The sequence below is a fragment of the Streptomyces sp. SirexAA-E genome (assembly GCF_000177195.2).
Taxonomy (GTDB): domain Bacteria; phylum Actinomycetota; class Actinomycetes; order Streptomycetales; family Streptomycetaceae; genus Streptomyces; species Streptomyces flavovirens.
This window is the reverse complement of sequence record NC_015953.1, coordinates 5652303-5767096: the sequence shown is the minus strand read 5'-3', so window position 1 is coordinate 5767096 and position 114794 is coordinate 5652303. Positions and strand designations below refer to the sequence as shown.

The following is a 114794-nucleotide window of genomic DNA, read 5'->3' as shown; positions in this document are numbered from 1 at the left end:
CGATCTGGTCGTCGAAGTGGGTGCCGTTCTTGTCCTTGCAGGGGCTGCCCTTGCCGCCGCTGAGGAGCCCTGCGGAGGCGCACGCCGTGAGGGCGTTGATGAAGGTGCCGTTGTCGTTGCCGCCGATGGTCAGCGTCACCAGGTCGGTGTCGGCGTTCACGGCGTCCACCTGAGGGGCGGTTCCCGGGTACTGGGACTGGGTGAAGTGCTTGGTCTCGGCCGCCCCGCAGGTCACGTCCTTGAGGTGGGCGCCCGTGCGGGAGGCGATGACGTGGGGGTAGTTGGCCGTGGAGCGCAGACAGAGCAGATTGGTCGGATCCACGGGCAGCACGCCCGATCCCGCGCTGTAGCTGTCGCCGAGGGCGACGTAGTCGAGCGGTGCGGCGGTCTGCGCGGCGGCCTGGCTGACGCCGAGCGCCAGCGCGCCGGCCGCAGCGAGTGTCGCGGTCATGACATGACGGAGGGCTCTCTTCGGCATGTGCACTCGATTCATCGGTGGGGGAGTGCGGGTGGGCATGCCGCACGGCCGTCCGGCTCCGGACGCGAGGGTTACCGCGCGGTTCTACCGCTAGGTAATGTGCAGCCGCCCGGACGGCGCGTCAACGCCGCGGACAGAACTTCTCCGAACCTCCCCGGACCACCGTCCGCCGCCGGGTGGAGAACGAGACCGGACGGGAGCCGGACCGGAGCGCCTCACCGCTCGCACGAGGCCACCGGATCCCCACCGATGACCCGTTGACAGCGATTCGCCGCGATGCCACGGTCGAAGCGCTTCGACGCCCTCGCCTCCACCCTCGTACGCACGCTCGTACCCGGGCACCGCGCCGGAGCCCCCGCCCCCTCCCCCGACCGGTCTGGACGGACATGACGCCGACGTTTTTCGACAACCCCGTGATACCCGGATTCAGCCCGGACCCGAGCATCTGCCGGGCCGGTGACGACTTCTACCTGGCGACGTCGAGCTTCGAGTACGTGCCCGGGGTGCCGGTGTGGCACAGCCGCGACCTGGTGCACTGGCGGCTGATCGGCCATGCCCTGGACCGGGCCTCGCAGTTGGACCTGCCGGAGTCCACCGGCGCCTCGGGCGGGGTGTACGCGCCGACGCTCCGGTACCACGACGGCCGGTTCTGGATGATCACGACCGTCGTCGGTGGGGCGGGCACGGTCCTGGTGACCGCGCGGGATCCCACGGGCCCGTGGTCGGACCCGGTGCCGGTCGACATACCGGGGATCGACCCCGACCTGGCCTGGGACGAGGACGGGACCTGCTGGTGCGTGTACTCGGACGGCGGCATCCACGGTGCGCGTATCGATCCGGGGACGGGCGCACGGCTGGGCGAGCCGGTGGCGATGTGGTCGGGCAGCGGGTTGCAGTACCCGGAGGGGCCGCACCTGTACCGGATCGACGGCTGGTGGTACCTCCTGCTGTCGGAGGGCGGTACGGAACGCGGGCACGCGATGTCGCTGGCCCGGTCCCGCACGCTGCCGGGGCCGTTCACGCCCCATCCCGCCAACCCGGTGCTGTCCCACCGCAGTACCGGCCATCCGGTGCAGAACACCGGCCACGGGGACCTGGTCCAGGCGCGGGACGGCACCTGGTGGATGGTGCTGCTGGGCACCCGCCCCCGGGGCGACACCCCGAAGTTCCACGGCCTCGGCCGGGAGACCTTCCTCGTGCCGGTGCGGTGGGAGGACGGCTGGCCGCTGCCCGGACCGGTGGAACTCCGCGCCCACGCACCGGCGTTGCCGCCGCACCCCTGGCCCCCGGAGCCGGACCGGGACGACTTCGACTCCCCCGTACCGGCGCCGTGCTGGGTGACGGCCCGCAGGCTCGACCCGGCCGCCGTGCGCCTGGGTGAACGGCCTGGCCATCTGGTGCTGCACGCCCGCGCCGCCGGTCTCGACACGCCGGGCGCGGTCTTCGTGGGGCGGCGCCAGCGCGACCCCGACTGCACCGCCCGCACGCGGGTCACCGTGGACGCGGACGGCCGGGGCGGACTCGCGGTACGGCTGGACGAGGCGCACCACTACGAGGTGGAGACGGGCGGGGGCACGGTCCGCGCCGTCGCCCGGATCGGCCCGCTGAGCCACAGCGTCGCCGAACACCGGGTGCCGCCGGGCCCCATGACGCTGCGGATCGACATCACCACCACCGTGGACCTGCCACCGACGGTCACCGGGCGGGACGCGCCCGTCCCGCCCGGCCTGCGCGTCGGCGGTCCGGACACCCTGCGCCTGGGATACGAGACGGCCGACGGCGGCTTCACGGTCCTCGCCGAGCTCGACGGCCGCTACCTCACCACCGAGGTCGCGGGGGGCTTCACCGGCCGGGTCATCGGCATGTACGCCACCCGGGGCAGTGCGGCCTTCGACTGGTTCGAGCTGCGCCGCTCCTGACGGCCCCTCAGAGCTGGGGCCGATGGGGGCCGGCCTGCGTGCCGGCCCCCACGGGGTCACCGCTCCTGGTGACCGCCGGGCGGCGGGAACCTGAAGCGCGCCTGGTCCGCCCCGGTGGAGCACCGCTGGAAGCCGGCCTTCTCCAGTACGCGGACGGAGGCCGGGTTGGAGAGCTCTACGGCAGCGACGACGGTGCGGACCCCGGGCGCGGTCAGCGCGAAGTCCGCCAGCGCCCGGGCGGCTTCCGAGGCGTAGCCCCGGCCGCGGCGGGACGCGACGATGCCGTACCCGAGCTCGACGGTTCCCTCACCGGGCGGCCAGAACAGGCCGACCGAGCCGACCACGAGGCCGCTCTCACGCTCGACGACCAGCCGGTGGCCGTACGCGCCGAGCCAGGCGGGGTTCTGCCCGAAGAGGCCGGCGACGACCCGGTCGCCTTCGGCGGGGAAGTCGTGCGCCCAGTGCGCCTGCCCGGCGTCACCGAGGACCGCGTCCGCGTCGGCCGTACTCCAGCAGCGGAGGTCGAGGCGGTCGGTGGTCAGCGGGGGATGTGTGGATGACGAAGTCGGTGTCACGTGTTCATTCCTGGTCGTGGGACGACCGGGCCGCGCTCAGTGGTGCGCGGACCGGAGGAGGGCATGGAGACGACGGCCTGCGGCAGCCATATGCATCAACCTCCCCGTCCGGTGAACACGCGCGTCGCGCGCCGACGCGACGGTAGCGGGACCCCCGCGCGGGGGCAAGACGTTTTCCGGCGGCACGACGCCGCGCCACCGGCCGACGACCGGGGATGGCCCCTCCCCGTTCGGCCCCGGGCCGTCGGAGTGAACCCCGCTCCGACCGTGGCGTGCGCCGGGCAGGCATAGGCGCATCCGTGGTCCCGTCGGCCGGAAGCACCGGTGGCCGCGGAAGCGGAACGGAGTGAAAGGGGTTCTCCATGCTCGGTCCACGGGCGACGCGGTCAGAGACCGTCGGCCCGCCCGGCGCCGTCGGGGCCCCGTCCACGGTCGGCGACGCCACCGCGGCCGTGGACGCGTTCCTGGCGTCGTACCTGGACGACCGGCTCCAGGAGGCTCGGCAGATGGACGCCGTGTTCGCCGAAGAGGTGGCGGGCCGGGTCGCCGCGTTCGTCCTGCGCGGCGGCAAGCGGCTGCGGACCGCGTTCGTGTGGTGCGGGTGGCTGGCGGCCGGCCGCGGGGGCGACCCGGGGACGCCGGTGCGGATCGGAGCGGCCCTCGAACTGCTCCAGGCCTGCGCGCTGGTGCACGACGACGTCATGGACGGGTCCCCGGTGCGCCGGGGCGCTCCCGCCGTGCACGCGGACTTCGCCCGGGCGCACCGTGAGGCCGGGCTGCGGGGCTCCGCCGCGTCCTACTCGGCCACCGCCGCGGTGCTCGCCGGGGACCTGGCGCTGGCCTGGGCCGACGACCTGCTCACCGAGACCGCGCTGGCCGCGCCGCACGGGGACCGGCTGCACCGGGAGTGGCGGGCGATGCGGAGCGAGATGGTGGCCGGCCAGTACCTGGATCTGCGCGCGCAGGCGACCGGTTCCTCGGACGGGGACGAGGCCCGGACCATCGCGACGCTCAAGAGCGCGCTGTACACGGTGGAGCGGCCGCTCGCCCTGGGCGCCGTGTCGGCCGCGGCGGACGCCCGCGCGACGGCCGCGCTGAGATCGGCCGGGCGGTGCGCCGGTCTCGCCTTCCAGCTCCGCGACGACCTGCTGGGCGCGTTCGGGGACCCGGCGCTGACGGGGAAACCGGCGGGCGAGGACCTGAGCGGGCGCAAGCTCACCTACCTCCTCGCGGTGGCGGTCCGGCGTGCGACCGAGACGGGCGACATGGAGGGCCTGGCCGTGCTCGGCCCCGACCAGGCCGATCACACCGAGGAGGGCGTCGACCGGATGCGCGCCGCCCTGGAGGCCACGGGCGCACGCGCGGTGGTGGAGGACGAGATCGCCGCCCTCGCGGCGTCGAGCGTGCGGCACTTCGCGGCCGGCGCGGCGGACGCCTCGGCCCGGCGGGAGTTCGCCTCGTTGGTGGAGCGGGCGGTGGGCACCGCGCCCGCCCCGGACCGGGAGGGCGCATGAGGAGGGTGCCGGGTCCGACGGACCACGTGGTGGTGGTCGGCGCGGGGCTGTCCGGTCTCGCCGCCGCCCTGCACCTGCTCGGCGCGGGACGCCGGGTGACCGTCGTCGAACGGGACGCGGGCCCCGGGGGCCGGGCGGGCCGGCTGGAGCTGGGCGGCTACCGGGTGGACACCGGGCCCACCGTGCTGACCATGCCGCACCTGGCCGACGAGGCGTTCGCGGCCGTGGGTGACAGCCTGCACCGGCGCGTCGAGCTGGTACCGCTGCACCCGGCCTACCGGGCCAGGTTCGCGGACGGGAGCGGGCTGGACGTCCACACGGACGGCGAGGCCATGGAGGCCGAGGTACGACGGTTCGCCGGGGGCCGGGAGGCCGAGGGGTACCGCAGGCTGCGCCACTGGCTGGAGCGGCTGTACCGGGCGCAGATGCACCGCTTCATCGACACCAACTTCGACTCCCCCTTCCAGCTGCTGCACCCGGACCTGGCACGGCTGGCCGCCCTGGGCGGTTTCGGCCGGCTCGACCCGCAGATCGGCAGGTTCCTCTCGGATCCGCGGCTGCGCCGGGTCTTCTCCTTCCAGGCGCTGTACGCGGGGGTGGCCCCCGCCCGGGCCCTCGCCGCGTACGCCGTCATCGCCTACATGGACACGGTCGCGGGCGTCTGGTTCCCCAAGGGCGGTATGCACGCGCTGCCCCGGGCCATGGCGGACGCGGCGGCCGACGCGGGGGCGCGGCTGTGCTGGTCGGCGGAGGTGAACCGGCTGGAACACGCGGCGGGGCGGGTGCGGGCCGTCCGGCTGGTCTCGGGCGAGCGGATCGCCTGTGACGCGGTGGTGCTGACGCCCGACCTGCCCGTCGTCCACCGTCTGCTGGGGCGTGCGCCGCGGCGTCCGGTCGGGCTGCGCCACTCTCCGTCGGCCGTGGTCCTGCACGCGGGCACCGACCGCACCTGGCCCCAGCTGGCGCACCACACGATCTCCTTCGGCGGCGCCTGGGAGCGCACCTTCGACGAACTCACCCGCACCGGGCGGCTGATGAGCGACCCGTCCCTGCTGATCACCCGGCCGACGACGCACGATCCCTCGCTCGCTCCCGAGGGCAGGCACCTGCACTACGTCCTGGCCCCGTGCCCCAACACGACGGCCGGCCCGTCCGCCGAAGCCTGGCACGGCCTGGGGCCGCGCTACCGGGACAGCCTGCTGGCCGAGCTGGAGCGGCGGGGGCTCGACGGATTCGGCGCGTCGCTCGACCGGGAGCTGCTGGTGACCCCGGTGGACTGGACGGCCCAGGGTCATGCGGCGGGCACCCCCTTCTCGCTGTCGCACACATTCACGCAGACCGGCCCCTTCCGTCCCCGCAACCTCGTGCGTGACTACGACAACGTCGTACTCGCCGGGTGCGGGACGACCCCCGGGGTCGGGGTGCCGACGGTGCTCGTCAGCGGCAAGCTCGCCGCCGCGCGCATCACGGGCCGTCCTCGGGCGAGGCCGGCCCGCATCCCGCTCACGTCGTCGAAGGGCAGCCGATGAACCGTCGTGAACTGGACGCGGCCCGGATCACCGAGCCCGCCCTGCGGGCCGCCTACGACCGGTGCCGCCGGCTCAACGCCCGGCACGGCCGCACCTACTTCCTGGCGACCCGGCTGCTGCCGGTGGAGCGCCGCTGCGCGGTGCACGCCCTGTACGGCTTCGCCCGGTGGGCGGACGACATCGTGGACGACCTCGACCGCACCCGGCCCCCCGCGGAACGCGACCGGCTGCTGCGCCTGCTGGAGGACGACCTGGCGCTCGGGCTGCGTACGGGAGGCGGCGACGAGCCGGTGGTGCGGGCGGTGGCGGACACCGCCGGGCGCTACGCCATCGACCACGGGTTGTTCGCGGACTTCATGGCGTCGATGCGGAGTGATCTCAGCGTCACGGACTATCCGACGTACGCGCATCTGCGGGCCTACATGCACGGGTCGGCGGCGGTGATCGGACTGCAGATGCTGCCGGTGCTCGGAACGGTCGTGGACCGCCGGGAGGCGGCCCCGCACGCGGCCGCCCTCGGGGTGGCCTTCCAGCTGACCAACTTCCTGCGGGACGTGGGTGAGGACCTGGACCGGGGGCGGGTGTACCTGCCGGCCGACCTGCTGGCCGCCCACGGGGTGGCGCGCCCGCTGCTGGAGTGGAGCCGTCGCACCGGGCGCCGTGACCGGCGGGTCCGGGCGGCTCTCGTCGAGGCGGAGGCGCTGACCCGGGCGGTGTACCGGGAGGCGGAGCCGGGCATCGCCATGCTGGAACCGCGGGTGCGGCCGTGCATCCGTACGGCGTTCACGCTGTACGGGGGCATCCTCGACGCGATCGCCGCCGACGACTACGCGGTGCTGCACCGGCGGGCCGTCGTGCCGCGCGGGCGCCGGGCGGTGACCGCGGCGGGCGGGCTCGCGCGGGTGCTGGGGGCGCGGATGCGCAACCGGCGGGCCGCCGCCCCGCCCCCGGGCACGGCAGCCCGGCCGGAGGGGACGAGGCGTTGACCGGACGGCACGGGAGGATCTGGACCTCGCCGCTGCGGGTGCGGCGCGCACCGGCATGGGAGCGGCAGGCCCCGACCTGGCGTGAGGCGCGGCCGGCCCTGATCGCAGGGGCGCTGCGGCGGGCGGCGGCCAGGCCGTCGGGCAACTGGTACGTGGTCGGGGCGTCGCGGGAGATCGCCGCCCGGGACCGTCCGTACGGCCGGAGCGTGGCGGGTGTCGAGGTCGTCCTGTGGCGGGCCGGGGACGGCTCGCTGCGCGCCGGACCCGGGGTGTGTCCGCATCTGGGGGCTCCGTTGCGGGACAGCCGGGTGGTGTGCGGGACGCTGCTGTGCCACTGGCACGGGCTGGCCCTGGACGGCGGGCCGCGCGCCGGGTGGGAACCGTATCCGGTGCACGACGACGGGGTGCTGGTGTGGGTGCGGCTGGACGCGGCCGGAGGCGAGCGGGCGCTGGAGCACCCGGTGGTGCCGGTGCGGCCGGAGGCCGGGAGCGCGGTGGAGGCGGTGTTCACGGCGGTCGGCCGGTGCGAGCCCGAGGACGTGGTCGCCAACCGGCTCGATCCCTGGCACGGGTCCTGGTTCCACCCGTACGCGTTCGTCGGGCTGAAGGTGGTCGGCACCCCCGGGGGCGAGGCGGACGACGGGTTCGCCGTCGAGGTGTCGTTCAAGGTCGCGGGCCGGCTGGTGGTGCCGGTGCGGGCCGTGTTCACCGCCCCGGAGCCCCGTACGGTCGTCATGCACATCACGGACGGGGAGGGCGCCGGTTCGGTGGTGGAGACCCATGCCACGCCGCTCACCGCTCCAGGTGCCGACGCGCCTCGGACGGCGGTGGTCGAGGCGGTCGTCGCGGCCTCGGACCGGCGGGGGTTCGCGCTGGCGCGCGCCGCCGCTCCGGTCCTGCGGCCCCTGATGCGCAGGACGGCGGGGCGGCTCTGGCGGGACGACCTCGCGTACGCCGAGCGGCGCTGGTCGCTGCGGAGCACCGGGCGCTTCCCAGGCTGACGCCTCGTCGGTGACCGTGCCGCGTCAGTACCGTCCGGCCCGGCGGGCGAGGGCTCCGAGGAGCCGGGAGCGGCCGGAGAGCGGAACGGTCCAGAGCGTCTGGCCGCGGATGCCCCAGTCGGCGAGCAGGGCGTTGGCGGCGAGGAAGCCGGAGGTCGCCGCGCGTTCCATGAGGGCGACGGGGAGGCCGGTGCGGACCAGGTCGCCCGCCAGTGCGACGCGCGGGTGCGGGGTGCGGACGGCGGGGCGCCGGTGGTAGCCGCCGACGGAGAAGACCGGGCAGTCGGCGCGCCATTCGTGGCGGGCGTCGACGATCCGGGCGTCGGCGGTCTCCGGGTAGACCTCGTGCAGCCGGTCGACGATGTGCCGCTGGACCTCCTTGGGTTCGGCGTCCGCGTCGACGGCGTAGGCGTGGAGTTCGACCACGCCGCCGCCCGTCCGCGCGGCCCAGCGGGCGGCCTCGCCCTCCCAGCGGTCCAGGACGCTGATGTTGTCCAGCCCGTCGTAACCGCTGGTGCCGAGGAAACCGGGGCGGTCCGCGCGTACGGGGCGGTCGAGCCAGAGCCGGGAGACCAGGAACGGCGGCGCGGTGCGCAGCGCGGCGACGTCCGCTCGCCAGGCAGCGTCCCCCAACTCCTCGGAGGCGCCCACGACGTGGCGGAGCCCGGTGGTGTCCAGGGCGAGGACGACGGCCTCGTGGCGGTCGGCCGCCCCGTCCCGCTCCACGGTCAGGGTGCCGTCCGTGGCGGGGCGGACGCGGTGGACCGGGGTGCCGGTGCGCACCTTGGCGCCGAGCCGTCGCAGGTAGCCGCCGAGCGGGTCCCACAGCGCCTCGGGGAAGGGCTCGCGCGGTACGTCGAAGAGGAGGCCCTCGGACGACCCGAGGAAGTAGATGTGGAACATCAGCAGCAGCTCGGCGGCGGACAGCTCCCGGGGGTCGGCGAAGAAGCTGCGGGAGAACACCTCGAAGGCCAGGTGGTGGGCGGCCTCGGGGAAGTTGATCCGGTGCAGGAAGTCCTCGGCGCTGACGTGGTCGAACCGCTCGTACACCTCGGGTACCCGGACGTCGAGCAGCGGCAGCGCGGCGCGGGGGTTCATCGCGGCGAGGTCGCGCAGGCCGAACGTCGGGCTCAGCGCGACGAATCCGAGGGCGCTGAACGGCGGGGTCCTCGGCACCCGGGCGAAGCTGTCGGTGAGGCCGCCGCGGTGCCGGAGCGGGTAGTCGGGCAGCGGGGTGAGGCAGCCGAGCGCGGGGTCGGTACGCCGCAACAGGCCGCGCAGGTTGTAGTACTGGCGGAAGAAGGCGTGGAAGCCGCGGCTCATGGTCGCCCCGGATCCGTCGGCGAGGCGGACGGGCCACCCGGCGAGGCGGCCGCCGAGGGCGTCCTCCCGTTCGTACAGGGTCACGCGGACGCCGCGCTCGGCGAGGGCGGTCGCGGCGGCGAGACCGGCGATGCCGCCGCCGATCACCGCGGTGGACGGCGCGTCGCCGGTGAAGCGTTCACGGCCCGGGGCCGGCGGCAGGACCTCCGCCCGGCGGTCGCGTCCGTGGCGGTCGGCGGCGGGCCGGGCGCGGGTCATGACGCCTCCGTCCGGGCCAGGAAGGTGTGGACGATGCCGGTCTGCCATCCGGCGACGGGCACGGTCCGGACGAACGGGAATCCGGCCCGTGCGATCCGCCGGGCGAAGACCGGTGCGGTGTCGAAGTCGAGGACACTGCGCCACAGATGGCGGTACAGCTCGCGGTCCCCGGTCAGCGTGCCCGCCGGGACGATCACCCCCCGGCACACCGCGTGCCACAGGGCCCGGTGCACCGGGGAGCCGCTGAGGCTGTACTCGTGGGCCAGCAGCCGGCCGCCCGGACGCAGCAGCGTGCGCACGGTCGTGAGGACCCGGCCCGGCTCGGTGACGTTGCGGAAGAGGTAGGCGGCGAAGACCGCGTCGTACACGCCGTCGTGACCGGCGCTCGCCAGCGCCTCCGCGGAACGGTGCAGGAACCGTACGTTCGACGGCCAGCGTTTCGCGCGGGCCCGCTCCAGCATGCCGGCCGAGGCGTCGGCGGCCGTGATCCGGGCGTGCGGGGCCGCGCGCAGCAGTGCCCGCGTCGACGCCCCCGTACCGCAGCCGAGGTCGAGCACCCGCAGGCCCCTGCCGCCGTCCGGGAGGCCGAGGCGGCGCGCCGAGCGGTGCAGGTCGGTGCGGTAGCCGGGGTTCAGCGCGGTGAGACGGTCGTAACTGTGCGACGCGTGGTCGAACGCGTGCGCGAGGTCGTGGTCGCGCAACAGGGTCATCGCGGGCTCTCCTCGGATCGGCCGGTGTCCCGGCGGGCGGTCTCACGGCGGTCGGTCTCACGGCGGGCGAGGAAGGGCAGTTCGGCCGCGGTGCGGAGCATCGGCCCCACGGGGGTGCGCAGGCCGATGCCGAACTCCTCCCAGGGCGTGCTCCCGCCGTCGAGGAAGCGCAGCAGCCGCTCCATGGGCACGCGGCGGAAGAGGTCGGTGAAGAAGCGGGGGCCGTCCACGCGCCCGGTGTCCAGTGCCCGCAGCAGGACGGCGTCCATCGCTAGCTGCCGCCGGCCGTGCGGCGGCGGCACGTCCGCGCGGCCGTGGCGCAGGGCCTCCGCGATGGCCCGGCTCTGGCGCTGTACGGCGGCGAAGGTGTAGCCGGTCGCCGGGCGGGTGGCACCGCCGGCGGCCCCGATACGGAAGACGGCGGGCCCGGTGCGCCCGGGGAAGCGCGCGTCGGTCATGGGGATGACCCCTTGTTCGGCGGACTCGACGGTGAGCGGGCCGAGGCGGAGCACGTCCGCCGTGTAGTGCCGCAGGGCCGCCTCGTAGGCGGGGGTGGTCAGCGGGGTCCGGGAGAACTCGGTGTACTCGACGAGCGCCCGGTCGGGGGCGAGGGGCAGGACGTAACCGAAGGCGAGTCCGTGGCGCGGCTGCGGTACCCGGAAGTCCATGAGGTCCGCGACGCCGGGGTCGAACCGGGGTGCGCCGGTACGCACGAACCAGCCGCGGAAGTGCTGGAGCAGCAGCGTGCGGTGGGGCGGAATGCCGTGCGCGGGGCGGGAGTCGAAGACGTGGCGGCCCCGCAGGGTGAGCGGCCGCCCGTCGGCGCCCGTGCAGCGCACCTCGGCGCCGTACGGCGTGTCCCGCACCTCGTGGGCGGTGGCGCGCAGGAGCCGGGCCGTGGGGCGGGCGGCCAGCCGGGAGTGCACCAGCTGTTCGAAGCGGCCCGACCGGACCATGCGGTAGCGCAGCGGGGCGGGCTCCGACTCGACGGCGGAGCCGTCCGGTCCCCGCACCCGCAGCCGCGTCCAGGAGCTGACGACGGCCTCCTCGAACTCCCCCGGGCCCGCCTCCCAGTAGCACCAGGTCCGCTCCGCGGGGCGCAGCGGGCCGTCCGGGGCCTCGACCACGGTCACGGGGATGTCCGGGTCCTTGCCGAGCCAGTGGGCCAGGCAGAGGCCGGCCGCGCCGCCGCCCACGACGACGACGCCGTCGGCCGCGTCCTGGGCGGCACCGGTGCGGCTCACCGGGGCGGCCGTGCCGGGCGCGGGTTCACGTCCGGGCGGCGCGGGCCGCCGCGCGGTCGGCCAGCACCTCACGCGCCGCCCGGCTGCCGGATGCCAGGGCGCCCTGGACGGACCCGGTGGCCCGGTGGTCCCCGCAGACGTACCGGCCCGGCGCGAAGCGGGTGGTCCGGCTCAGCGGCCAGGGCGGGCGCATCGCGGGCAGCGCGCCCTCCACCGTGTACGCGGCGACCGCGTCCCAGGTACTGGTGTCCGCGTCGTACAGCTCGGCCAGCCGGGCGCGCACCGTCTTCTCGCCGCCCGGCGGACCGGCGCCGAGGACGGAGGCCGACACCAGGGCGGTACCGGGCGGGGCGTAGGTGGGGGCGGCCTCGGTCAGGACGCAGCTGTTCAGGACGGCCAGGGCGCTGTCGACGACCAGGGTGGGTTCGGTCAGCGGCGACTTCCCGGCCGCGTAGTAGTACGTCGTCACCGTGCGGCCGTCCGGGACCTCCAGGCCCGGCAGCAGACGGGCGGCCGTGACGGCGTCCGTGGCCACGACGACGGCGGCCGCCGGGCGCTCCCGTCCGTCCGCCAGGAGCACCCCGGCATCGGTGAGCCCGGCGACGGGCGTACCGAGCCGCAGGGCGTCCTCGGGCAGCCGGGTGGCGAGCTGGGCGGGTACCGCGCCGATGCCGTCGGCGGGCAGACAGAGCGTGCCGCGCGCCATGCTCCGCCAGACCAGGTGCAGGAAGCGGGCGGAGGTCTCCAGCCCCTCCTCCAGGAACACCCCGGACAGGAACGGCCGCAGGAGGTCCTCGATCGCGTCCGGCGACAGCCCGGCGCGCACGAGCGCGTCCGAGGCGGTGCGGTCGGTCGTACGGGCCAGCCGCTTCGGTGGCAGCAGGACGTCGCGGGCGGTGAGGGCGGCGAGCGCGGTGAGGTCCCGGGCGGACAGGACGCGGCCGGGCAGCAACTGCGCGGCGTCGCCCGGACGCCGGGTCGGGTCGGTGAGGCGGACCCGGCCCGAGGGCGTCCGGGCGACGAGGCCGGGGGTGAAGGGGCGCAGGCGCAGGGCACGCAGGTCGAGACGGGACTTCACCTGCGGATAGGAGGTGTTGAAGACCTGGAAGCCCCGGTCCAGCAGGAAGCCGTCCTTGCGGTCCGTCCGCATCCGGCCGCCCACCGCGTCGGACGCCTCCAGCAGTTCGACGCGCAGGCCCGCGCGGCTGAGGTCGAGTGCGCAGGCCAATCCCGCGAGACCGGCGCCGACGACGACGGTGTCCGGTGCTGCTGGGTGCTGTCGGTTCGTCATCCGTGCCCCTCGGCTGCTTCGTCCCCGCACGGCCGACGGGACCTCAAGCCGATCACGTTCCGGGCGCCGAAGCCAGCAGCCTCCCTGGGCATCCCCTCTTCGTGTGACCCGTGTGCACCACGGCGGGGGGCGTGCGGGTCACTTCAGCGGGTCGTGGCCCCAGTTCATGAGGGAGTACCGCCACGGCGTGTCGGTGACGTCGCCGTCCGGGCGCTGCGCGAGGTGGCGGTGCACGTAGCCCACGACCTCGCGCATGTGGGCGAGATCGTCCTCGTCGAGGTCGGCCTTCTTCGTGCGGAGCAGCCCGACGATGCGCCGGCCCGACGCGTGCCCGACGCTCTCGCCGCCGCCCTTCTGTCCGCCGCCCTTCCGCCCGCGCCCCTTCTGTCCGACCTCGTGGGAGGCGTCGGTGCCGAGCCAGTCCTCCAGCCGGGCGGGCGTCATGTTGACCGCTTCGCCGAACGCCTTGGCGGTCGCGTCCCGGTCCCCGCCGTCCCCCGCCATCAGGAGCGGTCGCCCTTCTTGTGCAGAGCGCCGGGCTTGTGCACGGCGGAACGGCCGGACCGGTCGCTCTCCACCTCGTACTGCGGGTCGTCCTTCGAGGCGTCGACGGTCCGGCCCGCCGCCTCGGTGCGGTCCGTGATCTTCTTGGTGACCTTGCCGGGCACCTCCTGGCCGTGGCTCCTCCAGGAGACCTCGTCGCCCTTCGCGATGTCGTCGTCCTTCTTCGTCACAGCGCCCTCCTGATTCCCTGCCGAACGGGTGATCGATACATCTCGGCCCTTTCCAGGGTCGGACAGATCGCCGTGCCACGCACCCGTGGCGGGGTCGGCGGGCGGCGCGTCCGCACCGGTGAAACACACCGCGGGCCGCGCGCGGCCGGACTGCGGAGCCCACAACGAGCTGTTTGTCTGGGGGTCTCAGCATCCACACCCGCAAGGAGTCCCGCCGTGGCGTCACAGCGCTCGAACATTTCGTACACCGTGCCCGGGGTGAGCGCCCAGGACAGCGGGCAGATCATCGCGCTGCTGCAGATGCGTCTGCACTCCCTCAACGATCTGTCCCTGACCCTCAAGCACGTGCACTGGAACGTCGTCGGCCCGCACTTCATCGCCGTGCACGAGATGATCGACCCCCAGGTCGACCAGGTCCGTTCCATGGCCGACGACCTGGCCGAACGGATCTCCACCCTCGGCGGCGAACCGAACGGCACGCCCGGGGCGCTGGTGAAGGACCGCACCTGGAACAACTACTCGATCGGGCGGGCGGAGGCCATCGAGCACCTCGGGGCCCTCGACATGGTCTACACGTCGGTCATCAAGGACCATCGCGAGGCCATGCAGGCCACCGAGACGTCCGACCCGGTCACCCAGGACATGCTGATCGAGCAGCTCCGGGGCCTGGAGCTCTTCCAGTGGTTCGTCCGCGCCCACCTGGAGTCCAGTGGCGGGGTGCTCTCCACCCGCGGCGCCTCCACCGAGACCGGCGCCGCCGGTCAGGCGGCCGAACAGGCCCGCACCCAGCCCTGAGCACCCGGCCCTGACCGCCGCACCGGGCCCGCGTACGGTGCCGTACACGGGTTCGGCCCGCCGGCGGCGGGTACCGGTCCCGGACGGCCCGGCGCCGGAGCCCGGCCCGGCACCTCCGCCCCGTACACCGCTGTCCGCCGACACCGAGGAGTTCACATGTCCAAGCCGCCGCTGCCGCCCGAGGCCGTGGAACTGCTGCGCCGCCCCAACCCGTGCGTCCTCGCCACGGTGCGCTCGGACGGCGCGCCGGTCTCCACGGCCACCTGGTACCTGTGGGACGACGGCCGGGTGCTGATCAACATGGACGAGGGCCGGGTACGGCTCAAGCACCTGCGCAACGACCCGCGGGTGACACTCACCGTGCTCGCCGACGGCGACTGGTACACGCACGTGACCCTCATCGGGCACGTCGCCGAGATGTACGACGACGAGGGTCTCACCGACATCGACCGCCTCTCGACCCAATACACGGGCAACCCGTACCCGGAACGGAAGCGGGCCCGGGTGAGCGCCTGGGTCGAGGTCGACCGGTGGCACGGCTGGGGCTCGCTGAAGGACAGCGACCAGGCGTCCACCTGAGAGATCCGGGCGTACGCGCCCGGTGACGTGCGGGAGCGGCAGGCGGCCCGACCCGGGCGGCCTGCCGCTCCGTCCTGTCCGGCCACCTCTTCGGGTCCTGAGGGCTGGACTGCGCGGCGATAGGGTGGCGCCGGAGGCGAGGGGGCACGGCGTGGAGAACGGGCAGGTCCGGGACGCGCTGCGGCACGTCCGCTGGATCGGGGGCGGGAGCGGCGGGGGCAAGTCGACCGTCGCCCGCGGGCTGGCGGACCGGTACGGCTGGCGCCTCTACGCGACCGACGACGTGATGGGCGACCACACCCGGCGGGTGCCGGTCGGGCAGGCTCCGTATCTGCACGCCTTCATGGGCATGAGCATGGACGAGCGGTGGGTGGACAGGTCCCCGGAAGTCATGCTGGAGACGTTCCACTGGTTCCGCGGTGAGGGCTTCGGCCTGATCGTGGAGGACCTGCTCCGGCTGCCCCGGGACCGGTGCGTCGTCGTGGAGGGCTTCCGGCTGCTGCCCCGCCTCGTGAAGCCCCTGCTCACCGTGGAGCGTCAGGCCGTCTGGCTGCTCCCCACCCCCGCGTTCCGCGAGACGGCGGTGACCGGGCGGGAGGCGCCGGGAGAGGGATTCACCTGGCGGACCACGGACCCGGAGCGCGCCGCGGCCAACCTGGCCGCGCGCGACCGTATGTTCACCGACCGCCTCCGCGAGGAGACGGCCCGGCTCGGCCTGCGCACGATCGAGCCGGGGACCGGAACGGCCGAGGACGATCTGACCGGCCGGGTGGCGGAGGCGTTCGGCCTCGGGCCGCGGTCGAGCGGGTGAGCGGACGAGCGGGTGAGCGGGCGCGCCGCCGCCGGGGGCGGCGCACGTCGGCTCAGAGGGGGATCGGTCCTGCGGCCTTCGGCCTGAACCCGCACGCGTCGAGGTGGAACGGCCTCGGTCCGTCCACGAAGTCGCCGTGGCCAGGCGCACCCGGCCGCCCGGCCCCGCGTGCCGCCTCCGCGACCGGCTCGGAGCCGACGGCGGCCCGGCGGTGGGCCGGGGCGACCACGGTGTCCGGAAGGAACGCGTGGGCACCGCCGTCCCAGGCGACGTCGACGAAGCCGACGAACTCTCCGTCATGGCGGGAGCAGACCCAGCCGAGGCTGTGGCCGTACAGCCGGGCCGTCCGGTCGGCGCCCTGGACCGGGTGGCCGAAACCCTCCGCGTGCAGGGCGTCGAGCGCCGCGTTCTCGCTCTCGCCCCGCCACTCGTACGTGATCGTCATGGCGGGAGCGTAGATCGCCCGGCGCGGGCCCGACGAACGGAAAAGGCCGGCCCGGCGCCCGGAGGGGGCGTCGGGCCGGCCTGGTGCTCCGGGGAGAGTCAGTCCGTGCCGAACTCCATCGCGGCGCGGTCCAGCATCTCCTCGTCGCCGGAGACCTCGCCGCGGGAGGCGATGGCCTCGGCGCCGCCCTCGGGCATGGCGCCGATGAGGCCGGTCGCGGCGGCCTGGGCGGCCCCGATGGCCGGGTTGGCGGTGCCGATCAGGCCGATACCGGCGTACTGCTCCAGCTTGGCGCGCGAGTCCGCGATGTCGAGGTTGCGCATGGTGAGCTGGCCGATCCGGTCCACCGGGCCGAACGCCGAGTCCTCGGTGCGCTCCATGGACAGCTTGTCCGGGTGGTAGCTGAACGCCGGACCGGTGGTGTCGAGGATCGAGTAGTCCTCACCGCGCCGCAGCCGCAGCGTGACCTCGCCGGTGACGGCGGCGCCGACCCAGCGCTGGAGCGACTCGCGCACCATCAGTGCCTGCGGGTCCAGCCAGCGGCCCTCGTACATCAGGCGGCCCAGGCGCCGGCCCTCGTTGTGGTACTGGGCGAGGGTGTCCTCGTTGTGGATCGCGTTGACCAGGCGCTCGTAGGCGGCGTGCAGGAGGGCCATGCCGGGCGCCTCGTAGATGCCGCGACTCTTGGCCTCGATGATGCGGTTCTCGATCTGGTCCGACATACCCATGCCGTGGCGGCCGCCGATGGCGTTGGCCTCCATGACGAGGTCGACCGGGGAGGCGAACTCCTTGCCGTTGATCGTGACCGGGCGGCCCTGCTCGAAGCCGATCGTCACGTCCTCGGCGGCGATCTCGATCGACGGGTCCCAGAACCGCACGCCCATGATCGGCTCGACGGTCTCCACACCGGTGTTCAGGTGCTCCAGCGTCTTGGCCTCGTGGGTGGCGCCCCAGATGTTGGCGTCGGTGGAGTACGCCTTCTCCGTGCTGTCCCGGTACGGCAGCTCATGGGCGAGCAGCCACTCCGACATCTCCTTGCGGCCGCCGAGCTCGGTCACGAAGTCCGCGTCCAGCCAGGGCTTGTAGATCCGCAGGTTCGGGTTGGCGAGCAGGCCGTAGCGGTAGAACCGCTCGATGTCGTTGCCCTTGAACGTGGAGCCGTCGCCCCAGATCTGCACGTCGTCCTCCAGCATCGCCCGGACCAGGAGCGTGCCGGTGACCGCGCGGCCCAGCGGGGTGGTGTTGAAGTACGCACGTCCGCCGGAACGGATGTGGAACGCCCCGCAGGTCAGCGCGGCCAGGCCCTCCTCGACCAGCGCCGCACGGCAGTCGACCAGCCGCGCCAGCTCGGCACCGTAGGCCTGTGCGCGGCCGGGCACCGAGGCGATGTCGGGCTCGTCGTACTGGCCGATGTCGGCGGTGTAGGTGCACGGGACGGCACCCTTGTCGCGCATCCACGCGACCGCGACCGAGGTGTCGAGGCCGCCCGAGAAGGCGATGCCGACGCGCTCGCCGGCCGGAAGGGAGGTGAGGACCTTAGACATGGGAAGAGTATGCATGATTACGCATGACCATGCAAAATCCGATGTCCGGGGCCCTCAGGACGACACGGGCGTCCCCGGCGCGATGTCGTACGCCTTCTGCACGAGAGCGGGGCGACGGCCGTCGTTCACCTGCCGGCTCCACTGGGCGTCGACCTGTTCGCGGGCCTGCTGCTCCATCTCGGCGGGGAGCAGGTGCCGGTAGCGGCTCTCCTCGCCGAGGAGGACGCGGACCGTGCGCTCGAAGACCGGCTCGGGGTCGTACTGCTCGTGCGGGAAGGCCAGTTCGGCGTAGTCGTGGAGACGGTCGGCGGGGTCGTCGCGCCATTCCTTCCACGTCTCGAACATGGTGTCGTTGAAGCCGGTCAGGAACGGGCCGGGATTGATCGTGGCCACCGTGACGCCGAACTCGGCCAGCTCCTGGTCCAGCGCGTCGGCGAACGCCTCCACCGCGTGCTTCGATCCGGCGTACGCGCCGGTGAACGGGTCGACGGTGAGTCCGGCGACCGAGGACATGAAGACGATGCGCCCACTGCGGCGGGCGGCCATCTGCCGGGCGATGCCCTGGGTGAGCAGGACGGGCCCGAAGACGTTGACCTCGAACTGCCGCCGGAGCCGTTCCTCGGGGATGTCGGCGGTGGCACCGCCCTCGGAGACCCCGGCGTTGTTGAGGAGGACCTCGACCTCCCAGGTCCAGGCCCTCTCCCGGTCGCCCGGGTCGGTGACGTCCAGCTTCTCGACGCGCAGTTCGACCCCGCGCTCCCGCGCCTCGGCACGCACCGCGCTGACCTGGGCGATGATCTCCACGCCCGCGATCACCCGGTGCCCGGCGGCCGCGAGCCGCAGGGCGACCTCCTTGCCGAAACCGCTGCCCGCGCCGGTGATCAGAATCGGTCCTGCCATGTCGCCACACCCTTCCTGGTCGGAATACCGCCTGCGGCTCCGATCATGGCGTGTGAGCACGGCGGTGGGCGGCAAGGCGCCACAGCGCGTGTTGGGATCCGGGACGGCACCCTGGAGCGCCCCGGCCGTCCTCAGCCGTCCGCGGGGAGGACCAGCATGATGTGCTCCTGCTCGCCGTGCCGGACCGTCCCGGTGCGCCGGAATCCCGCCTTCTCCAGCAGCCGCACCGAACCGGTGTTCTCCGCGTGGGGGTCGGCGTGGAGGGGCCTGGCCGTCTCCCGGGCCAGGAAGAGCGTGAGCGCCCGCGTGCCGACGCCCCGGCCCCAGTACTCCCGGCCGAGCCAGTACCCGATGAAGCGCCGGTCCTCCTCCCACCACGCCACCACGTTGCCCGCCGTCACACCGTCGACGGTGACGGCCTGGACGAAGACGGCGGGGTCACCGAGGACCCGGGTCTGCCAGTGGGTCAGGAACGCCTCCCGTTCCCTGGGCCGGAAGTTCGACCGCCGCGCCGCCTCCGGATCGTGTTCCTGGGCGAGGAAGACCTCCAGATCGTCACTCCGCACATCTCTCAGACTCACCTGTTCACTCATGCCGCGGAAGTGTGCCACCCGCCTCTGACAACGGGCGGCGGGCGAGCCGGTCCCAGGCATGCCGTCGAGGTCCCAGGAGTGCGCGGGACACACGAGGTCTCCGTCACGGACACCGCCCGGCCGGGTTCACCAGTCGTGGACGGTGCCGTCCTGGAGGCGGTTGACCGGCAGGTAGGCGGCCTCGTACGGATGGGCCGCCGCGGCCTGCTCGTCGAGCTCCACGCCGATGCCGGGCGCGTCGCCCGGGTGGAGGTGCCCGTCGGTGAACGTGTAGGCGTGCCGGAACACCTCCTCGGTGCGCGGGGTGTGGGGCGCGTACTCCTGGATGCCGAAGTTGTGCACGGCGAGGTCGAGGTGGACGGCCGCCGCCATGCCGACCGGCGAGATGTCCTGCGGGCCGTGGACGGCGGTCCTGATCTGGTACAGCGCGGCGAGGTCGAAGAGCTTGCGCAGCGGTGTGACGCCTCCGAAGTGCGTGACGGCGGACCGCACGTAGTCGATCAACTGCTCGGTGACCAGCGTCTGGTAGTCGTGGACGGTGTTGAACACCTCGCCGACGGCGAGCGGCGTGGTGGTGTGCCGGCGGATGAGGCGCAGGGCCTCCTGGTTCTCGGCGGGTGTGCAGTCCTCCAGCCAGAACGGCCGGTAGCGCTCCAGGTCCTTGCCGAGCCGTGCCGCCTGGATCGGGGTGAGCCGGTGGTGCACGTCGTGGAGCAGGGGCAGTTCGGCGCCGAACTCCGCGCGGACCGCCTCGAAGACCGCGGGGACGTGCCGGAGGTAGGCCTCGGTGTCCCAGTCCTCCACCAGCGGCCTGGCCTGCTGGTGGAGGACGGGAGCCCCGTCGCCGTCCGTGGTGTGCACCCCGTACACGGCCTTCAGCCCGGGGATGCCGCTCTGGATGCGGACCGCGGGGTACCCCTCGGCGAGGCGGGCCCGGACCGAGTCGAGCAGTTCGGGGATGTCTCGGCCGTCGGCGTGCCCGTACGTGCGGATCCGCTCGCGGCTCGCGCCTCCCAGGAGCTGGTACAGCGGCATCCCCGCCGCCTTGGCCTTGATGTCCCACAGCGCGACGTCGACGGCGGCCAGGGCGGCCATCGTCACCGGGCCGCGCCGCCAGTAGGCGCCGCGGTACAGGTACTGCCACGTGTCCTCGATCCGGTGCGGGTCGAGGCCGGTGAGCAGGGGCACGACGTGGTCGGAGAGATAGCCGACGACCGCCAGCTCCCTGCCGTTGAGCGTGGCGTCGCCCAGGCCGACGATCCCTTCGTCGGTGGTCAGTTTCAGCGTCACGAAGTTCCGGCCGGGGCTCGTGACGACCACGGTCGCGTCGACGATCTTCATGCGGTGCTCTCTCCGATGCGGTGGGTGCGGCGAACCGGCTCAGCCGCCCACCCTGCACCACCCGGCGGCGCGCTCGCGCGGCGGGGCGGCGGAGCCGGAGGGCCGCCGCCGGCGGGTCGCGGGGTGGCGTGCCCGGTCTGCGAAGCTGTCGTGCCACCCCGCCCCGGCATCTCGCCCCGGCCCACCAGGAGTTACCGATGAGCAGCCCCCACCGGTCCGTCGGCGTCGTGCTGCCGTGCGATCTGCCCGCGGACGCCGTCCTGCCCTTCGCGCGCCGGGCGGACGGGCTCGGCTTCGACAGTGTGTGGGTCGTGGAGGACCTGGGTCACCGCGGGGGCGTCGCCCAGGCCGCCGTCGTCCTGGCCTCGACGAGCCGTATCCGCGTAGGCATCGGCCTGCTGCCCGCGGGGAGCCGCAACGTGGCCTTCGCGGCCATGGAGATCGCCACCCTCGCCCAGCTCTTCCCGGGGCGCCTGGACGTCGCGGTGGGGCACGGCATGCCGGCCTGGATGCGCGGTGCCGGCGCCTGGCCCGCGAGCCCGCTGACGCTGCTGGAGGAGTACGTCACCGCGGTCCGGCAACTCGTGCGCGGCGGGCGGGTGCGGGACGACGGCCGGTACGTCCGCCTGGACGGGGTGCGGCTGGAGCCTTCGGCGCTCCCCTCCCCCGCGCCCGACGTGCTCGCCGGGGTGCGGGGCCCGAAGTCGCTGGCCGTGTCCGGGAGGGTGGCCGACGGCACGGTCCTGGCCGAACCTGCGGCTCCCGCGTACGTCCGGGAGGCCGTCGGCCACATCGCTCCCCGTCGGCCGCACCGGGTCGTGGCGTACAACGTGGCCTGCGTCGACGAGGACCCCCGGGCCGCGCTGGCCGCGGCACGGCCCGCGCTGGAGTGGGTCGGAGAGCCGGACTGGCGGGCGCAGGTCGCCGCGCTCCCCTTCGGCGACGAGCTCGCCGGGCTGCGCGCCCGGTGCGCCTCCCGGGCCGAGTTCGCCCGGCGCATGCCCGACGCGTGGGTGGCCGAGCTGGCGGTGGCGGGGACCCGGGAGCAGGCCCGGGCCAGGATCGCCGCGCTCCGGGAGGCGGGTGTGACCGACGCGGTCCTCATCCCGGCCGGTAAGGACCCGTCGGCCGCGCTGGACTCGCTGGCGACGGTGCTCTGAGCCCGCCGCCCGCGCAGGAGGGTTCCCGCGCTCCGGCGAGCCCGTCCGAACTTCATGGGAACTCCAGCGAAATGGCACGTGTGTGGATATCGTGCACCGAGCGAAGGCGCATCCGTCAGTCCACGAGATCGGCGGATGCGTCCCGTTCGGGGGTGCGACTGTGGCTGGGGGGCTCATGGGGCATGTCGAATTACCCGAATCGGACTTATCAGGGCCGGTAGGGCTGGCAGGGGCACCACGGCCGCGCACCATGGGGTCCCGCAACCGCACGGCGGCACTCGAACAGTTGTGGAGAGCGCCGAGCGCACCGCACGACCACCCGCGGGTGAAGCGGGCGGCCGGAAGGCCGGACCGACGCCCGCACCTCCTCGCCCTGACCGATCTGCTGGGCCTGGGCGCGCCCGCCTGGTGGGTGCTGCACGCGGCCCACGCGCCGCGCCCTTCGGCCGCCGCCGCCGTCGCCGCCCTCGTCTGGGTGGGTGTGCGTGCCACGCGCGGCCGGTACACGGAACCGCCCCCCGGACGGCCCCGCCCCTTCTCCCCACCGCTCGCCGACTGGCTGGTGCTCGTCGGGACGCTCGTCGTGCTGCTGGCCGTGACGGGCCACCGGCCGGATCCGGCGACCGCCGTGCCGGCCCTGGTGCCCGGCCTGGCGGCCGCCCTGACGGCCGTCGCGGCGGGGCGATGGCGGGCCGCCCGGCGCCACGGGCCCGCCCACCGGGTCCTGGTGGTGGGCGAGTCGGCCGGCCTGGACCGCGCGGTCGGCCGGCTCACCTCCCGGGCGGGCCACCCGTACGCGGTGGTGGCCGCCGTGCCGGTGGGCGGGGGCGCCCCGGGCGGGGAGACCCCCGTGCCGGGGCGGCTCGCTCCCGAACCTGCCGAGGACGACGTGTCCACGGTGCTCGGCAGCGCCTTCGCCCACGACGCGGACCTGGTGCTCGTGGCGCCCGGCCCCAAGCTGACCGGCGACCGGCTGCGCCGGCTCACCTGGGGTCTGCACGACGGGGGCGTCGCGCTCTGCGTGCTCTCGGACCTCTCGGGGACGGCGGCCGCCCGGGTCCGCCCCGCGTCCGTCGCGGGGCTGACGCTGCTGCACGTGGCGCCTCCCCTGCGGCACGGGCCGCAGGCCGCGCTCAAGGCCCTGGTGGACCGGATCGGGGCCGCGCTGGGCCTGCTGGTGCTGGCACCGCTGTTCCTCGCCGTCGCACTGGCCGTCCGGCTCACCTCCCGTGGCCCGGTCTTCCACCGCCAGGTCCGGCACGGGCGGCACAACACCCCCTTCACCATGTGGAAGTTCCGCACGATGGTGGCGGACGCGGAGTCCCGCAAGGAGCAGCTCGCCCGGGTCAACGAGAGCGAGGGCCCGATGTTCAAGATGCGCCGAGATCCCCGGGTCACCCGGATCGGCCACGCGCTGCGCCGTACGTCGGTCGACGAACTCCCGCAGCTCTTCAACGTCTTACGAGGTGACATGTCCCTGGTAGGCCCGCGCCCGCCGCTGCCGGAGGAGGTGGCGCGCTACGACGAGAAGGAGCTGCGGCGGCTCGCGGTCCGGCCGGGGCTGACCGGCCTGTGGCAGGTCAGCGGGCGCTCGGACCTGTCGTGGCAGGAGACGGTCCGCCTCGACCTCTGGTATGTCGACAACTGGTCGGTGACGACGGACCTGGGACTCCTCGCCCGTACCGTACGGGCCGTCGCCGACGGCCGGGGGGCGTACTGAGGTGGCGCGGGCACACGTGCGAGGGGGCCGCGCCCGTCGCGGCCGGACGGTCCGGGGGTCAGCCGCGCGCCGCGGGCTGACCCAGCCACCAGGCGTAGGTGCGGGCGATGCCGTCCCTCAGCGGGATCCGCGGCGTGAAGCCGAGGGAGGTCAGCCGGGAGACGTCCAGGAGCTTGCGCGGGGTACCGTCGGGTTTCGAGGCGTCCCAGGCGATGCGCCCCTGATATCCCGTCACCTCCCTTACGGTCTCCGCCAGTTCCCTGATGGTGAGGTCGACGCCGCAGCCGATGTTGACCGGCTCGTCGCCGTCGTAGGCCTCCAGCAACCGCACGCAGGCGGCGGCCAGGTCGTCGACGTGCAGGAATTCACGGCGAGGGCTGCCCGAACCCCAGAGGGTGACCTCGGGCGCACGCTCCCGCCTCGCCTCGTGGAACCGGCGGATCAGCGCGGGCAGCACGTGGGAGGTCTCCAGGTCGAAGTTGTCGCCGGGACCGTAGAGGTTGGTGGGCATGGCACTGATGTAGGACGCGCCGTACTGCCTCCGGTAGGACTGCGTCTGCACGATCCCGGCGATCTTGGCCAGCGCGTAGGCCTCGTTCGTCGGCTCCAGGGGCCCGGTGAGCAGGGAGTCCTCCCGGATCGGCTGCGGGGCGCGCCTGGGGTAGATGCAGGACGAGCCGAGGAAGAGCAGTCGGGGCGTACCCGCCGCGTGCGCGCCCGCGATCACGCTGAGCTGGATACGCAGGTTGTCCTCCAGGAACTGCACGGGCCAGGTGCTGTTGGCCATGATCCCGCCCACCTTGGCGGCGGCCAGGACGACGGCGTCGGGACGGACGTCCCGCAGGAACCTCCCGGTGGCCGCCACGTCGCGCAGATCGAGCTCGTCCCGGCCCCGGGTGACCACCTCGTGACCGTCGGCGGTGAGACGGCGGGCCAGCGCCGAGCCGACGAGACCGCGGTGGCCCGCGACGAATACACGGGCACCGGGAGACAGCAGCGGTCGGCCCAATTTCCGGGATTCCTGGGGGAGTTCAGTCGTCATGGCTCGGATTGTGCCAGCACCTCCGGACTCAGGGGACCTTTTACGGCAAACCGCCCAGACCACGCCATTCAGGTGCATCATCCCGCCCGTCGGGCGACCACAGAAGGGGGAGCCATGGCAAAGACCGCACTCATCACCGGGGTGACCGGTCAGGACGGTTCGTACCTGTCCGAGCTGCTGCTCGACAAGGGGTACACCGTCCACGGCCTGATACGCCGTTCGTCGAGCTTCAACACCGAGCGGATCGACCACATCTATCAGGGGCCCGAGGAAGCGAATCGTTCCTTCGTCCTCCATCACGCCGATCTCTCCGACGGCGTCGCGCTGGTCAACCTGCTCCGTGACATCCGCCCCGACGAGGTCTACAACCTGGGCGCCCAGTCACACGTCCGGGTCTCCTTCGACGCGCCCCTGTACACCGGTGACGTGACCGGGCTCGGCACGATCCGGCTTCTGGAGGCGGTGCGGGCCAGCGGTGTCGAGACCCGGATCTACCAGGCCTCGTCCTCCGAGATGTTCGGCGCCAGTCCGCCCCCGCAGGACGAGCGGACGCCGTTCCACCCGCGCAGCCCGTACAGCGTGGCCAAGGTCTACGCGTACTGGGCGACCGTCAACTACCGCGAGGCATACGGTATGTACGCCGTCAACGGCATCCTGTTCAACCACGAGTCGCCGCGCCGGGGCGAGACCTTCGTGACCCGCAAGGTCACCCGCGGGATCGCCCGGATCAAGGCCGGGCTCCAGGACCGCCTGCACCTGGGCAACCTCGACGCCGTGCGCGACTGGGGCTACGCCCCGGAGTACGTGGACGCGATGTGGCGGATGCTCCAGTGCGACGCCCCGGACGACTACGTGGTGGCCACCGGCGAGGGCGTCAGTGTCCGGCAGTTCGTCGAGTACGCCTTCGCTCACGCGGGCCTGGACTGGGCGGAGCACGTCCGCTACGACCCGAAGTACGAGCGCCCCAGCGAGGTCGACGCGCTCGTCGGGGACGCCTCCAAGGCCGGGGAGCTGCTCGGGTGGAAGCCCGAGGTGAAGACCCGGGAGCTGGCCCGGATCATGGTCGACGCGGACATCCGGCTGCTGGCCGACCAGCTCACCGGGGCGACGGTGCGGGTGGACCGATGAGCGGGTCCGCGAAGCACCGCCACGGCCTCGTGCCGGCCACCGGCACAGGGACCGGGGACCCGGTCCCTTCAGGACGTGTTTCGCAAGTCCCGCCCGCCCGCCGGGCGGACGGCGCTACGTTCGCCGTACGCCCTCGGACCGCGGCCGGCCGGCCGCGGCTCGTCCTCACCTCCGGAGCTGGATCATGAACGTAACCACGGGCCGCGGGCCGAGCGGGGGACGCGGCCGGGTGCGCGCCGCGGCCACCGCGCTCTGCCTGTTCGCCGGGGCCCTGACCGCGACGGCCACGGGCGGGACCCCGTCGGCGGCGGCGTTGACCCCGCCCGTCGCGATCACCGCCGACGACCTCACCACCTGGCAGACCAACGGCATCGTCTGGTCGATGGCCGCCGGTGACGGCGTCGTCTACGCGGGCGGCACCTTCTCCACCCTCCGCCCGCCGGGCGCGGCGGCGGGCACCTCCGAGCAACCGGCGCTCAACTTCGCCGCGTTCGACGCGGCGACCGGCTCGCCGACCGGGTGCAGCCTGTCCTTCACGCTCTCCTCCGGCACCGCCACCGTGCGGGCGCTGGCCCTGTCCCCGGACGGGAAGACCCTGTACGCGGGCGGGCAGTTCGGGTCGGTGAACGGCGAGGGGGTCAGCAACATCGCGGCCGTCGACACCGCGACGTGCACCCCGCGCAAGGACTTCAAGATCTCGGTCTCGGCGACCGTCCGGGCCATCGACGTCACGGCCAACACCGTCTACTTCGGCGGCGACTTCAACAGCGTGGGGGGCCAGACCAGGAAAAAGTTCGCCGCCGTCACCACGGGCGCCGCCCTGCTGCCCTTCACCGCCGACGCCGACGAGGTGGCCCGCGCAGTCCAGGTCACCCCCGACGGACGGCACGTCGCGCTCGGCGGTGACTTCTTCAAGGTCAACGGCACCAGCAGCCACGCCCTTGCCGTGGTGGACGCGACGACGGGCGCGCTGGTCAAGAGCTACCCCGGCTTCATTCCCGACACCTCCACGGTGCAGGACCTCACGACGGACGCGACCGGCCTGTACACCGCGAACGAGGGGACCGGCGGCGGCGTCTTCGACGGCCGGATCGCCATCGACCTCGCCGGCTACCAGCAGCGGTGGCGCGACACCTGCCTGGGAGCCACCCAGGCGGTCCTGGTCCACTCGGGCGTGCTCTACAGCGGCAGCCACGCCCATGACTGCGCCGACATGGGCGAGTTCCCGGACCAGCCGCGCAAGCACCTGCTCGCCCAGTCCGTGGACGACCCTGAGCTGCTGCCGTGGTTCCCGGACACCAACGACGGCATCGGCGAGCCCGTGGGGCCCCGGGTGATGTCCCAGACCGACAGGGGCGGGCACCACTACCTCTGGGTCGGCGGGGAGTTCACCACCGTCAACGGCGTCCGGCAGCAGGGCCTCACCCGGTTCGCGGACGGCCCCGACACCGGGGCGCCCTGGGTGCCCAACGTGAGTCTGTCCACGCTCACACCGGGGCGGATCGACGTGAACTGGCAGACCAGTTTCGACACGGACGACGGCGAGCTGACCTACCGGATCTACAAGGACGGGGCGAGCACCCCGGTGCACACCACCACCGGTTACTCGGTCTTCTGGGACCGGCCGCAGCTGCGGTGGACCGACACCGCCGTGGCGGCGGGCGAGACCCACTCGTACCGGATCACCGCGAGCGACGGCACCAACACCAGCGCCAAGTCCCCCGCCCAGTCCGCGACGGTGTCGGCGACGGCGGAGCGCTACCCGGCGCGCGTGCTGTCCGACGGGGCCTCGGTGTACTGGCGCTACGACGAGGGCACCTCGACCTTCGCGGCCGACGCCACGGGCAACCGGAACAACGGCTTCCTGCGCAACGCGCCGGCGTACCGGCAGACCCCGGCCGCCGTCGCCGGAAGCTCGACCGCCATCGGCTTCGACGGGACGAGCCAGTACGCCTACGGCAACACGCTGCACCCGGCGCCCACCCGGTTCTCGGTCGAGACCTGGATCAGGACGACCACCACCCGGGGCGGGAAGGTCATCGGTTTCGGCAACCTGACGATGCAGAACAGCACCCGCTACGACAAGCACGTCTACATGGCGGACAACGGTCGGCTGGTCTTCGGCGTGTACAGCGGCGGCTACCGCACCGTCACCACGACCGCCGCCTACAACGACGGCAACTGGCACCACGTCGTCGCGACCCAGGGCACCGGTGGTATGGCGCTGTACGTCGACGGGCAGCTGCGCGCGTCCAGCTCCGCCTACACCGCGAGCCAGAACACCCCCGGCTACTGGAGGGTCGGCGGGGACAACCTGGCCAACTGGCCGAACCGCCCGACCAGCAACTTCTTCGCCGGGCAGATCGACGAGACCGCCGTCTACCCGACCGCGCTGAGCGCCTCCCAGGTCAGCGCGCACTACGCACTGAGGACCGGCTGATGAGGCATCCGTTCCTGGCCGGCGCCGCCGTCGCCCTCGCGACGGCGGTGCTGGCGGCCTGCGGTTCGTCCGGCGGCGGACAGGACGCGAAGGCGGACCCCGCGCCGTCCCGGGACGTGGTCTCCGCGCCGGCCGCCGCAGGCCCCTCGGCGTCACCGGGCTCGTCGGGCGGGGACGCCCAGGCCGCTTCCCCCGAGGAGGCGGGTGAGCCGCCGAAGGTGCCCGCCGGGGAGATCACCCCGGCCACCGGCACCTTCAGCAAGCCGCAGAAGGAGTACCTGACCGACCGGGTCCCCGAGGGGATGGACCCGGCGGCGGTGCTCCAGACCGGTCAGGAGACCTGCGACCGGCTCCGCTACCTGGCCAAGGCCGACCGGGAGATCGCCGTGGGCTCGATCGTCGCCGGCGAGGTCGCGGACGCGGCCCCCGCCGTGGCGCACCTGTGCCCGCGGCACCAGGACCTGGTCGACGAGGCGGCGCTCGGCTACGCGGACGGCACCCACACCGGCGCGACGCTCCGGCCCGGCCGCTACCGCGCCCCCTCCCCCACGAAGGACTGCGCGTGGCAGCTGGCCGGGGCGAAGGGCGAGCAGCTCGCCGCGGGCTCCACGGACCGGCCGGTGTCGCTCACCGTCCCGGCCTCCGCCCGCACCTTCACCTCCACAGGCTGCTACGCCTGGCTGCCCGAAGGGAAGACGCGTTGAGCAAGCTGCCCATCGCCGTGGCGATCCCCACGAAGAACGAGGGCCTGAACATCGCCGAGGCGGTGAAGTCGGTCCTCGGCCACTTCGAGGCGGTCGTCGTGGTGGACTCCCACAGCACCGACGACACGGCGAAGATCGCCGAGGAGTGCGGGGCCGAGGTGGTCACCTACACCTGGGACGGCGGCCACCCGCGCAAGAAGCAGTGGTGTCTGGAGAACGTCCGCACCGACCTGGACTGGATCCTGCTGCTCGACGGCGACGAGCGGATCAGCCCGGGTCTGCTGGCGGAGCTGCGGCGGATCTTCGCCGGCCCGGACCGGCCGAAGCCGGCGGCGTACGACATCCCGCTGGGCTACTGGTTCTCGGGGAAGCGGCTGCGGCACGGCTACACGATCCGCAAGCGCTCGCTGACCGACCGGACCCGCTGCCACTACCCGGAGGTCGGGGATCTGGACGCGCCGGGGATCGGCGAGGTGGAAGGGCACTACCAGCCGGTCGCGGCGACCTCCCAGGCGCTGCACAACCCCATCGAGCACCAGGACCTGGACCCGGTGACCGCCTGGTTCGAGCGGCACAACCGCTACTCGGACTGGGAGGCGTGGCTGGAGCACCATCCGGACGTCAAGGAGCAGGTGCGCAGGGTGAAGTCCCGTCAGGGGCAGCTCTTCCACAAGGCGCCGCTCAAGCCGCTGGTCTCCTTCGCGTACATGTACGTCTACCGGCGGGGCTTCCTGGACGGCCGCGCGGGACTGGACTTCGCGCTGGCGATGAGCTTCTACCGGTGGCAGATCGCCCTCAAGTCCCGCGAGCGAAGGCCGGGTTGGGTCACCGTGCCCTCCGGCGGACCACGTCCTCGTAGGTCTGCCCAAGGGTGCGGGCGACGGACTCGACGCTGAAGCGCTCGTTGACCAGGTCCCAGGCGGCCTTGCCGGCCCGGTCGCCCGCCCCGGGTTCCAGGAGCTCCAGGACCGCGCCGGCGATCCCGGCCGCGTTGGCGGCGTCCTCGCCGACGCGGCTGTCGACGACCCGGCCCGCTCCGGCGGCCGCCACGTCGGGCCCGAGGCCGCAGGTGCGGGTGATGACGGCGGGGGTGCCGACCGACATGGCCTCCAGGACCGAGACGCCCAGGGGTTCCTCGATCGACGGCAGGACGTACACGTCGGCCCGGCGCCCCGCGTCGAGCACCTCCTCGTGACCGAGCGGCCCCACATGGTCCAGCGCGTCCATGACGCCCAGCTTCCGGGCGAGTGCCAGGGTGCCGGGCAGCGCCCCGGTGTCGGGTCCGGCCAGCACGAAGCGGGCGTCGGGGTGGCGGGCCAGGACGGCCGGCATGGCGGCGACGAAGTCCTCGGGGCGCTTGCGCTCCTGGATGCGGGCCAGGAACAGGACGACCGGCGGCCTGCCCGGTTCGCGTGCGGGCTTGCGCTCCTGCGTGCGTACGCCGTTGACGAGCCGCACGGTGTTCGTGAGGGCGACCGGCGCGGCGACGGCGCCGACGTCGAGGCGCTCCTGCTCGGTGAGGTGCAGGACGGCGTCGGCGCGGCGCAGCACCGTGCGCACACCCAGCAGGTCGGTGAGCTGGGCGACCCGCTTCTCGGTGGGGTCGACCATGCCGTGGGTCTGCACGACGAGCGGGGTGCGGGTGGCCAGGGCGAGCAGGGCGGCGGGCAGGGTCACCAGGTCGCGCATCAGGTGGACGTGGACCAGGTCGGCCCCGCGCATCATGCGGCGCGCGGTGCGCAGAAGGGCGGCGGAGGTGATGCCGCTGACCTCGAAGGCGGGGAGCAGGTGGCGGGCCTGGAAGAGGTGCGCGGGCACTCCCTCGACCTCGCCGGGCAAGGCCCCTTCGAAGCCGTCGCCCAGGGCCATGAGGCGGGCGTCGTCGCCGTGGGCGCGCTGGACCTTGGAGAGGTTCAGCGCGACCCTGGTCGGCCCGCCGAACGCGTGGTCCGGAGTGTGCAGCGTGACAATGTGCAGGACCTTCACCGGGGTTCCCCTCAACTTCGGCCGACCGGCCCAGACTAAGGGCTGTCCCGTAGTACCTGGTGGGTCAGTGTGCGGCGTCAGACGCGGTGCGTCGCAAGGCGGAGGGACGTCCGCATACGCCTGGGGGCACCTTGCGGGCGTATTCGGGCGTTCCGACGACGCGGCGAGGTGCGGTAGCCGTCGTCGCGCGCCCGCCAGGGATCACGGGACAGCCCTGAGCCATCGGGCCGCCCCGAGTGGGCTGATTCGTTAAGGTGTTGATCGGTCCGGTGATCGGCCGAACGGGGGGCCATGACGTCCGTGCACGAGGCTTCGCCACCGCCCGCGCCGGGCCGGGCCGGCGCTCCGCGCCCGCCGGCCGGGCCGCCGGGCAGATCCCTGTCGTGGGCGATGCTCTCGCGGGCGCTCGCGGTGCCGCTCATCCTCGGGCTGGTCTGCTTCCTGCCCGCCGTGATCGCGGCGCAGCCCGGTTCCGGCACCCGGGACACCACGTACTGGCTGCAACTGGTCCTGACCTGCTACGCCGGGGCCCGGCTCGCCACGATGATCCTGTCCACCCGGCGGCGGCTGCTCCAGGGCGTCTTCTGGATGTTCGTGTACATCGCGATGGGCGTCGCGCCGTTCGCCCAGGTGGTCATCGGGCAGACACCGACGCCGATGGTCGGGCCGCGCTCGGACCTGGTGACGGCGGTGTCGATGGTCCTGATGGGCTGTGCGGCGTTCGACCTGGGGGCGCTGCTGGCGTCGCGGCGGCCGCTGCGCCGCAGACCGGCCCGGGGCGGACACGGCCCGGCGACCGCGCACCGGGTGCGGCTGCGGCTGCTGGTGGTGCTGGCGTTCGCGGCGAGCGGCTACTACGTGCTGAAGCTGGGCGGGCCCGCGGTCTTCTTCACCAGCCGGCAGGAGATCAGCGCGTCGTTGGCGCAGAGCGGGGTGGCCTCGGACGGGTCCAACGTGGGGTCGGCGTTCCTCAAGGGCTTCGGCACCGTACCGGCGCTGCTGGCGCTGCTCTTCCACACCCGCCGCCTGGCGACCTCGCGGACCACCCGGCGCACCCCCTCGACGGTGCTGGTGTGGGCTGCCCTGGCGGTCCTCAACCTCGTCGTCAACAACCCGATTTCCAATGCCCGTTACTGGTTCCTGACGGTCCTTGTTTCGCTGTTGTTCACCGCGTTCCCGAGCAGTGCGGCGGTCTACCGGTCGGTGCTGACCCTGGGGGTGGTGGGCGCGCTGGTGCTGTTCCCGTACGCGGACCGCTTCCGGTACGACGACGAGGGCTACCGGCCCGTGCGGTCCGCCTCGGTCTTCGAGCCGCTGGCGACGAAGGACTACGACCAGACGGTGATGTTCGCCAACACGGTCTCCTGGGTGGACACCCGGGGTCACACCTACGGCCGCCAACTGGCGGGCTCCGCGCTGTTCTTCGTCCCGCGTGCGGTGTGGAGCGGGAAGCCGGAGGACACCGGGGTGCGGGTGGGTGAGTGGATGGGGATGAACATGACCAACCTCTCCGCCCCCCTGTGGACCGAGCTCTGGGTGGACTTCGGCGCGGTGGGCATGGTGGGCGGGCTGGCCCTGACCGGTTATGCGGCGGCCCGCACGGACCGGCGGTACGCGCTCGCGGTGACCCGGGCGGGCCCCGGGCCGGGCAGTGTGCTGGCCGTGGCCGCGCCGGTGATCGCCGGGTACACCTTCATCCTGCTGCGCGGACCGCTGCTCCAGGCGGCCGGGAAGCTGGCCGTCGTGGCGCTGTGTCTGGCGCTGGTCACCAGCTTCAGGACCGGCTCCCGGCGGGGGTCACGCTGACGGTGTCCCCTCCGCCGGCCCGGTCGCGGCGCAGCCGGGCCACCCGGGTCCAGGTGGCGGCGGCCTTGCAGACGGAGCCCAGGCAGAGTCCCCAGGCGGCTCCGGGGACCCCGGCGAGCGCGTAACCGCCCGCGAGGAGGACGACGGAGAGCAGCGAGAAGACCACCTGGACGGCGAGGGTGGTGCGCGGATCCAGCATGCGCAGGGCGAGCAGCCCGCAGGTCCCGGCGGCCATGGCGGCGTACTGGCTGCCGGTCGCGGGCAGCAGGGCGGCGGCCGTGGGCCAGGTGTCGCCGAGCAGGTGGCGGCCCGCCGTGCCGGGCAGCAGGGCCAGCACGGTGGTCCAGGCCGCGGCGGTGGCGGCCAGCACGGCGGCGAGGGCGGCGGTGGCCCGGACCCGCCGGCGGTCCCCGTCGAGCCGGCCCAGCAGCGGGGGGCCGAAGCTGGTGGCGGAGGTGAAGAGCACGTTGAGCGGGCCGAACAGGGTGGTCGCGCCGCGCAGCGCCCCGACCACCAGCGGGGAGCCCACGGCACCGAGCCCGAGGACGGAGAGCTGGCTGGTGGCGTTGCCGACGCCGAACTCGACGACGAACCTCCGCCCGAGGTGCCCGGGGCGCAGCAGGGGCCGTATCCGCAGGGGCGTACCGGCCGTACGGCGGTGGAGGAGGGCGGCGGACAGCAGCAGGGCGGGCAGCGCGGACAGCCCCCACACCAGGACGAGCCGTGCCGCGCCCGCCCCGTGGGTCCGGGTGGTGAGGGCGGCCAGGACACAGCCGAGCCGCAGCACGTCGGCGAGCAGCGCGAAGTGGGGCAGCTGGAGGGTGGAGAAGGCGTAGCGCAGGGTGTCCTGGCCGAGGACCACGGGCAGCACCAGCCCGAGCATCGCCAGCGCCCGGGCGGTGTCGCCCGGCAGGAGGAGGCAGACGGCGGCGAGCGGGGCACCGACGGCGGCGGCGGCGAGCAGCGTGAACACGGCCGCCGACCTGCACGCTCCGGCGACCTCGGCCCCCTCGCCGCGTCGCAGCACCAGCGGTTGCCCGGTGTAGGCGCCGAAGACGCCCAGCAGCACGGTGAAGACGAGGTAGACGGCGGAGAAGCGGGCGAAGCCGTCCACGGTGGAGAGCCGGGCCGCCGCCACCAGCACCAGGATGTTGGTCAGCGCGGCCACCGCCTGGTCCGCGACGGAGCAGACGATCGCGGCGCGTGCCCTCACGGACGTCCGGCGGGGGTGCCGAAGGGGCTGCGCAGGCCGAGGGTCTCGGTCGGGTCGCCGCTGGTGCCGTCCTGGCGGGGGTGCCCGGACCTGGGGTCCGGTGCACCGGTGCCGCGCCGCCTGCCGGACTTCTTGCGTCCGTCGTCGCGCTCGTCCCTCCGGGCCTCCTTGCGGGCGCCCTTGCGGGCGGGGTGGAGCAGGGCGCCGAGCACCGTGCCGCCCGAGGCGCCGATGATCTCGCGGATGCGCTCCAGGTCGCTGCGGTGCACCTCGCGCGGGTCGCAGACGACCACGACGCCTTCGACGCGGTCGACGAGGGCCACGGCGTCCGCGTACGAGAGGACGGGCGGGGCCAGCACGATGACGACGGCCCCGGGACGGTCGCCCTCGGAGAGGATCCGTCCGACGGGCGCCGAGGTCAGCGCCCGGGGCACGTTGTCCACCGGCTGCCCGGCGACCAGCGTGAAGGCCCCGGACCCCGGTACGTCGACGTTCGAGCGGCTGCCGGCGGGCCAGCCGCCGTCCTCCTCGCCCGGGGCGGCCCGGCGGGGCCCGGCCTCGCGGGCCACCGAGCCCAGCCGCGGGGCGAGCGAGGGGGTGCGCAGGTCGGCCTCGACGAGCAGCACGTCGCGGCCCATCTCGGCGAACGCGGCGGCCAGGTTCGCGGCGGCGGCCGCGGCCGCCGCGTTGTCCCCGCGCGGGGTCGTCACCAACAGCCGGCGGGCCCGGGCGAACGCCGGGTCGTAGGCGAGCCGGAAGGCGACGGCCCGGTACTCCTCGGCGAGTCGGCTGCCGCCGCGTCCGATGGCGAGCAGGGTTCCGGCCGATCCGCGCTCCCGGGGCAGGGTGCCGAGGAGAGGGGCGCCCAGCGACCGGACCAGCTCGCGGGTGGAGCGTACGGCCGGATCGAAGACCAGGCGCACCCAGGACAGCAGCATGCCCAGCGCGAGGCCCACCACGCCGCCGAGGCCCAGCAGGAGCGGGAGGCCCGCACCGGTGGGGGTGGTGGGGACGACGGGCTCCTTGTTCAGATAGCCGGGGGTGGTGTCGAGCGCCTTCAGCTCGACGATCTTCCGGTTGAGCTCGGAGATGGCGACGACGAGGTTGGCGCGGGCGCTCTCGGTGTCGTCGGCCGCGCTCCCGCCGGCCTGCTCCGCCAGCTGGTCGCGCTGCTCGACGAGGGGCCTCAGCTGGGCGCGGTAGCCGTTCACCATGTTGTCGATGCTGCCCTCGGTGCGCTGTCGGCGTATTGCGAGGTAGGCGTCGGCCAGTGCGTCGGCGCGGACCTTGGCCAGGACGGGGTCGGTGGTGGTGTAGGCGAAGCGCAGGGTGAGGGTGTTGGGCGGGTTGGTGACCTGGAGGCCGCGCAGCAGCGTGCGCGCGTCGGCCTTGTCGCCCTTCGCCGCGAGGCTGCGGGCGGCCAGGGTGCCGACCGTGTCGCTGACGGCGGTCTGGCGTTCGGAGCCGATGTTGATGCCCTTGTCGGCGGAGGCGCCGGTGGCGAAGGGGTCGGCGGTCGCGGATCTGACCTGGACCTCGCCGGTGGCGGTGTAGGTGTCCTCGCCGCTCAGGGCGAGGAAGGCGCCGCCCAGGAGGCCGATGGCGACACCCAGGGCGAGCAGCGTCCGGTAGCGAAGGAGCTGGCGGAACTGGTCACGCAGGAGGGCCGGTTCGTCCTGCTCCTCCAGGGTGCGGATCGGATGCGTCATCGGCGTGCTCCCCCTTGTGCGTGGCCTGGCGCCTCGGGCCGTGTGTCCCCCAGTGCCTCGGCGAGCAGGGCGTCGAAGCGGGCCAGGCCGGCCTCGCGGCTCAGGTGGCGGGCGACGTAGTCGGGCCCGCGCGCGCCGAGCGCGTCCGCCGCCGCCGGGTCCTCGGCCAGTCCTCGTACGGCGGCCAGGAGCGCGCCGGGGTCCTCCGGGGCGACGAGGACCCCGGCGCCCGCGCGGCGCACCTCGTCGGCGGTGCCGCCCTCCCCGGCGACGGAGGCGACGACGGGCCGCCCGGAGACGAAGTACGAGGTGAGCTTGGACGGCACGCTCATGTCGAGCACCGAGGCCCGCTGGGTCACGGCGAGCACATCGGCCGCGGCGAGCACATCGGTGAACTCCGCCGCGTCCGCGGGCGGCAGGAAGTCGACGTTGGGCAGCCCGGCGGCGCTCGTACGCAACGCCTCGCGCTGGTTGCCGTCGCCCATCAGCACGACCCGGATGTCGGGGGCCAGCCGGGCGAGCCGGACGAGGACGTCGAGCCCCTGTTTGAGCCCCATGTTGCCGGAGTGCAGCAGCACGGGGGTGCCCTCACGCCAGCCGAGCCGGGCCCGGGTGGTGGCCCGGTCCCCCGAAGGAGCTCGCACGTGCGTCCAGTTGGGCACCACCCGGATGCGCCCGGCGTCCACGCCCAGGGCCTTGACGCCCGGGACGAAGCTCTCGTGGATGACGCCGACGAGGGCCGCGCCGCCGAGGGCGTACCGCTCGGCCGCCGAGGCGGCGGAGGCCGCCCGGCCGCCACCCCGGATACCGCTCTGCGCGGCGGCGGCGCCCATCAGGTCCTGGACGACGGGTACGTGCGGGACCCGGTGGCGGCGGGCGATGCGGGCACCGATGACACCGTCCGCCAGGCTGGGCATCTGGGAGACCACCGCGTCGGGGCGGCCCGGCGGCGGGGCGAGCAGCCCGTGGACCAGGAACGACGCTTCGAAGGCGGCGCGGCGCAGCGCGCTCTGCCGGGGCGGGACGTAGTGGCGGCGCCGGTGGACGCCCACCCCCCGCAGGCTCTCCTCGCGACGCCACACCCCCCGGTAGGGCTCGTCGGTCCGCCAGGCCGGGTAGTGCGGCATGCCGGCCAGGACCTGGGTGTGGGCGCCGGACGCAGCCCAGTGCTCGGCGAGCTGGGTGGCGTACGGGCCGATGCCCGTCACCTCGGGTGCGTAGTTGGTGGAGACCACGAGGAGCCGGCGGTTCTCGAGCGGTCGGTGCGGCCTGTGGCCCTCAGCGTCGGACATCGGACGGTGGCCTCCCCCCAAAGCAGCCTCTGCGCCGAGCTTATCCGTTCACGGGCTGCTCAAGTGCTCTTCACAGTAAGGTCGTTGGACCAGTTCCACCGTGGGGGGAGAGAACGGATGGTGCAGCACAGAGTCGGATACGCCCCGGGGGTGTACGACCTGTTCCACGTCGGTCACCTCAACATCCTGCGGCACGCCCGCAGCCAGTGCGACTACCTGGTGGCCGGGGTCGTGTCGGACGAGATGGCGACGCTCGCCAAGGGCCACAAGCCGGTGATCCCGCTGCGGGAGCGCCTGGAGATCGTGCGCAGTGTGCGCTTCGTGGACGCCGCCTTCGTGGAGACGGTGCCGGACAAGATCGAGACCTGGCAGCAGGTCCGCTTCGACGTGATCTTCAAGGGGAACGACTGGCGGGGCACGGACAAGGGAGCCCGCCTGGAGCGCGACTTCGCCGAGGTCGGCGTCGAGGTCGTCTACTTCCCGTACACGGTGCACACGTCCAGCACCCAGCTGCGCCGGGCGCTGGACGTGCTCGTCAGCCCGCCCGGAGCGCTTTCAGCTCCCTGAACCACTTGACCAGGAACGCCACCAGGAACAGGGCGTGCACCACGGCCAGCGCCGCGTATCCGGCGCGGAAGGCCGCGGGGGCACCGAGCAGCAGGAAGACCAGGCAGAACACCCCGTAGTCGGCGGGCAGCAGTGCCACGGCCCGCACCCGCGACACCGGGGCCGGGGCGCCGGCCGCGAGGCTTGCGGCACCGGCAGCGGCCTTGCCCAGCTGTTCGCGCAGCAGTCCCGCGCAGAAGGTGAGCACGGCGGCGAACTGGAAGCCGATCGGTAGCAACAGCCATGTGGCGGACGGCAGTTCACCGAAACGGTGGAAAGAGATCAGTACGGCGGTGTGGACCAGGATCATCTTCGCGCAGTCCACCACATGGTCCAGCCACTCACCGTCCGGGCCTCCCCGTCCGGTCAGCCGGGCGAGCTGCCCGTCGGCCGAGTCGAAGGCGAAGCCGAGGGCGAGCCCCGCGTAGACCGCCACCCCCAGCCACCACCCCGGTTCCACGAGGGCGACGGCGGCGATCGACGCGAAGGTGAAGCCCGCGCTGATCCCGGTGACGTGATTGGGTGTCAGTCCGGCCCGCCAGGCACCTGCGGCCAGCAGGCGGCCGGCCGGCCGGTTCAGGTACCGCGAGTAGAGCGAGACGCCCTTGGACGACTTCTGTGCGCCGCGCAACGCGCGCAGCGTCGTACCCGTGCTTCCCATACGCCCCCCAGCGACCGGTCACCGCGACCGGTGCATCATGGCAGACATGGGGTGACCGGCGTGGGCCGACTCCTCGCCTCGATCCGGACCGCATGACCCGGCAGGTAATCGACGTCCCCCGAGCCCCGGGAGAAGCTGTTCCCGTCGCCGCGGAGCACCGCGGTACCGAGGGAAGGGACGTCACCATGACGGTTCACCAGGACGCTGTGCGGCGCTACTTCGCCGCGTGGAACGCGGGCAGCGCCGAGGAGCTCGGCAAGGCGGTGGCCGCCGGATTCACCGAGGACGCCACCTACACCGACCCGCTCGCCGACGTGCGCGGCCACGACGGCCTGGCCGCCGCGATCGGCGGGGCGCAGGAGCAGTTCGCCGGATTCGACTTCGTCCTCACCGGCACCCCGGACGCCCACCACCACCTGGTCCGCTTCACCTGGGACCTGGTCTCCCGGGCGGACGGCTCCTCGCCCGCCGCCGGTTTCGACGTGATCGCCCTCGCCGAGGACGGCCGGATCAGCTCGGTCAGCGGCTTCCTGGACCGGCTGCCCGGGGCGTAGGCGGGTCAGTCCTTGCCGGAGCCCGGCTCGGGCTCCGGTTCGGGGGCCCGTTCGGTGAGCTGTTCGTCCAGGTCGTCGATGAGCAGCTCGTCGTGCTCGATCTGGCCGGTGCGGTACGCGGAACGGGCCACCAGGTGGGAGGCGACCGGGCTCGTCATCAGCTGGAAGAAGCCGATGAGGGCCAGCGTCGCCAGGTCCGTGCCGCTGCGCATCCGCAGCGCGACGCCGGCCAGGACGAGCAGCAGCCCCAGGGTCTGGGGTTTGGTCGCCGCGTGGCTGCGGGAGAGGACGTCCGGCAGCCGCAGCATGCCGATCACCCCGAGCAGGCAGGTCGCCGCGCCGAGGAGGACCAGGGCGGCGCCGAGGGTGTCGGTGAACTGCGTCCAGACGCTCATCGGGGGCCCTTCCCGTCCGCCGGGCGCGCCGGCGCCGGACGCGAGGGCGGCCGGTCGCGTACGGCGATGAAGCGGGCGATGCCGACCGAGCCGGTGAAGCCGAGGAAGGCCAGCACCAGCATGATGGGGAAGTAGTAGGGGTCGCGGGCCATCGCGGACTTGGCGCCGAGCCCGGCGATGATCAGGGCGGCGAGGACGTCCAGGGAGATGGCCCGGTCCAGCATGGAGGGGCCGCGCCAGATCCGGTACAGCAGCAGCGCCCCCGCCACGACGACGATCACGACGGCGGCGACCAGGAGGGCCCGGTCGACGGTCTCCGGTGCGCTCATGTTCCCTGCCTCCCGTTGTCGTCCTGCTCCTGGCCCGGTGGCGGTTCCGCCACCCGCTCGATCTCGTCGCTCGTGCCGAACGCCCTGACGGTCAGCCTCTCCAGGCGCCAGACCGAACGCCGGGCCGCCTCCAGCGCGGCCGGCTGGTCCGCGTCCAGGACGTGCAGGAAGAGCGTGGCGGTGGCTCTGCGCACCTCGATGACCGAGCCGCCCGGCACGTTGGACACCGAGACGGCGGTCGCGGCGAGCATCAGGTCGCTGCGGCAGCGCAGCTGTACGGCGATGACGGCGGGCCGGTGCGGGTAGCCGGTGAAGATCTGCTTGGTGACCTTCACCCCGGAGGTGTACATGTCGTAGAGCAGATAGCCGGCGAGGACGACGATGCCCCAGGGGTGCAGCCGCAGCCCGAGGTCCACGCGCGGCAGCGGGAACGCCAGGGAGACGAAGACGGCGACGATCGCGCCGGTGATGACGTTGGCCCAGGTCAGGGTGGACCAGAGCAGCACCCAGATCACGGTGAGCCAGGCGATCAGCGGCAGGTCGAGCACCCGGCGCCGGCGCCCGGCGAACTCGGCGCTGAACGGCGGGAGTTCGGGGTCGCGGCGGGAGAGCGTGATCAGGCGTTTCACCGGCCGAGCACCGCCTCGGTGTAGGGGCCGCGGTCGATCAGTTCGGCGGCCGCGCGGTCGGTGAAGGCGGTCAGCGGGCCGGCCAGGACCGTGAAGGCGAGGCCGAGGGCGACCGCCGCGACGGTTGCGGCGGTCATCGCGCCGGGCGGCCGGGTGGTGGTGGTGACGGCACGTCCGTGCAGGCTCGCGGCGACGGCCTGCCCGGCCGGTGCCGGTGCGCCGCTGACCCCCTCGTCCCCGGAACCGGGGATCCGGTCGGGCCCGGTGTCGGAGTCGGAGTCGTCCGAGTCGTCGGAGTCCTCCAGCACGGTGCCGTAGGCGGCCTGGTCGGGCGGTTCGGCCCGCCAGAACGCGAGGTTCCAGACCTTGGCCATCACGTACAGGGTGAGCAGGCTCGTCGTGGTCGCTCCGGCGACCAGGACCCACGCCCAGGCGCTGCCGTCGGCGACCCCGGCCCGCATCAGGCCGAGCTTCCCGATGAAGCCGGAGAGCGGCGGGATGCCGGCGAGGTTCATCGCGGGGACGAAGAAGAGGACCGCGAGGAACGGGGCCGACTTGGCCAGTCCGCCGATCCGGGTCAGTTCGTTGGTGCCGCCGCGCCGTTCGATGAGTCCGGCGACGAGGAAGAGTGTGGTCTGCACGGTGATGTGGTGGACGACGTAGAAGATCGCCCCGCCGTACGCCTCGCGGGAGGCGAGCCCGATCCCGAAGATCATGTAGCCGATGTGGCTGATGAGGGTGAAGGAGAAGAGCCGTTTCAGGTCGGTCTGGGCGACGGCGCCGAGGATGCCCACGACCATCGAGAAGAGGGCCACGGCCATCAGCAGGTCGCCGAGCCGGTTGCCGGGGAAGAGCAGGGTCTCCGTGCGCAGCATGCAGTAGACGCCGACCTTGGTCAGCAGGCCGGCGAAGACGGCGGTGACGGGGGCGGGTGCCGTCGGGTAGGAGTCGGGGAGCCAGGCCGCGACGGGGAAGACGGCGGCCTTGACGGCGAAGACGGTGAGCAGCATCGCCTGGATCAGGGTCTGCACGCCGAGCGGGAGTTCGGGAAGCCGTGCCGCGAGCTGGGCGAAGTTGACGGTTCCGGCCGCGGCGTAGGTCATGGCGATGGCGGTCAGGAACAGCATCGAGGAGAACAGCGAGATGATGACGTAGGTCGAGCCGGCCCGGACCCTGGGGCCGGTGCCGCCGAGGGTGAGCAGGACGAAGCTGGACACCAGCATGATCTCGAAGGCGACGAAGAGGTTGACGAGGTCGCCGGCCAGGAACGTACAGGACACCCCGGCCACCAGGATGAGATAGGCGGGGTGGAAGACGGCGACCGGCGTCTCCTGGTCCCGGTCGGCCATGCCCTGGCCGAGCGAGTAGATCAGGACGGCGAGGGTGACGGCCGAGGACACGGTGAGCATCAGCCCGGACAGCCGGTCGGCGACCAGGGTGATGCCGAGCGGCGGCGGGAAGTCGCCGAGGTCGACGTGGAGGGGTCCCTGCCGGTCGGCCGCCACCATCAGGACGACGGAGAGGCCGAGTACGGCGCTGAGCACGGCGACGCTGATGAAGCGCTGGAAGCGGGCGAGCCGGGTACCGAAGGCGAGGCTCAGGCCGGTGGCGCAGAGCGGCAGCAGCACCGGCAGGGGAACGAGCGCGTTCATCCGGCGGCTCCTCGGTCGGGATCGGAGGGATCGGGTCCGGCGGGGCCGGAGCCGTCGGCGGGGCCGGAGCCGTTGGCAGGGCCGGAGTCGTCGGGTCCCGGGTCGTCGGGGCCCGGGGCTCCCCCCGGCCCGTCCGGACCATCGGGCTCCGCGTCCCCGGGGGTGGAGGGCGAGTCCGACGGTTCGGCGCCCGAGTCGTGGGCCAAGGCGTCCGGGTCGAGGTCGGCGGGCTCCGCGGCGGAAGGGGCGCGGGTTCCCCGGGCCTCCGGGTAGTCGTCCAGGTCGGCCCCCAGGATGTCGTGCCAGAGGTCGCCCGTGGCGTCCCGGCCCCTGGCCTGGAGGGCCCGGTCGGCGCGGAGGCGGGCCCGCAGCCGGCTGCGCTCCTCGCGGTAGCGGTCACGGTCCTCGGGCGTGCGGTCGGATTCCGTCAGGTACTCCTCCCGGATCTCCTCCCACTCGCCCCGCACCTCCGCGCGCAGGGCGATGCGCCGGTCCTCCAGGTCGTCGTGGACCTCGTCGGTGCCGGTCAGCTGGTGGCTGCGGTAGGCCATGGCGAGCAGGAACGCCGTGGTGGCGAGCGTGATGACGATGGCGGTGAGCGCGATGGCCTGGGGCAGCGGGTCGGTGACCCGGCCCAGCGCCACGCCGTAGAGCAGGGGGGCCTCCCCCGCCCTGCCGGTCGAGGAGATCACCAGCAGGTTGATGCCGTTGCTCGCGATCACCGCGCCGAGCAGGATGCGGGTCAGCGGCCTGGTGAGCATGAGGACGCCGCCGACCGCGCACAGGACCACGGCGGTCAGGAGCAGGGAGACGCTGACGGTCATCGGCCCGTGCCTCCGCTTCCGGACTCGGCCGGCGCGAGCGCACCGGCCGCCCGCTCGATCTGCCGGTCCACCTTGGCGCCGAGCGCGCGCACGATGTCCAGGACGACACCGAGCACCAGGAGGTACACGCCGCAGTCGAAGAGGACCGGCGTGCCGATGTGGAAGTCGCCGATGACGGGCAGGTGCCCGTGGTAGGTCCAGGCGTGCAGCACCGTGCCGTCGACGAGGCCGAGCAGGGCGACGCCCGTGGAGAGGAAGAGCCCGAGGCCGGTGAAGAGCCCGGGTTGCAGGGGGGCGGCCTCGGCGAGTTCGAAGCGTCCGCCCGCGAGGTAGCGGGTGATGAGTCCGAGCCCCGCCACGAGTCCGCCGACGAACCCTCCGCCCGGCATGTTCTCCGCGCAGAACAGCAGGTACAGCGAGAGGACCAGGATCGGGTGGAAGACGAGCCGGGCGACCACTTCGAAGACCACGGAGCGGTGTTCGGGCGCGAGGGTCGATCCGGCGGCCAGCCAGGTGCGTTCGGGGGCGGTGTCGTCGCCCTGCGGCACCCCGGTCAGCGAGGTGGTGCTCAGCGACCAGGCGGTCTCGCCGTGCAGTTCTCCCGGCTTCATGTCGGCTTCGCTGCGGCGGTGTACGTAGATGAGGCTGGTGACCCCGATCGCGGCGGCGGCCAGCACCGCCGACTCCCCCATCGTGTCCCAGGCACGCAGGTCGACCAGGATGGTGGCCACCACGTCCTTGAGGCCGTGGTGGGCGGTCTCCTCGACCATCGCCGCACCCGCCGGCGGTGCGACGCGCGCGGCGGCCGTCACCCACAGCGCCACCCCGAGGGTGGCCGCGCCGCCCAGCGCGACGGGAACGCGGACCGCCCGCCGCCAGGGGCTGACGGACTCCTGGAAGTGCACCGGCATCCGGCGCAGCACGAGCACGAACACGATCATGGAGACGGTCTCGACGCAGAACTGGGTGAGCGCCAGGTCCGGGGCGCCCTGGACCACGAAGAGCAGGGCGGTGCCGTACCCGGTCAGCCCGGCCAGGACGACGGCCTTCATACGGCGGCTGACGGTCAGGCAGAGCAGCGCGGCCGCACAGGTCAGCACCGCCACCCCGCCCTGGAGCGGGGTGTCCCACAGCCGGGGGGCGGCCGCCCCGTCCCAGGGGCGGTCCGTGAACAGCACCGCCAGCTGGCCGCCCAGCATCACCAGCAGGGTGGTGGCGAGGTACACGGAGAGCGAGCCGCGCTGGACGAAGCCGGTGACCTGGAGGGCGAGGCGTTCCAGGCCGAGCAGTATGTGGCCGAAGACGCTGTCGGCGGTCGGCCAGGCGACCCGCCGGGAGAACCGGGTGACGGTGGTGCGCGCCGCGAAGAGCAGGGCGCCGCCGGCCCAGGTGGCGGCGGACAGCAGCAGGACCGTTCCCCAGCCGTGCCAGAGGGCGAGGTGGAAGGGGTGGGGGGAGGCGGGGAACGTGTCGGCGTAGGCGCTGAGCAGCCCGTCCGTCCAGCCGACGCCGGGGCCCAGCACCAGGCAGGCGAGCGCGAGCAGCGCGGGCGGCGCCAGGAAGGCGGGCCCCACCCGCTGCACGGGGGTGTCCTCGACGCCGGGCTTGCGGGCGAAGGCTCCCCAGACGAAGCGGAGGGTGTACGCCACGGTCAGCACCGAACCGGCGACGGCGACGGCGAGCACCCAGCGGTCGGCGGTGTCGCCGTGCAGCAGCGCGTCGAAGGCGGCCTCCTTCGCGGCGAAGCCCAGGAGCGGGGGGAGGGCGGCCATGGACGCGGCGGCGAGCACCGCCGTCGCGCACAGCCAGGGGGCCGTACGGCCGACGCCGGAGAGCTTGCGGAGGTCACGGGTGCCGGTGGCGTGGTCGATGATGCCGGTGACGAGGAACAGCGCGGCCTTGAAGAGGGCGTGCCCCAGGATCATGGCGGCGGCGGCGAGCCCGGCGTCCCGGTTGCCGGCCCCGGCGAGCACGACGAGGAAACCGAGCTGGCTGACGGTCCCGTAGGCCAGCACGAGCTTCAGGTCGTTGAGGCGCAGCGCCCGCCAGCCGCCGAGCAGCATGGTCGCTCCGCCGAGCACGAGGACGACGGGCCGCCACAGGGGTACGTCGGCGAAGCCGGGGGCGAGCCGTGCCACCAGGTAGACGCCCGCCTTCACCATGGCGGCGGCGTGCAGATAGGCGCTGACGGGAGTGGGCGCGGCCATCGCGTTGGGCAGCCAGAGACTGAACGGCCAGATGGCGGACTTGGACAGGGCCCCGCACAGGACGAGGGCGACTGCGACCGACACGGCGAGTGTGGCGTCGGGCGGGTCGGCGACGATCGCGGAGATGCGGTAGGTGCCGGCGGCCTGACCGATGATCAGGAAGCCCACCAGCATGGCGAGGCCGCCCAGTGTGGTGACGGTGAGTGCCTGGAGGGCGGACCTGCGGTTCTGCTTGCGTTCGCTGCCGTGGCCGATCAGCAGGTAGGAGAAGACCGTGGTGAGCTCCCAGAAGACGTAGAGGGAGATCAGGTCGTCCGCGAGGACCAGGGCGAGCATCGCGCCGGTGAAGGCGAGCAGGTTGCCGGCGAAGGAGCCCAGCCGGGGCGAGTCGTCGGTGAAGTACGAGGCGCAGTACAGCAGGACGAGCGTGCCGACCCCGGCCGCGAGCAGCACCATGAGTTCGGCGAGTGCGTCCAGGCGCAGTCCGAGCGAGACGTCGTAGTCCGGGATCCACTTCCAGGACCAGGTGGCCGCCCCTCCGGCAGCCGTGCCGCTCCATTCGGTGACCGCCCACACCGTGGTGGCGGCGGGCGGCAGCGCGAGCACCAGGAAGGCGCGTCGGCCGAGCCGGCGCACCAGCGGGACCGCGAAGGCCGCGAGGGCGAAGTGGCAGACGATGAGCGTGATCACGACGGGGAGACCGGAGGGACAAAGGGCGCAGAGTGAGCGAAGGGCACCGAATACAGATATATCCCCTGGCTCCGTTCACCCGTCCGGCGCGCCGCGTGAGGCGCGGACCACTGGCCCCGGGACGCCCCGGACAAGGCCGGCGCACGCTCCGCTGTGGTCACAGAGAGGCGTGTTCCCGGAGTCCCGGGCTCCACACTCCGTCAGCCGGATCCGCTCGCGGCGCCCTTGCGGAACAGCTGCCTCCGTGCCGCCTCGCCAGAGGGCGACCCCGTGGACGTGCGGGAATCGCCCGGCCGGGCCGCCCGGCACCTCACCGGGCGCCCGCCTTCGGGCGGCGGCACCACGCGGCTCGGGCCGGGCACCGCCGGGCACTCCGGTAGCTCACGGTGATTCCGCCGCCGCGGGGCCCTCGGGCCTGCCCCAGGCGCCGGGCCACACCTGCGTGGACGGTGGGGGCGCACCGCGTTGGTGGACGGTGGGGGCGCACCGCGTTGTACGCGTGAGCCCACTTTCTCTTCAGTTTTCACCGTGGCTAGCATCCACGTGGCCGAGTTCTCAACGTCACCGACCGATCATCATCCGGCACCAGCGTCGCCGGGAACGCTTCTGGTCCATGGGGGACGACCTGGTCGACCACCTGATGAGCCTGCCCGCGGCGGTCGGCTGACCGGCGCCCGCTCCCGCCCTCCGCTTCCTCATCCTTCTCGCCTGGAGAGATCCGATATGACAACCCCTCTGCGTGTCCTGGTCCATGGCGGCGGCATCGGCGGACTGACCCTCGCCGTCGCGCTCGCCCAGCGCGGGCACACCGTCGAGATCGCCGAAGTCCGTGACGAACTGGACGCTCTCGGCGTCGGCATCATCCAGCCGTCCAACGCCCTCCACGTGATGCGTGAGATCGGCGTGCTCGACGCGTGCGTCGCGGCCGGCTTCGAGTGGGAGGTGCTGACCATCTGCGACCCGGCCGGCGCCACCCTCGCCAGGATCCCGCAGCCGCGGATGGACGACGCCCCCTCCAACAACGGGATACCGCGCCCGGCCCTGGCCGAGGTACTGGGCGAGGCCGCCCGGGCGGCGGGGGCAACGATCCGCTTCGGTACGACGATCACCGAGCTGTCCGACGACGGCTCCGGCGCAGAGGTGACCCTGTCCGACGGTTCGTCGGCCCGCTGGGACCTGGTCGTCGGCTTCGACGGCATCGGCTCGCCGCTGCGGACCCGGCTCTACGGCGACCGCTTCACGCCCGAGTACACCGGCTTCGCCAACTGGCGTGTCACCGTGCCCCGGCAGCCCGAGGTCCGGGGCGTCGTCATGAGCACCGGCAACCACGCCGCCAAGGCGCTGCTCACCCCGATCACGGACGAGCTGATGTACCTGGGCGCGGTCTTCGCCGAGGAGCCCGGCTTCCGCCCGGACCCGGAGCGTGCGCACGAGCAGCTCGCGGAGCGGCTCACCGCCTTCGGCGGGCCGGTCGCCGAGGCGCTCTCGCACGTCAAGGACCCCGACGCCGTCGTCCACTCGCGCATCTCCCAGGTCACGGTGGATGAGCCCTGGCACGTCGGCCGGGTCGTCCTCGCCGGTGACGCCGCGCACGCGAGCACCCCGCACCTCGCCCAGGGTGCGGCGATGGCGGTGGAGGACGCCCTCGTCCTGGCGCGGTCGCTGGACGTCGAGGAGGACGTGGCCGCCGCGCTCGCCGCGTGGGAGGCCCGCCGCCGTCCGCGCGCCATGTTCGTGCAGAACCTGTCGCGGGCGATCCTCAAGGAGGAGATGGGCGCGGCGACGACCCCCGAGGAGGACGAGCTCCTGAAGATCGGTATCCCCGGCGCCGCCCACGTGCTGGTCAAGCCCTACTGATAGCCCTCGTTCTCCCGCACCCGGGGGCGGCGGACGCGTGACGCGTCCGCCGCCCCGGCCTCGTCGTACCGCGCCCGTCCGGGTGCCCGGCGACCGCCCGGTCCGGGAGGATGAGGCATGACGTGGACCTTCACCGACGACGTGGGCGTGTTCCTGGACGCCGCCGGGCCCTCGCCCGCCGCCCGCCCCGTCGAGAACACCCTGCTGCTCACCGTCACGGCGACCCTCGCGCGCCACGGCCCGCACGCGTACGGCGAGGCCGCGCCGGTGCTCGGCTGGTGGCGCGGGGCGGACGGCGAGGTCGGGGGGACGCTGGTGCGGACGCCGCCGCACCCGGCGGTCCTGGGCACGGTGGCCCCCCAGGCGATCGGTCCGCTGCTGGACGCCTGCCCGCTGCCCGTGGTCAACGCGGACCGGGCGACGGCCGAGGCGCTGACCGCGCGTCACGGCGGGCGGGTCGACGCCGGGCACCGGCTGTACCGCCTCGACGTGCTGGTCCCTCCTCCTCCGGTCCCCGGCCTCCCGCGGGTGGCCACCGCGGCCGACCGGGCCCTGCTGGTCGCCTGGGTGCGGGCCTTCGGCGCGGAGACGGGTCAGCCGGGCGCCGGGGCCGAGCGGCTGGTGGACGATCGGCTGGGGCACGGCGGGCTGACGCTGTGGGAGGCCGGAGGCCTGCCGGTGTCGATGGCGGGCGTCTCCCGGCCGGTCGCGGGCACGGTCCGGGTCTCGGCCGTCTACACACCCCGGGAACACCGGGGTGCGGGGTACGCGGCGGCGGTGACGGCGGAGGTGAGCCGGGCGGCCCGCGAGGCGGGCGCCGAGGAGGTGCTGCTCTTCGCGGACCTCGCCAACCCCACGAGCAACGGGGTGTACCGGCGTATCGGCTTCGAGGCCGTCTGCGACCGGCTGATCGTCACCCTGGCCCCCGCGTGACCAGGCACGGCCGCCGGTGAGGGTGTCGTGAGTCACAGGCGCGGGATAAACGATCCGTGAGACCGTGGTGGCGAAGGTCCCGTTTGTACCGGTCGGCAGCCTCTGTGCCCCGGCCTTCGCACTTCGTAGGGTTGGGCCCAGGTAGTCCTGCTTCAGTACTCCTGGTGCAGCAGTCCCGGTACGGCGGTTCCTGGAACAGCAGTGCCGGAACAGAGGTCCTGTGCAGGATGTCTCGCTCCCGAAGGAAACCCCGCCGTGCCGCCCGACGCCCCCGCCCCCTCGCCCTCACCGGCCTCCTGGCGTATCGCCCTGCCGCATTCCACGGCCGCCGTGCCGATCGCCCGCGCCCTCGTCCGTACGGCACTGGCGGACATCGAGGCGGCGGCGGACAGCGACACGGCCGAGCTGCTCACCGCCGAGCTGGTCGCCAACGCCGTGGAGCACACCGGCGGCGCGGGCCCGATCGAGCTGGTCGTCGAGCTCATGGCCACCGGCTGCCAGGTGGAGGTGCACGACCGCGATCCCGGCCCGCCCGGCGACCTGTCCCGGCCGGGTCCCGGCAGCGCGCCCGACCCCTGGCAGGAACACGGCCGGGGACTGCTGCTCATCCGCACGCTCAGCTCCGCCTGCGGTCACCGCACCACGGAGCACGGCAAGGCCGTCTGGTTCACGCTCCCGGCGATTCCGGCGCAGCTGGGTCCGTCGCCGCGGAGCTGACCAGCCGCGACCTGCCGCGCCCGTAGCAGGCGTAGATCAGCGCGCCGACGGCCAGGAAGACCGCGAACTGCACCCAGGTCGTCCAGCCCGTGCCGTACATCAGGTACAGGCAGAAGCCGACTCCCAGGACCGGGCTGAGCGGGTAGAGCGGGACCCGGAAGGACCGCTTGAGCTCGGGGTGGCCCCGGCGCAGGGCGATGACCGCGATGTTCACCACGGCCATGGTCGCGAGGGTGCCGATGGTCGTCAGGTTCACGACGACGTCGAGCGAGGAGAAGGCGGCCGGGAGCGCGAAGACGACCGCGACGATCCAGGTGTTGGCCACCGGGGTGTGCGTACGGGGTGAGACCCGCTCGAAGACCCGGGGGACCAGGCCGTCGCGGGACATCGACATCAGGATCCTGGTCTGGCCGTACATCACGGCGAGGACCACCGACGCGATCGCGACGACGGCGCCGAAGGCGATGATCCCGCCGCCGACGGACGAGTCGGTGACCTGGTCGACGACCAGCGAGAGGGCGGCCGGCTTCCCGGAGACGGCGTCCTCCCCCAGGGCGCCGATGGCGCCGAGGGCGACGGCGCAGTAGAGCAGGGTGACGAGCCCGATGCAGATCATGATCGCGATCGGGATGTTCCGCCGGGGGTTCTTGACCTCTTCGCCCGCCGTGGTGATGGCGTCGAACCCGATGTACGAGAAGAACGCCACCGACGCGCCCGCGGTGACCCCGGCGACCCCGTGCGAGGCGAACGGCGAGAGGTGCCCGTCCTCGAAGGCCGTGAAGGCGACGGCGCAGAACGCGACGAGGATGCCGATCTTCAGGACCGCCATCGCCGCCGTGGCGCCCGCGCTCTCCCGGATGCCGCGCACCAGCAGGGTGGCGGCCATCATGACCACGACGACCGCGGGCAGGTTGATCACACCCCCGTCACCGGGCCCAGCCGAGAGCGCCGCCGGCAGGTGGATGCCGATCAGACTGTCCAGCAGTTCGTTGACGTACTGGCTCCAGCCGACGGCGACCGCGGAGACCGAGACGCCGTACTCCAGCAGCAGACACCAGCCCACCAGGAAGGCGACGCGCTCGCCGAGGGTGGCGTAGGCGAACGAGTACGAGCTGCCGGACACCGGGATGGCGCCGCCGAGCTCGGCGAAGGAGAACGCCGTGAAGATGCAGGTGATCGCCGCGAGGACGAAGGAGACCACCACGGCGGGGCCCGCTTCGGCGACGCTGTCGGAGAGGCCGACGAAGATGCCGGTGCCGACGATCGCACCGACGCCGAAGCAGACCAGCTGGAAGAGCCCCATGGTGCGCTTGAGGCCGTGCCCTTCCAGGTCGGCGCCGGACTCGGCGAGCAGCAGGGCTGGACTCTTGACGCGCGCCCCCGGCCTGCGCGGCGGGCTCGCGGGGGGCGGGGTGTGGGGGGCCGGACTCATGCGGACGTTCTCTTCTCCGGTGCTGCGTGGGGGGGGGAGCGTCGACGGGCTGTGGGGGACGGCCCGTGAACGGGAAATGGGGTTCGGGCGTGCGAGCCCGAACCCCACCAAGTGGCACCATCGTAGCCACTCTCATGCATGTTCACCCAATCGGGCGCATTTTCATGCACTCGGGGCGGTGTCCCCGGCCGACGTCGTGCCGTCGTTCCCGGCGAGGGTGGCGACCAGGACGGCCTTGATCGTGTGCATGCGGTTCTCGGCCTCGTCGAAGACGACGGAGTGCGCGGATTCGAACACCTCGTCGGTGACCTCCAGCTCCTTCAGTCCGTGCTGGTCGTGGACCCCCTGGGCGATCTTCGTGCCGAGGTCGTGGAAGGCCGGCAGGCAGTGCATGAACTTCACCGCGTCGTTGCCGCTGGCGCGCAGGACGTCCATGGTCACGGCGTACGGCGCGAGGGCGGCGATGCGCTCGCCCCAGACCTCCTTGGGCTCGCCCATGGAGACCCAGACGTCGGTGGCGACGAAGTCGGCGCCCCGGACACCCTCGTCGATGTCCTCGGTGAGGGTGATGCGCGCCCCGCTGGTTCCGGCGAGCTCGCGGGCCCGGTCCACGACCTCCTTCGCCGGCCAGTAGGCGGCGGGGGCGACGATCCGGACGTCCATGCCGAGCAGGGCACCGGTGACGAGGTAGGAGTTGCCCATGTTGAAGCGGGCGTCGCCGAGGTAGGCGTAGGCGATCCGCTCCAGCGGCTTCTCGCTGTGCTCGGTCATCGTCAGGATGTCGGCGAGCATCTGCGTGGGGTGCCAGGCGTCGGTGAGCCCGTTGAAGACCGGGACCCCGCTGTACGCGGCGAGCTCCTCCACCACCTGCTGGCTGTCGCCCCGGTACTCGATGCCGTCGAACATCCGCCCGAGCACCCGGGCCGTGTCCTTCACCGACTCCTTGTGCCCCATCTGGGAGCCCGAGGGATCGAGATAGGTGGTGGAGGCCCCCTGGTCGGCGGCGGCCACCTCGAAGGCGCAGCGGGTGCGCGTGGAGGTCTTCTCGAAGATCAGCGCGATGTTCTTGCCGCGCAGCCGCCGCACCTCCCGGCCCGCCTTCTTGGCGGCCTTGAGCTCGGCGGACAGGGCGACCAGGCCGCGGAATTCCTCGGCCGTGAAGTCCAGCTCCTTGACGAAGTGGCGGCCTGCGAGGTCGTTGGCCATGGTGGCTGCTCCTGGGTCTGGCTCGGCATGCGTGCCGCGTACGGTGACGCTGGAAGTCTATACGAGGGACCGCATCGCTATACAGACCCGGGGTGCTCTCTTCGTGGGCCCCGGGGCCGGCCGCCCTGCCGCCGCCCCGGTCACACCGGGTCGCGGACCACCGGGCAGCTCATGCAACGGGGGCCGCCCCGGCCACGGCCCAGTTCACTGCCCCGGATCTCGATGACCTCGATGCCCTCGCGGCGCAGATGGCTGTTGGTCGTGGCATTGCGCTCGTAGGCGACGACCACCCCCGGCTCCACGGCGAGGACGTTGCAGCCGTCGTCCCACTGCTCGCGCTCGGCGGCGTGGACGTCCTGGGTGGCGGTGAGCACCCGGATACCGTCCAGTCCCAGCGCGGCGGCGATGGCCCGGTGCATGTGCTCCGGCGGGTGGTCGGTGACCTTCAGCTCCCGGGGTCCGCTGCCGGGCTCGATCGTGTAGGAGCGGAGCATGCCGAGCCCGGCGTACTGGGTGAAGGTGTTCTCGTCGATCATCGTCATGACCGTGTCGAGGTGCATGAAAGCGCGGCGCTTGGGCATGTCGAGGGCCACGATCGTCCGTGCCGACCCGGCGTCGAAGAGGCCCCGCGCGAGCATCTCCACGGCCTGCGGGGTGGTGCGTTCGCTCATCCCGATGAGGACAGCGCCCCGGCCGATGACCAGGACGTCGCCGCCCTCGATGGTCGACGGGTAGTCGTCCTGGCCCTGTGACCAGTGGTGGAAGACACCCGCCTCGGGTCCGGTGAACAGCGGGTGGTGCCGGTAGATCGCCTCGAAGTGGACGGTCTCGCGCTGCCTGGCGGGCCAGCGCATCGCGTTGATGGACACCCCGTCGTAGATCCAGGCGGAGGTGTCCCGGGTGAAGAGGTGGTTGGGCAGCGGGTCGAGGAGGAAGTCGTCCAGGTCCATGACGTGGAAGCGGACCGAGGTCGGCTCGGCGTGCCGCTCCAGGAACTCCCGCTTGGTCATCCCGCCGACCAGGGCCTCGGCCAGTTCCTCGGCGGGCAGCTCGTCGAACACGGCGCGCAGGTGCTCGGTGGCGAGCGGGCCGTACGCCTTCTCGTCGAAGACCCGGTCGAGCACGAGCCGCCGGGCCGCCGGGATGCCGAGCGACTCGCGGAGCAGGTCACCGAAGAGGTGCACCTCCACGCCGCGGTCGCGCAGCACACCGGCGAAGCCGTCGTGTTCCTCCCTGGCCCGGCGCACCCACAGCACGTCGTCGAAGAGGAGCGCGTCCTTGTTGCTCGGGGTGAGCCGCTTGAGCTCCAGATCGGGGCGGTGCAGGATGACGCGGCGCAGCCGCCCGGCCTCGGAGTCGACATGGAATCCCATATCTCCATCCTCACCACACGGCGCGCCGTTCACCCCGCGAATCGCCCGCCAGTTGTCCGTCCCGTCCTCCGGCTCACAGCCGGGGGTCGACGGGCTCCGATTCGAGGGCCAGCACCGCGAACACCGCCTCGTGGACCCGCCACAGCGGCTCCCCGTCGGCCAGCCGGTCCAGCGCCTCCAGGCCCAGGGCGTACTCGCGCAGGGCCAGCGACCGCTTGTGGCCGAGGAACCGGGACCGCAGCCGCTCCAGATTCTCCGGCCGGGTGTACTCCGGGCCGTAGATGATCCGCAGGTACTCCCGGCCGCGCACCTTGATGCCGGGCTGGACGAGCCGGCCCCCGGCGTCCCGTACAAGGGCGCCGAGCGGCTTGACGACCATGCCCTCACCGCCGCGCCCCGTCATCTCCAGCCACCAGTCGGTGCCGGAGCGCACGGAGGCCTCGTCCCCCGTGTCGACCACGAGGCGCCGGGTGACCTGGAGCAGCCCGGTCGGGTCGTGCTCCACCAGGCGGTCCAGCCAGGCCAGCTGCTCGTCGTGGGGTACGGCGGCCAGCGAGCGGCCCTGGACGGCGAGGATCTGGAACGGCGCGATCCGGACCCCGTCGAGCTCCTCGGTGTCCCAGCAGTAACGGCGGTAGGCGTCCGTGAAGGCCGCCGCGTCCACCACGCGCTCCCGCTGCCGGGCGGCCAGGGCACCGACGTCCACACCCCTGGCCGCCGCGGCGGCCAGGGCCTCGCCCGCCACGGGCAGGACGGCGCCGGACGCCGCCCCCACCGCCGCGTACTGCGAGCGCAGCAGCCCGCCCGCCTTGAGGGACCAGGGCATCAGCTCGGCGTCCAGCAGGACCCAGTCGGTGTCCCACTCCTCCCAGAGCCCCGCCGCCGTCACCGCGGTGCGGAGCCGGTCGAGGACCGTCTCGGTGAGGGCCGCGTCGTCCAGGAACGGCCGCCCGGTGCGGGTGTACAGGGCGCCGGTGGGGCCTCCCGCACCGCCGGCGGCGTGGGGGGCGCCCCCGGTGCCGAAGCGCGCACGGGCCGCGTCCGCGTCCCGGCAGACCAGGGCCACGGCGCGGGAGCCCATGTGCTTCTCCTCGCACACGACCCGGGTGACGCCGTCGGCCCGGTACTGCGCGAACGCCTCCGCCGGGTGCTCCAGGTACCCCTTCTCGCGCGAGGTGGCGGTCGGGGCCATGGTCGGCGGGAGGTAGGCCAGCAGTCTCGGGTCGACGGCGAACCGGCTCATCACCTCCAGCGCCGCCGCCGCGTTCTCCTCGCGCACCGCGACACGGCCCATGTGACGGGTCTCCACGGTCCGGCGGCCCTGCACGTCGGCGAGGTCCAGCGGCCGGCCTTCCCGGCCTCCGGGCGCCTCCGTGGTCAGCGGCTTGACCGGCTCGTACCAGACCCGCTCGGCCGGTACGTCGACGATCTCGCGCTCCGGCCAGCGCAGCGCGGTCATCCTGCCGCCGAAGACCGCACCGGTGTCCAGGCACAGGGTGTTGTTGAGCCAGGACGCGGTGGGCGTGGGGGTGTGTCCGTAGACCACGGCGGCGCGGCCCCGGTACTCCTCGGCCCACGGGTAGCGCACGGGCAGGCCGAACTCGTCGGTCTCGCCGGTCGTGTCGCCGTACAGCGCGTGTGAACGGACCCGGCCGGAGGTGCGGCCGTGGTACTTCTCGGGCAGCCCCGCGTGGCAGACGACCAGCTTGCCCCCGTCCAGGACGTAGTGGCTGACCAGTCCGTCGATGAACTCCGCGACCTCCTTGCGGAACTCGGGGTGCTCGGCGTCCTCCCGCTCCAGCTGCTCGACGGTCTCGGCCAGCCCGTGGGTGTGCTGGACCTTGCGTCCCTCGAGGTAACGGCCGAGCTTGTTCTCGTGGTTGCCGGGGACGCAGAGGGCGTTGCCCGCGGCCACCATGGACATGACGCGGCGCAGCACACCGGGGCTGTCGGGACCCCGGTCGACGAGGTCGCCGACGAAGACGGCGGTACGCCCCTCGGGGTGCGCGCCGTCCACGTACCCCAGCTTGCCGAGCAGGGTGTCCAGCTCGGAGCTGCAGCCGTGGATGTCGCCCACGATGTCGAAGGGGCCGGAGAGGTGGCGGAGGTCGTTGTAGCGGCGCTCCAGGACGATCTCGGCGGCGGCGACCTCCTCCTCGCCACGCAGGACGTGCACCTTGCGGAAGCCCTCCCGCTCCAGTCCGCGCAGGGAGCGGTGCAGTTCACTGCGGTGGCGCCGGACGACGTGGCGGGGCATCCCCGCCCGGTCGGGGCGCTGCGCGTTGCGCGCGAGGCAGACCTCCTCCGGCACGTCCAGCACGATGGCGATGGGCAGCACGTCATGCTCACGGGCCAGCCGTACGAGCTGCTTGCGGCTCTCCGACTGGACGTTGGTGGCGTCGACGACGGTGAGCCGTCCGGCGGCCAGGCGCTTGCCGGCGATGTGGTGCAGGACGTCGAAGGCGTCCTTGCTGGCGCTCTGGTCGTTCTCGTCGTCGGCGACCAGGCCCCGGCAGAAGTCCGAGGAGATGACCTCGGTGGGCTTGAAGTGGGCGCGGGCGAAGGTGGACTTGCCCGATCCGGTGGCGCCGATGAGCACGACGAGGGACAGGTCGGTCACCGGCAGCCTGCGCGTGGCGCCGGTCGTGCGGGGGGTGGTGGTCATGCCGCCTTCGCCTCCTTCGTCTTCTCGCCGGACTCCCGGTCCGTCCTGCCGTGCGTCTTCCCGTGCGTCTTCTCGGTGTCCGCCGCAGCCGTCGTGAACACGGCCATCTGCGTGGGCGGCCCCACCTCCGGGTCGTCGGGGCCGACCGGGAGGAAGTCCACCTCGTAGCCGTGGCGGCCGGCCACCTGCCGTGCCCAGGCGCCGAACTCCGCCCGGGTCCATTCGAAGCGGTGGTCACCGTGGCGGACGTGTCCGGCCGGAAGCGTCTCCCAGCGGACGTTGTACTCGACGTTCGGGGTGGTCACCAGGACCGTCCGGGGGCGGGCGGCACCGAACACGGCGTACTCCAGGGCGGGCAGCCGCTCCAGGTCGAGGTGCTCGATCACCTCGCTGAGCACCGCAGCGTCGTACCCCTTGAGCTGACGGTCGGTGTAGGAGAGCGAACCCTGGCGGAGCGTGACACGGCCGGCCTGGCGCTCCCCCATCCTGTCGAGCTTCAGCCGGCGCGCGGCGACGGTCAGGGCGCGCATCGACACATCGACCCCGACGATCTCCGTGAAGCGCGCGTCCTTGAGCAGCGCCTGCACCAACTGGCCCTGTCCGCAGCCGAGGTCCAGCACCCGGGCGGCCCCGGCGGAGCGCAGCGCCGTCAGGATCGCCTCACGGCGCCGCTCGGCCAGCGGTACCGGCCTCTCCTCCGTGTCGGTGGTCTCGTCCACCGCGTTGTCGAGGCTCTCCACCTCCAGGTCGTCGGACTCGGCCAGCCGCACCAGTTCGAGCCGCTCCATCGCCTGCCGGGTCAGGCCCCAGCGCCGGGAGAGGTAGCGGCTGGTGATGAGCTTCTGCTCGGGGTGGCCGGCCAGCCAGCCCTCGCCGGCCCGCAGCAGCTTGTCCACCTCGTCGGGCGCGACCCAGTAGTGCTTGGCGTCGTCGAGCACCGGCAGGAGCACGTACAGCTGACGGAGCGCGTCCACGAGCCTCATCTCCCCCTCCAGCACGAGCCGTACATAACGCGAGTCGCCCCACTGGGGGAACCGCTCGTCCAGCGGTACGGCCACGGCATCCACCCGGGCCCATCCCAGCGGCCCGAAGAGCCCCCGGGCCAGCTCGACCCCGCCGCGGGCCGGGAGGGCGGGCACCTCCACTCGCAGCGGCAACGACTCCTGGACCCGGTCCGGCAGGGCCCGGCAGACCCCGTTGAGCGCGGACTTGAAGACCGCGGCCATGGCGACCGAAAGCAGCGAGGACGCGGCGTACGGACGGTCGTTGACGTACTGCGCGAGCGCCGCGTCCGGGGCGCCGCCCCGGCCCTTGCCCTTGCCGCGCCGCACGAGCGCCACGGGATCCACTTCGAGGAGCAGCGCGGCCGTGCACCGCTCTTCGGACGCCTCCGGGTAGAAGACGTGCGCGGTGCCGTGCGAGGTGGAGAACGCCTGCGCCTTCCCGGGGTGCTTGTGCAGCAGGAATCCGAGATCGGTGGCGGGGCGTTCAGGGCTGCCGGTCGTGCTGATCGTCAGGAACACGCGTCCGAGTATGGTCTTCCGTCCCGTCCCCCACCAGGCATTTTCACGGTCCCGACGAAGCCAGTGCGGCGGCCAGCCCGCTGATGCCGGACGGCCCCACCCGGCAGCAGCCTCCGACCAGCCGGGCCCCCGCCCGCCGCCAGCCGCCGGCCCGGGCCGCGTCGAAGGTGCCCTGCCCGGCCCACCCCCGGGCCGCCGCGTCCCAGATCTCGCCGCTGTTGGGGTAGACCACGACCGGTTTCCCGGTCACGGCGGCCGCCACCTCCACCGCGCGGTCCGCGTCAGCCGGATCGCAGCAGTTGACCCCTACGGCCACCACCTGGTCCTCGCCCGCCGCCAGAGCGAAGGCGTCGGCCAGCGGCTGACCGGCCCGGGTACGCTCCCCCGCCACCGTGTACGAGAGCCAGACCGGCAGCCCGCAGCCCCGCACGGCCCCGAGCATCGCCTCGGCCTCGTCGGTGTCCGGCACCGTCTCCAGCGCCAGCGCGTCGGGGGCCGCCTCGGCCAGCGCCTCGATCCTGGGGCGGTGGAAGCGCTCCAGCTCCCGGACCGTCAGACCGTAGCGGCCGCGGTATTCGCTGCCGTCGGCGAGCATCGCCCCGTACGGCCCGACGGACGCGGCGACCCACACCTCTCTGCCGCTCCGCCCGGCGGCACGGCGGGCCAGCTCCACGCTGCCGGCCATCAGCTCCGCCGCCCCCTCCCGCCCGATGCCGCGCCGCTCGAACCCATCGAACGTGGCCTGGTAGCTGGCGGTGATGAGCACCTGGGCACCGGCCCGGACGTACGCGGCGTGGGCGGCCTCGATCTGCTGGGGCGCGTCCGCCAGCAGCCGGGCCGACCACAGCGCGTCGGACAGGTCGCACCCCTGCGCCCGCAACTGGTTGGAGAGGCCGCCGTCCAGCACGAGGGTCTCCCCTGCGGCCAGTACGCCGGGGAGCGTACGCGCCGGAATCCGGTCGGCACGCACAGCTGCCGCTCCTTCCCCTGAGGCTTCTGTGAACGGTCCGGGTCCCGGTCCGGGCGCCCTGCCGGGGCCCGGACCGGTGACGACCGGCTCGGCTCACCCGGAGCCGGAGCCGGGCGACGCTCAGCTCAGCTGCGACTGGACCTGCGAGGAGATCAGTTCCAGGTGGTCCAGGTCGTCCAGGTCCAGGACCTGGAGGTAGATCCGGGACGATCCGATGGCGGCGTACCGGCCGATCTTGTCGACCACCTCGGCGGGCGAGCCGGCGAGTCCGTTCGCCCGGAGGTCCTCGACCTCACGGCCGATGGCGGACGCACGGCGTGCCACCTCCTCGTCGTTCCTCCCGACGCAGACCACCAGGGCGTTGGAGTACACCAGGTCGTCCGGCGCGCGGCCGGCAGCCTTGGCCGCGTCCTTGACCCGGCCGAACTGCTTCTCGCTGTCCTCGAGGGAAGCGAAGGGGATGTTGAACTCGTCCGCGTACTGCGCGGCGAGCCGCGGGGTGCGGACGGCACCGTGTCCGCCGATCAGGATCGGCACCTTGGGCTGGGCCGGCTTGGGCAGCGCGGGCGAGTCGGTGAGCTGGTAGAACGCGCCGTCGTAGCTGAAGGTCTTGCCGACCTCGGTCCCCCACAGGCCCGTGACGATGGCCAGCTGCTCCTCCAGCCGCCCGAACTTCTCCTTCGGGAACGGGATGCCGTACGCCTTGTGCTCCTCCTCGAACCAGCCCGCGCCCAGGCCCAGCTCGACCCGGCCGCCGGACATCTGGTCGACCTGGGCCACCTGGATGGCCAGGACGCCGGGCAGACGGAACGTGCCAGCCGTCATCAGGGTGCCGAGACGGATGCGCTTGGTCTCGCGGGCCAGCCCCGCGAGGGTGATCCACGCGTCGGTGGGGCCGGGCAGTCCGTCGCCGGAGCCCATGCGGAGATAGTGGTCGGACCGGTAGAAGGCGTCGAAGCCGAGGTCCTCGGTGGCCTTGGCCACGCTGAGCAGGGTGTCGTAGCTCGCCCCTTGCTGGGGCTCGGTGAAGATTCGAAGATCCATGCCTCCATCCTGCACCTTCGAAACCGCCGACCGGCCCCCTCCCCTCCTTCCCTCGTCCGTCGTGGCGGCGGGTTCCCTCCTCCGTCGTGGCGGTGGGCGGGGCGGCCCCGGGCCGCCCGGCTCATGAGGTGACCGGCCACGACTCCGCCCGGCCCCGGAGCGCCTCGCCGGGACCGGCACGCTCATGCCCCTGCTCCCGCTCACGGCAGGGGCCGTCCTCGCAGTCCTGCTCGTGTGCGTGCGCCGACTCGAACCCGTGGTCGGGGGGCAGCTCCGCGAGCCGTCGCAGCATGCCGTGCACCCGGTCCACCGACTCGTCGACCGCGTCTATCGCCTCGATGCACTGCCAGTACAGCCCGTCCTCCGTGTCGCAGGCGATGCCCACGAGTGCGATCCCCACCTCACCGAGAAGGCACCCCAGCGCCGTCAATGCCGCCCGGGCGTCGACGACTTCGGTGAGGAGGGACGCCCGCACCTCGCCAGCCGGAACCACCGGGTGGTCGATCGCCATGGTGCCCGGCACGCCGATCTCACCGAGCTCGCGCGCCTCGGCCCGCACCTCCGCCGGCCCGCAGCGCGCCAGTCGGCCTCCGATCGTCCGGGCGAGAGCCTGGGCCTGCCACGCCTCCGCCATGACGGCGGGAGCCCCCCGGCTCCCCGCGAGGGCTCGCCTGCCCGCCTCGATCAGCCGCTCCGCTTCCATGTGATTCCCCCGTCGCCTCCGCCGTCCGCGCGATCCCCGCCGCCGAACGCGCCGGGAACCCCGCTCACTTCTTTCATTACCCACAGTGAGCTGCGCGCCACCGGAAAGCCAGAGGAAATCGGTAATCTGTGGACAGGGAGCTGATTGTGGATAAGTCGATCACTCCGAAGAGTGACGATGTGGGGAAGCTGTGGGGTCCGGTACGGGAAAACGCGTCTCGTTCCGCTCGATCTTGGCGGCCAGCGCCGCCAGCGGATCGATGCCGAGCACCTCGCAGAACTGCAGCAGATACGCCAGGACGTCCGCCACCTCGTCCTCGACCCGGTGCGCCGTACCGGCGTCCTCCATCACCCGCGCCGACTGCTCGGGGGTCAGCCACTGGAAGATCTCCAGGAGTTCGGATGCCTCCACGCTCAGCGCGGCCGCCAGGTTCTTGGGCGTGTGGTACCGGCCCCAGTCCCGGGCCGCCGCGAAGTCGGCCAGCCTCCGACGCAGTTCCGTCACTTCCCGTCCCGCGCCATGATCCGTCACGGTGTCAGGTCTACCACCGAGACGCCGGTGGTCGCACGGGCCGCCTCCGCGGTGGCCTCCGTGACCGTACCCAGGACCCGCATGTGCCCACCCGCGCAGATCGAGGCCGCCAGCGCCAGCAACTCCCGCGTCTGCCGGGCGTCCATGCTCCGGTCGAACCCGTCGGCCAGGACCGTCAGCGCCTGCATCGCCGCGGGCACCTCCGCCGCCGGTTCCACCACCAGCACGTGCGGGCCGGTCAGCAGGACCAGGGCGAGGGCGAGATAGCGCAGTTCGCCGTCGCCGAGCCGCCCGAGGGGCGTGCTGTGCCCGGGACCGCGGACGACCCGGGCCAGCACCGTGCCGTCCGCCCGGCAGTCGACGCCCAGCCCGGTCACCGGGCCGGCGCACCCGGCGTCGGCGGTGGCCACCAGCCGGGCGTGCCGCTGTGCGCACTGGCTGTGGGTGCGGTGGAGCACATCGGCGAGGTTGTCGCAGGACGACGTGAGCCGCCCCTCGCCGACCGGCACGGCGCCCCGCATCCCCCGCGGCAGAGGGTCGCAGGCGAAGGCCGACCGCAGAGCCACCACCACCTGCTCCGCCGCCGCCAGCACCCGCAGCTCACCCTCGGTGGTGCCCGCCAGCCGCAGGGGAAGCAGCGCGGTGGCGAGCCGGTCGTCGGGGAAGGGGGCCCGGGTGACGGCGACCGTGCCCGCCGTGTGCCAGGCGGCCTGCACGACGGACCGGCGCGGATCGCGCAGCGCCGTGTCCAGCAGCCTCTCGCCGCGGCGCGACAGCCGCTCGCCGACGACGCGGAGCACCGGCTCGGCCTGGACGGCCACTTCGAGCGTCACCGGCCCGGCCGGACCGTCCACGGTGCAGCCGAGCCGGAACCCCCGCCGCCCCTGGGCATCGGCACCGGACCGTTCGGGCACCCAGGCCGCCGGGTCGGAGAACACCTCCTCCAGCGGGTCGCCCGCGGCGAGCCGGGCCAGGGCCTCGTACCCGCACAGGGCCGTCGACTTCCCGCTGCCGCTCGCGCCGGTGAGCAGCGTGAACGGGCCGAGCGGGACGACGGTACGCCGGTGCGACGCGAAGGAGCCGAGCCGCAGCTCACTGACGACGGGACGGGCCGCGCCCCCGGGTGGGGGCGCCGGGGCCGTGGACGGGGCCGTCGCGTAGGGGCGCGGTGCCGGCAGCGGGGCCGAACGCCCCGTGGGGATCACAGTCATGAGCGGACCGTACGCACGCCGGTGACCGGCGAACCGTTCCGTCCGCACGACCTTCCTACGATTGAGGTACGCCCGCCGCGGTGACCCCCTCGACCTCCATGCCCACCGGCGCCAGCAGGAAGACGTTGCGGTCGACTCGGTGCATCCCGCTGCCGAGCCCGAAGACCACACCGCTGCTGAAGTCCAGGATCCGCTTGGCCACATCGCTCTCGGCGCCCGTCAGGTCGAGCAGCACCGGGATCTGCGCCACCAGGTACTCGGCGACCTCGCGGGCGTCCGCGAACACCTGCACCCTCAACACGACCATCCGCCGCTGCTCGGCCGCCTCCTGGCGGTCCGGGACCGTGCGGTGGTCCACTCTGGACGGCCACTCGTTGCGGCCCCGGAGCGGTACGACCTGGGCGAGCCCTTCCCACTGTTCGTCGGTGGCGTCGTACCTGTCGTACCTGTCGTACCTGCTCACAGAACCACCCCGTCCGTATGCCGGTTGGCTGTGCGCCGGCTGCGCTCGCTGTTCATCGGGCAATTCTCTCGTCCCTCACCCGTTCGGCGTACCACCGACACGGGCCTGAACGGGATCGGCGCCTTCCTGTCCGGCACCGGCGGGGGCCTCAGGGGTGGGTGTCGAGCGGGGTGAACCGCACCGGGAGGTGCGCCGGGGCGCGGTGGAAGGGACCCGGGCGCCAGATCAGTTCGGAGGGGTCGACGGCCAGTTCGAGGTCGCAGAGCTGGCTGGTGATCTGTTCGATCGCGGTCATCGCCATCAGCAGGGCGGGCTGCTTGGCGGGGCACCGGTGCGGCCCGGCCGACCAGGCCAGGTGCGCCCCGTCGCCGGAACGGACGGCGGGGTCCGACACGGCGGGCAGGGACTGGGTGTTGGCGGCGGCGAAGGAGACCAGGACGAGCTGGCCGGCGCGCAGCGGGACCCCGTGGAACTCGGTGTCGTGCCGTGGGTAGTGCGCGCCCATGTTGGCCAGCGGCGGGTCCCGCCACAGCACCTCGTCGATGGCCTCACGTGCCGTCATGGCTCCGCCGTGCAGGGAGCCGCCGTAGCCGGTGTCGCTGAGCATGCGCAGCAGGGCGTTGCCGATCAGGTTGGTCGTCGGGTCGTGGCCCGCGCTGATGATGAGGGTGATCTGGCGTACGGCCTCGTCGTCGTCCAGGCCCGCCGGGTGCGCCAGCAGGTAGGTGGTGAGGTCCCGGCCGGGCCGGACCCGGCGCTCGGCGACGAGGCCGGCGACCACGGCGACGAGGTCGGCGTAGGCGGCGGCCGCGTTCGCGGCGGAGTCCATCATGCCCGCGACGCCGTGCAGCAGCCGTTCGCTGTCCCGCGGGGCGACCCCGAAGCAGGCGCTGAAGACGCGCAGGGGCAGCAGGCGGGCGTACTGGGCGATGAGGTCGCCCGTGCCGGTGGCGGAGAACGTGGCGATGAACTGCTGTGCGGCCTGGGCGGCGTACGCCCTCAGCAGGTGGGGTTCGAGCAGGGCGAGGGTGTCGTTGACGGCCTCGCGGTAGCGCGTGTGGACCGCTCCGTCGGAGAAGAGGGCAGTCGGCCGGTAGCCGAGCACCGGCAGGACCGGTGAGTCCTCGGGTATCCCCGCCTGCCAGGCGCGCGGGTCCTTGGAGAAGGTGTCGGTGTCGCGCAGCAGATCGACGGCCGCCTGGTAGTCGGTGACCAGCAGGGCGTCGACACCGGGGGCGATCCTGACCCGTCCGAGCGGCCCCTGGGCGCGGAGTCTGCGGTAGTGGCCGTGCGGGTCGGCGGCGAAGTCGGGCCCGTAGAGCGCGGGCGGCTCGTACGGCGAGGGCACCGTGCCGGAGGTGGGGGGAGAGGCCGGGGCACCGGGTGCGGGCGGGGTCATGAGGCTTCCTGGGGCGCGGGGAGTCGGGTCAGCGCGTGCTCGGCGAGGGCGATCAGGGCGTCGATGCTGCCGCGCCGTTCGCGGGCGTCGCACTGCACCAGCGGGGTGGCCGGGTCGAGGTCGAGGTGCTTGCGCAGGACCTCGTCCGGGTGGGCGGGCGCGTCGGGGAAGCGGTTGACGGCGACGGCGTAGGGCAGGCCCTGTTCCTCCACCATGTCCATGACGGCGAAGGAGTCCTCCAGCCGCCGGGTGTCGACCATGACCAGGGCGCCGAGCGCGCCCCGCGCGATGTCCTCCCAGAGGGGCAGGAAGCGCTCCTGGCCGGGCGTGCCGAACATGTAGAGCACCAGGTCGTCCTGGACGGTGAGCCTCCCGAAGTCGACGGCGACCGTCGTCGTGGTCTTCTCGGGCAGCCCGGCGGTGTCGTCGAGTCCCTCCCCGGCCTGCGTCATCGCCTCCTCGGTGTGCAGGGTCTCGATCTCCGAGAGGGTGCGGATCAGGGTCGTCTTGCCCACGCCGAAGGGACCCGTGACGACGAGTTTCATCAGGGTCTCGGCGGCACTCGGCAGGTAGCCGATGCCGCCCCGGTCAGTGGAGGGAACGGAGTCCAACGAGCAGCCTCTCGACGAGCGACCGGTCGATCTCACCGGCACGGGGTATCGGTGGCCGGGCGCGCAGGTGTCCGGAGGCCACGAGGTCCGTGGCCAGGAAGACGGTGGCGCTGACCGGCAGTTCCAGGTGGGCGGCGCACTCGACGACAGTGAGGGCTCCCGGGTCGAGGAGTCCGCACAGCCGGCGCTGTTCCGTGCCGGCGCCCGGCGGCAGCTCCGCGTCCGTGCGGAGAAGCACGGCGAGCCGGTCGAGCGCGGGGCCGGAGGGGGTGGAGCGTCCCCCGGTGACCAGGTAGGCGGGAATCAGGCGGCGGCCTGGGCCTGGGGTCATGGCCGGGCGGCAGCGTCCGGTCGGCGGGTGGGTGCGTGCATCGCCCGGGTGAGCGCGGTGACCTGCACCTGCATCTGGTAGGCGATGTTGCCCAGGTGGGCGTCCGGGGCGGCGAACAGGGCCAGGGTGGTGTTCCGGCCCGCGGGTACGACGACGGCGAAGCCCAGCTCGGATTCCACGACGGTCTGCGCAAGACGCGGTGCCTCCACGTCGGTGAAGGCGGTGGTGAAGGCGCGGGCGGCCGCGTGCAGCGTGGCGGTCATCGCGGCGACGCGTTCGGCCGAGGCGCGCTCCAGGCCGGGCGACGCGCCCTCGACGAGTCCGTCGCCGGTGGCGACCACCGCGTGCTGCACACCCGGGAGTTCCAGCAGCGGGGTCAGCACCCAGGCGAGATCACCGGTGGTGGGGGTGGCGCTCACGTCTCGTCGTCTCCTTGGTCGTCCGATGGGGATGCTGAGGGAGCGCTCGCGCTCCTGCCGCTGAGAGTGCCCTGCTGGAGGGCGGCCCAGGAGGCACCGGCCTGTTCGGGCGTACGGAGATCCGGCTCCACGCCCGTCTCCCGGGTCCTGGCGGCCGTACCGCCGTCGGGTGCGGTGGCCCGGCGGGCCCGTCGGCGCCGGCTGGGCAGGGCGGGCGTCCCGGCCTCCGGGACACCCGGGCCGGTGGAGTCGCGGGCAGCGGTGGCGGGGTCCGTGCCGGTGGTGGGGTCCGTGCCGGTGGTGGCCACAGGCTCCGCAGATCCGGGGGCCAAGGACCCGGGGGCCAAGGAATCGGGGGCCAGGGAATCGGGGGCCGCGGAGTCGGCCGCCGGGCCCGTGTCGGTGGCTCCGCCCCCCGGGGCGTCCGGGTGCGCGGGCACCGGCGCCGGGGCGAGCACGGACAGGGTCCGGTCGTCGTCCATCACCGTCAGCAGATGGGCCGGGATGCGCAGCATCGCCCGCATGCCCCCGTACGGCGACGGCTCGATGTGGCAGCTGAAGCCGTACCTGGCCACCAGCCGCCCGACCACCGCGAAACCGGTCTGCGGCGGGTCGCCGAGCTCGGTCAGCAGCACTTCGGACGGCCCGGCCAGCAGCGCCCGGGCCCGCTTCAGCGCGTCGTCGTCCATGCCGATCCCGGCGTCGTCGACCAGGACCAGCGCTCCGCGTCCCGCGGCCTGCTGGACCGTCACCGGCACCTCGGTGTCCGGGTGGGAGTACGCCGTGGCGTTGGCCAGCAGCTCCGCGAGCGCGATCGCCAGGGGCTCGGCGGCGCGGGCGACCAGGGCCAGCCGCTCCTGGCGCAGGTGGTTGGCGACCTTGATCCGCTCGTACCCGCCGACCCGTGACTGGGCGCCCAGCACGATCTCGACGAGCGAGGAGTTCTGCCGGGCGAGCCCCGGCCAGGCGTCGCAGAGCACGGCGGTGGCCTGGGTGCGGCGCAGGGCGAGCTCGTTGCGGAAGTCGAGTTGCAGCACGCGCGGATCGTCGTACTCGTGCTGGAGCTCCTGGAGCAGGTGCTGGGACTGGTTGAGCAGCGACTGGATCTTGGCGGAGGTGCCGCGCATGGCCGCTCGGGCGGCCGCGTCGACGCGGCGGCGTTCTTCGAGGATCGCCGTGCGCGCGGCCTGGACCGCGTCGGTCAGCAGGCGCGCGGCGTCGCCCTCGACGCCGGCCGCCTCCCGCAGCCCGGGGACGGGTGCGGCCCGGTGGGACAGGGCGGTGGCCGCGGCCGGTATCCGCTTCTCGGCGAGCTGGCGTATCTCCTCGGTCAGGGCGAGGGTGCGGGCTTCGGCCGCCCGTGCCTGGCGGTCCGCCAGTTCGGCGCGGGCCGAAGCCGCGTAGGCGTCACGTCCGGCCTGGTAGGCCCGTACGGCGTGCCAGATCGCCGTGCCGACGGCGGCCAGTGCCACGATCCAGGGAAGCACGGCGTCACCACGCCCCCGTCGTCGGACGGGGTCCACGCGCCGGGAGGGAGCCGCGCGACCGGCGCCCTCTCCGGTCGGCCGTCACTCGGCGCCGCCACCGGTCATGACCGGCTCCGCCTCGTGCGCGACGGCCGCCACCTGGGACATCACCTGGAGGACGCCGGGCATGTCGGTGCCGCCGTCCAGGTGCCGGTACTCGGTGCCGACCGTCACCACCAGCCGCTCGGGCAGCCCGAGCGCCGGGTAGCGGCCTTCGGCGATCACCCTGCGGGCGGCCTCGAGCGGGGGCACCCCGGCCGCGTGCAGGGCGTGGGCGCGCTCGCGTACGTAGGAGAGGTAGCCGATGTGCTCGTGCACCCCGGCCCGGTCGAGCACCGGCCCGTGACCGGGCACGATCACCTCCGCGCCGGTGGCGAGCACCCGCTCGCACGCGGCGATCACGTTGCTCAGGGGCCCGGCCCAGTGCACCGGGTGGTCGCCCGGCTGGGCCGGGCTGGAGGAGAAGATGACGTCACCGCTGAACACCGCGCGCTGGGCGGGCAGATGGACGATCAGGTCGCCGCCGGTGTGCGCGGGCGGCAGGGCGGTGATCTCGACGGCGTACGCGCCGAGGGTCAGTTCGAGCTCTCCAGTGAAGTACGTCGTGGGCTGCACGGGTTCGGTGGACGACCAGTCGAAGACGCCGAAGTGGCGGCCGAGGTAGGCGCCGAGCGGTGTGGCCGGATCGCTCTGGGTCACCAGCGCGTGCTGCTGCTGCGGGGTGGGGTCGTAGTGGATGTGCTCCCTGGCTTCCCGGGTCGCGATGATCTCCGCGTCCGGGAGCACGCCGGCGCCCCAGAAGTGGTCGCCGTTGGCGTGGGTGACGACGATGCGGTCGACGGTCGCCCCGTCGGGCAGCCGCTTCTCGCTCTCGACGAGGAACTGGCCCGCGAGCACGGGGTCGTACGGGGTGTCGATCCAGAGCCCCCCGCGCGGCGAGACGAGCAGACCGCAGTTGGCCAGCCCCCAGCCGCGTTTCGGCGGCAGCCAGGCGTACAAGCCCGTGCCGAGGTCAACGACGTCCCCACCCGTGATCGACATGCGCCGATTATGCCGACTCGGAACCGGCCGCACGTTCGAACTCGGCCATCCCTCGCGTCCGATGACGCAAAAACGCCCCTCCCCGCAGAGATCAGCCACCCACGGACCGCTCTCGCGCACCAGCCGTCCCCGCATCACACGTGTATTTTCCTCTGCTTTGTCAGGGATTGACCAGGGGGCATGCCGGTCGGTCCGGTGCCCACCCGCCCGTTAGCAGAGGAATCGGATCGAGCCGACCGACCCCGGAGTATGACCGAAAAGAGCCCTTGGCGTCGGCATCCTCCTGTCCGCCTGGTGCTTGTTCTTGCTCGTTTAACCCCTGTAGCATGCAAAATTGAACAACCTGGCGACTATTTCACCCATGCGTGCGGCAGCAGCGGAAGCGGAGTGCAGAGACATGTCCCATGTCGAGACCGAGACAGCCGATCAGCCGGCGTGCTGGCGACGTGCCGCGCAGGTCGCAGTCGACCGGGCGGCGGCCCTGCCCGCCCCCGGCGAACGCGTCGCCATCGTCGGATGCGGCACGTCCTACTACATGGCCCAGGCCTACGCGGCGCTCCGGGAGGGCTCCGGTCAGGGCGAGTCGGACGCCTTCGCCGCTTCGGAGTTCCCCTCCGGCCGTACGTACGACCGCGTGGTCGCCCTGACCCGCTCGGGGACCACGACCGAGGTGCTCGAACTGCTGACCCGTCTGCGCGGCGGCACGCGCACGGTGGCGGTGACCGCCGATCCGAACACGCCGGTACCGAAGGTGGCGGACGACGTGGTGCTGCTCGACTTCGCCGACGAACGGTCCGTCGTGCAGACGCGGTTCGCCACCACCGCCCTCACCCTCTTCCGCGCCCATCTCGGGCTGCACAGCGACGCGGTGGTGCGGGACGCGGAGACCGCGCTGGCCGAACCGCTTCCCGAAGGACTGCTGGAGTGCACCCAGTTCAGCTTCCTGGGGCGCGGCTGGACGGTGGGCATCGCCAACGAGGCGGCGCTCAAGATGAAGGAGGCGTCGCTCTCCTGGACCGAGTCGTACCCGGCGATGGAGTACCGCCACGGCCCCATCAGCATCGCGACGGCCGGGACGGCGACGTGGATGTTCGGAGCGGCACCGGAGGGTCTGCCGGAGCAGGTACGGGAGACGGGCGCCCGCTGGGTGGAGAGCGACCTGGACCCGCTGGCCGAGCTGGTCAGGGTCCAGCGGCTGGCGATCGCCCGGGCGGCGGCCCAGGACCTCGACCCCGACCTCCCGAGGCACCTGACCCGCTCGGTGGTCCTCGACCCCCAGGCCTGAGCCGGACCCGCGGCCGGGACCGGCGGGACCGCCGGAACCGCCGGAACCGCCCCGGCGGCAGGAGCGGGGGCCCGGAGTGGCCGGGCACCCCCGGGCGTGCTCATGGGGCGAGCAGGCCTCGCACGGGCACGGGGGGGCGCACAGCGGCGCCGAGGCACGCCGGTCCGCCGCACGGTCCGGGCGGAGCGTGCGGTGCCGGGTGACCGGCGGATCCGGGAGCGGGCCGGGACTCCGGCCCCGGCCGCTCCGGTCCTGTGTGTCAGGCCTCCTCGAAGTAGGCGTCCAGCGCCGCGTCGAGGTCCGCCGTCCACTCCTTGAGCCGCCCCCTGGCCGGAGCCTCGACCTCGGCGTTGAACCACCGGCGGCTCGACAGGTGCACCGTGACGGTGAACCGGCGTCCGAAGCGCGGGGTCTTGACCTCGACTGCGCCGATCTCCGACCAGTCGAACTCGGCCTCCTGGTCGTCCAGCTGGAAGCGGACACCCTCACGGTTCACCCGGATGGACCCGCGCCGGTCGCTGACCTCGAAGACGGGGCCGTCCTCCTGAACGGACGCCTCGCCCGCCTCGTCCGGCTCCGCGTCCGCGACCGCCTCGGGGTCCCGGTCCGGCGCCTCTCCGGCCTCCTCCGTACCGGTGGAGGCCGCCGCCTCGTCCGCGCCGACGACGTCCTCCACCGGCGCGTCGGCCGTCTCGGGCGCCTCCTCGGACTCCTCCGGCGCCTTCTTCGCCGCTTCCTCCGTCCGCACCGGGGCAGGGGCCGTCAGGCCGGGGATGAACGCCGGGTCGGTCCCCGCGGCGAACTCGGGCTTGGTGTTTGAATCTATGCGCTGCTCCACGGCGGGCAGTATGGACGACGAACCTGTACGTGACCAGTCGCCCCGCTCCCGGGTGCGTGTCCGGAGCATGGGGCACCGAGGACCGGCACGGTGGCGGCCACCGGCTCGGACGGGAAGGCCGGCGTACGTCCCGCACCGGGCGGAGTACGGATGCGGCGGCCCGGGACCGGGTGCCGCCTCGCCGCTCTCCCTGATCCCGTCTCACCAGCCGGGCGCCCCCGGCCCGTCCGCGCCCCGGGCCACGCTGCGGCGACGGCGAACGGCCGGTGGCCGGTGCGGGTTCGGACGAACCCGCACCGGCCACCGGCCGTGTGTTCCACCCTCAGGCGGTCGTGACTCAGTAGGCCCCGAAGACGTTGTCGATCGAGCCGTAGCGGTCGGCGGCGTAGTTGCACGCGGCCGTGATGTTGGCGACCGGGTCGTAGCTGTCCATCGACGTGCCGGGCACGTGGTAGGCCTGGAAGGTCGGGTCGATGACCTGCAGGAGGCCCTTGGACGGGACGCCGTTGATCGCGTTGATGTCCCAGTTGTTGATGGCCAGCGGGTTGCCGGCCGACTCGCGGATGATGTTGCGGTGGATGCCCTCGTAGGTGCCGGGGATGCCGTGCTCGGCCATGACCGCCAGCGACTCCTTGATCCAGCCGTCCAGGTCGTTGGTGTACGCGACCGGCTCGGCGGCCGGCGCGGCCTCCACCTCGGCGGCGGGCGTGCCCTGCGCGACGACGTCGTTGCCCGTGCGCTCCGAACGGTCGGCGCGATCGGCGCTCTCCGTGCGGACCGTGGAATCCGAGGTCTTGGAAGTGGCCTTGTCCGCCGCCTCGTTCCCGGCCTCGGCACCCTTGTGCGCCTTGGCTCCGATGGTCAGCCGCAGGCCCGGGTGAATGATGTCGGGATTGCCGCCGACGGCCTTTCGGTTGTCCTTGTAGAGCTCCTGCCAGCCACCGCTCACGGAATGGTCGCGGGCGATCTTGGCAAGCGAATCACCCAAGATCACGGAATAGGTGGCGGACTTCGAGTCCTTTCCGGCAATTTCCTTGCCGGACACGGCAGTCGAGGCCGCCGCCTTTTCGACCGCGGTCGGCTGCGCCGGTGCGGCGAAGGCGCCGGTCGCACCGATCACAGGAAGGGCCAGTGCGGCTCCGCCCGTGCTCACGGCGATGATGCCGCGGGTCAGCGAGCTGCGCCTGGAACGACGGTGGTGAGTCTTTGCGGGCATGCTGAATTCCTCTCCGTCGCCTACGAAGTGAGCTGTCGGGTTCGGGCTGGAGATGCCCGGCCGCAGAAGACTGCGACTTCACCCCGAGCCGCTCCGGATACCGGATCGGCACTTACCTGGGTCCCCCGCTCCTGCCGTACGAGATGTGGTCGGGTTCCCGGACGGCGGCAGGATTCGGCGTTCCGTCCGGAGTGAGGGTGACCGTAGGCGAGAAATGCCGAAAGGAACAAGCTCCGAATTCTTGATCGCAATTCATTCGCATGATCAATTCATAGGAATTCGTGTTACCGAGCCCACACCGGCCCGCCAACTTTCCCGGCACAGCAGGGAACCGGCGAGCCCGCCCCGGCGTCCGGCGCGCCCGGCGTGACCCTGGTCACGGCGTCCGTTACGGGCGTTTTGCCCCACCACACAGGTGATCCGGACGCACGTCGCGCGACCTCCCGAAAGAATGGATTAATTACACTTAATCCAATAAATCGGGCATATGGCTCACCAGTGGACCGTGTGGGGCATAGCTCGGACTCTCCGGTGGAACCGGTCTCGCATGACCGACACCCCGAGCCCCCGCCTCTACCGTCCGCGGGTCACCGTCCTTCCCGTCCAGCCCGGGGACCCGCCCTTCCGGATCGTGGAGATCGACGGAGAGGTCGTCGGGACGGCGATCGCGATGACGGATGTGGTGGTCGCGGCGGCGGAGGCCGGTATCAGGATCGACGACCTCGACGACCCGGACGAGGTCCGTTGGGTGGGCGGCGGCAAGCTCACCTGGAAGCCGCGCGGCGACTGAAGGTCCTCGGGCGGACCAGGGGGGAGCGGGCCTCAGGCCATGAGGCCCGCGGCGACCGTCGCCCCCAGCTCCCAGCACGCCTCGACGTCGGCCCTGCCCGGTTCACCGGTCACCGTCACGGCGTCCGCGGCGCGTCGCCACCCCAGGCCGGTCGTGACGGACTCCAGGGCGCGCACCGCGCCGGTGACGTCGTTGCCGCCGTGCACCCAGTAGCCGAAGGGACGGCCCTGGGTCGCGTCCAGGCACGGGTAGTACACCTGGTCGAAGAAGTGTTTGAGGGCGCCGGACATGTAGCCGAGGTTGGCCGGGGTGCCGAGCAGGTAGCCGTCGGCGTCGAGCACGTCCGACGCCGTCGCCGCGAGGGCCGCGCGCCGTACGACCCGGACGCCCTCGATCTCGTCGGTGGTGGCGCCGGACACCACGGCTTCGAACAGCGTCCGGCAGTTGGGCGACGGGGTGTGGTGAACGATCAGCAGGGTGGCCACGCCTGAGACCCTGCCGCCCCCGCCCGTCCCTCCGCAAGCCCGGCGGGGCCCGGCGTGGCGCCACCGCCCGCGGCCGTTCCCCCGGCACCGGGCGGGGCCGTACACGCGTCGCGCACCATCCCCTGACGGTGACCGAGGCGCTGCGTGCGCGCCGGGCACACGCGTACGGCTCCGGGGATCCCGTCCTCGGCATCCTGGAGAGGGAGGGCGAGGTCCGCGCGACCTGCTTCCGCACCCCGCCCCGCCGTCCGAACCTCACCCCCTCGCCCCGGACGAGGCCGACGCCCTCGCGGCCCGTCCGGCCCGCCCTCGGCCTGCCCGCCCCGGGCGTCGGCGCGGACCGCGACACCGCCGAGGCCTTCGCCGGCGCCTGGCGGCGGCACACCGGGGCGACGCCGACGCCGCACGAGCGACAGCGGCTCTACCGCCTGGGCAGGCTCACGCCGCCTGTGCGCAAGGACCTCGCCGCAGGTGCGGGGCCGCCCCACAGGACGGGCGCTCAGGGCGGCGGGATCCGGCCACCGGACGGCCCTGAGGCGCTGTCCGGCACGTGACGCAGGCCATCCTCCGTACACACGATCCACGGGGAGGTCTCCGGTACGGTGTCGAACGCTCCGGCCCGGAAGGCCCGGAGCGCGTCATCACCACCACGTGACCATCGCGGATGCCGGCACACGCGTCCCGTGCGACGTCGCTCGTCCTGTAGACCGCGCGCCTGTGACACGACTGGGGAGTCTGATGTTCGAGAAGGTATTGGTCGCCAACCGGGGAGAGATCGCGATCCGCGCCTTCCGCGCGGCGTTCGAGCTCGGTGTCTCGACGGTGGCCGTGTACCCGCACGAGGACCGCAACTCCCTCCATCGCGCCAAGGCCGACGAGGCCTACCGGATCGGGGAGCCGGGGCATCCGGTGCGGGCCTACCTCTCCGTCGACGAGGTGATCAAGGCCGCCCGGAAGGCGGGGGCCGACGCCGTCTACCCGGGATACGGCTTCATGTCGGAGAACCCGGAGCTCGCCGCCGCCTGCTCCCGGGCCGGCATCACCTTCGTCGGCCCACCCGCGTCGGTGCTGAACCTGACGGGGAACAAGGCGCGGGCGGTCGCGGCCGCGCGGGAGGCCGGCGTCCCTGTGCTGAAGTCCTCGGAACCCTCCGACGACGTCGACACGCTCGTCGCCGCATCCGAGGACATCGGCTTCCCGGTCTTCGTCAAGGCCGTCGCCGGTGGCGGAGGACGCGGTATGCGCCGGGTCGCCGAGGCGGCCCAGCTGCGCGAGGCGATCGACGCGGCGATGCGGGAGGCGCGCTCCGCGTTCGGTGACGCGACGGTCTTCCTGGAGCAGGCGGTGATCAACCCGCGCCACATCGAGGTGCAGATCCTCGCCGACGCCGAGGGCGGCGTCGTCCACCTCTACGAGCGCGACTGCTCGGTGCAGCGACGCCACCAGAAGGTCGTGGAGATCGCGCCCGCCCCGAACCTCGACCCGGAGCTGCGGGAGCGGATCTGCGCCGACGCCGTCGCCTTCGCGCGCCACATCGACTACGTGAACGCGGGCACCGTCGAATTCCTCGTCGACGAGCGCGGCAACCACGTCTTCATCGAGATGAACCCGCGCATCCAGGTCGAGCACACCGTGACCGAACAGGTCACCGGCCGCGACCTCGTGATCGCGCAGCTGCGCATCGCGGCCGGCCGGACCCTGCCGGAACTGCGCCTCGCGCAGGAGGACATCACGCTCAACGGCACGGCCCTGCAGTGCCGGATCACCACCGAGGACCCGGCCAACGGCTTCCGGCCGGACACCGGCACCATCTCCGCCTACCGCTCGCCCGGCGGGCCGGGGGTCCGGCTGGACGGCGGCACGGTCCACACCGGCGCCGAGGTCTCCGCGCACTTCGACTCGATGCTGGTCAAGCTCACCTGTCACGGGCACGACTTCGACAACGCGGCCCGCCGGGCACGCCGGGCCATCGCGGAGTTCCGCATCCGCGGGGTGGCCACCAACCTGCCCTTCCTGGGCGCGGTGCTGAACCAGCCCGACTTCCGGGCGGGGCACATCACGACGAGCTTCATCGACGAGCACCCGGAGCTGATCCGGGCCCGCCCGTCGGCCGACCGCGGCAGCCGCATCCTCAGCTATCTCGCCGAGACCACGGTGAACCGGCCCTACGGTCCGCGGCCCGCCGTCATCGACCCCGCCGACAAGCTGCCCGCCGTGCCGCCCGGCACCCCGCCGCCCGGCTCGCGACAGCGGCTCGCGGCCCTGGGACCGGAGGCCTTCGCCGCCGAACTGCGTGCGCAGTCGGCCGTCGCCGTCACCGACACGACGTTCCGCGACGCCCACCAGTCCCTGCTGGCGACCCGGGTGCGGACCCGTGACCTGCTGGCCGTAGCCCCGCTCGTCGCGCAGACCGTCCCGCAGCTGCTGAGCGTCGAGTGCTGGGGAGGCGCCACCTACGACGTGGCGCTGCGCTTCCTGGCCGAGGACCCGTGGGAGCGGCTGGCCGCGCTGCGGGAGGCGGTGCCCAACATCTGTACCCAGATGCTGCTGCGCGGCCGCAACACGGTCGGCTACACGCCCTACCCCACCGAGGTCACCGAGGCGTTCGTCGCCGAGGCGGCGGCCACCGGGATGGACATCTTCCGGATCTTCGACGCGCTCAACGACGTGTCCCAGATGCGGCCGGCGATCGACGCCGTGCGCGCCACCGGTACCGCGGTCGCCGAGGTCGCCCTCTGCTACACGGCCGACCTCTCCGACCCCGCCGAGTCCCTCTACACGCTGGACTACTACCTGCGGCTCGCCGAGCAGATCGTGGAGGCGGGCGCCCATGTGCTCGCCGTCAAGGACATGGCCGGGCTGCTGCGGCCGCCCGCCGCCCGCACCCTCGTCACCGCGCTGCGCGAACGGTTCGACCTGCCGGTCCACCTGCACACCCACGACACCGCGGGCGGGCAGCTCGCCACGCTGATCGCGGCCGTCGACGCGGGGGTGGACGCGGTCGACGCGGCGGTCGCCTCGATGGCCGGCACCACCAGCCAGCCGCCGTTGTCGGCGCTGGTCGCGGCCACGGACCACACGGAGCGCGCGACCGGTCTCTCGCTCCAGGCCGTCGGTGACCTGGAGCCGTACTGGGAGGCGACCCGCAAGGTCTACGCGCCCTTCGAGTCGGGGCTCGCCTCACCCACCGGCCGGATCTACCACCACGAGATCCCCGGCGGGCAGCTGTCCAACCTGCGCCAGCAGGCCATCGCCCTCGGCCTGGGCGACCGCTTCGAGCTCATCGAGGACTGCTACGCCGCCGCCGACCGGATGCTCGGCCGCCTGGTGAAGGTGACCCCGTCGTCGAAGGTCGTCGGCGACCTGGCACTGCACCTGGTGGGCGCCGGGGTCGACGCGGCCGACTTCGAGGCCGACCCGGGATCGTTCGACGTACCGGACTCGGTGATCGGCTTCCTGCGCGGCGAGCTGGGCGACCCGCCCGGCGGCTGGCCCGAGCCGTTCCGTACCCGCGCGCTCCAGGGCCGCCCGGAGAAGGCGGGGGCGCCTCGGCTGACGGACGAGGACCGGGAGGGCCTGGCGCGGTCGCCGCGCGAGACGCTGAACCGGCTGCTCTTCCCCGGCCCCACCAAGGAGTTCACGGCCCACCGGGAGGCGTACGGGGACACCTCCGTCCTGCCGACGCGGGACTTCCTGTACGGGCTGGAGACGGAGACCGAGCACACGGTCACGCTGGAGCCCGGCGTGACCCTGCTCATCGAGCTGGAGGCCATCTCGGAGGCCGACGAGCGCGGGTACCGCAGTGTCCTGGCCACGCTCAACGGGCAGTTGCGCCCGGTGTCGGTACGGGACACGTCCGTGGCCACGGACGTCAAGGCGGCCGAGAAGGCGGACCGGGACGACGAGGGCCACGTCGCGGCGCCGTTCGCCGGGGTCGTCACGTTGCAGGTGGAGGAGGGGGCTTCGGTGACGTCCGGCCAGACGGTCGCCACGATCGAGGCGATGAAGATGGAGGCGTCGATCACCGCCCAGGCGACGGGGACGGTACGGCGTCTGGCGATCGGCAGGATCCAGCAGGTCGAAGCGGGTGACCTGCTGATCGAGATCGGCTGACCCGCACGGGGCGGCTCAGTGGTCGCGTTCGGCGGGATCGGCCGGCGCACGGTTGCGGGCCGGCTTCGGACGCGGCCCGCGGACGCGGTGCGGGGACGGGCCCCGGCCGGGGGCGAGGGCCGCCGTGAAGGCGGCCGTCTCGCGTCGCTCCCGGACCCGCCGCAGCCGCCCCACGACGCCCAGGCTTCCCACGGCGGCGGCTCCCGTGGCCGCCACCACCGCGACCGCGGTGAGCGGGACCGGTGTCAGCAGGAGCAGCGCCGCGAGGGCGGCGGACCCCCATCCGGTCAGTACGCCGGCGGCCGCCGCCCGCCGGGAGCGCGGGCGGTCCTGCCCCGCCCGGAGATCGACGTAGGCGGGCAGGTACCAGACGTTGCCCGCCAGACAGACGGCGGTGACTCCCAGTGCCATGACACCGTGGGACATCGGACGGCACTCTCCTCTCCTGGGTGCGGCTGTACGGGGACGCGGGTCAGTGCGGGGCGGCGGGGCCGAGCTCGGCGTGGTCGAGTGCCGCGATCTCCGGGTGGTGCAGGTCGAAGGCCGGGGACTCGCTGCGGATGCGGGGGAGCGAGGTGAAGTTGTGCCGGGGCGGCGGGCACGACGTGGCCCACTCCAGTGAACGGCCGTAGCCCCAGGGGTCGTCGACGTCCACCTTCTTGCCGTACTGGGAGGTCTTCCAGACGTTGTAGAAGAACGGCAGGAAGGACAGCCCCAGCAGGAACGACCCGATGGTGGACACGGTGTTGAGCGCGGTGAAGCCGTCGGCGGCGAGGTAGTCGGCGTACCGGCGGGGCATGCCCTCGGCGCCGAGCCAGTGCTGCACGAGGAAGGTGAGGTGGAAGCCGGCGGTCAGCACCCAGAAGGTGATCTTGCCGAGGCGTTCGTCGAGCATCTTCCCGGTGAACTTGGGCCACCAGAAGTGGAATCCGGCGAACATCGCGTACACGACGGTGCCGAAGAGCGTGTAGTGGAAGTGGGCGACCACGAAGTAGGAGTCGGAGACGTGGAAGTCCAGCGGCGGTGACGCCAGGATCACCCCGGTCAGGCCGCCGAAGAGGAAGGTGACCAGGAATCCGGTGGCCCACAGCATCGGCGTCTCGAAGGACAGCGAGCCCTTCCACATGGTGCCGATCCAGTTGAAGAACTTCACTCCGGTCGGCACGGCGATGAGGAAGGTCATGAAGGCGAAGAACGGCAGCAGCACACCGCCGGTGACGTACATGTGGTGGGCCCAGACGGTGACGGACAGTCCGGCGATGGACATCGTGGCGGCGATCAGTCCGACGTAGCCGAACATCGGCTTCCGGGAGAAGACCGGCACGATCTCGGAGACGATGCCGAAGAAGGGCAGCGCCAGGACGTACACCTCGGGATGGCCGAAGAACCAGAAGAGGTGCTGCCACAGCAGCGCGCCCCCGTTGGCGGGGTCGAAGACGTGCGAGCCGAACTTGCGGTCCATCTCCAGCGCGAACAGCGCCGCGGCGAGGACCGGGAAGACGAGCAGGATGAGCAGCGCGGTCAGCAGCACGTTCCAGGTGAAGATCGGCATGCGGAACATGGTCATTCCGGGGGCGCGCATGCAGATGATCGTGGTGATGAAGTTGACCGCGCCGAGGATGGACCCGAAACCGGACAGTGCCACCCCCATGATCCACATGTCGGCGCCGACGCCCGGGGAATGGGTGGCGTCGGACAGCGGGGCGTAGGCGAACCAGCCGAAGTCGGCGGCGCCCTGCGGGGTGAGGAAGCCTGCCGCGGCGATCAGGGAGCCGAAGAGGAACAGCCAGTAGGCCAGCATGTTCAGGCGCGGGAAGGCCACGTCCGGCGCGCCGATCTGGAGCGGCATCAGCCAGTTGGCGAATCCGGTGAACAGCGGCATAGCGAACAGCAGCAGCATGATCGAGCCGTGCATCGTGAACGCCTGGTTGAACTGCTCGTTGGAGATGATCTGCGTTCCGGGGCGGGCGAGTTCGGCGCGCATGACCAGCGCCATCACACCGCCGATCAGGAAGAAGGCGAAGGCGGTGACGAGGTAGAGGCTGCCGATCTGCTTGTGGTCGGTCGTGGTGAGCCACGAGACGACGAGGCGCCCCCGTGAGTTCCGTGCCACCCGGTCGCGCGGCGCGGGTGCCGCCGTGCCGGGCCCGGTGGGCGCGGGCCCCGGGAGCGGGCCGTCGGGGGGCTTGGGGCCTTGTGCGGGAGCGGCCTTGCTGCCCTGCGATTCCGTTGCGTCCACCGGACCGTGTCCTCCAGCTCGTGCGGTTCTCCGAGCACACCCCGGGCCCGCCCGCCCGGGGCGGGACGGCGCGACAGGGTGCGGCCGGGAAGGTCCGCGATCACGCGGGGGACGGAGCCGACCTTCCCGGCCGCACCATGCTGCTCGCGCGCCGCATCGCTCCCCAGGGGCCGAGGGGGACCGGCCTGCGGGGCCGAGGGACACCTGCGCCAGGGGCCGGGGGGCACCCTGGGACAGGGCCGACCGGCCCTGGTGCGAGGTGGGCGCGGGATGCGGCCGCGCGTACGGGCCCACCGGACGCCGAGGCCTTCGGGCCCCTGGGTTCCGCGTCGGCGGCTGCCGTAAACTGGCCGCCCGTGGACCGTTCCCGGCCCTGCGGTGAGCCGGTGGACGACGACCCGGCCACGGCACACGGACCCAGAGAGCGGCGCCCCGATGACAGACGCAGCATGCCCGGTGCCCCACTCCCCCGGCACCTCCTCCCCGCGGCCGCCGGCCCCTTCGTGCCCGGTCACGGGTCATGGCTCGGGTCCCGCCGCGGGCCCCGGTCCCGGCAGCTGGCCGCAGCCCAGCCGGCCGGACCGGATGCGCGGTCTGCTGGACGCCGTGATGAGCCTGGGACGCGGGCTGGAACTGCCCGAGGTGCTGCGGGGCATCGTGGAGGCCGCGGTGACCCTGACCGACGCGGAGTACGGGGCGCTCGGCATCGTCGGCGACGGGCAGACGCTGCTGGAGTTCCTGACCGTCGGCATGTCGGACGAGCTGACCGCGCGGATCGGGCAGACGCCCTGCGGGCGCGGCATCCTCGGCGAGCTCATCCACCACCCGGAACCGCTGCGGCTGACCGATCTGAGCAGCCATCCGCACAGCTTCGGCTTCCCGCCCCACCACCCCCCGATGCACAGCTTCCTGGGCGTCCCGGTGCGGGTGCGTGACGAGGTGTTCGGCAATCTGTACCTCACCGAGAAGCGGGGCGGACGAGGCTTCGACGCGGACGACGAGGCGTTGCTGACCACCCTGTCGATCGCCGCGGGGGTCGCCATCGACAACGCCCGGATGTACGAGGAGAGCCGCCGCCGGGAACAGCGGCTGGAGGCGCTGGGCGAGATCACCCGCGCGCTGCTCTCCGGGACGGACGCCGACGAGGTGCTGCACCTGGTCGCGGAGCGGGCGATGGAGGTCGCGGGTGCCGACCGCGCCGCCGTCCTGCTGCCGCCGTCGCTGCCGGGCGCGCCCGCCCCGCAGGAGGGCTGCCAGGACCCTGCGGCCTTCGACGCCCGCCTCACCGTGGCCGTGGCCCACGGCCGGGACGCCGAGCGGGTGCGGGGGCTGTCCGTCCCGGCGCACGGGTCGCTGGCCGGGCTCGCGGCTCGTACCGGGACGCCGGTGCACTGCGCCGATGTGCGGACCGATCCCCGGGCGCATCTGTTCGGCGACGGCGCCGAGAAGGGCCTCGGTCCGGTGGTGGCGGTACCGCTGCGGGTGGGGGCCGGGGCCATGGGCGCGCTGCGGATGGGGCGCCCGGTGGGGCGTCCGCCGTTCGACGACAGCGAGGTCGCGCTCGTCTCCGGCTTCGCCGACCAGGCGGCCATCGCCCTGGAACTGGCGCGCGGGCGGGCGGAGTCGGAGGAGCTGGCGGTCATGCACGACCGGGACCGGATCGCCCGCGACCTGCACGACCTGGCGATCCAGCGCCTGTTCGCGACCGGGATGACGCTCCAGAGCACCACCCGGGCCATCGCGGACCGCCCGGAGGCGGCCGAACGCGTCAGCCGCGCGGTCGACGACCTGGACACCACGATACGGATCGTCCGGTCCACCATCTTCGATCTGCGGACGACGGACGGGTCGGGCCGGGGCGGACTGCGGCACCGGATCGCGGAGACCGCCCGCGCGGCGGCCCGTGCCCTCGGTTTCCGGCCCTCCGTACGCATCGACGGGCCGGTGGACTCGGTGGTCCCGGACGAACTGGCGGAGCATGTGGTGGCGGTCGCCGCCGAGGCGGTCTCCAACGCCTCCCGGCACGCCCGCGCGAGCCGTATCGACATCGTGCTGTCCGCCGGGGACGCGGTGACCCTGACCGTCACGGACGACGGCATCGGGCTCGGCGGCCGTACGGCCGCGGACGGGCGCGGGGCGGAGCGCGGCGGTGGTCTGGCCAACATGCGCAAGCGGGCCGAGCTGTGCGACGGCACCCTGGCCGTCGAGCAGCCGGCCGGCGGGGGCACCCGGATCGTCTGGCGCGCCCCGCTCGACTGAGCCCGCCGGACCGGTCAGCGCCCCCGCGCCGGGGGCTGCCCCTGGCGTTCCCGGATGCGGCCGGCGAGCATCGCGGCCTGGATGCGGCGACCGACGCCCAGTTTGGCGAGGATCGCCGAGATGCGGTTCTTGACGGTCTTCTCGGCGAGGAAGAGACGCTCGGCGATCTCCCGGTTGGTGAGCCCCTCACCGATGAGGTCCAGGATCTGCCGTTCCCTGGGGGTGAGCCTGTCCAGCTCCGACGCCTCGGCGGCGGGCGGCTGCTGGGGCCCCCGCAGCCGCGCCATCACCCGGGCGGTCGTCCGCGGGTCCAGCATGGAGGTGCCGGACGCCACCGTGTGCACGGCGGCGACCAGGTCGGCCCCGTTGATCTGCTTCAGCACATAGCCCGCCGCCCCGGCCATGATGGCGTCGAACAGCGCCTCGTCGTCGTCGAACGACGTCAGCATCAGACAGGCCAGTCCGGGCATCCTGGCGCGCAGTTCGCGGCACACCTCGATGCCGGCGTGGTCCCCGCCCCGGTCGTCGCCGAGCCGTACGTCCAGGACGGCGACCTGTGGTGCGACGGCCGGTACGCGGGCCAGCGCCTCCCGGGCGTCACCGGCCTCGCCGACGACCTCGATGCCGCCGTCGGCCTCCAGCAGGTCGCGTACACCGCGCCGTACGACCTCGTGGTCGTCGAGGATGAAGACGCGCACCGGGGAGGCGGGCCGCGACGGGGGCGTGCTCGTCCGGGACTGGGCGGGATCGTCGTTCACACCATGCTCGATCGGTCGGGGTTCGGGGCGGACCCGAACCAGTATGTGGGGGCTCGGGCAGCGGTTCGCGGCGGGGTGTCACAGCACGGCGAACCGTTCCGCGAAAGGGGCCGAAAGGCCCTGTGACCAGGGCCGGTCAGCAGGAGGCACGCGGTGCCATACTGGCGCCGCCCGCAGGGTCCGGTCGCCACGGACACCCCTGTGCGGCCGAGCCCCGTCGCCCCTTCGTCCCCGGACGCCGGGTGCCGCGCGTGCGCTGCGAGGTACCGCGGCCGTCGCCGTACTCCCGCCCGGGGAGCCTCCCCCGCCCCCACCGTGCCGTCCCGAGGAGCCACCTGCTGATGAACACCCCGAGCGAGGACTATCACGCACTGCTCGCGCGGCACGACGCGATGCGGCTGCGGCGTCGCATCCTGACGCCGGAGGGCAGTTCCGGCGAGGCCGGGCGTCCCGCCGCGCCGCAGACGTACGACGGGACGGCCGACCAGCGGCTCGTCGAGGAGTACCTGCCGCTGGTGGGCCCCTTGGAGGAGCTGATCGCCGATCTGTACCAGGTGCTGTTCGACCGGCATCCGTATCTGCGGTCGCTGTTCCCCGAGTCGATGGCGTTCCAGCAGGCCCATCTGGCCGTCGCCTTCCGGTACCTGATCGGGAATCTGCACCGTACGGATGTGGTGGCCGAGCGTTTCACTCAGCTGGGGCGCGATCATCGGAAGCTCGGTGTGCGCCCGGCGCACTTCGCCGCGTTCGAGGGGGCGCTCGTCGAGGCATTGCGCGCCCGGGCCGGGGTCCGGTGGACCGGTCCGCTGGAGGACGCCTGGCTGCGGATGCTGCGACTGGCGGTCTCCTCCATGGTCCGGGGCGAGAACGACGCGATCGCCGAACTCTCCAGCTGGGAGGCGACGGTGACCGCGCACGAGCTGCGCACCCCCGACCTCGCGGTCCTGCGGGTACGGCCGCAGCAGCCCTACCCCTTCCGCGCCGGGCAGTACGCGTCCCTGGAGACGCCGCTGGTCGAGCAGGCGTGGCGTCCGTACTACCTGGCGCGGGCCCCGCACCGGGACGGCGAACTCGAGTTCCACGTACGGGCCCGGCGCGCCGGCGGGGTGAGCGAGGCGCTGGTGCGCGGGACGCGGGTGGGCGGCACCCTCCGGCTCGGCGCGCCCCGCGGCCTGCTGACGCTGCCCGGCGAGGCGGCGGACTGCGACGTTCTGCTGATCGCGTCCGGGACGGGCTGGGCCCCGATGAAGGCGCTGCTCCAGGAGATCGACACGGTGGCCTCGCCCCGCACCCGGGTGCGGCTGCTGCTGGAGGTCGGCGCCGGGGACGAACCGGGTGCGGGCATGTACGACACGGCGCATCTGGAGGCGTTCCGGCGCGGGCGGCCGTGGCTGACCGTCCTGCCGACGCACTCGGCGGTGCACGCCGCGGGAGGCGCGCTGCGCGTCCTGAACGGGGTGCTGCCGCCGCATCCGGGGGCATCCGTCCCTCCGCACGTCTTCCTGGCCCTGTGCCCCGAGGCGGCCGCGGCCGAGCCGGCGCGGACCGTCACGGCCGCTCTGGCGGCCGCCGGGGTGCCGGAGGACCGGGTCCATCAGGACGCCTCCGGGGTCGTGGCCGTCACAGAAGCGTCTGCCAGTACGACCAGAAGCGGGTCCCTATCAGCGTGAGGACCACCAGGCACCAGGTCATCGGCACCACGAGCGGGAACTCCAGCGCCGCCGCCACCAGGGCGCGCGGGGCCGGGAGCACCCCGTGGCGCAGGTTGTGCAGGGTGGTGTGCCAGAACGCGAGGACGGTGACCATCCACACGAGCACGCACCACAGGCACAGCGCGCCGATGTCGTACAGCGCCTGCGTCATCAGCCACACGCAGAAGACGGCGCCCGCGAGTGTGCCGGCGTTCAGGCCCAGCCAGTACCAGCGGCGGTAGCGCGCGCCCGCCAGCAGGCCCGCACCGGTCCCCAGCAGCACCGCGAAGGCGATGAGCCCGATGAGGGGATTGGGGAAGCCGAAGACCGACGCCTGCTCACTGCGCATCACGTCCGTGCAGGACAGCACCGGGTTCAGTGAGCAGGCGGGGACGAAGTCGGGGTCGCCGAGCAGTTCGAACTTGTCGACGGTGATCACGAAGGACGCCCACAGCCCGAGGGCCGCCGTGATCACGAGCAGCCACCCGAACCCGCGCCGCGCACCGACGCGTACGGGGGCTTCGGCGTCGTCGGCGCTCTTCACCGCGGCCGTCACCGGCCCGCGTTCCACCACCGTCATGCCCGCCCCCGTACACAGCCCTCGGGCCAGACGATCTCCACCCGGATCCCCCGGGTACGGGCGAAGGCGACCAGATGCGCGGTGGCGTCCCGGCCGTCGGAGTGCGAACCGTCCCATACGGCGAACACGGTCCGGCTCTCCTTGACCAGGAGCTCGTCGGCGCTGACGCAGGCGTCGCGGTCGGCCGGGTCGAAGGCCAGCAGCCGCACCTGCTCGGCCAGCACCAGCAGCTCGCCCGCGGCCCGCCGGTCCGGCTCGGGCAGTGCCGCGGGCACCACGCCCTGGGCCGGCAGCAGGACGGTCAGCTTCCGGCCGGCCTCCCGGGCGGCCCGCCCGAACACCACGGGCAGCCCCGCCCCGGCGCGTACGAGAGCGGCCGCGCCCTCCGCCGGACGTTCCAGCCGGGCTCTCAGCTCGGCCTCCACCAGTTCCAGGGTCGTGTCGCCAAGATCCCCGTGTCCGATGACCGCGATCACCGCGTTCCCCTCCCGCGCGTCCTCGCTCCGCCCGCCCGGGCGGAACGCGTCGCATGCCGCGGCCCCGGCCCCGGTGCCGCCGGTCGGACCGGGCCGCGGCATGCGATCCCCGAGTGAACCGGTGAACGCCCGGCCGGGCTAGGGCCGTTCGGCCCGGGGCCGTTCGGCCCTGTCGCCTGAGGGCGGCACACGGTGTACTCGTCCGGGAGGCGAGAGACCAGGAGGCGAGGCCGCACCATGAGCCACACACGGCATCAGTCGCCCCGGACGGCCGTCCGCACGGCGGGGTCCAGGCCCGCGGTGGCGCCGGCCGTGGCCGGCCACCCGCTCTCCTGCGGGCCCCGGCACACCGTCGAGCTGACGGCCGTCCAGGCGATGGCGCTGCTCGGCGGCGCACCGCTCGGACGGATCGTCTTCACCCGGCGCGCGCTGCCCGCCGTCCGGCCGGTGAACCACCTGCTGGACGGCGGCCAGATCGTCATCCGGACGCACCGGGACTCGGACCTGTTCCACCAGGCCCGGCAGCACGGCGGCCTCGGAGTCGTCGTCGCCTACCAGGCCGACGACATCGATCCGCTGACCCATCTGGGCTGGAGCGTCGTCGCCACCGGCTACTGCCGTCCCGTGACCGACCCGGAGGCGCTGCTGCGGTACCAGCGGCTGATCAGGCCCTGGCCCGACCGGCCGATGGAGGCCGCCGTACGCATCAGCCCCGACCTGGTCACCGGGGTGCGGCTGACCGCCTGAGGCCGCGGCTCACACACCGAGGACCGTGGTGAGCGCCTGTTCCAGCGTGGTGGGCGGACGGCCGAGGACGTGGTGGAGGTCCCCGGTCTGCCGTTCCGGGGCGTCAGCTCCGGGCCGGGGCCAGGCGCGCGGCCCGGGCGGTGAGGTGGCGTCGTTCCGGCGCGCCGGTGGCCCGGCGCGCGGCGGCGCGGTAGCACTCCGCGGCATCGGCGTGGCGGCCGTCCATCTCCAGGAGATGGGCACGGGTGGCGAGGAGGCGGTGGTGGCGTGCCGTCCGCCTGTCGTCCTCCAGGGTGGCGAGCAGTTCGAGTCCGGCGGCGGGGCCGTGCACCATGGCGACGGCGACCGCGCGGTTCAGGGTGACCATCGGGTTCGGCGCGGCCTGCTCCAGCAGCCCGTACAGCGCGAGGATCTGCGGCCAGTCCGTGGCCTCCACGTGCTCGGCCTCGTCGTGGACGGCGGCGACGGCGGCCTGCAGCTGGTACGGACCGACCTGTCCCCGTGGCAGCGCCTCGGTGAGCAGGTCGGTCCCCTCGTCGACGAGCCGCCCGTCCCACAGGCGGCGGTCCTGCTCGGCCAGCGGCACGAGGTCCCCGGCGGGTCCCGTACGCGCCGGCCGGCGGGCCTCCGTGAGCAGCATCAGGGCGAGCAGTCCGGCCACTTCGCCGTCCCGGGGCAGCAGGCGGTGCAGCAGGCGGGCCAGGCGGATCGCCTCGCCGGACAGCGCGGGCGCGGTCAGGTCGTCGCCGTCCGTCGTGGCGTACCCCTCGTTGAAGATCAGATAGAGCACGTGCAGCACCTCGGCCAGCCGCGCCGCGTGATCCGCCGTGTCCGGCATGCCCAGTGGTGTGCCGGAGCCCTTGACGGTCTGCTTCGCCCGGCTGATGCGCTGGGCCATGGTCGGCTCGGGGACGAGGAACGCCGCGGCGATCTGGGCGGTGGTCAGGCCGCCTACCGCGCGCAGGGTCAGCGCGATACGGCTCGGCGAGGACAGCGCCGGATGGCAGCACAGGAACAGCAGGGCGAGCGAGTCGTCCCGGTCGGCGTCCGACGCGGCGTCGGCGGCACGGCTGAGCAGTTCCGACTGCGGGGTCGCCAGGGCGATCCGGTCCTCCCTGCGCCGTCGCGCCTGCTCGCTGCGGACATGGTCGACCAGCCTGCGGGAGGCGACGGTGACCAGCCAGCCCCTGGGGTTGTCCGGTGTGCCCTCGCGGGGCCACTGGAGGGTGGCCGCGACCAGGGACTCCTGGACGGCGTCCTCGCACGCGTCGAAGAGTCCGTACCGGCGGACCAGCGCGCCGAGGACCTGCGGCGCCAGTTCGCGCAGCAGGTCCTCGGCGCTGCGGTCCACGCTCACACGTCCGCCGCGGACTCGTGCAGGACCGGCCACAGCTCGACCGGGTCCTCGGCGGCGAACGGCATGTCCGCCACGATCTGTTCCGCCCGCTCCTGGCTCTCGCAGTCGAGCAGGTAGAAGCTGGCCATGTACTCCTTGGTCTCCAGGTACGGCCCGTCCGTGACGACCGGAACGCCCTCCTCCCGGCGGACCAGCCTGGCGTTGACCACGTCCGCCAAGCCGTAGGCGCCCAGGAGTTCCCCGCTCTCGCGGTACTTCCGGTTGAACGCCTCCTGCTCGGCGATGGCCTCCGGCCACGCGTCGGCCGGGAACGAGTCCCACTTCTCCTGGTTGCCGTAGATCATCGCGAGGTACTTCATCCCGGGTTCCTCTTCCTCTTTCGTGCGCCCCGTCGGCGCGCTGTCACCCCTCGGTCGGAGCGGGAACCGGGTCCTCGACATCCGGGGCGGAATCTTTTTCCGGACCTTTCCGCATCGCCGACCGGCGTGGAAGAGCAAGCTACGGGACGCGCCGAAACGCGGTGGAGAGGGGCCGGAAGGACAGGCTCAGCGGGCATCCGGAGAGGTCGCCGGACCGCATCCGACCAGGTGCGGTCCGGTGGAACCGTGTCCCACCTCACGTACCGGAATGTGAACGTTGGCGTCCCGGAGGCGCCCCGCCCTCTACCCTGGCCGGTGCAGCTGGTTCGCCCTGTCCGCCAGACAGGCGCGTCGTAAGAGGGAACCCGGTGGGAATCCGGGACTGCCCCGCAGCGGTGAGCGGGAACGACCGCCGTCATACGCACTGGATCCGGACGGATCCGGGAAGCGACGGCCAGTAGGTGTCTGCCCCAGGCAGACGTGCCCGCGAGTCCGAAGACCTGCCTGTTGCCCGTACGCGACCGATCGCGTGCGGATATCCCGGTGACCTCGTGGGCGGGTCGGCGTACATATCGGACGGACGACCGCGCCGACGGCGTACGGGAGTTCTGTCCGGTTCGTATCCCTTCGCGCCTGTGTCCCGTCCCGGGATCTCAAGGAGTCATCTCGCGAAGGAGATTTCCGTGACAGCGAAGTCCGCAGCCGCGGCAGCACGCGCCACCGTGTACGGCTTTCCCCGCCAAGGCCCCGACCGGGAGCTGAAGAAGGCGGTCGAGGGTTACTGGAAGGGCCGTGTCACCGCCGACGCCCTCCGGGAGACCGCGGCGGACCTGCGCCGCTCCACCTGGCGGCGGCTGGCCGACGCCGGGGTCCACGAGGTACCGACCGGCGACTTCTCGTACTACGACCACGTCCTGGACACCAGTGTCATGGTCGGCGCCGTCCCCCGGCGGCACCGTGGGGCCGTGGCCGCCGACGCCCTCGACGGGTACTTCGCGATGGCCCGTGGCACCCAGGACGTGGCCCCCCTCGAGATGACCAAGTGGTTCGACACGAACTACCACTACCTGGTGCCGGAGCTCGGCCCCGACACCGTCTTCACGGCCGACTCCGGCAAGCAGGTCACCGAGCTCAAGGAGGCCCTCGCTCTCGGCCACACCGCCCGCCCCGTGCTGGTCGGCCCGGTCACCTACCTCCTGCTGGCCAAGCCCGCCCCCGGCGTGGCCCCGGACTTCGAACCGCTGACCCTCCTGGACCGCCTGCTGCCCGTCTACGCCCAGGTGCTGGCCGACCTGCGCGCCGCCGGCGCGGAGTGGGTGCAGCTCGACGAGCCCGCCCTCGTCCAGGACCGCACCCCGGCCGAACTCAACGCCGCCGGACGCGCCTACCGCGACCTCGGCGCCCTCAGCGACCGCCCCCGGCTGCTGGTGGCCTCCTACTTCGACCGGCTCGGCGACGCCCTGCCGGTCCTGGCGAAGGCCCCGGTCGATGGCCTGGCGCTCGACTTCACCGGCTCCGCCGCCGCGAACCTCGACGCGCTGGCCGCGGTCGGCGGCCTGCCCGGCAAACGGCTCGTCGCCGGCGTGGTGGACGGCCGCAACGTCTGGATCAACGACCTCGAGAAGTCCCTGTCCACCCTCGGCACGCTCCTCGGTCTCGCCGACCAGGTCGACGTGGCCGCTTCCTGCTCCCTGCTGCACGTCCCGGTCGACGCCGCGGCAGAGCGGGACATCGACCCGCAGATCCTGCGCTGGCTCGCCTTCGCCCAGCAGAAGACCGGGGAGATCGTCACCCTGGCCAGGGGGCTGGCCCGGGGCACCGGCGCCGTCGCCGCGGAACTGGCCGCCAACCGGGCCGACCTCGCCTCGCGGGCGAACTCGCCGATCACCCGCGACCCGGCCGTACGGGCGAGGGCCGCCGCCGTCACCGACGCGGACGGCCGCCGCTCCCAGCCGTACGCCGAGCGCACCGCGGCCCAGCGGGCCCACCTCGGCCTGCCGCCGCTGCCGACGACCACCATCGGCTCGTTCCCGCAGACCACCGAACTGCGCACCGCCCGCGCCGATCTGCGGGCCGGCCGCATCGACACCGCAGCCTACGAGCGGCGCATCGAGAACGAGATCCGCGACGTCCTCGCCTTCCAGGAGAAGGCCGGCATCGACGTCCTGGTGCACGGCGAGCCCGAACGCAACGACATGGTCCAGTACTTCGCCGAGCAGCTCACGGGGTACCTCGCCACCCAGCACGGCTGGGTCCAGTCCTACGGCACCCGTTACGTCCGCCCGCCGGTGCTCGCGGGCGACATCTCCCGGCCGCACCCGATGACGGTGCGCTGGACGGCGTACGCGGGCTCCCTCACCGACCGCCCGGTCAAGGGCATGCTGACCGGCCCGGTCACCATGCTCGCCTGGTCCTTCGTCCGGGACGACCAGCCGCTGGGCGACACCGCGCGCCAGGTGGCGCTGGCTCTGCGGGACGAGGTGAACGACCTGGAGGCCGAGGGCACCTCGGTCATCCAGGTCGACGAACCGGCGCTGCGTGAAACCCTGCCGCTGCGCACCGCCGACCGCCCGGCCTACCTGGACTGGGCCACCGAGGCGTTCCGCCTCACCACCAGCGGTGTACGCCCGGACACCCAGATCCACACGCACATGTGCTACGCGGAGTTCGGTGACATCGTCCAGGCCATCGACGACCTCGACGCCGACGTCATCAGCCTGGAGGCGGCCCGCTCCCACATGCAGGTCGCCCGCGAACTGGCCGCCCACGGCTACCCGCGCGAGGCCGGACCCGGCGTCTACGACATCCACTCCCCGCGCGTGCCGAGCACCGAGGAGGCGGCCGACCTGCTGCGCAAGGGCCTGGAGGCCATCCCGGCGGAGCGCCTCTGGGTCAACCCGGACTGCGGCCTGAAGACCCGCGGCTGGCCGGAGACCCGGGCCTCTCTGGAGAACCTGGTCGCGGCGGCCCGGGTGGTACGGGCGGAACTCCCGTAGCCCGTACCCGGTGATCCGGGGACCGGGCGGGGCGGCTGCGGCCTTCCCTGCCCGGTCCTGCGCGTAGCGTCCACACCTGACGCCCCGTCATCTATCGAACGTGGCAGCGACTTCACGGGGCAAAACACGGTCGGCCGCGAGCCCCGTGACGCGTTACCGGGTGTCGCCGACCGCGCACCCCGCGATAGCCTGGCCGGGTGCGACGCCCGCACGGGTGACGGCGTCGGCGACACACGAGGGGGCACCGTGGAGCGGCGCGATGTGCGGGTGCACTACGACGAGTTGGCCGCCGAGTACGACGAGCACTGGGTCTACGGGCCGGACTACATCCCCTGGATGTCCGCCCGCATCGCCGAGGCACTGCGGCTGACCGCCACCGACCGGACGGCCGATATCGGTTGCGGCACGGGGCTGTTCGCCCGCGAGATAGTCCGTACCGTCAGGCCCGATCACCCCGTCCTGTGCGTCGATCCGTCCGAGGGGATGCTGCGCCAGATCGGCACGCCGGCCCCGCCAGGGCTGAGGCCGATCGTCGCCTCCGCCGAAGACATCGCCGAGAAGCGGACCGAGCTGCCGTACGAGCGGCTGGACGCGGTGTGGCTGAAGGAGTCGGTGCACCACCTGCCCGACCCGGCCCGTACGCTGCGCGGCCTGGCCGATCGTCTGGCGCCCGGGGGCAGGCTGCTCGTGGTGATGCTTCCGGCGACGATCCGGTACCCACTGTTCAGGGCGGCGCTGGCCCGGTTCGAGGAGTTGCAGCCCGACCCCGCCGACATCGTGGAGCACCTGACGGCGGCAGGGCTGGACGCGGGTCTCAGCCATGTCGAGCACGAGCTGCGCATCGACCGTGACAAGTACTTCGGCATGGTGCGCGCCCGCTACATGTCCTTGCTTTCCACGTTCAGCGACAGCGAGATCGAGGACGGGATCGAGGAGATGCGCGCCGCGCATCCCGACCCCGTCCTGGTCTTTCCCGACCGGTTCGCGTTCGCTCTGGGAGAGCTGGGCCGAGTACGGGGCGAGGCCGGATGAGCACGGTGGTCGACGAACGGTTACGGCGCCTCCGAAGCGAGCTGGACGACCACTCACGCATCGCGGACCACCTGGGACTGGACCTCGAACGCCCCTTGCGTTCGCTCGACGACGGCTATCCCGAGAACGCCGTCGCGCTCGTCGGCAAACTCACCGAGAAGCTGCTCAAGGAGCTGTGGCGCCACCACGCCATCGAGGGCGACCCTTCGACCAAGGCGCTCAACGACCTGGTCAAGCGCTGCCGACCGCACATCCGCAGCAGCACGGTGATGGACGCGCTGGAAGACATCCGCAGACTGCGCAACCGTTCCTCGCACGACGGCTACGACATCCGGGACGAGGACGGCCTGCTGGCGGTACGCCGCCTCGTCGACGTACTGGTCTGGTTCACGAACACGGGAAGCGCCGCGCTCACCGGCGGGGAACCGGACATGGCGCCCGAGGTGGCCCGGCGCTGCGAGTTCCTCGCGGGGCTCTACGTCACGCTCGGCTACCGGCAGGCCAAGCGCTTCGTCCTCAGCCCCGACACCGTCTACCAGCTGTTCTGCCGGGAATCGGGCATGCGGTTCGAGTACGTGGAACTCATGCTCTCCCGCGACGCCGACGACCTGAGCACCGTACTCGCCTCCAGCGGCGGTGAGTTGCTGCGTACCCGGTTGCCCAAGCTCACCAGGTTCGTCGTCCTGGAGGACGGCCACGACCGTGCCCCGTCGGACGCTCTGCGCCGGCTGCTCGGCCTGGACTTCCGGATCGTCCGCTACGACGGCTTCGTCGACACCCTCGTCGATCTCGAGGCCCACCTCGGCGGTGTCGCCTCCACGGCCGCGTCCTCGCCGGCCGGTGGAGCCGCACCCGTCAGGGCCGCCGTCCTGTCCACGGACACGCGCACAGGTGAGCCCCGGATGACCGAGTCCGAGGATGCGGCGGAGCTGCTGGCCCGGCTCGCCCGCGGCAGCGCGAACGTGCTGGTCACAGGCCGCCCCGGGAGCGGGAAGAGCACGCTGCTCCGCTCGCTGGCGGTCGATCCCACGGCCCGCCGTTTCCGCTTCTACTTCGACCTCGGCCTCAAGCCGAAGGACGAGCCGTTCTCGGAGTACGCCGCGCGGCTCCTGGCGCCGTCCATGGCGTCCGACCGCTCCCGGGCCTATGAGCTCTTCCTCTACCTGATCCGGTCGGGCACCGCGCTCTGCGTGCTGGACGCCGTCGACGAAGGCGTCGACGAACCGAGCCCCGCGGGCTTCCTACGGCTCTTCGCGGACCTCGCCGCCGTCCTGTCGGCCGAGTCCTCGGTGATCATGAGTTCACGGGTGTCCTTCCTGGCCGACTCGCCCCAGATACGCCAGCTGCTGGACAGCGGCGCAGGACGCTCCGAGCAACTGGTCGAGCAGATGTACGCCAACGGGGTGGACCCGGCGAGGGTCCCGCACTTCCATCTCGTACGGCTCGTCGAGACCGATGCGACGCAGCCTTCGACACCGCTGGAGAAGCGCCTCACCGCGTCGCTGGAGGTACCTCCCGGGCGTCCCTTCGCCGATCTTCTGGGCGGGCACATCACCCAGGTCCTCGCCGACCGGGGGCGGCCGGACATCGAAGGGCGTCTGCCCGCCTGTTTCGGACAGGCCTTCCTCACCGACCGGACCGTCTTCTCCCTCCTCGACCTGCACAGGACGCTGGGGCCGGACGCGTTCACCGGTGGCCGCCTCGAAGCCGACGCCTGTGTGCTCGGCCCTCTGCTCCGCTCCGTCGGCACGGACGAGGTCGCCTTCGTCCACACCGCGTACCAGGAACTGCTGGCCGCGCGGTATCTCGCCGTGCCGGAGAACCGCGACGCGGCTGCGGACATCCCGGGCGGAGCCTTCCTCACGGAGCAGGTGCGCGCCTTCCTGGCGGGCCTTCCCGGCGCCCCCGGGACGGACGACCGCGTATTGCCTGCGGGGACGTATCTCGTCGGGCCGGCGGAGCGGTTGCTCCTCCGCCGCGTCCCGCGTCCCGTGCGCTTCGACCGGCACCCGGTGACGGCCGCGCGCTACCGGCGCTTCCTCGACGCGCTCGACAGCGACGGCACCTCGCGCTGGGACCACCCCGAACAGCCGGACGGCGTCTCGCACCGGCCCGGGAGCCAACAGTTGCGCAAACCCGACTACTACGTGGATCCCCGCTATGCCGGGCACCCGGCCGTCTGCGTGAGCTGGTGGGACGCGTTCGCGTTCGCCGCCTTCGAGGGCAAACGACTGCCCACCTCGCTGGAGTGGGAAGCCGCCGCACGCGGTACGGACGGCCGCCTGTTCCCCTGGGGCGACCGGCCCGACAGCGCACTCGTCAACTGCGCGGACTCGTGGGTGGGACGACCGTTGGTGACCTATCAGGCGTGGTACCGGGACTTCGCGGAAGACGCCGTACGCAGGGCATGGCCGACCCCGGTAAACGAACACCCGGGCAACCGCTCGCCGTTCGGGATCGACGAGATGGTGGGCAACTGCTGGGAATGGACGTCGAGCAGCCTCGACGACCCCGGCCTGGCCGTCATCTGCGGCGGCAGTTACGACAACCCGATGCGCGCGGTGCAGACGAGCAGCAAGGGCCTCTACCGCAAGGGCGGTGCCAGCAGCGCGGTCGGCTTCCGCTGCGTGAAGGACCTCGACGACGCGAAGGAGACGGTGGTGTGAACGGTGAGGCGCGCCACGGCACCGTGGTCGACAGACGGCAGACCGGCGGCGGGGCGAACGGAACCTCCGGCGCCTACACGGTTCAGGACGACGAGGACCAGCGGTACTACGGCTTCGACTACCGGCAGATCGTGACGGAGGGGTTCCGGACCATCCGCATCGGAGAGTCCGTTCGCTTCCATGTGTCGGCCGAGATCCCGGGACGAGCCGAGTTCGTCATCCGTCTGGACCAGCCCGACCCGTCGGAGTACTACGCATGACCGCCGCCGCCCCGCCGCTCGAAGGGGTGACCGGTGCGCGTCAGGAACTGACCGTCATCGTCCCCGTCCGGCTGCTGCGGACACCCGACTGGGCCGAGGGACCGTTCCCGTTCGAGGCGGGCAGGCGCCGCACCGACACCGCGACCCGTGCCACCTATTTCGCTCCGGCCTCCGCACGCGTCCTGTACGGGAGTCCAGGACGGCCCCGCCGCTGGCACCGCCCGGAGTCGGTGGAGCAGGACGGGCTGCGTCTCATCGGCATGGAGCTGCTTCGCGCCTCCACCGCCCGCCACCCCGAACACGCCCTCGCCGTCCTGCACTTCACGGTGACGAGTCCGCTGCTGCCCGTCCTGCGCGCGGTAGCCGGACGGCCGACCGCCGAGCCCGATCCGCTCACCGGCCTGCTGGATCCCAGGGCCCTTCTGTCCGGCATCGCCGACCTACGGGAGGGGCCGGGGCCCTTCGCCATCGCCCGTCCGTACTCCGTCGCCTTCATGACCCCCACGGCGGCGCACACCCCCACGCTTCGCCTCGGTCTCGAAGGGGCTCTGCCGGCTACCGCGGACCGCTGGCTGTGGCAGCTGGCCTCGCGTTCGAACCCGGCCGACTTCCCGCTGGCCCCTGAGATCGCCGCGGAACAGTCCGACTGCACCGTGCGCGTCTCGGCGGACTGGAGTGCCATGGTCCTGCGGCAAGGCGCCGCTTTCCTGGGACACCGTGCCGACACGGGGGACGGTGATTTCTACGAGTTCGGCGCGCTGCACTCCCGCACCGTCTACCTTGACGCCCTCCTGCTCGGCTCGCTCCAGCGGGACCACATCGACGAACTCACCGACGAGCTCTCGGAGGTCTTCGACGGCGCGAGGCTGGCACGCCGTGTGGCCACGCTCGAACGGAACATCGCCGGATTCCGAAGCACGTACTGGCGCCAGCACCTCACCGCCCACGGACCCGCCAACGAGCTTCTCCTCGCCTTCCAGAACCAGCACCGGCTGCCCGCACGCTTCACCGAGATCCTCGCGGAGGCTGCTGACTACAGCCGCCTGGTCCAGACGCAGGAGAGCCAGCAGATCAGCGGCGCGCTGGGGCTGCTCACGATTCTGGGCCTGCCGCTCGGTACGGCTCTCGGTGTGCTCCAGGTACTCGGCGACGACTCCCTCCGCCATCTCCTCATCGCGCTCGGACTCACCGTCGCCGCCACGGCCGGCGCTCTGGCGACGCGGTACGGGCGGTTGGTGCTCTCGTCGCTGCGCGGGGCGGGCAGGCAGTAGCGGCGCCCCCCGGGAACGGAGAGGCGACGTGAGCGGCGTGGCGACGGACGAAGAGCGGCGAAAGCGTGCGCGCCATCCCGTCCTCCTGGGGATCGGCATCGGCGGCTACGTGCTGGGTGCGATGGCGGGGCTCTTTCTCCCCAGGAGGCGCAGGAGAAGAAGCTGCGTGCTGCCCTGCGCGCGTACTCCGGCGGCCGGGGCGGTTACGTAGAGGTCCGACCCGAGGAGTACCCCGACGTGCCGCAGGCCCGGGCCGCGCGGATCGCCTGGGAGGCGGGTCTGCGTGCGGAGGCGTTCGGCAACCGGGGTGTGTGGCGCTTCGGGGAGACCGTGATCGAGAAAGTCCCATGGGATTGAGCCGCCGCGACCCTACGATGGCCCGATGACGTCGATCAGGCAGTTCCAGATCACCTTCGACTGCGCGGAACCCGAGCGCGTCGCCCGTTTCTGGTGCGAGGTGTTGGGGTATGTCGTACCGCCGCCGCCGAAGGGCTTCGACACGTGGGACGCCTTCGGTCGCACGCTGCCGCCCGAGCGTCAGGGCGCGGCGTTCGCCTGCGTCGATCCCTCGGGTGTGGGCCCGCGCCTGTTCTTCCAGCGCGTTCCCGAAGGCAAGGCCGTCAAGAACCGGGTGCACCTCGACGTACGGATCGGCACCGGACTCGTGGGTGAGGAACGCCTGGCCGCGCTGGAGGCCGAGTGCGCACGACTGGTCGCCCTCGGCGCGGTACGCGGGCAGATGCTGCTCGCCGACGGGGTCAACGAGTCGTGCCTCGGGATGCAGGACGTCGAGGGCAACGAGTTCTGTCTCGACTGAGCGGCCACGAACGGCGCTCGACCCGGCCATGTCCCTCTCGGTGGCGACCTGATGCGCGTGCCCGCCTGCCCGCCGGCCCGGCCCACCCACACCGGCTGGGCTCCCGTAGGCCGGCGAGCCTGTGCGAGGGGCCGGACGGTCCGACACGGGCTCCGTCCTGCCCGACGTCACCCGGAAGGTGTGAGCCCGCATTCCGCCCACACCGTCTTGCCCGGACCGTCCGCCCGCGGATGCCAGCCCCAGCGGGAGGCGAGCCCGGCGACGAGGAGGAGCCCCCGGCCTCCGGTGTCCTCGGCCTCCGGGACCCGCACGTGCGCCGGGTGGGGCGGCACTCGTTCGGCGCGGGTGTCGGTGACCTCGATCCGGACGGTCCGAGGGTGTGTGACCGCATCCAGTCGCAGGTGGAAGTCCCTGCCCGGGACGTGGCCGTGCCGGACGGCGTTGACGGCGAGCTCGGCGGCCACCAGCACGATCGCGTCGTGCACACGGCTGCCGTACGGGATCCCCCAGGTGTCCAGCCGGTGGGCCACCAGTCTCCGTGCGAGGCGGGCACCTCGGGGTGTGGAGGTGAAACGCATCTCGAAGGTCCGGTCCACCGGTGGGTGCGGGGAGGTCAACCGGCCCGTGGGCCGGGTGGTTCGGGCGGGTCCGCTGAGGCTGCCGTGCTCACTCGTCATGCCGACCACGGTCCCGCCGGGCGCGTAGCGTGGCCAGCGGTGACGCCCCGACGCCGTCCAGTTGTACGCGTGACATCGGTACGGGTACGAGACGCGCGGCGTGACGGACGCGCTTGGCCGGGCGTTGAGCCAGGGAGGTGGTGAGGGTGACCGAGCGTACGGGCCCGGAGGCGGCAACCGCGGTGGTGGGCGAGAGGGCAACGATGAACTTCGGCGACAGCTGGGAGAACGACGACGGCTCCGGAGGCCGCACGGCGGCGGACAAGTCCGGCCAGGGCATCGTCACCGCCTTCGGCCAGAGCCTGAAGACCCTGCGGGTGCGTGCGGGCATGGAACGCGAGGAGTTGGGGCGGCGATTGGGGTACTCGGCCTCCAGCATCGCGTCGTTCGAGCAGGGGCGGCGGATTCCGTCACCCCGGGCGATCGAGCAGGCGGATGAGGTGCTGGGGGCAGAGGGACTGCTGACCGTGTGGATGGAGCAGATGGAGCGGGCTCAGTACCCGGTCTTCTTCCAGGGGATGGCGAAGCTGGAGAAGGAGGCCGTCGAACTGCTCGTGTACGACACACATGTACTCAACGGTCTGCTTCAGACGGAGGAGTACATGCGGGCCGTACTCGCCATGCGCCGCCCGGTTCTTGACCAGGAGACCATCGAACAGCGCGTGACGGCCCGCCTGACCAGGCAGAACATCTTCAACCGCTGGCCTGCTCCACTTCTGAGTTTTGTCCTCGAAGAGTCGGCGCTTCGGCACCCTTGGGGCGGCACGTCTGTACATCGGGGGCAGCTGGAGCAGCTGCTGCTGATCGGGGAGAAACAGAACGTCGAGATCCAGGTCATGCCGACCGAACGCGAGTACAACGCGGGGGTGGACGGCGCCTTCACGGTCATTGCCCGTAAGGACGGAAAGAGGTTCGTCTACACAGAGGCGCAAGGCGCCAGCGCCCTTCAGACTGAGCCGGAACAGACAACTCTCGCCGCCGCTCGCTATGGGATTATCCGTTCGCAGGCTCTCCCCTCGCGAGAGTCGCTCGACTTCATGGAAAGGTTGCTGGGATCGCTATGAACAGCTCTGTGTCCTCAGCCGTCGCGTCCGACCTCGCCTGGTACAAGAGCAGTTACAGCGGAGCCGAGGGCGGTCAGTGCCTGGAGGTCGCCGCCGGTACGGGAGTTGTGTACGTCCGGGACTCCAAGGCCGTGGCCGGCCCGGTCGTCCGTGTGTCGCGTGAAGCATGGTCGGGGTTCGTCGGCTCGGCCTCCTCGGTGCGGGGCGCCTGACGGCCGTACACGTACGGGAGCCCTGCCGCCCCTCCCCCGGCGAGCAGGGCTCTTCCGCGTACAGCTACGGCAGCGCACGCGGGTCCGCTCGGGCGTGTTCGGCCAGACCGACTCGTCGTCGCGGCGCGACCGGGGTTCAGGACGCAGCGGAGACCTGCCGCGGACGCTGTCGCACAGTCGGAACCCGAGGCACGCCGTGAGCCGGGAGCGGTCGTTGCGCACGGTGCAGGGGGGGGCGGACGGGGCCAGTCACCCGAGCTCGATGTCCCCGGAGCGCGTGGGGACGGCGTCGAGCGTGGCGAGCGTCCTGTCATCGAAGGAGATCGCAGCCGCGTCGACGTTCGCCCGCAGGTGCTCCGGGTCGGCGGTACCGGGGATGAGCAGCGTGTTCGGGGTGTGGTGGAGCAGCCAGGCCAGGCCGATCTGCGCGGGTGCGACGCCCAGCGCCCCCGCCGCGGCGACGACGGCGGGCTCGTCAGCGACCTTCGGCAGACCCGCGAAGGCGCCACCGAGGGGGAAGTACGGCACCCAGGCGATGCCCTCGTCGAGGCAGAGCCGCAGTAGGTCCTCGTCCTCGCGCGCCACCAGGCTGTAGGCGTTCTGCACGCAGGCGATGCCCGCGGGGAGGGCGCGGCGCAGCCCGTCGAGGGTGACGCTGCTGAGGCCGATGGCGCCGATCTTGCCCTCGTCCCGCAGGTCGGCCATCACGGCGAGCTGGTCGTCGAGGTCGACGATCTGGTCGCCTTCGGGACGCAGGCCGGGGCCGTGGTCGGCGCGGCGCAGATTGACGAGGGGGATCTGTTCGAGGCCGAGGCTCTTGAGGTTGTCCTCGACGCCGGCCCGCAGCTGCTCGGGCCGCTGGGCCAGGCGCAGCGGGACGGGGCCGTCCGGAGCGGGCTCGGCGCCCACCTTGCTGACGACCATGACACCGTCCTGGGGGCGGAGCGCGGCGCCGATCACCTCGTTGACGAAGCCGTTGCCGTAGAACTGGGCGGTGTCGACGTGATCGATGCCGAGTTCGACGGCGCGGCGCAGCAGCGCGACAGCGGCCTCGCGATCCAGGCGCTCCAGCTGCATGGCACCGTAGCCGAGGCGTGAGACGGGGCGGCCCGCGAGCTCACCCGGCCCGCCGGCTCGCACCACTCCGGTGGCGGTGAGCTGGGGAGATCGAGCGGTGGACGTCATGACGGTCTCGCTCTCATGAGACGATGGAGATAAACGGAGGATCTCCGTTACCTACGACCGTAGCACTAACCGGAGGGTCTCCGTTTTGACTGCGCCAGACTCGTCACCTCCTGACGGAACAGCCGAGGCGACCGGGCGGCCGACCCGCGTCGACGCCCGGCGCAACCGCGAGCGGCTGCTCGCCGTGGCCCGTGACGCCTTCGCGGCGACCGGCGGCAAGGCGCCTCTCGACGCCATCGCCCGCGAGGCCGGCGTCGGGATCGGTACGCTCTACCGTCATTTCCCCACCCGCGAAGCGCTCGTCGAGGCCATCTACGCCTCCGAACTGGACGCGGTCGTCACCAGTGCCCCCGCCCTGCTCTCCCAGTTCCCGCCCGAGGCGGCGCTGCGCGCGTGGATGGACCGCTATGCGGCGTTCTTCGCGGCCAAACGCGGCATCTCCGACACGCTCCGCGCGGGCTGGGCCTCGGGCGCCATCGCGACACCGGCCACCCGGGAACGGATCACCGCCGCCATCGCGGTGATCCTCGACGCCGGGGTGCGGGCCGGCTCACTGCGGGCGGACGTCGAGCCGGACGAGGTCACGATGATGCTCCTCGGGGTGTTCCTGTCCACGACGGCCGGCGACAGCCATGAACTGACGGGTCGGCTGCTGGACCTCGTGGTGGATGCCCTGCGGCCGACGGCTGAGGACCGGCCACAGGACTGACAGGCCGTCAGACTCCCAGTCGGCCCGGTGGAGGCGGTGGCTCGGTGGCTGCTCGGTGGCTCGGTGGCTCGGTGGCTCGGTGGCTCGGTGGCTCGGTGGCTCGGTGACCAGTCGGCCAGGTGGCCAGGTGGCCAGGTGGCCTGCGAGCCGTCCTTGCCACTTCGAAGAGGCCGGCGGGCGGGCGCTCCCGGTCACCGGCCTTCCGGTCTACGGCCTCCGGTCCCCCCCCCGGTCACCGTCGTCCCGCGCTCGCCGCCACACGGACCGCCAGTTCCGCCGCCGCCAGGTCGTCGACCGGCGTAGGATCCGCCAGCCCCGGCACGCACACCGTGCGGCCGTCCTCCAGCGCGGCCAACGAGGCGTCGATCACCTGGCCTACGGGCATGCCGCCGTCCTCGTGCACGGACTCCTCGCGTCCGCCGACCGGTTCCTCGCCGCGTGAGCGGTGGAACTCGGTGGCGGTCAGACCGGGGCACAGCACCTGCAGACGCAGGGGTGAGGCGGCCAGTTCGGCGGCGAGGGTACGGGTGAAGGTGACCACGTACCCCTTGGTGCCGCCGTACACGGCGCGCTCGGGCAGCGGATGCGGCGGAAGTGCTCCGGCGAAGGCCAGCTGGGAGGCGACGTTGACCACCGTGCCCCGGCCCTGCCGGAGCATGACCGGGACCACCGCGTGCGTCAGCGTGGTGACGGCGAGCACGTTGACGTGCAGGACCTTCGCCATCAGCGCGGATTCCAGCTCGGCGAAGGGGCCGTACCCGTTGATCCCGGCGTTGTTGAGCAGGAAGCCGATGTCGCCCTGCCCCGCCCGTTCCGCCACGCGTGCCAGGCCGTGGGGATCCGACAGGTCCGACACCAGCGTTTCCACGGCCGTTCCGGTCTCCTCGCGCAGCCGGGCCGCCAGGTCGTCGAGCCGGTGCTGCCTCCGGGCCACCAGGACGGTGTCCCACCCCTCCGCCGCCAGCCGCGCCGCGTACGCCGCGCCGATGCCCGAGGAGGCTCCGGTCACCAGTGCCTTGCCCTGCTGTGTGCCCATGTCCGTCTCCTGTCTCCCGTTCCGGCATCACGCTACAAGTGACCGCTACAAGTGACGGGTGGGTGCGTCCGTCGACACCCCGACGGGTCGGCCGGGCCCCCCTCCGGCGAGGGTCGCGACCTCAGCGCTCCGACAGGGAGGCGAGGACCGTCGCCGTCAGCGCCGCGCGTTCCACCATGCCGGCGACCGAGGTGTTCTCCGAGCGGGCGTGTGCTCCGGAACCCACGGCGCCGATGCCGTCCAGGACGGGGACACCGGCCGCCACCACGAAGTTGCCGTCGCTGGCGCCGCCCACCGACGTCTCGCGCAGCTCCCAGCCGAGCGCCGCCGCGCAGTCCCGGGCGAGCTCGGCCAACTCCGCGACCTGCCGGGAGCGTTCGAAGACGGGGCGGTTCCAGTCGCCCGTCACCTCGACCGACGTCCGCGCGTCCACCGGCCGCAGGGCGGCCAGCGCCGCACCGATCCGGTCCTGTTCGGCGGCGGTGGCGACCCGGACGTCGAGCCGGGCGACCGCCCGTCCGGCCGTCACGTTGCTGCGGGTGCCGCCCTCGACGACGCCGACGTTGAGCGAGGTCCCGGCCTCCCGGTCGCGCAGGCCGGCCAGGCGCAGGATCTGGTGGGCCAGTTCCTCGACCGCGCTGGCACCGGCGTCCGGGTCCAGGCCCGCGTGCGCCTCCGTGCCGGTGACGGTGAGGGTGAACAGGCCGACCCCCTTGCGTGCCGTCTTGACGGCGCCGTCGGCCGCGGCCTCGAAGACGAGGGCCGCGCGGCTGCCCAGGGCCTCGGCGACGATCGCCTCGCTGGAGGTGAGGCTGCCGGTCTCCTCGTCACCGTTGAGCATGAGCGTGCAGGCCGGACGGGGCAGGCCGAGGGCGTCCAGCGCCCGTAGGGCCCACACCGCCTGCACCAGTCCGGCCTTCATGTCGAAGACGCCGGGCCCGGTGATCCGGTCGCCGTCCCGCCGGAACGGCCACGTGTCCAGGGTCCCGGTGGGCCAGACCGTGTCGTAGTGGCCCAGCAGCAGCACCGGCCGGTCCCCGGCGCCCGGGTAGCGGCGGACCAGGATGTCGCCCGTCTCCCCGCGCGGCAGTACCTCCTCGGCCTGCGGGGCGCCGAGGGCTTCGTCGAGCCAGCCGCGCACCCACGTCAGACAGGCGGCGAGCGCTTCCCGGTCGTCGCTGGCGCTGCCCTGGGAGGTGTACGCGGCCAGGTCGTCGACCATGTCCTCCCGGTGCGCGTCCAGCCACTCCCGTACCGCCCGGGCCCTGCCCCGGTCGGGGCCGGCGGAATTGCCGTGGGCGCCCGGGGAGGAGCGGGCGAGGTGGTCGAGCGCGTCCAGCCGGGCCTCGGCCATCCGGTCCGGGTCGCGCTCCAGCTCACGCAGCCCGGCGATGACGGAGCGCAGGACCGGGGTGTCCACCCCGTGCCGCTCGGCCTGGGCGAAGACCTCCGCGTAGTGCGTGGTGACCTCGACCGGCCGTCGGCGTACCGCGAGGTCGCGCCAGATACCGCTGCGGTCCTTGGACTGGGTGGCGAGCCAGGCGGTGAGCCGCCCGGTGGCGGCGCGGCGTACGTCGGGGTCGGCGTTCCGCCGGAACGCCTCGGGCTCGAAGGCGTCGAACGCCTCCAGCTTCATCCCCAGGGCGTCGGCGACGTCGAAGACCTCGGCGGCCACCGCGTGCATGGCCTCGGGATGGCGGTCGATGAGTTCGGCCATGGGGGCGTCGGCCAGGGCGGTGGCCGCGAGCATGGCGCCGAAGCCCGCTTTCGCCCACAGGTAGCCCTCGACGTTGTCGCTGGCGACGGCCGGTCCCCAGCTCCGCAGGTCGGCGACGAGCGCGCCGACCCGCTCGGAGACGGGGGCGCCGTCGCGCTCACCGACCACCAGCGCCCCGGCGCCGCCGTCGAGGATCACCCCGGGCTCGATGACGTCGGCGAAGATGTTGACGAAGGCGGCGACGGTGCGTTCCGGCCCGATCCTGGCCGCTATCAGCTCCTCGTTGAAGCCGTTCTGGAACGAGACGACCCAGCCGTCCGGGGCCAGCCTCGGGGCGATCCAGTCGAGGGCGGCGTCGGTGGCCTGCGCCTTGACCGCCAGCAGCACGCGGTGGACGGGCCCGTCGAAGGCGTCGGGCGTCGCCGCCTCGACCCGTACGCTCTCCCGGTGCTCTCCCCGGGCGACGGTCAGCCCCCGGTCGCGGACCGCCGCCACGTGCGCCGCGTCGGTGTCGATGAGCCGGACCCGGTGCCCCGCCCGGGCCAGGCTGAAGGCCAGGGTGCCGCCGATGGCTCCGGCTCCGACGACGGTGTAGCTGTCGCTGCTCATGCGGAGTGTCCTTCCGTGGCCGCCTGGGCCGGTGGTGCGGGTACGGGAGCGGGTGCGTAGGTGGGGGCCTGGGGTCCGCCGTCGGCCGGCCGGGGGCCGTCCGGGGGCCAGATCCGGGGCAGGTGGAGGGCGCCGGTGCTGGATCCCCCGTCGACGCGCAGGATCTCCCCGGTGATCCAGGAGGCGTCCGGTCCCGCGATCCAGCGGACCGCGCGGGCGATGTCCCGCGGGGTGCCCGCCCTGCCGAGCGGGTTGGCGCCGATGGCGGCCGCGTACTGCTCGGAGACCGGGTTGCACGCGCTGTCGACCGGGACGAATCCGGGGCTGACGGCGTTGACCCGGATGCCGTGCACGCCCAGTTCGAGGGCGGCGGCCCGGGTGGCCATCTCCAGCGCGGCCTTGGAGCTGGCGTAGGGGCCGCCGCCGGGACGGGCCCGGAGCGCGGAACCGGAGGAGATGTGGACCACGGCGCCGCCCCGGCCGTGCTCCACGGCCAGCCGTGCGAACGCGGCGGTGGCCAGCACCGGGGCCCTCAGGTTGACGGCGAAGAGCCGGTCCCAGTCGGCGGCGGAGACGTCGGCCATGTCGAGGGACGGGTAGACGCCGGCCGCGTTGACCAGTACGTCGACCGGTCCGCGCGCCTTCCACGCCCGCTGGACGAGGTCCTCCGGGGCCTGCGGGTCCGTCAGGTCGACGGTGAGCGCGCCGACCGGGCCGTTGGCGGACGCGCCGAGCCGTTCGGCGACGCGGTCGAGGGCGGTGCGGTCGCGGTCGGCGAGGGTGAGGGCCGCGCCGTCCGCGGCGAACTCCTCCGCGATCGCCCGGCCGATCCCTCCGGCCGCGCCCGTGACGAGAACATGGCGCATCAGTGGAACTCCTTGTTCTTGGTCTCCGGCATCGTCACGTAGACGAGGAACGAGATCAGCGACGCCCCGGCGACGTACAGCCACAGCAGGTCGCTGTGGCCGCTCTCGTGCATCCAGGTGGTCAGGTAGGGGGCGGTGCCGCCGAAGAGGGCGACGGCCAGCGCGTACGGCAGGGCGATCCCGGTGGCCCGGATCTCCGCGGGGAACTGCTCGGCCATGATGACCGCGCAGTTCGCGGAGTAGCCGAGGATCAGCAGCATCCCGACCAGCTGCACCAGGAAGAGGCTGAGGAAGCTGCTGCCCAGCAGGTGCAGCAGCGGCCAGGCCAGCAGCGTGAACCCGCCCGCGAAGACGGCCATGGTCGGCTTGCGCCCGAGACGGTCGGAGAGCAGGCCGACGAACGGCAGCAGGACGACGAAGACGATCAGGCAGAGCGTCTGGGACAGCAGTGCCTTGCTCAGCGGGATACCGGTGGTCAGATTCGCGTACGTGGGGAGGTAGTTGACCCAGATGTAGTACGTCAGCGTGCCCGCGACGGTGATCCCGGCGACCCGCAGCGCGGCTCCGGGGTGCTCGACGAACATCGCCCTGAGCGGGTTGGAGCGCGTACGGCCCTCCCCCTGCGCCCGGGTGAAGGACTGGGTGTCCTCCACCGAGACCCGCAGCCACAGCCCGACCAGTCCGAGCAGCCCGCCGACGACGAAGGCGAGGCGCCAGCCCCACGCGTGCAGGGCCGCGTCGCTCAGGGCGGAGGTGGTGATCGTGCCCAGCAGTGAGGCGATCAGCACCCCTCCGGCGACCGACACCTGCTGCCACGATCCGGCGAAGGCGCGGCGGCCGACGGCGGCGGACTCCACGAGGAACGCCGAGGAGGAGCCGAACTCACCACCGGCGGAGAACCCCTGGACCAGCCGGGCCAGCAGCAGGACCAGCGGGGAGAGGACCCCGATGGTCTGGTAGCTGGGGGTCAGGGCGATGACGAACGCGGCACCAGCCATCAGGCCGACCGTCAGGGTCATGCCCTTCTTCCGCCCGTGCCGGTCGGCGTACACACCGAGCACGGCAGCGCCGACGGGCCGCATGACGAAGCCGACGGCGAAGACGGCCAGGGTGGAGAGCAGGGCCACCGCGCCGTTGCCCGAGGGGAAGAACTCGTCGGCGATGATCTTGGCGAAGATGGAGTACAGGGCCCAGTCGACCCACTCCACGGTGTTGCCGATCGTGCCGGCGACGATGGCCTTGCGCTGCTTGCCGGTCATCTTGTGCGTGCCGGGCGTGGCCGGGGCCGCTGGGGACTCGGTGCTCATGACGTGTGCTCCGGGATCTCGTGGGGAGGAATCGCGGCGCGGACGGCCTGGGCCAGTTCCGCGTGGGTCGCGAACCAGACGCCGGGGTGCCCGGCGATGTGGTCCAGCAGCTCGCGCAGGACGATCAGCCGTGAGCGGTGGCCGATGACGTGCGGGTGAAGGGTGAGCTGGAAGACGCCGCCCGAGCGGTACGCGGCGTCGAACTCGTCGGTCCAGATCTCCAGCACGTCGCGGGGACGGCTGTGGGGGCGGACCGCGCCGTAGCGGTCCATGGTGAAGTACGGCGCGTCGTCGCGGATCCAGTCGACGGGGATCTCGACCAGCCCGGTGGGCCGGCCGGCGGCCAGGATCTCGTAGGGCTCGTCGTCCGCCATCAGCGACGAGTCGTAGGAGAAGCCCAGGTCGAGGATGGTCCGGAGGGTCGAGTCCGAGAAGTCCCAGGACGGTGTGCGGATCCCCGTCGGACGCTGTCCCGTGAGGTCGGTGAGGGTGTCCAGGGCCCGTCCCACGAGTTCCTTCTCGTCCTCGGCGCCGAGCAGGGTGTTGCGCTCGTGGATCCAGCCGTGGACCGCGATCTCGTGGCCGTCGCGGGTGTAGGAGCGGGCCTCGTCGGGGTGGAGCAGCGCGGAGACGGCCGGCATGAAGAACGTCGCCGGGGCCCCGAAGCGGGCGAGCAGGTCCAGGACCCGGGGGGCGCCGACCCGCGCGCCGTACTCGCCCTGGGCGAGCAGGCCGGGGCTGGTGTGGCCGTCGCGCAGGGGGATGGTCTCGTGGTCGGAGTCGAAGGACAGGGCGACGGCGACCCGGGCGCCGTCGGGCCACCGCTCCGGCTTCAGCGGCCGCCCGGCGCGGACCGCCTCGACGTGTCGCCGCCACTGGCTCTCGGGCCACCGCCAGCTCTGCGTCGCGGTGGCGTCCGGCTCGGTTGTGGACATGGTGCTCTCCGGGGGCTCGGGGCTCGGGGTGGGTTCGCGATCGGTTCGCGGGTGTGCGGGGGCGTGCGCGTGGCGGGCCGTGTGCCTGGGCCGGACACGGGTACGGCCAGGGGGCCGTCGGCGTGTGCCCGACCGGCCGGTGCGCGGATGCGTGGAGGTGTGCGGATATGGAGGTGTGCGGAGGTACGGCGGTGGTGCGGCCCCGTGTGCGGGCCGGGCCGCGGGTACGACTCCATGGCCGGGCGGCGGTCCGCCCGGCCGACGGGCTCAGCCGGACTGGTCCAGCCGGGTCCAGGCGCCCTTGACGGTGGCCAGGTGCACGGTGACGTCGGAGGCGTTCAGTCCCGGCAGGGCACCGATGACCTCGCCGGTGTAGCGGAACAGATCGGTACGGCGGGGCAGGACCATGTGGCCGACCAGGTTGAACCGGCCGGTGGCCGCGGCCAGGAACTTGGTGCCCGGGTGGCGCGCCAACTGGCGGCCCGCCGCGTCGAGCCGGTCCGGCTCGATGGACAGCCACACCATGAACTCCGTCCGGTACCCCAGCAGCGCCGGGTCGACCAGGGTCCTGAAGTGCAGGACACCGCGTTCCACGAGCCGGTCCAGGGCCCGCGAGACACTGGACTCGCTGCGTTCCAGCCGGCGCGCCAGCGTACTGACCGGCAGTCGGCCGTCCTCGGCGAGACCGTCGGCTACGGCCTGTTCGAGACCGGACAGCGCTTGTGGCGCCTGGTCCCAGTCGTCACGGTCGCAGGGTGGGGCGAGCGTGGCGGGCCGTAGGTCGGCGGCCGCCTCGGGCGGCAGCAGGCCGGTGTCCCACATGGCCGCCGAGGTGAAGTTGCGGATGACGGCGACGCACTCGGTGCCGGTGATCAGGTGCGCGCCCGGCAGGTCGGTGAAGAGCAGCCTCATCAGCTGCTCGTTGTCCCGGGCCACGAAGTCGACGATCAGGTCGGCCGTGCCGGTGACCACGGCCAGGAACCGTGTCTCCGGGCACTCGGCCAGCAGCTCGGCGAGTTCGAGTCCCTTGCCCGGCTTGGCGTGCACGCGGACCAGCATGGAGGAGCCGCTCTCGGTGCGGTCCAGCTCCAGCGCGCCGACCACGTGCACGAGCTTCCGTTCGCGCAGCGCGTGGTAGCGCCGCTGCGCGGTGGTCTCGCTGGCTCCCACCCAGCGGGAGACGGAGTTCCACGAGGCGCGGCCGTTGAGCTGGAGCGCGGCGATGACGCGGCGGTCCAGCTCGTCGATCATGCCTGCGTGGGCTCGGGATGACATGGCAGGGACGTTAATCACCGCCCCCTGACCCGTCAACGATGGAATCCTGCATCACCCTGCCCGAGGCGAGCACACTCCGGCGCCCGGTATGTTTCCGGCAGGGAAATACGGCAGATCGGCCCTGGTGGTCCGGGGTGGCGGCACCGTGCAGGATCGCCCCGCGAGGACGTCCAACTTTCCCGCCCGCCCACCGGCCGGGGCGATGGCCACCGGCACCGTCGCCCCCCGTCGCCGGTGAGCTCTGCCGCGTGCGCGTCCAGGCCGGCAACGCCCTCGCCCCCGCGGGCGTCACCCGGATCCGGGACAGCGGCCGGCCCGAGCCCGGCGGGCCCGCGCACATCGCCCAGCACGTCGTGACCGACGACGGCTTCCTCCTCGAGACCCTCGCGGCCGTCCGGTGACGACGTCCTGCGCCACGACAAGGCCGTCGACGGCTGACCGCCCGGCTACGCCCCGACCCGCGCCCCCGGCGCGGGCAGGAAGCCGGTGCCGTGGAAATACGTCAGGTAGCGGTCCAGGACCTCGTCGGTCAGCGGGGCCTGGCGCACCCCCAGGTCCGCGGCCGCCGCCGTCGTACGGCCGGAGTCGAAGCGTCGGTGGACCGTCGCCTCGGACCCGGCCCGCCCCTCGTCACCGAGGAACAGCTGTGCCGCGTTGTCCGGCTGGGCCGCCACCAGGTCCCGCCAGTGCTCCGCGGGTACGGTGCGCAGCTCGTGGCCGAGGCGGGAGGCCGCCGCGAAGACGCGGTCCAGGCCCGGGGCTTGCGGGTTGGTCAGGTGGTACGTCTCCCCGCCGGTCCGGCCGGACAGGGCGAGGGCCACCACCGCCGCGCTGACGTAGTCCACCGGCACCCAGTCGGTGGACCCGTACGGCAGGTCGGGCACCGCCCCCGCCTGGAGGCACCCCTTGATGAGCTGCCACAGCAGGTCGAGGTCCTGGCAGGCGCCCGTGGCGGTGTCACCGCTGATGCGGCCGGGCCGGTGGACGGTCACCGGCAGACCGCGTTCGCGGGCCAGGCCCACGAGTTGCTCGGCGACCCACTTGCTCCGGGCGTACCCGTCGGGCAGGGCGGTCGCCGGGCCTGTCGGGGTCGACTCCGTCACGGTGCCCGGCCCGTGGCCCGGGGCGTAGACGCTCGTGGTCGAGATGTAGTGCAGCCCTGGTGAGGCGGAGTCGGCGAGCAGGCGCAGGAGTTCCTCGGTGCCGGCGACGTTGGGGGCCCGGAGGTCGCCGTACCCGGCGGCGAAGTTGACGCGGGCGCCGTTGTGCAGCACCGGGCCGAGGTGGCGTACCAGGTCCGTGCGGGCCTCGGGGGACAGGCCGAGGCCGGGGGCGGCGAGGTCGCCGGGGACGGGGCGGATCAGGTCGGCGTACCGGGGGCGCCACAGCCCGTAGCGTTCCAGGTTGGCCCGCAGCCGGTGCGCCGCGTGCTGCTCGCTGCCGGCGCGGACGAGGCAGTCGACGGGGCCGTCGGTGGTCTCGACGAGGTCCCGCAGGAGGAAGGCGCCGAGGAAGCCGGAGGCGCCGGTCAGCAGCGGCCGGGACGAGGCGCGGGTGGGCCTGGGGACGGGGGCCCGGCCCGCGCCGGTGATGTCCTCGGCCAGCCGGACCTCGGCTGCGAGGTCCGGCGTATCGGCGTCCTCCTCGTCCTGGTCCGTACGTCCCAGGAGGCGGTCGACGCCCTCGACGGTGGGTGCCGCGAACAGGGCGCGCAGGGAGGGGCGCCGGCCGCAGCGCTCGCCGATCAGCCGGGCCAGGGTGACGGCGAGCAGCGAGTGGCCGCCCAGGGCGAAGAAGTCGTCCGTGACACCGACCTCGGGCACCCCGAGCGTCTCCGCGAACACCTCGCAGAGCACGCGCTCGCGTGCGGTGCGCGGCCCTCGGCCGCCTGCCCGCGAGGCATGGCCGGGTGCCGGCAGGGCGCGGCGGTCGGTCTTGCCGTTGGGCGTGACGGGCAGCGCGTCCAGGTGTACGTGGGCGGCCGGCACCATGTGTCCGGGGAGGGTCGCGGCGAGGTGCGCGCGGACCTCGGCCTCGCCGGGACCCCGGGCGCCCCGCGCGGACACGGTGTAGGCGACCAGGCGCCGGTCGCCGGGCCGGTCCTCGCGGACGGCGGCGCAGGCCGCGACGACCCCGGGCAGGGTGGTGAGCGCGGCCTCGATCTCCCCGAGCTCGATGCGGAACCCGCGGAGCTTGACCTGGTCGTCGGCGCGGGAGACGTAGACGAGCTCTCCCCCGGGCGTCCAGCGCACCAGGTCGCCGGTGCGGTACATGCGGCCCCCGGCCCGGTCGAACGGGTCGGCCACGAAACGGGACGCGGTCAGCGATGCCCTGCCGTGGTAACCACGGGCCACCCCTTCCCCGGAGACGTACAGCTCGCCGGTGACGCCGGGCGGCACGGGGGCCAGCCGGTCGTCCAGGACGTGGACACGGGTGCCGTCGACGGGGACGCCGATGGGCACGGTCCGGCCCGGGGCGAGCGGCCCGTCGGCGTGCTGGAAAGCGCTCATGGTGGCGCAGACGGTGGTCTCCGTCGGGCCGTACGCGTTGACGAGGAACCGGCCCTCCGCCCAGGCGTGCACCAGGGCGGGCGGGCACGCCTCACCGGCGAGGACCGTCGTGGTCCCGGCGGGCAGCGAGCCGGGCGGCATCACGGCGAGGGCCGCGGGCGGCAGGGTGAGGTGGGTGACGCCCCGCTCGCGGACCAGGGCGGCGAGGGTGGGGCCGGGCAGCAGGGCGTCGCGTTCGTCGATCTCCAGGCACGCGCCGGAGAGCAGCCCCATGCAGAGCTCCCAGAACGCGGCGTCGAAGCTGACGGACGCCATGTGCAGGACCCGGCTGCCCGGGACGACGCGTAGCCGCTCGCTCTGGGTCCTGGCCATGGCCCCGGCACCACGGTGGGTGACGACGACGCCCTTGGGGCGGCCGGTGGAGCCGGAGGTGTAGATGACGTATGCCGGGTTGTCCGGGTGCGGTCCCGTGCGGGAGTCGGCGGACGTGTCCGTCTCCGCGCCGTCGGCGAGGCCGTCGGTGTACAGGTGCGGCACCGGGGTGGCGGGGAGCCGGTGGTGGACGGCGGGTGTGGTCAGGAGGAGCCGGGGCCGGGCGTCGTCGAGCATGTAGGACAGGCGCTGCGCCGGGTAGTCGGGGTCGAGCGGCACATAGGCGGCACCGGACTTGAGGACACCGAGGAGGGCCACGACCAGGTCGCGGGTGCGGGGCAGGGCCACGGCGACCCGGTCCTCGGGGCCGATGCCCCGCGCGGTGAGGCGGCGGGCGAGGGCGTCGGCCCGTGCGTCGAGTTCGCCGTAGGTGAGGGTGGTGGTGGCGTCGCGGACGGCTGGGGCGCCGGGGGTGCGCCGGGCCCACCGCTCGAAGAGTGCGGGGACCGTCGACGCGGGCAGGTCCGGGGCGGGTCCGGTCCCCCAGGCGGTGAGGCGGGCGCGTTCGGCGGGGGGCAGGACGTCGTACGTGCTCAGCGGGCGTTCGGGGTCGGCGGTGACGGCGCCGAGCAGCAGCAGGAACCGTTCGGTGAGGTCGCGGACGGTCGCCGCGTCGAAGAGTTCCGTCGCGTAGTCGGCGGCGGCCCGCAGACCGCTGGGCGCCCCGTCGGCGTCGTAGGTCTCGGTGAAGGTGAACGACAGGTCGAACTTGCTGACCCGGAGGTCGATCGGCAGTCCGCCGACGGTGAGGCCCGGCAGGTCGAGGCCGGCGCCGGGGGCGTGGTTCTGGAGGATGAGCATGGTCTGGAAGAGCGGATGGTGGTTCTGCGAGCGGGTGGGGTTGAGCAGCTCCACCAGGCGCTCGAAGGGGATGTCCTGGTGCGCGTAGGCGGATAGGTCGAAGTCCCTCACCCGGCGCAGCAGTTCGAGGAAGGTGGGGTCGCCGGTCAGGTCGGTGCGCAGCACGAGCGTGTTCACGAAGAAGCCGACGAGGTCCGAGGCCGCCTCGTCGGTCCGTCCGGCGACGGCCGTGCCCAGCGGGATGTCGTCGCCCGCGCCGTGCCGGGAGAGCGTGGTCGCCAGGGCGGCCTGGAGCACCATGAAGACGCTGCATCCGCTGGCGCGGGCGAGGTCCGCGACCCGTCGGGCGGTGGAGCGGTCGACGGCGAAGTCGTGGGTGGCCCCGGTGTGCCGGGGCAGGGCGGGGCGCGCGTGGTCCCACGGCAGGTCGACCATGTCGGGAAGACCGCGCAACGCCTCCTCCCAGTAGGCCAGTTGCCGTGAGGCGAGGCTGTCCGGCTCGTGCTCGTCGCCCAGCAGGCGGCGCTGCCAGAGGCTGTGGTCGGCGTAGTCGACCGGAAGCGCGGTCCACGCGGGGGCCTCGGCGCGGACGCGGGCCCGGTAGGCGAGGCCCAGGTCGTGGGTGAGGGGGGCCAGGGAGGAGCCGTCGGCGGCGATGTGGTGGACGACGAGGACGAGCACGTGGACGTCGTCGGCGAGGCGGAGCAGGGTCGCCTGGAGCGGGAGGCGGTGCTCGATGTCGATCGGTTCGGTGGCGGCGGCTCTGATGCGGTCGGGCAGCTTGTCCGCGTCGGCGGCCTCCAGGGAGAACGGGAGCCGGACGTCGTCCGGGGCGGTGATGAGCTGGTGGGGTCCGCGGTCGCCCTCGGGAAAGACGGTGCGCAGGGCGGCGTGCCGGACGACGACGTCGTGCAGGGCCCGGCGCAGGGCGTCCGTGTCGAGCGGGCCCTCGACGCGTACGGCGAAGGGGATGTTGTACGTGGCGGAGGGGCCTTCGAGCCGGTGCAGGAACCACAGGCGCTGCTGCGCGTACGACAGCGGGAGCACCGCCGGGCGCGCCTGGGGCACGAGGGCGGGGCGGGCGGAGCGGCCCGCGTCCTGGAGGGCAGCGGCGAGCGCGGCGACGGTGGGGTTCTCGAAGAGGGTGCGGATCTCGGTCTCGGTGTCCAGGGTGGCGCGGATCCGGCCCACCAGGCGGGTGGCGAGCAGGGAGTGGCCGCCGAGGGCGAAGAAGCTGTCGTCGGCGCCGATGCGGGGCACGCCGAGCACATCGGCGAACAGCCCGGCGAGGATCTCCTCCAGGGCCGTGCGCGGCGCCCGTCCCGCGGCGCCGCCGGACGGGACGGTGGGCGCGGGCAGGGCCGCGCGGTCGAGCTTGCCGTTCGGGGTCAGCGGCAGGGCGTCCAGGGGGTGGATGACGGCCGGCACCATCGGAGCGGGCAGATGGCGTCCGACGTGCGCGGCGAGATGACCGGGGTCGGGCGTGCGGCCCGGTGCCGGGACGACGTAGGCGGTGAGGGTGCGGTCGCCGGGGAGGTCCTCGCGGACCAGGACGCAGGCGGAGCGCACCGACGGGTCGGTGCGGAGCACCGCCTCGATCTCCGCGGGTTCGATGCGGTGGCCGCGCAGTTTGACCTGCTGATCGGCCCGGGCGACGTAGTGCAGGGTGCCGTCGGCGTGCCACCGCACGAGGTCACCGGTGCGGTACATGCGTGCCCCGGTGCCGGCGAACGGGTCGGCGACGAACCGGGTGGCGGTGAGGCCGGGGCGCCCGAGGTAGCCGCGCGTGACACCGGCGCCCCCGACGTACAGCTCGCCCTCGGCGCCGGGCGGTACGGGGCGCATCGCCGTGTCCAGGACATAGGCGCGCACGCCGTCGACCGGCCGGCCGATCGGGGCCACGCCACCGGGTTCCCCGTCGGCGGGGACGCGGTGGGCGGTGGCGAAGGTCGTGGTCTCGGTGGGCCCGTAGACGTGCAGGACGGTGGTGCCGGGGTGGGCGGCGGCGAGTCCTTGGAGGACCCCGGGCGCGGCCGCCTCGCCACCGGTGGCGACCAGACGCAGCAGGCCGAGGGCACCCGGATCGGTCTCGGCCACGACGTTGAACAGGGCCGTCGTCAGGAATGCCGCCGTCACCCCGTGCCTGGCGACGGAGTCCCGGAGCGCGCCGGGCTGGAGCGGCCCCTCGGGGGCCACGACGACGCGTCCGCCGTTGAGGAGGGGGACCCAGAGCTCGAAGGTGGACGCGTCGAAGACGTACGCCGAGTGGAGCAGGACCGCGTCGGCCGCACCGTCCCCCCACCGGTGGTCGGCGGCGAGGGCCGCGATGTCGGCGTGGGTGACACCGACGCCCTTGGGCAGTCCGGTGGAGCCGGAGGTGAACATCACGTACGCGAGCCGGGAGGCCGGTCCGGAGTCCCGCAGGGGGCCCGGTGCGGCCGGGGAGCCGTCGAGGACCTGGCCCGCCCCGTCGACGGTGACCACGGCCACGCCGGGGCCGAGCCGGTGCGCCCAGGGGTGGGTGCGGGTGTCCGCGTCGACGACCAGGACGCGGAGCGCGGCCACCTCGGCGACCCGGTCGAGCCGTTCGGCTGGCCAGCGCGGGTCGAGTGGCACATAGGCCGCGCCCGCGCGCAGGGCGGCCAGAGAAGCGGTGACCAGGGCGCTCGACCGGCCCAGGAGGATGCCGACACCGTCCTCGGCACCCACCCCCAGCCCGGTCAGCGCACGGGCCAGCGCCTCCGAGAGGCCGTCGAGCCGGCCGTACGTCAGCCGCTCGCCCGCACCGGTCACGGCGACCGCGTCCGGGTGGCGGACGGCATGCCCGACGACAGTGCACGGGATGCTCGTGTCTGCCGTACCGGGCGGGAGTTCGGCTCCGCTCCCCTGCGCGAGCAGCGCCTCGCGCTCCCCCTCCAGGAGGACGGGCAGGGCGCCGACGCGGCGGTCCAGACCGTCCGCCATCACCGTCAGCAGCCGCCGCATGCGAGTCAGTGCGCGCGCCACCTCCTCGCGGCCGAGGGCGGCCGTCCGGTAGCCGAAGGTGATCCTCAGGGCGTCGCCCGGGGCGATGGTGAGGGTGAGCGGGTAGTGGGCCGCGTCGGTGCCGCTGACCCCGGTGACGGCGAGGCCGGGCAGTGACCGCTGCGCGGTGCGCAGGGCCTCGTCGTCCAGCGGGTAGTTCTCGAACACGGCCAGCGTGTCGAAGAGTTCGCTCAGCCCGGTGACGCCCTGGATCTCGGTCAGGCCCACGTACTGGCTGCCGAGGAGTTCGCCCTGCTCCCGCTGGAGCCGGGTCAGGAGTGCGGCCAGGGTTTCACCGGGCTCGGGGCGCAGCCGTACGGGCACGGTGTTGATGAACAGGCCGACCATCGACTCGACGCCGGGCAGCTCCGGCGGGCGGCCGGACACGGTGGCCCCGAACACGACGTCCCCGCGCCCGGTGAGATGCGCGAGCAGGAGGCCCCACGCGCCCTGCACCAGGGTGTTCAGGGTGAGCCGGTGGGTGCGGGCGGTCTCGCGCAGCCGGTGTGTCGTGGCCTCGTCCAGGTCGAGGACGAGGGTGCCGGGCAGCTCGCCGGAGCCGGGCGCGCCGGTGCGGGCGGGCCCGGCGAGCAGGGTCGGCGCCTCGATCCCGTCCAGGGCGGTGCGCCAGGCGTCCAGGGCGGCGCCGCGGTCCTGCCGGGCCAGCCACGCGAGGTAACCCCGGTAGGGGGCGACGCGCGGCAGGTCGTGGTCGTCGCCCCGGGCCGCGTACAGCGCGAACAGTTCCCGTACCAGGAGGGGCATCGACCAGCCGTCGAGCAGGATGTGATGGCTCGTCATGACCAGCCGGTGGCGTCCCGGCGCGGTGCGGACGAGGGTGAAGCGCATCAGCGGCGGGGTGGAGAGGTCGAAGCGGCGGGTGCGGTCGGCGTCGAGGAACGCGGCGAGGCGTACGGACGGGTCCTCA

General features: G+C 73.2%; 98 protein-coding genes and 2 riboswitches (2 of these 100 cut by a window edge). Of the genes, 37 read left to right on the top strand and 61 right to left on the bottom strand.

The genetic code is table 11. The features are described from left to right. Positions 1–478, bottom strand: partial view of an SGNH/GDSL hydrolase family protein gene (locus tag SACTE_RS25655; protein ID WP_014048928.1) — the 5' portion only. Its footprint begins 395 nt before the window's first position; the window shows 478 of its 873 coding nt (coding positions 1–478); its start codon is at positions 476–478; its stop codon lies beyond the left edge, outside the window. 386 nt (positions 479–864) lie between these two features. Here SACTE_RS25655 and SACTE_RS25650 point away from each other — a divergent pair, with 386 nt between their 5' ends. Further along, positions 865–2397 carry a glycoside hydrolase family 43 protein gene (locus tag SACTE_RS25650; RefSeq protein ID WP_014048927.1) on the top strand — a complete coding sequence of 511 codons (1533 nt, stop codon included), beginning with the start codon at positions 865–867 and terminating at the stop codon, positions 2395–2397. A gap of 56 nt (positions 2398–2453) precedes the next feature. Here the strand turns inward: SACTE_RS25650 and SACTE_RS25645 are convergent, their stop codons facing one another. Further along, a complete protein-coding gene (locus SACTE_RS25645) occupies positions 2454–2972 on the bottom strand; it encodes a GNAT family N-acetyltransferase (RefSeq protein WP_014048926.1) in 519 nt (172 codons plus the stop codon). Positions 2973–3334: 362 nt separating this feature from the next. On the opposite strand from SACTE_RS25645, the gene SACTE_RS25640 reads away from it, so the two are divergent. The 4 genes from SACTE_RS25640 to SACTE_RS25625 are packed head-to-tail and all read left to right on the top strand — an operon-like array spanning position 3335 to position 8002. Continuing rightward, positions 3335–4486: a polyprenyl synthetase family protein gene (locus tag SACTE_RS25640; protein WP_014048925.1), complete on the top strand. Its 1152-nt coding sequence runs from the start codon at positions 3335–3337 to the stop codon at positions 4484–4486. Then, entirely contained in the window at positions 4483–6015 is a 1533-nt protein-coding gene (gene crtI, locus SACTE_RS25635) for a phytoene desaturase family protein (RefSeq protein ID WP_014048924.1), read from the top strand. Before SACTE_RS25640 ends, crtI begins: the two co-directional genes overlap by 4 nt. Then, positions 6012–7001 carry a phytoene/squalene synthase family protein gene (locus SACTE_RS25630; RefSeq protein WP_014048923.1) on the top strand — a complete coding sequence of 330 codons (990 nt, stop codon included), beginning with the start codon at positions 6012–6014 and terminating at the stop codon, positions 6999–7001. Before crtI ends, SACTE_RS25630 begins: the two co-directional genes overlap by 4 nt. Next, entirely contained in the window at positions 6998–8002 is a 1005-nt protein-coding gene (locus SACTE_RS25625; RefSeq protein WP_014048922.1) for a DUF5914 domain-containing protein, read from the top strand. Before SACTE_RS25630 ends, SACTE_RS25625 begins: the two co-directional genes overlap by 4 nt. 24 nt (positions 8003–8026) lie before the next feature. Here SACTE_RS25625 and SACTE_RS25620 read toward each other — a convergent pair whose 3' ends face one another. The 6 genes from SACTE_RS25620 to SACTE_RS25595 all read right to left on the bottom strand — a co-directional run bounded on the left by SACTE_RS25620 (position 8027) and on the right by SACTE_RS25595 (position 13562). After that, on the bottom strand, positions 8027–9583 hold the full coding sequence (locus SACTE_RS25620) for an FAD-dependent oxidoreductase (protein ID WP_014048921.1): 1557 nt from the start codon (positions 9581–9583) through the stop codon (positions 8027–8029). Further along, positions 9580–10293 (bottom strand): class I SAM-dependent methyltransferase, encoded by a 714-nt coding sequence (locus SACTE_RS25615; RefSeq protein WP_014048920.1) that lies wholly within the window; start codon positions 10291–10293, stop codon positions 9580–9582. The genes SACTE_RS25620 and SACTE_RS25615 overlap by 4 nt, the downstream gene beginning before the upstream one ends. Beyond that, positions 10290–11537 (bottom strand): lycopene cyclase family protein, encoded by a 1248-nt coding sequence (locus SACTE_RS25610; RefSeq protein ID WP_014048919.1) that lies wholly within the window; start codon positions 11535–11537, stop codon positions 10290–10292. Before SACTE_RS25610 ends, SACTE_RS25615 begins: the two co-directional genes overlap by 4 nt. A 25-nt stretch (positions 11538–11562) precedes the next feature. Further along, complete coding sequence (locus SACTE_RS25605) at positions 11563–12828, bottom strand: NAD(P)/FAD-dependent oxidoreductase (protein ID WP_014048918.1); 1266 nt, start codon at positions 12826–12828, stop codon at positions 11563–11565. A 138-nt stretch (positions 12829–12966) separates the two neighbouring features. Next, positions 12967–13332 carry a DUF3140 domain-containing protein gene (locus SACTE_RS25600; RefSeq protein ID WP_014048917.1) on the bottom strand — a complete coding sequence of 122 codons (366 nt, stop codon included), beginning with the start codon at positions 13330–13332 and terminating at the stop codon, positions 12967–12969. Further along, positions 13332–13562, bottom strand: coding sequence for a DUF2945 domain-containing protein (locus SACTE_RS25595; protein WP_014048916.1), 231 nt, complete (start codon positions 13560–13562; stop codon positions 13332–13334). The genes SACTE_RS25600 and SACTE_RS25595 overlap by 1 nt, the downstream gene beginning before the upstream one ends. Positions 13563–13778: 216 nt before the next feature. Between SACTE_RS25595 and SACTE_RS25590 the strand changes: the two genes are divergently transcribed. From SACTE_RS25590 to SACTE_RS25580, 3 genes are all read left to right on the top strand, one after another. Beyond that, the gene (locus SACTE_RS25590) at positions 13779–14357 is read left to right on the top strand and encodes a DNA starvation/stationary phase protection protein (protein WP_014048915.1); all 579 of its coding nucleotides are present in this window, start codon (positions 13779–13781) and stop codon (positions 14355–14357) included. Positions 14358–14513: 156 nt separating this feature from the next. Further along, entirely contained in the window at positions 14514–14936 is a 423-nt protein-coding gene (locus SACTE_RS25585; RefSeq protein WP_014048914.1) for a PPOX class F420-dependent oxidoreductase, read from the top strand. A gap of 151 nt (positions 14937–15087) precedes the next feature. After that, positions 15088–15747: a hypothetical protein gene (locus SACTE_RS25580; RefSeq protein WP_014048913.1), complete on the top strand. Its 660-nt coding sequence runs from the start codon at positions 15088–15090 to the stop codon at positions 15745–15747. 52 nt (positions 15748–15799) lie between these two features. Here the strand turns inward: SACTE_RS25580 and SACTE_RS25575 are convergent, their stop codons facing one another. The 5 genes from SACTE_RS25575 to manD form a co-directional block, all read right to left on the bottom strand. Beyond that, positions 15800–16192 (bottom strand): GNAT family N-acetyltransferase, encoded by a 393-nt coding sequence (locus SACTE_RS25575; protein WP_014048912.1) that lies wholly within the window; start codon positions 16190–16192, stop codon positions 15800–15802. A 98-nt stretch (positions 16193–16290) separates the two neighbouring features. Then, positions 16291–17736, bottom strand: coding sequence for an argininosuccinate synthase (argG, locus tag SACTE_RS25570; protein ID WP_014048911.1), 1446 nt, complete (start codon positions 17734–17736; stop codon positions 16291–16293). 54 nt (positions 17737–17790) lie between these two features. After that, the gene (locus SACTE_RS25565; RefSeq protein ID WP_014048910.1) at positions 17791–18636 is read right to left on the bottom strand and encodes an SDR family oxidoreductase; all 846 of its coding nucleotides are present in this window, start codon (positions 18634–18636) and stop codon (positions 17791–17793) included. Between the two features lie 131 nt (positions 18637–18767). After that, on the bottom strand, positions 18768–19229 hold the full coding sequence (locus tag SACTE_RS25560; RefSeq protein ID WP_176724301.1) for a GNAT family N-acetyltransferase: 462 nt from the start codon (positions 19227–19229) through the stop codon (positions 18768–18770). A gap of 126 nt (positions 19230–19355) precedes the next feature. After that, positions 19356–20570 carry a D-mannonate dehydratase ManD gene (gene manD, locus SACTE_RS25555; protein WP_014048908.1) on the bottom strand — a complete coding sequence of 405 codons (1215 nt, stop codon included), beginning with the start codon at positions 20568–20570 and terminating at the stop codon, positions 19356–19358. A 197-nt stretch (positions 20571–20767) separates the two neighbouring features. On the opposite strand from manD, the gene SACTE_RS25550 reads away from it, so the two are divergent. Both SACTE_RS25550 and SACTE_RS25545 read left to right on the top strand, forming a co-directional pair. Then, positions 20768–21730 carry an LLM class flavin-dependent oxidoreductase gene (locus tag SACTE_RS25550; protein WP_014048907.1) on the top strand — a complete coding sequence of 321 codons (963 nt, stop codon included), beginning with the start codon at positions 20768–20770 and terminating at the stop codon, positions 21728–21730. Between the two features lie 250 nt (positions 21731–21980). Further along, positions 21981–23450 carry a sugar transferase gene (locus SACTE_RS25545; protein WP_014048906.1) on the top strand — a complete coding sequence of 490 codons (1470 nt, stop codon included), beginning with the start codon at positions 21981–21983 and terminating at the stop codon, positions 23448–23450. Positions 23451–23508: 58 nt separating this feature from the next. On the opposite strand, the gene SACTE_RS25540 is transcribed toward SACTE_RS25545, so the two are convergent. Beyond that, a complete protein-coding gene (locus tag SACTE_RS25540) occupies positions 23509–24492 on the bottom strand; it encodes a GDP-L-fucose synthase (protein WP_014048905.1) in 984 nt (327 codons plus the stop codon). A 114-nt stretch (positions 24493–24606) separates the two neighbouring features. Here SACTE_RS25540 and gmd point away from each other — a divergent pair, with 114 nt between their 5' ends. The 4 genes from gmd (at position 24607) to SACTE_RS25520 (ending at position 29660) form a co-directional block, all read left to right on the top strand. After that, positions 24607–25620, top strand: coding sequence for a GDP-mannose 4,6-dehydratase (gmd, locus tag SACTE_RS25535; RefSeq protein WP_014048904.1), 1014 nt, complete (start codon positions 24607–24609; stop codon positions 25618–25620). 184 nt (positions 25621–25804) lie between these two features. Next, positions 25805–28060 carry a LamG domain-containing protein gene (locus tag SACTE_RS25530; protein ID WP_014048903.1) on the top strand — a complete coding sequence of 752 codons (2256 nt, stop codon included), beginning with the start codon at positions 25805–25807 and terminating at the stop codon, positions 28058–28060. Beyond that, the gene (locus SACTE_RS25525; RefSeq protein ID WP_014048902.1) at positions 28060–28764 is read left to right on the top strand and encodes a hypothetical protein; all 705 of its coding nucleotides are present in this window, start codon (positions 28060–28062) and stop codon (positions 28762–28764) included. The genes SACTE_RS25530 and SACTE_RS25525 overlap by 1 nt, the downstream gene beginning before the upstream one ends. Beyond that, positions 28761–29660: a glycosyltransferase family 2 protein gene (locus SACTE_RS25520; protein ID WP_014048901.1), complete on the top strand. Its 900-nt coding sequence runs from the start codon at positions 28761–28763 to the stop codon at positions 29658–29660. Before SACTE_RS25525 ends, SACTE_RS25520 begins: the two co-directional genes overlap by 4 nt. On the opposite strand, the gene SACTE_RS25515 is transcribed toward SACTE_RS25520, so the two are convergent. Then, positions 29590–30750 (bottom strand): glycosyltransferase, encoded by a 1161-nt coding sequence (locus SACTE_RS25515; protein WP_014048900.1) that lies wholly within the window; start codon positions 30748–30750, stop codon positions 29590–29592. The genes SACTE_RS25520 and SACTE_RS25515 overlap by 71 nt on opposite strands. Before the next feature lie 291 nt (positions 30751–31041). Between SACTE_RS25515 and SACTE_RS25510 the strand changes: the two genes are divergently transcribed. Further along, positions 31042–32556, top strand: coding sequence for a hypothetical protein (locus SACTE_RS25510; RefSeq protein WP_026359133.1), 1515 nt, complete (start codon positions 31042–31044; stop codon positions 32554–32556). Here SACTE_RS25510 and SACTE_RS25505 read toward each other — a convergent pair. Genes SACTE_RS25505 through SACTE_RS25495 form a run of 3 tightly spaced genes read right to left on the bottom strand, consistent with a single transcriptional unit; the run spans position 32525 to position 36770 of the window. Continuing rightward, positions 32525–33769 carry a hypothetical protein gene (locus SACTE_RS25505; RefSeq protein WP_014048898.1) on the bottom strand — a complete coding sequence of 415 codons (1245 nt, stop codon included), beginning with the start codon at positions 33767–33769 and terminating at the stop codon, positions 32525–32527. The two genes, SACTE_RS25510 and SACTE_RS25505, sit on opposite strands and share 32 nt — an antisense overlap. Continuing rightward, entirely contained in the window at positions 33766–35478 is a 1713-nt protein-coding gene (locus tag SACTE_RS25500; RefSeq protein ID WP_014048897.1) for an LPS biosynthesis protein, read from the bottom strand. Before SACTE_RS25500 ends, SACTE_RS25505 begins: the two co-directional genes overlap by 4 nt. Further along, positions 35475–36770 (bottom strand): glycosyltransferase family 4 protein, encoded by a 1296-nt coding sequence (locus SACTE_RS25495; protein ID WP_014048896.1) that lies wholly within the window; start codon positions 36768–36770, stop codon positions 35475–35477. The genes SACTE_RS25500 and SACTE_RS25495 overlap by 4 nt, the downstream gene beginning before the upstream one ends. Positions 36771–36887: 117 nt before the next feature. Here SACTE_RS25495 and SACTE_RS25490 point away from each other — a divergent pair, with 117 nt between their 5' ends. After that, positions 36888–37337 carry an adenylyltransferase/cytidyltransferase family protein gene (locus SACTE_RS25490; RefSeq protein WP_014048895.1) on the top strand — a complete coding sequence of 150 codons (450 nt, stop codon included), beginning with the start codon at positions 36888–36890 and terminating at the stop codon, positions 37335–37337. Here SACTE_RS25490 and SACTE_RS25485 read toward each other — a convergent pair. Next, complete coding sequence (locus tag SACTE_RS25485) at positions 37306–38037, bottom strand: CDP-alcohol phosphatidyltransferase family protein (RefSeq protein ID WP_014048894.1); 732 nt, start codon at positions 38035–38037, stop codon at positions 37306–37308. The genes SACTE_RS25490 and SACTE_RS25485 overlap by 32 nt on opposite strands. Positions 38038–38222: 185 nt before the next feature. Here SACTE_RS25485 and SACTE_RS25480 point away from each other — a divergent pair, with 185 nt between their 5' ends. Further along, positions 38223–38591, top strand: coding sequence for a nuclear transport factor 2 family protein (locus tag SACTE_RS25480; RefSeq protein ID WP_014048893.1), 369 nt, complete (start codon positions 38223–38225; stop codon positions 38589–38591). A 5-nt stretch (positions 38592–38596) separates the two neighbouring features. Here the strand turns inward: SACTE_RS25480 and mnhG are convergent, their stop codons facing one another. The 6 genes from mnhG to SACTE_RS25450 are packed head-to-tail and all read right to left on the bottom strand — an operon-like array spanning position 38597 to position 45317. After that, positions 38597–38986, bottom strand: a complete 390-nt coding sequence (gene mnhG, locus SACTE_RS25475) for a monovalent cation/H(+) antiporter subunit G (RefSeq protein WP_014048892.1) — start codon at positions 38984–38986, stop codon at positions 38597–38599. Next, a complete protein-coding gene (locus SACTE_RS25470; protein ID WP_014048891.1) occupies positions 38983–39315 on the bottom strand; it encodes a monovalent cation/H+ antiporter complex subunit F in 333 nt (110 codons plus the stop codon). The genes mnhG and SACTE_RS25470 overlap by 4 nt, the downstream gene beginning before the upstream one ends. Continuing rightward, positions 39312–39944, bottom strand: a complete 633-nt coding sequence (locus SACTE_RS25465) for a Na+/H+ antiporter subunit E (RefSeq protein WP_014048890.1) — start codon at positions 39942–39944, stop codon at positions 39312–39314. The genes SACTE_RS25470 and SACTE_RS25465 overlap by 4 nt, the downstream gene beginning before the upstream one ends. Then, on the bottom strand, positions 39941–41596 hold the full coding sequence (locus SACTE_RS25460; protein WP_014048889.1) for a Na+/H+ antiporter subunit D: 1656 nt from the start codon (positions 41594–41596) through the stop codon (positions 39941–39943). Before SACTE_RS25460 ends, SACTE_RS25465 begins: the two co-directional genes overlap by 4 nt. Beyond that, positions 41593–42420, bottom strand: a complete 828-nt coding sequence (locus SACTE_RS25455; RefSeq protein ID WP_014048888.1) for a Na(+)/H(+) antiporter subunit C — start codon at positions 42418–42420, stop codon at positions 41593–41595. The genes SACTE_RS25460 and SACTE_RS25455 overlap by 4 nt, the downstream gene beginning before the upstream one ends. Beyond that, complete coding sequence (locus SACTE_RS25450) at positions 42417–45317, bottom strand: Na+/H+ antiporter subunit A (protein ID WP_014048887.1); 2901 nt, start codon at positions 45315–45317, stop codon at positions 42417–42419. The genes SACTE_RS25455 and SACTE_RS25450 overlap by 4 nt, the downstream gene beginning before the upstream one ends. Positions 45318–46040: 723 nt before the next feature. On the opposite strand from SACTE_RS25450, the gene SACTE_RS25445 reads away from it, so the two are divergent. The 3 genes from SACTE_RS25445 (at position 46041) to SACTE_RS25435 (ending at position 48824) form a co-directional block, all read left to right on the top strand. Continuing rightward, positions 46041–47174: an FAD-dependent monooxygenase gene (locus SACTE_RS25445; protein ID WP_014048886.1), complete on the top strand. Its 1134-nt coding sequence runs from the start codon at positions 46041–46043 to the stop codon at positions 47172–47174. A 117-nt stretch (positions 47175–47291) separates the two neighbouring features. Further along, complete coding sequence (locus tag SACTE_RS25440; protein ID WP_014048885.1) at positions 47292–48107, top strand: GNAT family N-acetyltransferase; 816 nt, start codon at positions 47292–47294, stop codon at positions 48105–48107. Between the two features lie 255 nt (positions 48108–48362). After that, positions 48363–48824, top strand: a complete 462-nt coding sequence (locus SACTE_RS25435; protein WP_014048884.1) for an ATP-binding protein — start codon at positions 48363–48365, stop codon at positions 48822–48824. Here SACTE_RS25435 and SACTE_RS25430 read toward each other — a convergent pair. From SACTE_RS25430 to SACTE_RS25350, 17 genes are all read right to left on the bottom strand, one after another. Continuing rightward, entirely contained in the window at positions 48775–50256 is a 1482-nt protein-coding gene (locus SACTE_RS25430; protein WP_014048883.1) for an amino acid permease, read from the bottom strand. The two genes, SACTE_RS25435 and SACTE_RS25430, sit on opposite strands and share 50 nt — an antisense overlap. Positions 50257–50418: 162 nt before the next feature. Further along, entirely contained in the window at positions 50419–51462 is a 1044-nt protein-coding gene (argF, locus tag SACTE_RS25425; RefSeq protein ID WP_014048882.1) for an ornithine carbamoyltransferase, read from the bottom strand. A gap of 140 nt (positions 51463–51602) precedes the next feature. Next, positions 51603–52835, bottom strand: coding sequence for an arginine deiminase (locus tag SACTE_RS25420; protein ID WP_014048881.1), 1233 nt, complete (start codon positions 52833–52835; stop codon positions 51603–51605). Positions 52836–52908: 73 nt separating this feature from the next. Then, on the bottom strand, positions 52909–55500 hold the full coding sequence (locus SACTE_RS25415; protein WP_014048880.1) for a polynucleotide kinase-phosphatase: 2592 nt from the start codon (positions 55498–55500) through the stop codon (positions 52909–52911). Next, positions 55497–57023: a 3' terminal RNA ribose 2'-O-methyltransferase Hen1 gene (locus SACTE_RS25410; RefSeq protein ID WP_014048879.1), complete on the bottom strand. Its 1527-nt coding sequence runs from the start codon at positions 57021–57023 to the stop codon at positions 55497–55499. The genes SACTE_RS25415 and SACTE_RS25410 overlap by 4 nt, the downstream gene beginning before the upstream one ends. Positions 57024–57066: 43 nt before the next feature. Continuing rightward, positions 57067–57993 carry a homocysteine S-methyltransferase gene (gene mmuM, locus SACTE_RS25405; RefSeq protein WP_014048878.1) on the bottom strand — a complete coding sequence of 309 codons (927 nt, stop codon included), beginning with the start codon at positions 57991–57993 and terminating at the stop codon, positions 57067–57069. A 120-nt stretch (positions 57994–58113) separates the two neighbouring features. Then, positions 58114–59037, bottom strand: coding sequence for an LLM class F420-dependent oxidoreductase (locus SACTE_RS25400; protein ID WP_014048877.1), 924 nt, complete (start codon positions 59035–59037; stop codon positions 58114–58116). 121 nt (positions 59038–59158) lie between these two features. Further along, positions 59159–59740: a DUF6099 family protein gene (locus SACTE_RS25395; protein WP_014048876.1), complete on the bottom strand. Its 582-nt coding sequence runs from the start codon at positions 59738–59740 to the stop codon at positions 59159–59161. A 159-nt stretch (positions 59741–59899) separates the two neighbouring features. Then, on the bottom strand, positions 59900–60244 hold the full coding sequence (locus SACTE_RS25390) for a nucleotide pyrophosphohydrolase (protein ID WP_014048875.1): 345 nt from the start codon (positions 60242–60244) through the stop codon (positions 59900–59902). A 23-nt stretch (positions 60245–60267) separates the two neighbouring features. After that, entirely contained in the window at positions 60268–61530 is a 1263-nt protein-coding gene (locus SACTE_RS25385) for a biotin transporter BioY (RefSeq protein WP_014048874.1), read from the bottom strand. Between the two features lie 7 nt (positions 61531–61537). Beyond that, positions 61538–61945, bottom strand: coding sequence for a cell division protein SepF (locus SACTE_RS25380; protein WP_014048873.1), 408 nt, complete (start codon positions 61943–61945; stop codon positions 61538–61540). Positions 61946–62093: 148 nt separating this feature from the next. After that, positions 62094–63344 (bottom strand): cytochrome P450, encoded by a 1251-nt coding sequence (locus SACTE_RS25375; RefSeq protein ID WP_014048872.1) that lies wholly within the window; start codon positions 63342–63344, stop codon positions 62094–62096. Beyond that, complete coding sequence (locus SACTE_RS25370; RefSeq protein WP_014048871.1) at positions 63341–63955, bottom strand: ATP/GTP-binding protein; 615 nt, start codon at positions 63953–63955, stop codon at positions 63341–63343. Before SACTE_RS25370 ends, SACTE_RS25375 begins: the two co-directional genes overlap by 4 nt. Continuing rightward, positions 63933–64286 (bottom strand): DUF742 domain-containing protein, encoded by a 354-nt coding sequence (locus tag SACTE_RS25365; protein ID WP_014048870.1) that lies wholly within the window; start codon positions 64284–64286, stop codon positions 63933–63935. The genes SACTE_RS25370 and SACTE_RS25365 overlap by 23 nt, the downstream gene beginning before the upstream one ends. Continuing rightward, the gene (locus tag SACTE_RS25360) at positions 64283–64705 is read right to left on the bottom strand and encodes a roadblock/LC7 domain-containing protein (protein ID WP_014048869.1); all 423 of its coding nucleotides are present in this window, start codon (positions 64703–64705) and stop codon (positions 64283–64285) included. The genes SACTE_RS25365 and SACTE_RS25360 overlap by 4 nt, the downstream gene beginning before the upstream one ends. After that, positions 64702–66192, bottom strand: coding sequence for an ATP-binding protein (locus SACTE_RS25355; RefSeq protein WP_014048868.1), 1491 nt, complete (start codon positions 66190–66192; stop codon positions 64702–64704). Before SACTE_RS25355 ends, SACTE_RS25360 begins: the two co-directional genes overlap by 4 nt. A gap of 81 nt (positions 66193–66273) precedes the next feature. Further along, positions 66274–67272 (bottom strand): MBL fold metallo-hydrolase, encoded by a 999-nt coding sequence (locus tag SACTE_RS25350; RefSeq protein WP_019993321.1) that lies wholly within the window; start codon positions 67270–67272, stop codon positions 66274–66276. Between the two features lie 397 nt (positions 67273–67669). Between SACTE_RS25350 and SACTE_RS25345 the strand changes: the two genes are divergently transcribed. After that, the gene (locus SACTE_RS25345; RefSeq protein ID WP_014048866.1) at positions 67670–68557 is read left to right on the top strand and encodes a sugar isomerase; all 888 of its coding nucleotides are present in this window, start codon (positions 67670–67672) and stop codon (positions 68555–68557) included. Between the two features lie 259 nt (positions 68558–68816). Here the strand turns inward: SACTE_RS25345 and SACTE_RS25340 are convergent, their stop codons facing one another. Together SACTE_RS25340 and SACTE_RS25335 are read right to left on the bottom strand one after the other, a co-directional pair. Beyond that, positions 68817–69395: a hypothetical protein gene (locus SACTE_RS25340; RefSeq protein WP_019993320.1), complete on the bottom strand. Its 579-nt coding sequence runs from the start codon at positions 69393–69395 to the stop codon at positions 68817–68819. Positions 69396–69732: 337 nt separating this feature from the next. Next, entirely contained in the window at positions 69733–70611 is an 879-nt protein-coding gene (locus tag SACTE_RS25335) for a LysM peptidoglycan-binding domain-containing protein (protein WP_014048864.1), read from the bottom strand. Between the two features lie 4 nt (positions 70612–70615). Beyond that, positions 70616–70801: riboswitch (cyclic di-AMP (ydaO/yuaA leader) on the bottom strand. A 357-nt stretch (positions 70802–71158) separates the two neighbouring features. Here SACTE_RS25335 and SACTE_RS25330 point away from each other — a divergent pair. Next, on the top strand, positions 71159–71401 hold the full coding sequence (locus SACTE_RS25330) for a hypothetical protein (RefSeq protein WP_014048863.1): 243 nt from the start codon (positions 71159–71161) through the stop codon (positions 71399–71401). Between the two features lie 32 nt (positions 71402–71433). Here the strand turns inward: SACTE_RS25330 and SACTE_RS25325 are convergent, their stop codons facing one another. After that, positions 71434–71886 carry an NAD(P)H-dependent oxidoreductase gene (locus tag SACTE_RS25325; protein ID WP_014048862.1) on the bottom strand — a complete coding sequence of 151 codons (453 nt, stop codon included), beginning with the start codon at positions 71884–71886 and terminating at the stop codon, positions 71434–71436. A 128-nt stretch (positions 71887–72014) separates the two neighbouring features. On the opposite strand from SACTE_RS25325, the gene SACTE_RS25320 reads away from it, so the two are divergent. Continuing rightward, a complete protein-coding gene (locus SACTE_RS25320) occupies positions 72015–72440 on the top strand; it encodes a hypothetical protein (RefSeq protein WP_050986377.1) in 426 nt (141 codons plus the stop codon). A gap of 184 nt (positions 72441–72624) precedes the next feature. After that, positions 72625–75999 carry a pyruvate carboxylase gene (locus tag SACTE_RS25315; RefSeq protein WP_014048861.1) on the top strand — a complete coding sequence of 1125 codons (3375 nt, stop codon included), beginning with the start codon at positions 72625–72627 and terminating at the stop codon, positions 75997–75999. Positions 76000–76014: 15 nt separating this feature from the next. On the opposite strand, the gene SACTE_RS25310 is transcribed toward SACTE_RS25315, so the two are convergent. Together SACTE_RS25310 and ctaD are read right to left on the bottom strand one after the other, a co-directional pair. Then, a complete protein-coding gene (locus SACTE_RS25310) occupies positions 76015–76425 on the bottom strand; it encodes a hypothetical protein (protein ID WP_014048860.1) in 411 nt (136 codons plus the stop codon). A 46-nt stretch (positions 76426–76471) separates the two neighbouring features. Further along, on the bottom strand, positions 76472–78238 hold the full coding sequence (gene ctaD / locus SACTE_RS25305; protein WP_014048859.1) for a cytochrome c oxidase subunit I: 1767 nt from the start codon (positions 78236–78238) through the stop codon (positions 76472–76474). 585 nt (positions 78239–78823) lie between these two features. On the opposite strand from ctaD, the gene SACTE_RS25300 reads away from it, so the two are divergent. Beyond that, the gene (locus SACTE_RS25300) at positions 78824–80497 is read left to right on the top strand and encodes a GAF domain-containing protein (protein ID WP_014048858.1); all 1674 of its coding nucleotides are present in this window, start codon (positions 78824–78826) and stop codon (positions 80495–80497) included. Positions 80498–80511: 14 nt separating this feature from the next. Here SACTE_RS25300 and SACTE_RS25295 read toward each other — a convergent pair whose 3' ends face one another. Beyond that, complete coding sequence (locus SACTE_RS25295) at positions 80512–81255, bottom strand: response regulator transcription factor (RefSeq protein ID WP_014048857.1); 744 nt, start codon at positions 81253–81255, stop codon at positions 80512–80514. Positions 81256–81596: 341 nt separating this feature from the next. Between SACTE_RS25295 and SACTE_RS25290 the strand changes: the two genes are divergently transcribed. Further along, entirely contained in the window at positions 81597–82925 is a 1329-nt protein-coding gene (locus SACTE_RS25290) for a globin domain-containing protein (RefSeq protein WP_014048856.1), read from the top strand. Here SACTE_RS25290 and SACTE_RS25285 read toward each other — a convergent pair. Together SACTE_RS25285 and SACTE_RS25280 are read right to left on the bottom strand one after the other, a co-directional pair. Continuing rightward, entirely contained in the window at positions 82876–83526 is a 651-nt protein-coding gene (locus SACTE_RS25285; RefSeq protein WP_014048855.1) for a vitamin K epoxide reductase family protein, read from the bottom strand. The genes SACTE_RS25290 and SACTE_RS25285 overlap by 50 nt on opposite strands. Beyond that, positions 83523–84002, bottom strand: coding sequence for a hypothetical protein (locus SACTE_RS25280; protein WP_026359132.1), 480 nt, complete (start codon positions 84000–84002; stop codon positions 83523–83525). Before SACTE_RS25280 ends, SACTE_RS25285 begins: the two co-directional genes overlap by 4 nt. Before the next feature lie 237 nt (positions 84003–84239). On the opposite strand from SACTE_RS25280, the gene SACTE_RS25275 reads away from it, so the two are divergent. Continuing rightward, positions 84240–84749: a pyridoxamine 5'-phosphate oxidase family protein gene (locus SACTE_RS25275; protein WP_014048853.1), complete on the top strand. Its 510-nt coding sequence runs from the start codon at positions 84240–84242 to the stop codon at positions 84747–84749. A gap of 103 nt (positions 84750–84852) precedes the next feature. On the opposite strand, the gene SACTE_RS25270 is transcribed toward SACTE_RS25275, so the two are convergent. Together SACTE_RS25270 and SACTE_RS25265 are read right to left on the bottom strand one after the other, a co-directional pair. Continuing rightward, positions 84853–86106 carry a DUF6596 domain-containing protein gene (locus SACTE_RS25270; protein WP_014048852.1) on the bottom strand — a complete coding sequence of 418 codons (1254 nt, stop codon included), beginning with the start codon at positions 86104–86106 and terminating at the stop codon, positions 84853–84855. After that, positions 86103–86465 carry a YciI family protein gene (locus SACTE_RS25265; RefSeq protein ID WP_014048851.1) on the bottom strand — a complete coding sequence of 121 codons (363 nt, stop codon included), beginning with the start codon at positions 86463–86465 and terminating at the stop codon, positions 86103–86105. Before SACTE_RS25265 ends, SACTE_RS25270 begins: the two co-directional genes overlap by 4 nt. 305 nt (positions 86466–86770) lie before the next feature. Then, a riboswitch (cobalamin riboswitch) is annotated at positions 86771–86988 on the top strand. Positions 86989–87148: 160 nt separating this feature from the next. Between SACTE_RS25265 and metE the strand changes: the two genes are divergently transcribed. The 6 genes from metE (at position 87149) to SACTE_RS25235 (ending at position 95507) form a co-directional block, all read left to right on the top strand. Continuing rightward, positions 87149–89461, top strand: coding sequence for a 5-methyltetrahydropteroyltriglutamate--homocysteine S-methyltransferase (gene metE, locus SACTE_RS25260; RefSeq protein WP_014048850.1), 2313 nt, complete (start codon positions 87149–87151; stop codon positions 89459–89461). A 246-nt stretch (positions 89462–89707) separates the two neighbouring features. Continuing rightward, entirely contained in the window at positions 89708–90493 is a 786-nt protein-coding gene (locus SACTE_RS25255) for a class I SAM-dependent methyltransferase (RefSeq protein WP_014048849.1), read from the top strand. Then, positions 90490–93159 (top strand): SUMF1/EgtB/PvdO family nonheme iron enzyme, encoded by a 2670-nt coding sequence (locus SACTE_RS25250; RefSeq protein ID WP_014048848.1) that lies wholly within the window; start codon positions 90490–90492, stop codon positions 93157–93159. Before SACTE_RS25255 ends, SACTE_RS25250 begins: the two co-directional genes overlap by 4 nt. Then, a complete protein-coding gene (locus tag SACTE_RS25245; protein WP_014048847.1) occupies positions 93156–93419 on the top strand; it encodes a hypothetical protein in 264 nt (87 codons plus the stop codon). Before SACTE_RS25250 ends, SACTE_RS25245 begins: the two co-directional genes overlap by 4 nt. Next, positions 93416–94690, top strand: coding sequence for a hypothetical protein (locus SACTE_RS25240; protein WP_014048846.1), 1275 nt, complete (start codon positions 93416–93418; stop codon positions 94688–94690). Before SACTE_RS25245 ends, SACTE_RS25240 begins: the two co-directional genes overlap by 4 nt. A gap of 382 nt (positions 94691–95072) precedes the next feature. After that, positions 95073–95507, top strand: a complete 435-nt coding sequence (locus SACTE_RS25235; protein WP_014048844.1) for a VOC family protein — start codon at positions 95073–95075, stop codon at positions 95505–95507. 167 nt (positions 95508–95674) lie between these two features. On the opposite strand, the gene SACTE_RS25230 is transcribed toward SACTE_RS25235, so the two are convergent. Further along, the gene (locus SACTE_RS25230; RefSeq protein WP_014048843.1) at positions 95675–96184 is read right to left on the bottom strand and encodes an ATP-binding protein; all 510 of its coding nucleotides are present in this window, start codon (positions 96182–96184) and stop codon (positions 95675–95677) included. A 146-nt stretch (positions 96185–96330) separates the two neighbouring features. Between SACTE_RS25230 and SACTE_RS25225 the strand changes: the two genes are divergently transcribed. Together SACTE_RS25225 and SACTE_RS25220 are read left to right on the top strand one after the other, a co-directional pair. Next, positions 96331–97248, top strand: coding sequence for a helix-turn-helix transcriptional regulator (locus SACTE_RS25225; protein WP_014048842.1), 918 nt, complete (start codon positions 96331–96333; stop codon positions 97246–97248). Further along, positions 97245–97460, top strand: a complete 216-nt coding sequence (locus SACTE_RS25220) for a DUF397 domain-containing protein (protein ID WP_014048841.1) — start codon at positions 97245–97247, stop codon at positions 97458–97460. Before SACTE_RS25225 ends, SACTE_RS25220 begins: the two co-directional genes overlap by 4 nt. A gap of 249 nt (positions 97461–97709) precedes the next feature. On the opposite strand, the gene SACTE_RS25215 is transcribed toward SACTE_RS25220, so the two are convergent. Then, a complete protein-coding gene (locus SACTE_RS25215) occupies positions 97710–98645 on the bottom strand; it encodes an aldo/keto reductase (RefSeq protein ID WP_014048840.1) in 936 nt (311 codons plus the stop codon). Positions 98646–98730: 85 nt separating this feature from the next. Between SACTE_RS25215 and SACTE_RS25210 the strand changes: the two genes are divergently transcribed. Beyond that, the gene (locus SACTE_RS25210; protein ID WP_014048839.1) at positions 98731–99354 is read left to right on the top strand and encodes a TetR/AcrR family transcriptional regulator; all 624 of its coding nucleotides are present in this window, start codon (positions 98731–98733) and stop codon (positions 99352–99354) included. Between the two features lie 232 nt (positions 99355–99586). Here SACTE_RS25210 and SACTE_RS25205 read toward each other — a convergent pair whose 3' ends face one another. The 6 genes from SACTE_RS25205 to SACTE_RS25180 form a co-directional block, all read right to left on the bottom strand. After that, complete coding sequence (locus tag SACTE_RS25205; RefSeq protein WP_014048838.1) at positions 99587–100390, bottom strand: SDR family NAD(P)-dependent oxidoreductase; 804 nt, start codon at positions 100388–100390, stop codon at positions 99587–99589. Positions 100391–100511: 121 nt separating this feature from the next. Continuing rightward, positions 100512–102716 carry a 2-dehydropantoate 2-reductase gene (locus SACTE_RS25200; RefSeq protein ID WP_014048837.1) on the bottom strand — a complete coding sequence of 735 codons (2205 nt, stop codon included), beginning with the start codon at positions 102714–102716 and terminating at the stop codon, positions 100512–100514. Next, positions 102713–103582 carry an SDR family oxidoreductase gene (locus tag SACTE_RS25195; RefSeq protein ID WP_014048836.1) on the bottom strand — a complete coding sequence of 290 codons (870 nt, stop codon included), beginning with the start codon at positions 103580–103582 and terminating at the stop codon, positions 102713–102715. Before SACTE_RS25195 ends, SACTE_RS25200 begins: the two co-directional genes overlap by 4 nt. Next, entirely contained in the window at positions 103582–104889 is a 1308-nt protein-coding gene (locus SACTE_RS25190) for an MFS transporter (protein ID WP_014048835.1), read from the bottom strand. The genes SACTE_RS25195 and SACTE_RS25190 overlap by 1 nt, the downstream gene beginning before the upstream one ends. Then, positions 104886–105824 (bottom strand): polysaccharide deacetylase, encoded by a 939-nt coding sequence (locus tag SACTE_RS25185; RefSeq protein WP_014048834.1) that lies wholly within the window; start codon positions 105822–105824, stop codon positions 104886–104888. Before SACTE_RS25185 ends, SACTE_RS25190 begins: the two co-directional genes overlap by 4 nt. A gap of 267 nt (positions 105825–106091) precedes the next feature. Then, entirely contained in the window at positions 106092–107075 is a 984-nt protein-coding gene (locus tag SACTE_RS25180) for an Lrp/AsnC family transcriptional regulator (RefSeq protein WP_014048833.1), read from the bottom strand. A 272-nt stretch (positions 107076–107347) separates the two neighbouring features. Here SACTE_RS25180 and SACTE_RS34680 point away from each other — a divergent pair, with 272 nt between their 5' ends. Next, the gene (locus tag SACTE_RS34680) at positions 107348–107500 is read left to right on the top strand and encodes a hypothetical protein (RefSeq protein WP_014048832.1); all 153 of its coding nucleotides are present in this window, start codon (positions 107348–107350) and stop codon (positions 107498–107500) included. Between the two features lie 45 nt (positions 107501–107545). Here the strand turns inward: SACTE_RS34680 and SACTE_RS25175 are convergent, their stop codons facing one another. Then, a protein-coding gene (locus SACTE_RS25175; RefSeq protein WP_014048831.1) for a non-ribosomal peptide synthetase crosses the window boundary here: on the bottom strand, positions 107546–114794 show its 3' portion. Its footprint extends 302 nt past the window's final position; only the last 7249 of its 7551 coding nucleotides appear in the window; its start codon lies off the right edge, out of view; it ends in the stop codon at positions 107546–107548.

Bases quoted from the DNA above. Each gene is read 5' to 3' on its own strand.
- SACTE_RS25650 (WP_014048927.1), top strand. From the start codon at position 865: ATGACGCCGACGTTTTTCGACAACCCCGTGATACCCGGATTCAGCCCG.
- SACTE_RS25640 (WP_014048925.1), top strand. From the start codon at position 3,335: ATGCTCGGTCCACGGGCGACGCGGTCAGAGACCGTCGGCCCGCCCGGC.
- crtI (WP_014048924.1), top strand. From the start codon at position 4,483: ATGAGGAGGGTGCCGGGTCCGACGGACCACGTGGTGGTGGTCGGCGCG.
- SACTE_RS25630 (WP_014048923.1), top strand. From the start codon at position 6,012: ATGAACCGTCGTGAACTGGACGCGGCCCGGATCACCGAGCCCGCCCTG.
- SACTE_RS25620 (WP_014048921.1), bottom strand. From the start codon at position 9,583: ATGACCCGCGCCCGGCCCGCCGCCGACCGCCACGGACGCGACCGCCGG.
- SACTE_RS25615 (WP_014048920.1), bottom strand. From the start codon at position 10,293: ATGACCCTGTTGCGCGACCACGACCTCGCGCACGCGTTCGACCACGCG.
- SACTE_RS25605 (WP_014048918.1), bottom strand. From the start codon at position 12,828: ATGACGAACCGACAGCACCCAGCAGCACCGGACACCGTCGTCGTCGGC.
- SACTE_RS25600 (WP_014048917.1), bottom strand. From the start codon at position 13,332: ATGGCGGGGGACGGCGGGGACCGGGACGCGACCGCCAAGGCGTTCGGC.
- SACTE_RS25585 (WP_014048914.1), top strand. From the start codon at position 14,514: ATGTCCAAGCCGCCGCTGCCGCCCGAGGCCGTGGAACTGCTGCGCCGC.
- SACTE_RS25575 (WP_014048912.1), bottom strand. From the start codon at position 16,192: ATGACGATCACGTACGAGTGGCGGGGCGAGAGCGAGAACGCGGCGCTC.
- argG (WP_014048911.1), bottom strand. From the start codon at position 17,736: ATGTCTAAGGTCCTCACCTCCCTTCCGGCCGGCGAGCGCGTCGGCATC.
- SACTE_RS25565 (WP_014048910.1), bottom strand. From the start codon at position 18,636: ATGGCAGGACCGATTCTGATCACCGGCGCGGGCAGCGGTTTCGGCAAG.
- SACTE_RS25560 (WP_176724301.1), bottom strand. From the start codon at position 19,229: ATGAGTGAACAGGTGAGTCTGAGAGATGTGCGGAGTGACGATCTGGAG.
- manD (WP_014048908.1), bottom strand. From the start codon at position 20,570: ATGAAGATCGTCGACGCGACCGTGGTCGTCACGAGCCCCGGCCGGAAC.
- SACTE_RS25550 (WP_014048907.1), top strand. From the start codon at position 20,768: ATGAGCAGCCCCCACCGGTCCGTCGGCGTCGTGCTGCCGTGCGATCTG.
- SACTE_RS25545 (WP_014048906.1), top strand. From the start codon at position 21,981: ATGGGGTCCCGCAACCGCACGGCGGCACTCGAACAGTTGTGGAGAGCG.
- SACTE_RS25540 (WP_014048905.1), bottom strand. From the start codon at position 24,492: ATGACGACTGAACTCCCCCAGGAATCCCGGAAATTGGGCCGACCGCTG.
- gmd (WP_014048904.1), top strand. From the start codon at position 24,607: ATGGCAAAGACCGCACTCATCACCGGGGTGACCGGTCAGGACGGTTCG.
- SACTE_RS25530 (WP_014048903.1), top strand. From the start codon at position 25,805: ATGAACGTAACCACGGGCCGCGGGCCGAGCGGGGGACGCGGCCGGGTG.
- SACTE_RS25525 (WP_014048902.1), top strand. From the start codon at position 28,060: ATGAGGCATCCGTTCCTGGCCGGCGCCGCCGTCGCCCTCGCGACGGCG.
- SACTE_RS25510 (WP_026359133.1), top strand. From the start codon at position 31,042: ATGACGTCCGTGCACGAGGCTTCGCCACCGCCCGCGCCGGGCCGGGCC.
- SACTE_RS25500 (WP_014048897.1), bottom strand. From the start codon at position 35,478: ATGACGCATCCGATCCGCACCCTGGAGGAGCAGGACGAACCGGCCCTC.
- SACTE_RS25495 (WP_014048896.1), bottom strand. From the start codon at position 36,770: ATGTCCGACGCTGAGGGCCACAGGCCGCACCGACCGCTCGAGAACCGC.
- SACTE_RS25490 (WP_014048895.1), top strand. From the start codon at position 36,888: ATGGTGCAGCACAGAGTCGGATACGCCCCGGGGGTGTACGACCTGTTC.
- SACTE_RS25485 (WP_014048894.1), bottom strand. From the start codon at position 38,037: ATGGGAAGCACGGGTACGACGCTGCGCGCGTTGCGCGGCGCACAGAAG.
- SACTE_RS25480 (WP_014048893.1), top strand. From the start codon at position 38,223: ATGACGGTTCACCAGGACGCTGTGCGGCGCTACTTCGCCGCGTGGAAC.
- mnhG (WP_014048892.1), bottom strand. From the start codon at position 38,986: ATGAGCGTCTGGACGCAGTTCACCGACACCCTCGGCGCCGCCCTGGTC.
- SACTE_RS25470 (WP_014048891.1), bottom strand. From the start codon at position 39,315: ATGAGCGCACCGGAGACCGTCGACCGGGCCCTCCTGGTCGCCGCCGTC.
- SACTE_RS25460 (WP_014048889.1), bottom strand. From the start codon at position 41,596: ATGAACGCGCTCGTTCCCCTGCCGGTGCTGCTGCCGCTCTGCGCCACC.
- SACTE_RS25455 (WP_014048888.1), bottom strand. From the start codon at position 42,420: ATGACCGTCAGCGTCTCCCTGCTCCTGACCGCCGTGGTCCTGTGCGCG.
- SACTE_RS25445 (WP_014048886.1), top strand. From the start codon at position 46,041: ATGACAACCCCTCTGCGTGTCCTGGTCCATGGCGGCGGCATCGGCGGA.
- SACTE_RS25440 (WP_014048885.1), top strand. From the start codon at position 47,292: ATGACGTGGACCTTCACCGACGACGTGGGCGTGTTCCTGGACGCCGCC.
- SACTE_RS25430 (WP_014048883.1), bottom strand. From the start codon at position 50,256: ATGAGTCCGGCCCCCCACACCCCGCCCCCCGCGAGCCCGCCGCGCAGG.
- argF (WP_014048882.1), bottom strand. From the start codon at position 51,462: ATGGCCAACGACCTCGCAGGCCGCCACTTCGTCAAGGAGCTGGACTTC.
- SACTE_RS25420 (WP_014048881.1), bottom strand. From the start codon at position 52,835: ATGGGATTCCATGTCGACTCCGAGGCCGGGCGGCTGCGCCGCGTCATC.
- SACTE_RS25415 (WP_014048880.1), bottom strand. From the start codon at position 55,500: ATGACCACCACCCCCCGCACGACCGGCGCCACGCGCAGGCTGCCGGTG.
- SACTE_RS25400 (WP_014048877.1), bottom strand. From the start codon at position 59,037: ATGGATCTTCGAATCTTCACCGAGCCCCAGCAAGGGGCGAGCTACGAC.
- SACTE_RS25395 (WP_014048876.1), bottom strand. From the start codon at position 59,740: ATGGAAGCGGAGCGGCTGATCGAGGCGGGCAGGCGAGCCCTCGCGGGG.
- SACTE_RS25375 (WP_014048872.1), bottom strand. From the start codon at position 63,344: ATGACCCCGCCCGCACCCGGTGCCCCGGCCTCTCCCCCCACCTCCGGC.
- SACTE_RS25365 (WP_014048870.1), bottom strand. From the start codon at position 64,286: ATGACCCCAGGCCCAGGCCGCCGCCTGATTCCCGCCTACCTGGTCACC.
- SACTE_RS25350 (WP_019993321.1), bottom strand. From the start codon at position 67,272: ATGTCGATCACGGGTGGGGACGTCGTTGACCTCGGCACGGGCTTGTAC.
- SACTE_RS25345 (WP_014048866.1), top strand. From the start codon at position 67,670: ATGTCCCATGTCGAGACCGAGACAGCCGATCAGCCGGCGTGCTGGCGA.
- SACTE_RS25335 (WP_014048864.1), bottom strand. From the start codon at position 70,611: ATGCCCGCAAAGACTCACCACCGTCGTTCCAGGCGCAGCTCGCTGACC.
- SACTE_RS25330 (WP_014048863.1), top strand. From the start codon at position 71,159: ATGACCGACACCCCGAGCCCCCGCCTCTACCGTCCGCGGGTCACCGTC.
- SACTE_RS25315 (WP_014048861.1), top strand. From the start codon at position 72,625: ATGTTCGAGAAGGTATTGGTCGCCAACCGGGGAGAGATCGCGATCCGC.
- SACTE_RS25310 (WP_014048860.1), bottom strand. From the start codon at position 76,425: ATGTCCCACGGTGTCATGGCACTGGGAGTCACCGCCGTCTGTCTGGCG.
- SACTE_RS25300 (WP_014048858.1), top strand. From the start codon at position 78,824: ATGCGCGGTCTGCTGGACGCCGTGATGAGCCTGGGACGCGGGCTGGAA.
- SACTE_RS25290 (WP_014048856.1), top strand. From the start codon at position 81,597: ATGAACACCCCGAGCGAGGACTATCACGCACTGCTCGCGCGGCACGAC.
- SACTE_RS25285 (WP_014048855.1), bottom strand. From the start codon at position 83,526: ATGACGGTGGTGGAACGCGGGCCGGTGACGGCCGCGGTGAAGAGCGCC.
- SACTE_RS25275 (WP_014048853.1), top strand. From the start codon at position 84,240: ATGAGCCACACACGGCATCAGTCGCCCCGGACGGCCGTCCGCACGGCG.
- SACTE_RS25265 (WP_014048851.1), bottom strand. From the start codon at position 86,465: ATGAAGTACCTCGCGATGATCTACGGCAACCAGGAGAAGTGGGACTCG.
- SACTE_RS25250 (WP_014048848.1), top strand. From the start codon at position 90,490: ATGAGCACGGTGGTCGACGAACGGTTACGGCGCCTCCGAAGCGAGCTG.
- SACTE_RS25240 (WP_014048846.1), top strand. From the start codon at position 93,416: ATGACCGCCGCCGCCCCGCCGCTCGAAGGGGTGACCGGTGCGCGTCAG.
- SACTE_RS25235 (WP_014048844.1), top strand. From the start codon at position 95,073: ATGACGTCGATCAGGCAGTTCCAGATCACCTTCGACTGCGCGGAACCC.
- SACTE_RS25230 (WP_014048843.1), bottom strand. From the start codon at position 96,184: ATGACGAGTGAGCACGGCAGCCTCAGCGGACCCGCCCGAACCACCCGG.
- SACTE_RS25220 (WP_014048841.1), top strand. From the start codon at position 97,245: ATGAACAGCTCTGTGTCCTCAGCCGTCGCGTCCGACCTCGCCTGGTAC.
- SACTE_RS25215 (WP_014048840.1), bottom strand. From the start codon at position 98,645: ATGACGTCCACCGCTCGATCTCCCCAGCTCACCGCCACCGGAGTGGTG.
- SACTE_RS25205 (WP_014048838.1), bottom strand. From the start codon at position 100,390: ATGGGCACACAGCAGGGCAAGGCACTGGTGACCGGAGCCTCCTCGGGC.
- SACTE_RS25200 (WP_014048837.1), bottom strand. From the start codon at position 102,716: ATGAGCAGCGACAGCTACACCGTCGTCGGAGCCGGAGCCATCGGCGGC.
- SACTE_RS25195 (WP_014048836.1), bottom strand. From the start codon at position 103,582: ATGCGCCATGTTCTCGTCACGGGCGCGGCCGGAGGGATCGGCCGGGCG.
- SACTE_RS25190 (WP_014048835.1), bottom strand. From the start codon at position 104,889: ATGAGCACCGAGTCCCCAGCGGCCCCGGCCACGCCCGGCACGCACAAG.
- SACTE_RS25185 (WP_014048834.1), bottom strand. From the start codon at position 105,824: ATGTCCACAACCGAGCCGGACGCCACCGCGACGCAGAGCTGGCGGTGG.
- SACTE_RS25180 (WP_014048833.1), bottom strand. From the start codon at position 107,075: ATGATCGACGAGCTGGACCGCCGCGTCATCGCCGCGCTCCAGCTCAAC.